General features: G+C 60.7%; 108 protein-coding genes, 4 tRNA genes and 2 pseudogenes (2 of these 114 cut by a window edge). 29 read left to right on the top strand and 85 right to left on the bottom strand.

Going from position 1 to position 113711, the window contains the following annotated elements; all coding sequences use genetic code 11:
* Positions 1–253, top strand: partial view of an ATP-binding protein gene (locus IB266_RS08755; protein WP_192260933.1) — the 3' portion only. Its footprint begins 2552 nt before the window's first position; only the last 253 of its 2805 coding nucleotides appear in the window; the start codon falls outside the window, past its left edge; its stop codon occupies positions 251–253.
* Here IB266_RS08755 and IB266_RS08750 read toward each other — a convergent pair.
* Together IB266_RS08750 and IB266_RS08745 are read right to left on the bottom strand one after the other, a co-directional pair.
* Entirely contained in the window at positions 200–1690 is a 1491-nt protein-coding gene (locus tag IB266_RS08750) for an ATP-binding protein (protein ID WP_192260932.1), read from the bottom strand. The genes IB266_RS08755 and IB266_RS08750 overlap by 54 nt on opposite strands.
* Positions 1691–1874: 184 nt before the next feature.
* Positions 1875–2825, bottom strand: a complete 951-nt coding sequence (locus IB266_RS08745) for a GlxA family transcriptional regulator (protein ID WP_192260931.1) — start codon at positions 2823–2825, stop codon at positions 1875–1877.
* A gap of 312 nt (positions 2826–3137) precedes the next feature.
* Between IB266_RS08745 and IB266_RS08740 the strand changes: the two genes are divergently transcribed.
* On the top strand, positions 3138–3860 hold the full coding sequence (locus IB266_RS08740; protein ID WP_092167091.1) for a pirin family protein: 723 nt from the start codon (positions 3138–3140) through the stop codon (positions 3858–3860).
* Between the two features lie 582 nt (positions 3861–4442).
* Positions 4443–4856 carry a hypothetical protein gene (locus IB266_RS08735; protein WP_060741527.1) on the top strand — a complete coding sequence of 138 codons (414 nt, stop codon included), beginning with the start codon at positions 4443–4445 and terminating at the stop codon, positions 4854–4856.
* An 86-nt stretch (positions 4857–4942) separates the two neighbouring features.
* Here the strand turns inward: IB266_RS08735 and IB266_RS08730 are convergent, their stop codons facing one another.
* A complete protein-coding gene (locus IB266_RS08730) occupies positions 4943–5986 on the bottom strand; it encodes a GlxA family transcriptional regulator (RefSeq protein WP_092167088.1) in 1044 nt (347 codons plus the stop codon).
* A gap of 279 nt (positions 5987–6265) precedes the next feature.
* Here IB266_RS08730 and IB266_RS31120 point away from each other — a divergent pair.
* Positions 6266–7348 (top strand): annotated as a pseudogene (locus IB266_RS31120) (cache domain-containing protein); the annotation flags it as partial.
* A gap of 6 nt (positions 7349–7354) precedes the next feature.
* The gene (locus IB266_RS31115; protein ID WP_412548300.1) at positions 7355–8209 is read left to right on the top strand and encodes a methyl-accepting chemotaxis protein; all 855 of its coding nucleotides are present in this window, start codon (positions 7355–7357) and stop codon (positions 8207–8209) included.
* 36 nt (positions 8210–8245) lie between these two features.
* On the opposite strand, the gene IB266_RS08720 is transcribed toward IB266_RS31115, so the two are convergent.
* The 13 genes from IB266_RS08720 to IB266_RS08660 all read right to left on the bottom strand — a co-directional run bounded on the left by IB266_RS08720 (position 8246) and on the right by IB266_RS08660 (position 19945).
* Positions 8246–9028, bottom strand: coding sequence for a phosphate/phosphite/phosphonate ABC transporter substrate-binding protein (locus tag IB266_RS08720; RefSeq protein WP_192260929.1), 783 nt, complete (start codon positions 9026–9028; stop codon positions 8246–8248).
* Positions 9029–9063: 35 nt separating this feature from the next.
* Positions 9064–10392 (bottom strand): LLM class flavin-dependent oxidoreductase, encoded by a 1329-nt coding sequence (locus IB266_RS08715; RefSeq protein ID WP_192260928.1) that lies wholly within the window; start codon positions 10390–10392, stop codon positions 9064–9066.
* A 36-nt stretch (positions 10393–10428) separates the two neighbouring features.
* The gene (locus IB266_RS08710; protein WP_318646589.1) at positions 10429–11367 is read right to left on the bottom strand and encodes an ABC transporter substrate-binding protein; all 939 of its coding nucleotides are present in this window, start codon (positions 11365–11367) and stop codon (positions 10429–10431) included.
* Positions 11368–11383: 16 nt separating this feature from the next.
* Positions 11384–12067 (bottom strand): ABC transporter permease, encoded by a 684-nt coding sequence (locus IB266_RS08705; protein ID WP_192260927.1) that lies wholly within the window; start codon positions 12065–12067, stop codon positions 11384–11386.
* Positions 12067–12696, bottom strand: coding sequence for an ABC transporter permease (locus IB266_RS08700; RefSeq protein WP_063320447.1), 630 nt, complete (start codon positions 12694–12696; stop codon positions 12067–12069). Before IB266_RS08700 ends, IB266_RS08705 begins: the two co-directional genes overlap by 1 nt.
* A complete protein-coding gene (locus tag IB266_RS08695; RefSeq protein ID WP_192260926.1) occupies positions 12693–13724 on the bottom strand; it encodes an ABC transporter ATP-binding protein in 1032 nt (343 codons plus the stop codon). Before IB266_RS08695 ends, IB266_RS08700 begins: the two co-directional genes overlap by 4 nt.
* A gap of 30 nt (positions 13725–13754) precedes the next feature.
* Positions 13755–14699 carry a fatty acid desaturase gene (locus IB266_RS08690; protein ID WP_192260925.1) on the bottom strand — a complete coding sequence of 315 codons (945 nt, stop codon included), beginning with the start codon at positions 14697–14699 and terminating at the stop codon, positions 13755–13757.
* Positions 14700–15172: 473 nt separating this feature from the next.
* Positions 15173–16030 carry a DMT family transporter gene (locus IB266_RS08685; protein ID WP_318646588.1) on the bottom strand — a complete coding sequence of 286 codons (858 nt, stop codon included), beginning with the start codon at positions 16028–16030 and terminating at the stop codon, positions 15173–15175.
* On the bottom strand, positions 16023–16289 hold the full coding sequence (locus IB266_RS08680; RefSeq protein WP_192260923.1) for a transcriptional regulator: 267 nt from the start codon (positions 16287–16289) through the stop codon (positions 16023–16025). The genes IB266_RS08685 and IB266_RS08680 overlap by 8 nt, the downstream gene beginning before the upstream one ends.
* Before the next feature lie 42 nt (positions 16290–16331).
* Positions 16332–16976 carry a dimethylsulfonioproprionate lyase family protein gene (locus IB266_RS08675; RefSeq protein WP_192260922.1) on the bottom strand — a complete coding sequence of 215 codons (645 nt, stop codon included), beginning with the start codon at positions 16974–16976 and terminating at the stop codon, positions 16332–16334.
* Between the two features lie 182 nt (positions 16977–17158).
* Positions 17159–18058 carry a glycine betaine ABC transporter substrate-binding protein gene (locus tag IB266_RS08670; RefSeq protein WP_103309135.1) on the bottom strand — a complete coding sequence of 300 codons (900 nt, stop codon included), beginning with the start codon at positions 18056–18058 and terminating at the stop codon, positions 17159–17161.
* A 202-nt stretch (positions 18059–18260) separates the two neighbouring features.
* A complete protein-coding gene (locus IB266_RS08665) occupies positions 18261–19196 on the bottom strand; it encodes an electron transfer flavoprotein subunit alpha/FixB family protein (protein WP_192260921.1) in 936 nt (311 codons plus the stop codon).
* Complete coding sequence (locus IB266_RS08660; protein ID WP_192260920.1) at positions 19196–19945, bottom strand: electron transfer flavoprotein subunit beta/FixA family protein; 750 nt, start codon at positions 19943–19945, stop codon at positions 19196–19198. Before IB266_RS08660 ends, IB266_RS08665 begins: the two co-directional genes overlap by 1 nt.
* A gap of 223 nt (positions 19946–20168) precedes the next feature.
* Here IB266_RS08660 and IB266_RS08655 point away from each other — a divergent pair, with 223 nt between their 5' ends.
* Entirely contained in the window at positions 20169–22205 is a 2037-nt protein-coding gene (locus IB266_RS08655) for an NADH:flavin oxidoreductase (RefSeq protein WP_192260919.1), read from the top strand.
* Between the two features lie 269 nt (positions 22206–22474).
* Positions 22475–22858 carry a VOC family protein gene (locus tag IB266_RS08650; RefSeq protein WP_192260918.1) on the top strand — a complete coding sequence of 128 codons (384 nt, stop codon included), beginning with the start codon at positions 22475–22477 and terminating at the stop codon, positions 22856–22858.
* 97 nt (positions 22859–22955) lie between these two features.
* Here the strand turns inward: IB266_RS08650 and IB266_RS08645 are convergent, their stop codons facing one another.
* From IB266_RS08645 to IB266_RS08570, 16 genes are all read right to left on the bottom strand, one after another.
* Positions 22956–23237, bottom strand: coding sequence for a hypothetical protein (locus IB266_RS08645; RefSeq protein WP_225613463.1), 282 nt, complete (start codon positions 23235–23237; stop codon positions 22956–22958).
* Between the two features lie 96 nt (positions 23238–23333).
* Positions 23334–25445, bottom strand: coding sequence for a PAS domain-containing sensor histidine kinase (locus tag IB266_RS08640; protein ID WP_192260916.1), 2112 nt, complete (start codon positions 25443–25445; stop codon positions 23334–23336).
* Positions 25446–25722: 277 nt separating this feature from the next.
* Positions 25723–28800 (bottom strand): error-prone DNA polymerase, encoded by a 3078-nt coding sequence (locus tag IB266_RS08635; RefSeq protein ID WP_192260915.1) that lies wholly within the window; start codon positions 28798–28800, stop codon positions 25723–25725.
* Positions 28797–30218 carry a Y-family DNA polymerase gene (locus IB266_RS08630; RefSeq protein WP_192260914.1) on the bottom strand — a complete coding sequence of 474 codons (1422 nt, stop codon included), beginning with the start codon at positions 30216–30218 and terminating at the stop codon, positions 28797–28799. The genes IB266_RS08635 and IB266_RS08630 overlap by 4 nt, the downstream gene beginning before the upstream one ends.
* A gap of 7 nt (positions 30219–30225) precedes the next feature.
* A complete protein-coding gene (gene imuA, locus IB266_RS08625) occupies positions 30226–30858 on the bottom strand; it encodes a translesion DNA synthesis-associated protein ImuA (RefSeq protein ID WP_192260913.1) in 633 nt (210 codons plus the stop codon).
* The gene (gene lexA / locus IB266_RS08620; protein WP_060741504.1) at positions 30858–31475 is read right to left on the bottom strand and encodes a transcriptional repressor LexA; all 618 of its coding nucleotides are present in this window, start codon (positions 31473–31475) and stop codon (positions 30858–30860) included. The genes imuA and lexA overlap by 1 nt, the downstream gene beginning before the upstream one ends.
* Positions 31476–31692: 217 nt before the next feature.
* Positions 31693–31971: a DUF971 domain-containing protein gene (locus IB266_RS08615; RefSeq protein WP_192260912.1), complete on the bottom strand. Its 279-nt coding sequence runs from the start codon at positions 31969–31971 to the stop codon at positions 31693–31695.
* Positions 31968–32930 (bottom strand): HEAT repeat domain-containing protein, encoded by a 963-nt coding sequence (locus IB266_RS08610; RefSeq protein ID WP_192260911.1) that lies wholly within the window; start codon positions 32928–32930, stop codon positions 31968–31970. Before IB266_RS08610 ends, IB266_RS08615 begins: the two co-directional genes overlap by 4 nt.
* Positions 32927–33775 carry an ABC transporter ATP-binding protein gene (locus IB266_RS08605; protein ID WP_192260910.1) on the bottom strand — a complete coding sequence of 283 codons (849 nt, stop codon included), beginning with the start codon at positions 33773–33775 and terminating at the stop codon, positions 32927–32929. The genes IB266_RS08610 and IB266_RS08605 overlap by 4 nt, the downstream gene beginning before the upstream one ends.
* Positions 33775–34557 (bottom strand): ABC transporter permease, encoded by a 783-nt coding sequence (locus IB266_RS08600; RefSeq protein ID WP_192260909.1) that lies wholly within the window; start codon positions 34555–34557, stop codon positions 33775–33777. The genes IB266_RS08605 and IB266_RS08600 overlap by 1 nt, the downstream gene beginning before the upstream one ends.
* 128 nt (positions 34558–34685) lie before the next feature.
* The gene (locus IB266_RS08595) at positions 34686–36092 is read right to left on the bottom strand and encodes an ABC transporter substrate-binding protein (RefSeq protein ID WP_192260908.1); all 1407 of its coding nucleotides are present in this window, start codon (positions 36090–36092) and stop codon (positions 34686–34688) included.
* A 235-nt stretch (positions 36093–36327) separates the two neighbouring features.
* Entirely contained in the window at positions 36328–36573 is a 246-nt protein-coding gene (locus tag IB266_RS08590) for a ferredoxin family protein (RefSeq protein WP_003180418.1), read from the bottom strand.
* Between the two features lie 24 nt (positions 36574–36597).
* Complete coding sequence (locus IB266_RS08585) at positions 36598–38328, bottom strand: fumarate reductase/succinate dehydrogenase flavoprotein subunit (RefSeq protein WP_060741498.1); 1731 nt, start codon at positions 38326–38328, stop codon at positions 36598–36600.
* Positions 38321–39079 (bottom strand): GntR family transcriptional regulator, encoded by a 759-nt coding sequence (locus IB266_RS08580; RefSeq protein ID WP_192260907.1) that lies wholly within the window; start codon positions 39077–39079, stop codon positions 38321–38323. Before IB266_RS08580 ends, IB266_RS08585 begins: the two co-directional genes overlap by 8 nt.
* Positions 39080–39183: 104 nt before the next feature.
* Positions 39184–40155, bottom strand: coding sequence for a Gfo/Idh/MocA family protein (locus IB266_RS08575; RefSeq protein WP_192260906.1), 972 nt, complete (start codon positions 40153–40155; stop codon positions 39184–39186).
* 89 nt (positions 40156–40244) lie between these two features.
* Positions 40245–41282, bottom strand: coding sequence for an AraC family transcriptional regulator (locus tag IB266_RS08570; RefSeq protein ID WP_192260905.1), 1038 nt, complete (start codon positions 41280–41282; stop codon positions 40245–40247).
* A gap of 206 nt (positions 41283–41488) precedes the next feature.
* On the opposite strand from IB266_RS08570, the gene IB266_RS08565 reads away from it, so the two are divergent.
* Entirely contained in the window at positions 41489–42433 is a 945-nt protein-coding gene (locus tag IB266_RS08565) for a transporter (RefSeq protein ID WP_192260904.1), read from the top strand.
* A 183-nt stretch (positions 42434–42616) separates the two neighbouring features.
* On the opposite strand, the gene IB266_RS08560 is transcribed toward IB266_RS08565, so the two are convergent.
* The 3 genes from IB266_RS08560 to IB266_RS08550 all read right to left on the bottom strand — a co-directional run bounded on the left by IB266_RS08560 (position 42617) and on the right by IB266_RS08550 (position 45583).
* Positions 42617–43915, bottom strand: a complete 1299-nt coding sequence (locus IB266_RS08560) for a D-arabinono-1,4-lactone oxidase (protein ID WP_192261091.1) — start codon at positions 43913–43915, stop codon at positions 42617–42619.
* Between the two features lie 115 nt (positions 43916–44030).
* Positions 44031–44402: a c-type cytochrome gene (locus tag IB266_RS08555; RefSeq protein WP_192260903.1), complete on the bottom strand. Its 372-nt coding sequence runs from the start codon at positions 44400–44402 to the stop codon at positions 44031–44033.
* Between the two features lie 296 nt (positions 44403–44698).
* A complete protein-coding gene (locus tag IB266_RS08550) occupies positions 44699–45583 on the bottom strand; it encodes a LysR family transcriptional regulator (RefSeq protein ID WP_053123328.1) in 885 nt (294 codons plus the stop codon).
* Between the two features lie 130 nt (positions 45584–45713).
* Between IB266_RS08550 and IB266_RS08545 the strand changes: the two genes are divergently transcribed.
* The gene (locus IB266_RS08545) at positions 45714–47357 is read left to right on the top strand and encodes a GMC family oxidoreductase (RefSeq protein WP_192260902.1); all 1644 of its coding nucleotides are present in this window, start codon (positions 45714–45716) and stop codon (positions 47355–47357) included.
* Positions 47358–47561: 204 nt separating this feature from the next.
* Positions 47562–49184 carry an MFS transporter gene (locus IB266_RS08540; protein WP_060741490.1) on the top strand — a complete coding sequence of 541 codons (1623 nt, stop codon included), beginning with the start codon at positions 47562–47564 and terminating at the stop codon, positions 49182–49184.
* Between the two features lie 42 nt (positions 49185–49226).
* On the opposite strand, the gene IB266_RS08535 is transcribed toward IB266_RS08540, so the two are convergent.
* The 4 genes from IB266_RS08535 to IB266_RS08520 all read right to left on the bottom strand — a co-directional run bounded on the left by IB266_RS08535 (position 49227) and on the right by IB266_RS08520 (position 53797).
* Entirely contained in the window at positions 49227–51704 is a 2478-nt protein-coding gene (locus IB266_RS08535) for a TonB-dependent siderophore receptor (protein ID WP_192260901.1), read from the bottom strand.
* A gap of 96 nt (positions 51705–51800) precedes the next feature.
* On the bottom strand, positions 51801–52769 hold the full coding sequence (locus IB266_RS08530) for a FecR domain-containing protein (protein ID WP_192260900.1): 969 nt from the start codon (positions 52767–52769) through the stop codon (positions 51801–51803).
* Positions 52766–53287 (bottom strand): sigma-70 family RNA polymerase sigma factor, encoded by a 522-nt coding sequence (locus tag IB266_RS08525; RefSeq protein WP_060741487.1) that lies wholly within the window; start codon positions 53285–53287, stop codon positions 52766–52768. The genes IB266_RS08530 and IB266_RS08525 overlap by 4 nt, the downstream gene beginning before the upstream one ends.
* 102 nt (positions 53288–53389) lie before the next feature.
* Positions 53390–53797, bottom strand: coding sequence for a response regulator (locus IB266_RS08520; protein ID WP_072406937.1), 408 nt, complete (start codon positions 53795–53797; stop codon positions 53390–53392).
* 241 nt (positions 53798–54038) lie between these two features.
* Here IB266_RS08520 and IB266_RS08515 point away from each other — a divergent pair, with 241 nt between their 5' ends.
* On the top strand, positions 54039–55985 hold the full coding sequence (locus tag IB266_RS08515) for a DNA topoisomerase III (protein ID WP_192260899.1): 1947 nt from the start codon (positions 54039–54041) through the stop codon (positions 55983–55985).
* Between the two features lie 614 nt (positions 55986–56599).
* Positions 56600–56929, top strand: a complete 330-nt coding sequence (locus IB266_RS08510; protein WP_060741484.1) for a hypothetical protein — start codon at positions 56600–56602, stop codon at positions 56927–56929.
* A 62-nt stretch (positions 56930–56991) separates the two neighbouring features.
* Here IB266_RS08510 and glsB read toward each other — a convergent pair whose 3' ends face one another.
* The gene (gene glsB / locus IB266_RS08505; protein WP_060741483.1) at positions 56992–57900 is read right to left on the bottom strand and encodes a glutaminase B; all 909 of its coding nucleotides are present in this window, start codon (positions 57898–57900) and stop codon (positions 56992–56994) included.
* Between the two features lie 178 nt (positions 57901–58078).
* On the opposite strand from glsB, the gene IB266_RS08500 reads away from it, so the two are divergent.
* The gene (locus IB266_RS08500; RefSeq protein ID WP_192260898.1) at positions 58079–58273 is read left to right on the top strand and encodes a hypothetical protein; all 195 of its coding nucleotides are present in this window, start codon (positions 58079–58081) and stop codon (positions 58271–58273) included.
* Positions 58274–58282: 9 nt separating this feature from the next.
* Here the strand turns inward: IB266_RS08500 and IB266_RS08495 are convergent, their stop codons facing one another.
* The 5 genes from IB266_RS08495 to IB266_RS08480 form a co-directional block, all read right to left on the bottom strand.
* Positions 58283–59302, bottom strand: a complete 1020-nt coding sequence (locus IB266_RS08495) for a hypothetical protein (protein ID WP_192260897.1) — start codon at positions 59300–59302, stop codon at positions 58283–58285.
* A gap of 187 nt (positions 59303–59489) precedes the next feature.
* Entirely contained in the window at positions 59490–60419 is a 930-nt protein-coding gene (locus IB266_RS08490) for a ZIP family metal transporter (protein ID WP_192260896.1), read from the bottom strand.
* A 133-nt stretch (positions 60420–60552) separates the two neighbouring features.
* Complete coding sequence (locus IB266_RS30870; RefSeq protein ID WP_263864931.1) at positions 60553–60678, bottom strand: hypothetical protein; 126 nt, start codon at positions 60676–60678, stop codon at positions 60553–60555.
* A gap of 171 nt (positions 60679–60849) precedes the next feature.
* Positions 60850–61227: a general stress protein gene (locus IB266_RS08485; RefSeq protein ID WP_060741480.1), complete on the bottom strand. Its 378-nt coding sequence runs from the start codon at positions 61225–61227 to the stop codon at positions 60850–60852.
* A 598-nt stretch (positions 61228–61825) separates the two neighbouring features.
* Positions 61826–62083 carry a hypothetical protein gene (locus tag IB266_RS08480; RefSeq protein WP_060741479.1) on the bottom strand — a complete coding sequence of 86 codons (258 nt, stop codon included), beginning with the start codon at positions 62081–62083 and terminating at the stop codon, positions 61826–61828.
* Between the two features lie 225 nt (positions 62084–62308).
* On the opposite strand from IB266_RS08480, the gene IB266_RS08475 reads away from it, so the two are divergent.
* A complete protein-coding gene (locus IB266_RS08475) occupies positions 62309–63148 on the top strand; it encodes an NAD-dependent protein deacetylase (protein WP_192260895.1) in 840 nt (279 codons plus the stop codon).
* Positions 63149–63264: 116 nt separating this feature from the next.
* Here IB266_RS08475 and IB266_RS08470 read toward each other — a convergent pair whose 3' ends face one another.
* Positions 63265–64167 (bottom strand): LysR family transcriptional regulator, encoded by a 903-nt coding sequence (locus tag IB266_RS08470; protein WP_192260894.1) that lies wholly within the window; start codon positions 64165–64167, stop codon positions 63265–63267.
* Between the two features lie 237 nt (positions 64168–64404).
* Between IB266_RS08470 and IB266_RS08465 the strand changes: the two genes are divergently transcribed.
* Genes IB266_RS08465 through IB266_RS08455 form a run of 3 tightly spaced genes read left to right on the top strand, consistent with a single transcriptional unit; the run spans position 64405 to position 66997 of the window.
* Positions 64405–65103 carry a CoA transferase subunit A gene (locus IB266_RS08465; protein WP_060741476.1) on the top strand — a complete coding sequence of 233 codons (699 nt, stop codon included), beginning with the start codon at positions 64405–64407 and terminating at the stop codon, positions 65101–65103.
* Positions 65104–65138: 35 nt separating this feature from the next.
* Entirely contained in the window at positions 65139–65804 is a 666-nt protein-coding gene (locus IB266_RS08460; RefSeq protein WP_003180355.1) for a CoA transferase subunit B, read from the top strand.
* Positions 65805–65815: 11 nt separating this feature from the next.
* Positions 65816–66997: an acetyl-CoA C-acetyltransferase gene (locus tag IB266_RS08455; protein ID WP_060741475.1), complete on the top strand. Its 1182-nt coding sequence runs from the start codon at positions 65816–65818 to the stop codon at positions 66995–66997.
* A gap of 623 nt (positions 66998–67620) precedes the next feature.
* On the opposite strand, the gene IB266_RS08450 is transcribed toward IB266_RS08455, so the two are convergent.
* Genes IB266_RS08450 through IB266_RS08425 form a run of 6 tightly spaced genes read right to left on the bottom strand, consistent with a single transcriptional unit; the run spans position 67621 to position 73572 of the window.
* A complete protein-coding gene (locus IB266_RS08450; RefSeq protein WP_192260893.1) occupies positions 67621–69363 on the bottom strand; it encodes an extracellular solute-binding protein in 1743 nt (580 codons plus the stop codon).
* A gap of 48 nt (positions 69364–69411) precedes the next feature.
* Positions 69412–69684, bottom strand: a complete 273-nt coding sequence (locus IB266_RS08445) for a DUF2160 domain-containing protein (RefSeq protein ID WP_053123382.1) — start codon at positions 69682–69684, stop codon at positions 69412–69414.
* A gap of 10 nt (positions 69685–69694) precedes the next feature.
* A complete protein-coding gene (locus IB266_RS08440) occupies positions 69695–70495 on the bottom strand; it encodes a carbohydrate ABC transporter permease (protein ID WP_060741473.1) in 801 nt (266 codons plus the stop codon).
* A gap of 10 nt (positions 70496–70505) precedes the next feature.
* A complete protein-coding gene (locus tag IB266_RS08435; RefSeq protein WP_030142069.1) occupies positions 70506–71372 on the bottom strand; it encodes a carbohydrate ABC transporter permease in 867 nt (288 codons plus the stop codon).
* Complete coding sequence (locus tag IB266_RS08430; protein ID WP_192260892.1) at positions 71369–72478, bottom strand: ABC transporter ATP-binding protein; 1110 nt, start codon at positions 72476–72478, stop codon at positions 71369–71371. Before IB266_RS08430 ends, IB266_RS08435 begins: the two co-directional genes overlap by 4 nt.
* A complete protein-coding gene (locus IB266_RS08425) occupies positions 72478–73572 on the bottom strand; it encodes an ABC transporter ATP-binding protein (protein WP_192260891.1) in 1095 nt (364 codons plus the stop codon). The genes IB266_RS08430 and IB266_RS08425 overlap by 1 nt, the downstream gene beginning before the upstream one ends.
* A gap of 422 nt (positions 73573–73994) precedes the next feature.
* Here IB266_RS08425 and IB266_RS08420 point away from each other — a divergent pair, with 422 nt between their 5' ends.
* Positions 73995–75839, top strand: coding sequence for a sigma-54-dependent Fis family transcriptional regulator (locus IB266_RS08420; RefSeq protein ID WP_060741470.1), 1845 nt, complete (start codon positions 73995–73997; stop codon positions 75837–75839).
* Positions 75840–76032: 193 nt separating this feature from the next.
* On the opposite strand, the gene IB266_RS08415 is transcribed toward IB266_RS08420, so the two are convergent.
* Positions 76033–76539 (bottom strand): anti-virulence regulator CigR family protein, encoded by a 507-nt coding sequence (locus tag IB266_RS08415; RefSeq protein WP_192260890.1) that lies wholly within the window; start codon positions 76537–76539, stop codon positions 76033–76035.
* A gap of 128 nt (positions 76540–76667) precedes the next feature.
* Between IB266_RS08415 and IB266_RS08410 the strand changes: the two genes are divergently transcribed.
* On the top strand, positions 76668–77879 hold the full coding sequence (locus tag IB266_RS08410) for an MFS transporter (RefSeq protein ID WP_192260889.1): 1212 nt from the start codon (positions 76668–76670) through the stop codon (positions 77877–77879).
* A gap of 233 nt (positions 77880–78112) precedes the next feature.
* Entirely contained in the window at positions 78113–78319 is a 207-nt protein-coding gene (locus tag IB266_RS08405) for a hypothetical protein (RefSeq protein ID WP_192260888.1), read from the top strand.
* Between the two features lie 53 nt (positions 78320–78372).
* Here IB266_RS08405 and IB266_RS08400 read toward each other — a convergent pair whose 3' ends face one another.
* Positions 78373–78681 carry an AzlD family protein gene (locus tag IB266_RS08400; RefSeq protein WP_192260887.1) on the bottom strand — a complete coding sequence of 103 codons (309 nt, stop codon included), beginning with the start codon at positions 78679–78681 and terminating at the stop codon, positions 78373–78375.
* Positions 78678–79387 (bottom strand): annotated as a pseudogene (locus IB266_RS08395) (AzlC family ABC transporter permease). Before IB266_RS08395 ends, IB266_RS08400 begins: the two are co-directional and overlap by 4 nt.
* Positions 79388–79591: 204 nt before the next feature.
* Here IB266_RS08395 and IB266_RS08390 point away from each other — a divergent pair.
* The 3 genes from IB266_RS08390 to IB266_RS08380 all read left to right on the top strand — a co-directional run bounded on the left by IB266_RS08390 (position 79592) and on the right by IB266_RS08380 (position 81996).
* Positions 79592–80020, top strand: coding sequence for an HD domain-containing protein (locus IB266_RS08390; protein WP_192260886.1), 429 nt, complete (start codon positions 79592–79594; stop codon positions 80018–80020).
* A 219-nt stretch (positions 80021–80239) separates the two neighbouring features.
* Complete coding sequence (locus IB266_RS08385; RefSeq protein ID WP_060741463.1) at positions 80240–80668, top strand: DUF2628 domain-containing protein; 429 nt, start codon at positions 80240–80242, stop codon at positions 80666–80668.
* A 344-nt stretch (positions 80669–81012) separates the two neighbouring features.
* A complete protein-coding gene (locus tag IB266_RS08380) occupies positions 81013–81996 on the top strand; it encodes a hypothetical protein (protein ID WP_192260885.1) in 984 nt (327 codons plus the stop codon).
* Between the two features lie 96 nt (positions 81997–82092).
* Here the strand turns inward: IB266_RS08380 and IB266_RS08375 are convergent, their stop codons facing one another.
* Positions 82093–82542, bottom strand: coding sequence for a PACE efflux transporter (locus tag IB266_RS08375; protein WP_192260884.1), 450 nt, complete (start codon positions 82540–82542; stop codon positions 82093–82095).
* A 106-nt stretch (positions 82543–82648) separates the two neighbouring features.
* Between IB266_RS08375 and IB266_RS08370 the strand changes: the two genes are divergently transcribed.
* Complete coding sequence (locus IB266_RS08370; protein ID WP_192260883.1) at positions 82649–83533, top strand: LysR substrate-binding domain-containing protein; 885 nt, start codon at positions 82649–82651, stop codon at positions 83531–83533.
* 148 nt (positions 83534–83681) lie between these two features.
* Here IB266_RS08370 and IB266_RS08365 read toward each other — a convergent pair whose 3' ends face one another.
* From IB266_RS08365 to IB266_RS08355, 3 genes are all read right to left on the bottom strand, one after another.
* Positions 83682–83894: a hypothetical protein gene (locus IB266_RS08365; RefSeq protein ID WP_192260882.1), complete on the bottom strand. Its 213-nt coding sequence runs from the start codon at positions 83892–83894 to the stop codon at positions 83682–83684.
* A 289-nt stretch (positions 83895–84183) separates the two neighbouring features.
* Positions 84184–84390 carry a hypothetical protein gene (locus tag IB266_RS08360; RefSeq protein ID WP_192260881.1) on the bottom strand — a complete coding sequence of 69 codons (207 nt, stop codon included), beginning with the start codon at positions 84388–84390 and terminating at the stop codon, positions 84184–84186.
* A gap of 177 nt (positions 84391–84567) precedes the next feature.
* The gene (locus tag IB266_RS08355) at positions 84568–85449 is read right to left on the bottom strand and encodes a hypothetical protein (protein WP_192260880.1); all 882 of its coding nucleotides are present in this window, start codon (positions 85447–85449) and stop codon (positions 84568–84570) included.
* A 540-nt stretch (positions 85450–85989) separates the two neighbouring features.
* On the opposite strand from IB266_RS08355, the gene IB266_RS08350 reads away from it, so the two are divergent.
* Together IB266_RS08350 and IB266_RS08345 are read left to right on the top strand one after the other, a co-directional pair.
* Positions 85990–86328 (top strand): YceK/YidQ family lipoprotein, encoded by a 339-nt coding sequence (locus IB266_RS08350; protein WP_192260879.1) that lies wholly within the window; start codon positions 85990–85992, stop codon positions 86326–86328.
* 97 nt (positions 86329–86425) lie between these two features.
* Positions 86426–86989, top strand: coding sequence for a hypothetical protein (locus IB266_RS08345; RefSeq protein WP_192260878.1), 564 nt, complete (start codon positions 86426–86428; stop codon positions 86987–86989).
* A 264-nt stretch (positions 86990–87253) separates the two neighbouring features.
* On the opposite strand, the gene IB266_RS08340 is transcribed toward IB266_RS08345, so the two are convergent.
* The 7 genes from IB266_RS08340 to IB266_RS08310 form a co-directional block, all read right to left on the bottom strand.
* Positions 87254–88126 carry a hypothetical protein gene (locus IB266_RS08340; protein ID WP_192260877.1) on the bottom strand — a complete coding sequence of 291 codons (873 nt, stop codon included), beginning with the start codon at positions 88124–88126 and terminating at the stop codon, positions 87254–87256.
* Between the two features lie 33 nt (positions 88127–88159).
* Positions 88160–88774 carry a hypothetical protein gene (locus IB266_RS08335; RefSeq protein ID WP_192260876.1) on the bottom strand — a complete coding sequence of 205 codons (615 nt, stop codon included), beginning with the start codon at positions 88772–88774 and terminating at the stop codon, positions 88160–88162.
* Between the two features lie 108 nt (positions 88775–88882).
* A complete protein-coding gene (locus IB266_RS08330; protein ID WP_192260875.1) occupies positions 88883–89407 on the bottom strand; it encodes a hypothetical protein in 525 nt (174 codons plus the stop codon).
* A gap of 246 nt (positions 89408–89653) precedes the next feature.
* Positions 89654–89938, bottom strand: coding sequence for a hypothetical protein (locus IB266_RS08325; protein WP_192260874.1), 285 nt, complete (start codon positions 89936–89938; stop codon positions 89654–89656).
* Positions 89939–89970: 32 nt separating this feature from the next.
* Positions 89971–90171, bottom strand: a complete 201-nt coding sequence (locus tag IB266_RS08320) for a hypothetical protein (protein WP_192260873.1) — start codon at positions 90169–90171, stop codon at positions 89971–89973.
* A 50-nt stretch (positions 90172–90221) separates the two neighbouring features.
* The gene (locus IB266_RS08315) at positions 90222–90866 is read right to left on the bottom strand and encodes a hypothetical protein (RefSeq protein WP_192260872.1); all 645 of its coding nucleotides are present in this window, start codon (positions 90864–90866) and stop codon (positions 90222–90224) included.
* Positions 90867–90948: 82 nt separating this feature from the next.
* Positions 90949–91025: transfer RNA gene (locus IB266_RS08310), tRNA-Val, on the bottom strand.
* 184 nt (positions 91026–91209) lie between these two features.
* On the opposite strand from IB266_RS08310, the gene IB266_RS08305 reads away from it, so the two are divergent.
* On the top strand, positions 91210–92493 hold the full coding sequence (locus tag IB266_RS08305) for an NAD(P)/FAD-dependent oxidoreductase (protein ID WP_192260871.1): 1284 nt from the start codon (positions 91210–91212) through the stop codon (positions 92491–92493).
* Positions 92494–92682: 189 nt separating this feature from the next.
* Here the strand turns inward: IB266_RS08305 and IB266_RS08300 are convergent.
* The 19 genes from IB266_RS08300 to leuC form a co-directional block, all read right to left on the bottom strand.
* A tRNA-Asp gene (locus IB266_RS08300) sits at positions 92683–92759 on the bottom strand.
* Between the two features lie 89 nt (positions 92760–92848).
* Positions 92849–92925 (bottom strand) — tRNA-Asp (locus IB266_RS08295).
* 58 nt (positions 92926–92983) lie between these two features.
* Positions 92984–93059 (bottom strand) — tRNA-Val (locus IB266_RS08290).
* Between the two features lie 103 nt (positions 93060–93162).
* The gene (locus tag IB266_RS08285; RefSeq protein ID WP_060741449.1) at positions 93163–93936 is read right to left on the bottom strand and encodes an SDR family oxidoreductase; all 774 of its coding nucleotides are present in this window, start codon (positions 93934–93936) and stop codon (positions 93163–93165) included.
* A complete protein-coding gene (locus IB266_RS08280) occupies positions 93933–95144 on the bottom strand; it encodes an O-succinylhomoserine sulfhydrylase (RefSeq protein ID WP_192260870.1) in 1212 nt (403 codons plus the stop codon). The genes IB266_RS08285 and IB266_RS08280 overlap by 4 nt, the downstream gene beginning before the upstream one ends.
* A gap of 55 nt (positions 95145–95199) precedes the next feature.
* Positions 95200–96705 carry an amidophosphoribosyltransferase gene (gene purF, locus IB266_RS08275; RefSeq protein ID WP_053123453.1) on the bottom strand — a complete coding sequence of 502 codons (1506 nt, stop codon included), beginning with the start codon at positions 96703–96705 and terminating at the stop codon, positions 95200–95202.
* A 41-nt stretch (positions 96706–96746) separates the two neighbouring features.
* Positions 96747–97307, bottom strand: a complete 561-nt coding sequence (locus IB266_RS08270; protein ID WP_030142022.1) for a CvpA family protein — start codon at positions 97305–97307, stop codon at positions 96747–96749.
* Between the two features lie 89 nt (positions 97308–97396).
* Entirely contained in the window at positions 97397–98068 is a 672-nt protein-coding gene (locus tag IB266_RS08265) for an SPOR domain-containing protein (protein ID WP_192260869.1), read from the bottom strand.
* Positions 98052–99359 (bottom strand): bifunctional tetrahydrofolate synthase/dihydrofolate synthase, encoded by a 1308-nt coding sequence (gene folC / locus IB266_RS08260; RefSeq protein ID WP_192260868.1) that lies wholly within the window; start codon positions 99357–99359, stop codon positions 98052–98054. The genes IB266_RS08265 and folC overlap by 17 nt, the downstream gene beginning before the upstream one ends.
* Positions 99356–100276, bottom strand: a complete 921-nt coding sequence (gene accD / locus IB266_RS08255; RefSeq protein ID WP_072407026.1) for an acetyl-CoA carboxylase, carboxyltransferase subunit beta — start codon at positions 100274–100276, stop codon at positions 99356–99358. Before accD ends, folC begins: the two co-directional genes overlap by 4 nt.
* 265 nt (positions 100277–100541) lie before the next feature.
* Positions 100542–101165: a phosphoribosylanthranilate isomerase gene (locus tag IB266_RS08250; RefSeq protein ID WP_192260867.1), complete on the bottom strand. Its 624-nt coding sequence runs from the start codon at positions 101163–101165 to the stop codon at positions 100542–100544.
* Positions 101166–101228: 63 nt separating this feature from the next.
* Complete coding sequence (truA, locus tag IB266_RS08245; protein WP_018610821.1) at positions 101229–102053, bottom strand: tRNA pseudouridine(38-40) synthase TruA; 825 nt, start codon at positions 102051–102053, stop codon at positions 101229–101231.
* A 376-nt stretch (positions 102054–102429) separates the two neighbouring features.
* On the bottom strand, positions 102430–105033 hold the full coding sequence (locus IB266_RS08240; protein WP_192260866.1) for a FimV family protein: 2604 nt from the start codon (positions 105031–105033) through the stop codon (positions 102430–102432).
* A gap of 210 nt (positions 105034–105243) precedes the next feature.
* Entirely contained in the window at positions 105244–106254 is a 1011-nt protein-coding gene (locus IB266_RS08235) for an aspartate-semialdehyde dehydrogenase (protein WP_192260865.1), read from the bottom strand.
* A gap of 249 nt (positions 106255–106503) precedes the next feature.
* On the bottom strand, positions 106504–107616 hold the full coding sequence (gene asd, locus IB266_RS08230; RefSeq protein WP_024779161.1) for an aspartate-semialdehyde dehydrogenase: 1113 nt from the start codon (positions 107614–107616) through the stop codon (positions 106504–106506).
* 54 nt (positions 107617–107670) lie between these two features.
* A complete protein-coding gene (gene leuB / locus IB266_RS08225) occupies positions 107671–108753 on the bottom strand; it encodes a 3-isopropylmalate dehydrogenase (RefSeq protein ID WP_060741441.1) in 1083 nt (360 codons plus the stop codon).
* A gap of 66 nt (positions 108754–108819) precedes the next feature.
* Positions 108820–109584 carry a class I SAM-dependent methyltransferase gene (locus tag IB266_RS08220; protein WP_060741440.1) on the bottom strand — a complete coding sequence of 255 codons (765 nt, stop codon included), beginning with the start codon at positions 109582–109584 and terminating at the stop codon, positions 108820–108822.
* 141 nt (positions 109585–109725) lie between these two features.
* A complete protein-coding gene (leuD, locus tag IB266_RS08215; protein WP_003203864.1) occupies positions 109726–110370 on the bottom strand; it encodes a 3-isopropylmalate dehydratase small subunit in 645 nt (214 codons plus the stop codon).
* 11 nt (positions 110371–110381) lie between these two features.
* Complete coding sequence (gene leuC, locus IB266_RS08210; RefSeq protein ID WP_003203866.1) at positions 110382–111800, bottom strand: 3-isopropylmalate dehydratase large subunit; 1419 nt, start codon at positions 111798–111800, stop codon at positions 110382–110384.
* A 157-nt stretch (positions 111801–111957) separates the two neighbouring features.
* Here leuC and IB266_RS08205 point away from each other — a divergent pair, with 157 nt between their 5' ends.
* Positions 111958–112848, top strand: a complete 891-nt coding sequence (locus tag IB266_RS08205) for a LysR family transcriptional regulator (RefSeq protein ID WP_060741438.1) — start codon at positions 111958–111960, stop codon at positions 112846–112848.
* 69 nt (positions 112849–112917) lie between these two features.
* Positions 112918–113711, top strand: partial view of a PAS domain S-box protein gene (locus IB266_RS08200; protein ID WP_192260864.1) — the beginning only. 2485 nt of this gene lie beyond the right edge of the window; 794 of the gene's 3279 nt are visible here — the first part of the coding sequence; the start codon lies at positions 112918–112920; the stop codon falls past the right edge of the window.

Raw genomic sequence — 113711 nt, 5'->3', positions numbered from 1 at the left:
GCCGTCCCTCGAAGGCCCCGCCGAAACGCAACTGCTGGCCGCCCTGGCCGTCGCCCGTCGTCATCATGCCCTGGCCTGGGAACTGCGCAGCGCCACGTCCCTGGCCCGCTTGTGGCAGCGCCGCGGGCAAGTCCAAGCCGCGCAGGAACTGCTCGGGCCGGTCTACCAACGCTTCAGCGAGGGGTTCAACACCCCCGACCTATTGGAAGCCGGCGCGCTGCTCCAGGGGCTGACTCGCCGGTTGGGGCCTTGAATGGCCCGCGCCCCAAGCGCCTTGCAGCACATAACGCCGATGAAACACGGGCCACTGACCACTGCGCCGCAATTTGTCCAGGGCATAGGCGCGAGTGGTGTGCAGCAGTCGAAAACGTACTCCGTCGGCCAGCGGCTCGACCATCAGCAATGACACGCTCGCCAGCCGCAATAGCACCGAGGGCAATTGCCCGACACTCAGTTCAGCGCAACTGATCACTGCCAGCGCCGCCCTGAGCGTAAACGGCCCCTCGAACACCGCCAGGCGCTGGAACACGGTTTGTTCGTCAGCACTCAAACGCTCGACACTCGAATCCAGCACGGCCTCCAGGCTTCGATGCCGGGCCACCGCCGTACGTCGCCCGTGGCTCAAGACTGACAAGCCGTAATCCAATTGTTCGAGGACCCCCGCCAGCCCCAAGGCGTCGACCTGGGCCGCCGCCAGTTCCAGCGCCAGCGGCAAGCCGTCCAGGCGCTGGCAGATCTGGGCCAGGATCACCCCGTCGCGGCCAACGGGCTGGAAACCCTGTTGCCGGGCGCCCACCCGCTCGATCAACAACTGCACCGCCGGGCACGCCACGATCTGGTGCTCGGGTTCCAGGGGCGATGCCACGGCCAGGCCCGGCAGCGGCACGATCTTTTCGCCCGGGAGGGCCAGGGGCTCGCGACTGCTGCACAACAGCGACACCCCGGGCGCTGCCGTAGCCAATGCCTGGGCCAATTCCCGACAGGCATCGAGCACGTGCTCGCAACCGTCGAGCACCAGCAACATGCGACAGGACTCAAGGCGCCGGCCCAAAGAACCGGGGGCCAGGCCCAGCGTGCCGGCCACCCGCGCCATCACCTGTGAAGAGTCGCTGACGTCCGCCAGGTCAACGAACCAGGCCCCGTCGTCAAAGTGCTCAAGCAGCAGCTCCGCCACCCGCAACACCACGGTGGTCTTGCCGCCCCCACCCGGGCCGCTCACGGTGGTCAGGGCTTGACGGGGCACTTGCGCCAGCAGCCGTCCCAGGACTCTGTCGCGGCCGATCACCGGGCTCAAGCGCGTGGGCAGGTTGTGCCGCTCGGCCCTGGGACTCAAAGGCGACTCAACGCCTTCTTGCACCACCAGGGGCATCGCCAGGCAATAGCCTTGTCGCGGATGGTTGAGGATATAGCGAGCGCCATCCCGCCCATCGCCGAAGGCTCGCCGCAGCGCCGCGATGTGCACCCGCAGGTTGATGGCTTCCACGACGCTGTCAGGCCAGACGTGGGCGATGAGGGTTTGCTTGCTGACGTAGTGGCCGGCGTGCTCCACCAGTACCTGCAGAACATCCAGGGCCCGGCCACCCAGCGCGAGGGGCTGGCCGTCACGGGTGACCAGCCGTTGCTGCCGGTAGAAGGCGAACGGACCGAAGCCTACCGCCGGCTCGCTATCGGGTTTGACGAAACTGTTCATGGGCGATCCAGCGCCGGATAACCGGGGCGGGCGTCAGCGTGCGGATCACCGAACACGTCTGCCCCGGGCTCCTGCGCATCCTTTCCAAAGGGTTCGCCGTTATCTTGGCAGGCGCAGGCCTCAGGACAATGCTGGCACTGGGAGCGTCACGGACATCACGGTGCCCTGGACGGACACCGACGCCTCAACTGAACTGCTGACGATATTGCACCGGGGTCAGACCGAGCTTTTCACCGAACAAAAAGCGCATGTGCCGCACACTGCCGAAGCCGCTGCGAAACGCCACGGTCTTGAGCGGCAGGTCAGTGGTTTCCAGCAGCTGACGCGCCCGATCGATGCGCGCGCCCTGCAGGAACTCCATAGGCGTCATCTTCACTTCACGGGCAAAGACCCGGGCGAAATGCCGCGCGCTCATGGAAGCCAAGGCGGCCATGCGCTCAATGGTGAAGGGTTCTTCCAGGTGCTCCATCACATGATTCTGCACCCGGGTAATGGCCGATTCCTGCGTCGACACCGCCGCCACCGAGGGGCTGAACTGTGCCTGGCCGCCCTGGCGCTTCATCACCACCAGCAACACCTTGGCCACGTCCAACGCGACTTTGCGGCCGTGGTCCTGGGCCACGATGGACAGGGCCAGGTCGATCCCGGCGGTGACACCGCCCGAGGTGATCAGGCGGCGGTCCTGCAGGAAGATCTTGTCGGTTTCCACCAGGGCCTTGGGGAAACGTTGTATCAGGCGTTCGGTGTAATGCCAGTGGGTCGTGACGCGATAACCGTCGAGCAAGCCCGCCTCACCGAGCACGAAGGCACCGGTGCAGATGGAGCCGTAGCGCGTAGCCCGTTGCGCCGCGGCCCGCAGCCAGGTGTGCAGCCCCGGATGCCGGTCGTTATAGGCCCCCGGCCCACCCGGCACCAGCAACACGTCATAGGCTGCCCATGCCTGGTCGATATGGATATCGGCCTGCACCGCCACACCGTTGGACGCTCGCAACGGCCCGCGCTCGGTACCCAGGGTCAGCAGTTGATAACGCAGGTCCCCTTCGAGGTAACGATTGGCGATGGAAAACACTTCCAGAGGCCCGGCCATGTCGAGCAGCAAAAAATCCGGGAACAGCACCATTGCAACGGTTTTCATTAAAAAGACGCCAAAAAAATCCAGAAACCATAAATGCCCCCCGGTGGGAGCGAGCTTGCTCGCGATAGCGGTGTGTCAGTTACATCAATTCCAACTGATCCGACGCTATCGCGAGCAAGCTCGCTCCCACAGGGTTTATCGTCAGCATTATGGCGAAGCCAGGCATCCGCCGGTAGGCATTCTCGATTGTCCACTACAAGTAGACAGTCTTTCGTTTTCCACCTGCTTATTGAACTTAAAGATAACCATTAACCTTCTTCTGAACCCGGCGAACGGCCCCAGCCGCCGCCCATAGACATCAGGAGAATCATCATGCTGACCCTTCGCAAAGCTTCGGACCGCGGCATTGCCCGCCACGGCTGGCTGACCTCGTTCCACACCTTCTCGTTCGCCAGCTACCGCAACCTCAACGAACAGGGCTTCTCCGACCTGTTGGTCATCAACGACGACCGGGTCGCCGCAGCCAAGGGTTTCGGCCAGCATCCCCACCGGGATATGGAGATCTTTTCCTACGTGCTTGAAGGGGCGCTGGAACACAAGGACACCCTGGGCACGGGCTCGGTCATCCGCCCCGGTGACGTGCAGTTGATGAGCGCCGGCAGCGGCGTGGCCCACAGCGAGTTCAACCACAGTGCGGACGAGCCGGTGCACTTCCTGCAGATCTGGATCGTGCCCAACGTCAGTGGCGCCACGCCACGCTATCAACAGGAGCATTTCAGCAGCGAGCAGAAACGCGGTCGCCTGCAATTGATCATCTCCCCGGACGGCGCCGACGGCTCGCTCCAGGTGCGCCAGGATGCACGGGTCTACGCTGGGCTGTTTGATGGTGAGCAAAGCGCCACCTTGACCCTGGCCGCGGATCGCTATGCCTACGTGCACGTGGCCCGAGGCGCTGTCGAGCTCAACGGCGTGCAGTTACAGGAAGGTGATGGTGTGCGGGTGCGCGAGGAGCAGGTCCTGACCTTGAGTCACGGCCAGGATGCCGAGGTGCTCGTGTTCGATCTGCGGCCGCAGGAACTGCCACAGATGCCATGAGGCTATGAAGCAACCTGTAGACCCTGTGGGAGCGAGCTTGCTCGCGATGGCGTCAGGTCAGCCGATACTCATTTAGCTGACCCTCCGCCATCGCGAGCAAGCTCGCTCCCACAATGGGTGTTTCACAATGGCGCCTCCACATTGAATGGATGGCAGCCCGCCCCCGTGCGGTATGGCGCAGGTCCGCGTGGGTGACCCGCCAGACCTATCTGCGTCGGGCGATTCTTTTGCATTGATGTTCGATTTCCCTTTCGGGACAGAAAAAAGCTCGAAAGTCCTGAAACCGTGATTACCGACGCAGCTCAGACGAAAAACTTCTAAAAAAAGTCAGGCGATTGGACGAATTCAAGCTTTGATCTAATTGGAGCTGCGGTGCGTCTCGGACAGGTCCCAATGCCCAGCTGAAATGCGCTTTGTCTGTTGCCACGAGCCAGAGGGATCTATAAAGTTCCCGAAAGGTTTTCGTTTCTGACCGACGGTCATCGCGACTGCCCGAAGTCAATTGACCCAATGCATGAGCCTCGGCAAAATGATTTCACTTTGCCATTGTTATTCCTGACTTGCTTATTCACGGAAGAAAGCATGAAAACCGTCATATCCCTCGCTTTAATCTCGATTGCGTGTAGTGCGGTCGCGGAAGTTCAGAACATCAAATACCTTTACGATGATTCGGATGCCGTGTACTCCATCGTGTCGTTTATCGACAGCGGCTCAGCCATCCAGGCCACCGTACAGAGATCGGGGGCTTACTTCACCAACTACACAAAACTCGAACTCGATTGCGCCAGCCGCAATGTACGGCACATGGGGATGTACAACAGCCTCGCAGTGCTGGAAAAAGCCCAGTTCGACCAGATGCAAGGGCGAATCATCGACGGTTCGATAGCCGACGAAGTAGGCAAGGTGCTGTGCAAGGAGACGACTTTGACCGCATCACAAGCCGCTCCGCAAACCGAAGACCTGCCCACCGAAACACAAACCGACGATAACAGTTGATTTGTGTCCGTGATGCGGGAGCTTGCTCCCGCTGAGCAGCATAGCCCTCCCGCCCCAAAAACTCACTTCCCGATCCCGCAGCGTCTTCAGCGCAAGGCTTGCTTGCGCTCCGATTTCGAACGGTAACTGCCAGGCGGCACACCAAAGAAATCCCGGAAACGACGCTGGAAGTGCGGGGAGCTGACGAAGCCTGTCGCCACGGCGATTTCGGTCACGGACCGATTGGTTTGCTGGATGAGTTGACGAGCACGCGTCAGGCGCAGCTCCAGGTAATAGCGCGTCGGGGTCGCGCCGAGAAAACTGCAGAACCGTCGCTCCAACTGGCGCTTGGAAATCTTCACGCACGCCGCCAGCTCATCGATGGTCAAGGGCTCCTCTACGTTCTGCCACATCAGCTCCAACGCCAACTTGAGGCTTTCCGGCAGCGTCGGGTCGGTCTCGACGAAAACCGGTGGCAAGTCCGTCGCATCGTCGCCTGACTCATCACAACGCAGAATTTCCTCGATGGCCCCCACCAGCGCCGCTCCGCCCGTCTGGCGAATCAATTGGAGCATCATGCGCAGCGAACTGTTGGCGCCCGCGCAACTGACCCGCTCCCGATCCACCACATAGGCCCGGCTGGACACCTTCACATGGGGAAACACCTCCACCATCATGGCGCGGCTTTCCGGGTGGACAGCGCATTCGAAACCATCCAACAGATTGGCATCGGCAACGAAGAAGACACCGTTCCACAACCCGCCCAGGATCGCCCCGGACGCCGCATTGGCGCGCAGCTTGCGGCGCAGCAAGGGATGACCTTGCAACTTCACGCGAAAGCCCCCGGCGACAATCAGCACGTCCTGGTTCTCCGGCATCTGCGCCAGTTCGATGTCCGTCGAGATGACAATGCCCAGGTCGCTCGTCACCTGCCCACCTGAAACCCCCACCGTCAGCACCTCGTAGAGGGGCATGTCGCTCATCAGGTTGGCGGTCACCAGGGCGTCCACCGCACCGGTGAAGGACATCATCGAGAAGTTGTCCATCAATACAAACGCGACGCGGATCGGCGCCTCGCTGGCGGACGCCGCTCCGAGCGGTCGATAAGCCATGTTCTTGTTCTTGAGTACGCTCTCGAATGCGCTTGGCATAGGGCCTCGTTAATACATTAAAGACGATGAGGATTTGCTGCACGTGGGTGCCCGAGCCGCAGGGCAAACCACGCTATCTTCCAGACTAGTCAAGCCGCCTGCAATCGCGCCTACGCCCTCTACCGATCGTCCCGCGCCAAAATGGCCAGCCTCAAGTGCCTACGACTTTGGTCGATACAGTGGCAGTAGGCATAGGCGCTTTTCCCTTCCAGAGACTCGCAAGGCCAAACACTGCTGTTTCCGCCGTTCCAACACTTAAAATATTCCGCGGGAGAAGTCATGAATATCAAACAGAAGCTGACATGGGCGTTCGCGGCCATCGCCTGCCTCCCGGTTATCCTGGTAGCGGTGCTTGTCGTAATGAACCTGCGCGACGCCGCAAAGGCCAACTTCCTGGACAGCAGCGGCCGTGAAATCCGCCAGATCGACAACGGTATGAAGCAGTTCTTCGATGGCATCAGCCAGAACGTCGAATACATCGCCAAGGATCCACGGATCATCGCCGCCAAGGGGTTGAAAAACTACTCCCTGGCCGATGCCGCACAAACACCGCTCCCCGAGATCAACCAACAGCTTCTGGAAATATTCGACCGATTCGCCAAGAGCCATCCGACCACCGCCTATCTGTCCGTGGGGCTGAGCGACGGTGGCTACGCCAGCTGGCCTGACGACCCGAAGATGACCAACTATGACCCACGCGTGCGTCCCTGGTACAAGGCTGCCATCGCCGCACCGGGTACGACCGTGCGCACGGACGCCTATTACTGGGCGCCGGACGATGTGTCGCTGATCGGCACCGTACACACCGTCGCCGACGCCAGCGGCAACGTCGTGGGCGTGGTCGGCCTGGACGTGTCGCTCAAGCAGCTCACCGAACTGGTCAAGAACATCAAGCTGGGCGACAGCGGCTACCTGATGCTGGTGGAAGCCAACGGCAACGTCCTGGTGGACGCCGCCGATGCCAAGCACAACTTCAAGCCGCTGGCCGACCTGGGCCCCAACTATGCCGAGCTGGCCAAAAGCAGCGATGGCGTGACTCAGATCGAGATCGACGGCGTGCCCTACATGGCCAACGTGGTCAGTTCCAAAGGGTTGGGCTGGCGCTTCATCGGCCTGATCAAGCGCGATGAAGTGATGGCCGAGGCCTCGAGCCTGACTTGGCTGATCGCCGCCATCGCCGCCGCGCTGGCCGTGGTCTTCGCCGTGGTGGGCGCCAGTTTCGCCAGCGTGATCGTGCGGCCGATTCGCGGCGTTGCCAATGGCCTGCAGGAAATCGCCGAAGGTGAAGGCGACCTCACCCGCAAACTCTCGGTGCAAGGCAAGGACGAAACGGCCACCCTGGCGGGCTGGTTCAACCAGTTCCTGGGCATGATCGCGCAACTGATGCAACGCATCGGCAGCGCCTCTTCCGACCTGCAAACCGCCGCGGCCGATACCAGCCACGTGGCCCAGAACATGAACGATGCCGCCGGGCGCCAGCGCCAGGCCGTGGAACTGGTGAGCACCGCGTTCAACGAAATGGTTGCCACCGCCAACGAAGTGGCCCGTTCTTGCAGCCAGGCCGCCTCCAGTGCGGACGAAGGCTACCGCGATGTGCACGACGGACAGCATCACATCGGCGAAGCCACCGGCAGCGTGCTGAAACTGAGCGAAGACCTGCAAAAATCGACCCAGACCATGCAGGCGTTGGAGCAGGACAGCAAGAACATCAACACCATCCTCGACACCATTCGCTCGATTGCCGAACAGACCAACCTGTTGGCCCTCAACGCCGCGATCGAAGCCGCACGGGCCGGCGATCAAGGTCGTGGGTTCGCCGTGGTGGCCGACGAGGTGCGGGCCCTGGCACGCCGCACCGCCGACTCCACCGGCGAGATCGACAGCCTGCTGGGCAACCTCGCACGGCGCACCCAGGAAGTCACCCAGCAGATGCAAAGCAGCCTGCAGGTGTCGCACACCAGCGTCGAGCGCATTCAGCAGGCCCGTGACAGCTTCGACAAGATCCGCAATTCGGTGGACTCGATTCGCGACCAGAACACCCAGATCGCCACGGCGGCAGAGGAACAGCACCAGGTGGCCGAAGACATCAACCGGCACATCGCGCAGATTCATGCCGATGCCCAGTTGGTCGAGGAATTCGCTCACTCGGCACAGACCGGCTCGGGGCGTTTGACGGATATTTCCGGGCAGCTCAAGGGCTTGGTTGGGCGGTTCAAGTTCTAGCTTGCTTGAGGTGGCGAGCCAGGGACGGCTCGCCGCTCAGGATGATACAAACGAGAAGCCGCGATTGGCCGCACTGCGCTCATACTCCAGAAGACACGCATAGTCAGCCTCACTGGCCGGCAGCACTTCCCTGATCGCCAGGTCACGGGAAATCTCGGGAAGCTGGCTCAAGGCTTCGTTCATTGCGTGCCTGATAGCGTCTGCTTGCGTCGCCGTTCGACGAATCGACGTTATGTAAGGCAGGCAGGGACTGCGCACACTTCGCACCAGGATCCTGAGTCCTTCGATCTCGTCACTGTTATCTCTCGCCAGATAGTCGTAGGTGACGCTGTCGATAGAAGCCAAATCACCGTCGTGATTCTTCAACCTTCGAATGCTCTCCCTGTGGGATCCGGTGAAGGTCAGTTTCGAGAAAAAGCCACGGTCGCTGATCCCAGCCAACGTGTGGCGCAATAAATTCATTCCGGAGTTGGAATCCCGGGCGTTGATCAGACCATGGCTGCCCTGCAAACCCGCCAGATCGGTGACGGCCGAATCAGCTCTACACAGCAGCAAACTGCAATGGTCACCCCCCGAGCTATGAGCAAGCTCATAGCTCGGACGCCCTATCAGCCTCACCTTTCCCCGCAGTGACGTGACGAATGGATAGCCGCAGGTCTGGGACAACAACAGATCAGGGGAAAGCCAATGGGACACGGGATCAACGATCGGTCTTTGCTCACGGCGCTCACCCAGAATCTCCAGGATGCGCTGGAGCCAGGCGTCCTGGGCCTGTAAAACCCTGGCGGGAGCGAGGTACATGGATAGATCGCTGGTCATATGAAAGCCATTCAGAGGATTGTGATTGACGCTGATCACAGCAGGAAGCGGTTGGCAGGCGTCTTAAAACCCAAGCGATCCCTCAGGGTCCCGGGTTCATATTCCTTGCGGAAAACCCCTCTGGCTTGCAGCAAGGGCACCACGCCACGGGTGAATGTTTCGAAGTCAGTGGGCAAAAACGGAAACATGAGGTTGTAGCCATCGACGGCATTCGACTCGTATAGCGCTGAAAGCTTATCGGCAATATGCTCCGCCGTTCCGATCAGCAGCCAGGTACTGGAACTCTTGACCAACCGACGCCCTATTTCACGGATGGACAAGGTCGTGTCGTACTTCTTGAGCAGGGCCAGTTCGGTTCGAATGCCATCGAACTCAGACTCATCCGGCAACGCGGGTAGCGGGCTGTCCGGCGACAGGCCTGTCAGATCAAGACGGGTGTAGCTGGAGACCAGATCAATCGCCACGGCATCGATAATGAGGCTGTCCTCCAGTTGCCGACGGCGCTCCTCCTCAGTCTCATCCTCCAGAACCACCGGAAGCACACCGGTAATGATTTTCAGATCACTGGAATGCCGGCCCTTCAACTCGAGCCGGCGATTCAAATCGGCCCTATACGCCAGTCCCTCTTCGACCGTATTGATGAAACAGAAATGCACGTCCCCATGGGCGGCGGCCAGATCCTTGCCCGCTTCAGAAGAGCCCGCCTGGGCAAGGACCGGATGTCCTTGCGGTGGACGCGGCACGTTAAGCGGCCCACGCACGTTGAAATGTGCTCCTTTGTGATGGATCGGGTGAATTTTAGACGGGTCGGCAAAATCGCCGCTGTCCTTGTCAAACTCAAGAGCCCCCTCCTCCCAGGAGTCCCAAAGCTGCTTGACGACATGAATGAACTCCTCGGCCCGCCGATAACGATCGCCGTGTTTCGTCACGCCTGACAATCCGAAATTCGAAGCCTCCTCTTCCAACCAGGAGGTCACGATATTCCAGCTGGCTCGCCCTGTGCTGAGGTAGTCCAGCGAAGCAAAATATCGCGCAATGTTGAAGGGCTCGTTATAGGACGTTGAAGCGGTGCCCATCAGCCCGATGTGTTCGGTGACAGCCGCCAATGCGGACAAGAGCGTAATCGGTTCAAGGCGGGCGTTGGCATAGTGCCTCAAGCCACTGGCGACGGAGTCCCAGACCGCGACGTGATCCGCGACAAAAACCGCATCGAACTTCGCCGCTTCGGCTGCCTGCACCAGTTTCACGTAGTAGCCCAGCGTCAATATTTCCTTGGTCGGCGACAGCGGGTGGCGCCAGGAAAAACGGTGATCCCCTTGGGGATTAAAAAAGAACAAATTCAAAATCATACTTTTATTGGACATAACGCCTCCGCGACCTTACCCACATCGCATTCATGTTCAGTTGGCCGCCTTGACGGTATTTTCAGCGACCCACTGCGCCGCGACTTTTGCGGGATCCTTGTGATCGATATCAACCAGGCGATTGAGTTGCTTGAGGTCGTCATCGGTCAGTTTTGCAGAGACCTCGTTGAGCACTTTGGTGACTTCTGGGGTTAGCAACGCCTTGCGCCCCAGTGGCGTAATGTTTTGCAGGGGCTGTTGGTGCTTGTCGTCCTCGAGCACAACCCAAGGTTCTTTTGCCAGGATGCCTTGCGTGGAGACCACCGTGGCGACGTCGATAGCGCCTGAGTTCAGCGCCAGCCGCGACAAGGGCCCGCCCATGTCCAGCGATTTGACGCTCTTGAAGTTGATGCCGTAGACCGCCTTCAACCCGGGCAGGCCCAAGGCGGCAGTGGTGACTTCGGGAGGCCCACCCAGCGTGAGTTCACCGGAGACGGGCGCCAGGTCGGACAAGGTCTGCAGGTTGTACTTTTCTGCGGTTTTCTTGGTGACGGCCCAAGCGGTAATAGAGCCCGCGGCCGAAGGTTCAAGCAACTGGAGGCCCGCCGGCAACTTCTGTTGCAAGGCGCTGACGATCTCGTTTTGGCTGGTCAGGGCGCTCTTGTCGTCATAGAAACTCAACAGTGATCCTATGTACTCGGGTACAACGTCGATATCCCCGTTTTCCAGCGCCTTGGCGATGATCTGGCGGTTCCCCAGATTGAGCCGGGTCTTGACCTCAATCCCTTCCTTTTTCAAAGCTGACGCATAGATATTTGCGAGAATCGTCTGCTCGGAAAAATTGGCCCCGCCTATGGTGATGGACTGGGCACTGGCAAATGCGCTGCCCACCAGCAAGCCTAACCCCAGCAACAATGAAACCGAGTGCGCTGAACGAGCCTTCGAACGTTGTTTGTTTTTCATTTGGATTTGCACCTCTGCAGAATTAATACGCACTTTCAAATGCCCCTGATCATGTAGCGCTCAGTTCAACATCCCCCGCTCGCCATTTTCGAACCATGAGTGTTTCGATCATTGAACAAACCCACTCGCTGACAATCGCAAGTGCCGACACCACCAGTGCGCCGCCAATGATTTGAGGGATGTCATTTCGACCCAGCCCGTCAATGAGAAACCTGCCCAGCCCGCCGAACCCTGCATAGGCGGCGATGGTGGCCGTGGCAATAAGTTGCACCAGGGCTGATCGGAATCCAGAAAAGATCAACGGAAAAGCCAACGGTAATTCCAGCTGGATAAACATCTGCCATCTGCGCATCCCCATCGATTTGGCAGCATGCTTCAGAGACGAATCCACCTGATCGATGCCAACATAGGTATTGGTCAATATCGGCGGGATGCTCATGGTGACCAAGGCGATAATCACTGTGCTGGTTTCATAGCCAATGACCATGATTGCAAGTATCACAATACCCAGGGACGGCAATGCTCGCCCAATATTGAACAGCCCGATCGCCACCTGCGCGCCTTTGCGGTAGTTCGCCATGAGCACGCCGAGCGGCAACGCTATCGCACAAGCAATAGCCAGGCTCAAAGACACGTAATAAATATGCTCTGCCAGCCGAGTCAGTATCCCGTCTTCGCCCAACCAGTTTTCAGGAAGAGAAAACCAGAGGTAGACATCTGCGATCCTATTCATTAGCGCACCCAAGGGACCAGCCATTTATTGATTGAATAAAACAGAAAATCAAAACATAACGCCAACATCACCGTCAGGACCAAACTGACCGCCACAGGCGTAGTGAAACTTTGAGCCAACCCGGTAATGAACAGCTGCCCCAATCCGCCTTGACCAATTAACGCAGTAACCGTCACCAGCCCTACCAATGTCACTGCGGTCGTTCGCAGCCCTGCCAATAACGAAGGCAGCGCCAGGGGAAGTTCAACCCCCAGGAATCTCTGCATGCGCGTGTACCCTAGCGCGCGGGCTTCTTCCAGCACGTCCGGGGGGTTGCTCGCAAGGCCCGCCAAAGTGTTCTGTAACACAATGAGCAAGGCATACAGGCTCAAACCAATCACCGCCGTTGTCTTGGACAAACCGGTAAAGGGCATTATCAAAATGAACAGCGCCAGGGACGGAATGGTAAAAAGTATTCCGCTGATATAAATCATGGGCTGCGCCAACCCTGGCTTCCATAACGTCAAGAGCACCATTGCGCCCGCTAACAACATTCCTATAAACAGGCCGAAGGTCACCAGCTGAATATGATCAAATAACAGCTGGCCGATCTGCTGCCAGTTTTCAACGATCCAGGACCAGTCAATCATTGCGCACTTCCAAAGCGGCGCTCATTGAGTGCGCTGTGAAAGCTGGCAATCGACAGGCAACCTTCGTAACCACCCGCCTCGTCCACTCGAACAACCACACCGAGCGGAGCCGTTAGAATTTTAACCAGTGCGTGATGCAACGAGTCATTATTCGACACCGTGGTAAGTTCAGGGACAGGCAAGTCCGATTCACTGACCCACTTCAGCGGATTGGACTTATCGTCCAGCAGAAGTTTGAATTGGCAATTGACTTCATCCACAGGAAGATCAGAAACCTTCATCAGCGACAGTCTTTTTAACAGCGGATCCTTGCCGATGAAGTTCTTCACAAATTCGCTGGCAGGATGGGCAAGGATATTGTGAGGTGTATCGAACTGAGCAAGCTTTCCTTCGCCCTCAAAGATGGCGATCCGGTCACCAATCTTGATGGCCTCTTCCATGTCATGGGTCACCAGGATGATGGTTTTATGCAAACGCCTCTGCAGCGCAACCAGTTCGTCCTGCAGTCGCTCGCGGATCACCGGATCAAGCGCGGCGAAGGGTTCGTCCATCAATACAACCGGTGGGTCCGAGGCCAATGCCCTCGCCAAGGCAACACGACTTTGCTGCCCGCCCGACAGTTGATTAGGGTACCTGTCCAGAAATTCCGGCTGAAGCCCGACCAGGGAAATGAGCTCGCTCACGCGCTGGCGGATCTTATGCTTGCTCCAACCCAAGAGCCGCGGAACCGCGCCAATATTTTCTGCAACGGTTTGATGAGGAAATAAGGCTGAGCTTTGCATCATGAAACCGATGCCACGGCGAAGCGTCACGACGTCAAGCTCATCGGTCGCCACCCCATTGACACTGATGCGGCCACTGTCCTGGGTGTCCAGTCTATTGATCATTCGCAAAATGGTCGTTTTGCCACACCCACTTGGCCCGACAAATACGCAGATCTCCCCCTCCCGGACATGAAGCGTTAAATCGCTCACGGCCATTCGCGGGCTGCCTTTATGAGTTTTCTTGATGGCTTCAAAACGTATCATTTTCCGACGCCCAGATTAGCTTGAGTATTTTTAGTGCCTGGCAGGATGGCGAGGACAATCCACGGGATTGATCAGATGCCTCTGCAATAACTGGAAGTAGCCATGAATGACATAGCCATTGTTTCGCGCGATCCATTGTTCACGCCTGGCTCTATACACCCGGGGCAAATAAAACCAGGGCAAACCGGGAAGATCGTGATGAACCAAGTGAAGATTGAGGTTAAGAAAGAGCCAACTCAAAAGCCCTGAGGACTCATTGATCACCGTACGGTGTTCTGGCAGCGTTGACGGCCGATGCTCGTAAAACGACCTGATCATTGCAATGGACAAGGCCGGCAGCGAAACTAAAAATACGTACTGCACAGCACTGATGGCGCTGTATTGTTCAACCAAGGTCAGCACCACGACGACACTTAGCACGTGAGCTATCCACACTCGTCCAGTACTTCGTCCCGCGAGAAACAAGCCTCTGATCTCGCTACCCAGCAGGGATATCACTGCCAATGGTGCTCCCATGAGCAAGCGACCACCCAAAGTCTTGTTTACCCAAAGCAACGCTTTCACATAACGCGGTGACTGCAACCAGAAGGCACTGGTGACATAGCGACTTTCTGGATCTTGACCAGGCACCGTCAGCACCTCGTCGTTGTGATGCGCCAGATGCGTGTCCCTATAAATGTCGTAGGGATACCAAACGGCAAACGGCAGAAACCCCAGGGCTTTATTTATGGCAGGCCAACGCGTTGGGTGACCGTGAATAAGCTCATGCTGGATCGACATCCAGAGCACGACCAGTGGAACCAACAGGGCAATGCTGATGAGTTGGCCAAGTGCCTGCCCATGAAAAACAATAAGAGCCCAAGCCAGATAAAAGCCGACCAGTAAAAGCCAGGTGGGCCATTCAGTCTGGCTGGTCAAGGTCTTGCTGAGCTTGACGATTTCGGCTCGATGAGCTTCATCCAAGTAATTTGGCATGGTGGTAAGTCGCGATAGGCTGCGCTGAACAGACGCCCACTCACTCACACTTCAAGCGACCACCCGGGACCGGGTATTACCTCAAGATGACTGACTGACGTTACGGTATGGAAGTGCCGACAGCGGTGCGTCACATGGCGTAGAGCAGAAACGCCAAGCCTTCGCTGATTGCACTGCAGGCCTCACTGTTGGCCTGGCAAGGGAGAGGTTTGCCGGTCACGAATGGAACGGCAATGGCGGCACAAGAACTAATGCGCAGAGTGCCGGACTGAGAAATCACTGCATGGGCCCCGTCATGCGACAGAGCCTCAAGGCTGATTTGGAAGATTCGGGCGCCGGACATAGTCGTACCATAGGGTAGGGTTGAACATATCCGGCGGTCCGGTAGCGTCAACTTAACATGCCAACTAATTCGATCAAGGAATATATTCTATTATGCTTATTCCTGAATCGAATAAAATGAAAATGGCTCCCTACCCTTTCGCCTTGATTGCATACAGGCCTGCGGCAATCACCATGCACGCCCCCACGACGGTCCATGGGTCAGGTAGTTCGCCGAATATGAACAGGCCGATGAATGTGGCGAACACCAACAGCGTGTAGTTGAACGGTTGAAGCGTACCTGCCGTTGCGTACTTGAGCGCCTGGAGGAGTAGCAACTGCGCCACCATGCCGATCGTCGACAGCACGGCGATCAGGCCCCACTGTGTCGGGTTCGGCGAAACCCACCCTGGCAAGCCAGAGAACGTGATGGCCAGGGCGCCGAAAAAGCCCATGTAGAGCATGTTCGTCGCGAATGAATCATCCCGGCTGATCCGACGTGTCAGCACACTGAAGACCGCGAAACCCAGGGCCGACAACAGCGGAATCAGCGCCGCCAACTCGAAGACGCCGGTTCCCGGACGGAGGATCACCAGGGTCCCCAAGAATCCTATGGCCGCCGCGATCCAGCGGCGGACGCCGATGAACTCACCCAGGAACGCGCCTGCCAAGGCCAGGGTCATCAGCGGAAACACTGCATACAGGGCATGCATCTCAGCCATTCCGAGGTAGCGCAGCCCCAATCCGAACAACGCGCTTTCGCCCACCCCCAGCAAGGCACGGATGACCTGCAGGGCAGGATGATGGCTTCGACACGCCGCTCCCAGGTGGCCGCGATAAAGGCTATAGCCGACAGCGAATGCCAGGAATACCCAGTAGCGCACCATGACGAGCTGGGCGACGGGAAGGTCCTTGACCAGCACTTTGGTGATCCCGTCCTGGCTTGCAAAGAGCAGCATGGAAAGCAGGCACAAGAGGATTCCAAGTTGAGGCCGTGGGGCATCACCCACGGTGTGTATCACCCGTGCCCGGCTCTAGGGCAACGGTATCCCTGCGTCGTCTTGCGAGGCTGTGGCGCGCAGCGTCTTTTTCCAGCGCCTCGACCGCGACGAGCGCTTCAATACCTGCCCCGGCTTCGACCTTTTCAATGAAATCCAGGATCGCCCGTTTCATGAACCAGTGGCAGGTGCGGTCCAGCTTTGCCGACACCGACTTCAGCCTGGCCCGTGTTTCCCCATCCAACTTGATACCCAATGTGGTGACCGACATCGCTCAGCCTCTGAAATGACTTGTAGTCTTCGACCCTTCGCCTCAAGCGCAGGGCTCATGGAGCAATCCCCACAGTGCCAGAAGTGGCGCTTGCGTTGATCTCATCGCATGGGTGCAGGACGGTGGGTTTATGACAATGCCCCCTGCCCCGGGCGTCCACCAACCTACGTCCTCGCGATACCAGTCGCCTGGGGACAACACCAGATAGAACTCAGCCGGAGGATGCTGGTGGAATGGATAACAGGTTTCGGGCGCCATGAGGGCCAACCCCAGGGTCATGCCGGGACAGTCGAACAATCCCCCTGGACCGGTGACCATGCCATGGCGATGCCGCTCCACGAACCGATCGTCCTGGCCTGCCTGGGCCTGACGATTGATCCAGGGAACATGGGGCACCAGCGCGTTCAACGCCTCCAATACCCCTGCCAGGTGCTCGGGGACTCTTGGCGCAGCGTCGAATGCCTGGGCCAAATAGGGCGCCAGGACTGCCGGTAACGCGCGGGGCGTTGCCGGCGGCTTCTTGAGGGGCCACTCGGTCGGCCCCAAGGCGGCGGCATAGGCCTGTGTCGCGCCGGATGTACCGTCCCCCGAGCTGTTCGAGAGGACTTCATGCAGCGATCGCCGAAGCCACTGCGCGCTACGAGTCACCACCGGATCCGACGACAAATGCTCGTGACGGGTAATCATCGTTTCCCCCTTGCTGAGTCAGGCGCAGACGAAAATGACAGGCTGCTCAACGTATCCCATCGGTACCGGAAGCGGGGCCCTGATGTTCCAAGGGTAGCCCGAACGGAATCGATGACAGCCGACGCCCTTCACTTTGCGTCAAGGGCATCGAACTGCAAACACCTATCAAGCAACGGCGGCGATTATTGGCTGACGGTTGCCGAGGCGGTCTGACTGCCAAACATGGCCTCGAAACGAGGCTTGTTAGCGGCGTAGTACTCGGCAACGACCTTGTCTGCCGAACTGTCACGGGCGGTCGCCATCAGCTTCTCAAGGTCGGCCTTGGGAATCTTGAAGTTGGCGAAGAACCGGGCGACATCAGGATGCTCGGCGCTGAAGCCTTTGCGGGCAACCGCGTGAATTTGTTCGGCGCCGCCGAAAATCTGCTTCGGATCGTCGAGATAGCGCAGCGGCCACTTGGCGAACATCCAGTGCGGGCTCCAGGCGTTGATCAATGCCCATTTGTCACGTTTGAGATTGCGATCCAGCTCGCTCAACATGCCAGACTCTGAAGAAGCGACCATCTTGTAGCCTTCGAGCTTGTATTCCTTGATGGCCTTTTCCGTGAGTTTGTATTGGCCGTTGCCCACTTCCGAGGTCAGGATCTTGCCGTCGAGCTTTTGCCGCACTTCAGGCTTGTTGAGGTCCTCGACAGTGGCGAGTTCGCTGGTGGGAATGGACGTTGGCACGGCCATGCCGATCCGACCTTCATACAGCACGCCAAGGTCTTCGAGCTTGTCCTGGTACTTGTCATAGAATGCCTTGTGAGTGCTCGGCAGCCAGACCATCGGGATCAGGTCGATATTGCCGTTGGCCAAGGCCTGGAACTGGATACCAATATCGGCGAGCACCAACTTGACCGGTTGCTTCAAGTGGTCGCGCAGTGCGGTATCCGCCAGCTTTACAGCGATTTCCGTATCTGACCAATTCACCCAACCGATACGAATGGGCGTGGGTTCCTCGGCGTGGGCCATCAGGCTGCCGGCGGCCATCGCCAGACCGGCAAGCCAGCCAATACGAGTTTTACTGGAAAACGTCATCATGGTGCATCTCCGCGTACTGTATTAATAGTTATTGGCAGGGCAGCAGAAGAATTTACGTTCCCTCATCAAAGCAGAGTGCCATTACACTCCTCAAGGGATTTAATGTTATGCATGGATAAGTTCTAGTTATGCGAAAACCCTTCCTGTATTCAGGTCGTTCGGCCCTCCTCCGCCCTTTGGCGAAACTTATCGATGTCAGCACTCACAATGCATTTTCGAGCGCCGGCAAGGCCTCGAACAGATCCGCCACCCACATGTAATCCGCCACCTGGGCAATCGGCGCTTCAGCGTCCTGGTTGATCGCAACGATGACCTTTGAACCACTCATGCCCGCCAAATGTTGAATGGCGCCACTGATACCCGCCGCGATGTAAAGCTCTGGCGCGACGATTTTCCCGGTCTGCCCGACCTGCAGATCGTTGGGGGCAAACCCCGAATCCACCGCGGCACGCGAGGCCCCTACGGCACCGCCAAGCTTGTCCGCCACCCGCTCGATCAGGGCGAAATGCTCTTTGCTCTGCATCCCGCGGCCACCGGACACGACGACGCGGGCGCTCGACAGGTCGGGCCTTTCGCTGGTCGTCAGTTGCTCGCTCACGAAGCGCACATTGCTTGCACTTTGCCCGCCCTCCACCGCCACCACTTCGCAGCGATGCTCGTGGGACAGGGCCTGGGCGAACGCCGAGGCGCGGACGGTGAGCAACTTGATCGGATCGAGGGACTGCACCGTGGCGATGGCATTGCCGGCATAAATGGGTCGTTGGAACGTGTCCGCCGAGACGATCTGGGTGACGTCGGACAGCATGCCGACATCCAGGCTCGCCGCGATCCGTGGCAGTACATTGCGGCCCATGCTGCTGGCGTCGGCAACGACGTGCGTATACCCCTCGGCCACCAGTGAAGTGATCAGCGGCTGGACATTTTCAGCCAAGGCATTTTCGAACATCGTCCCTTGTGCGAGCAGCACCCGCTCCAGGCCCTGGGTGAGCGCCGCCTGTTGCGCCACTGCCAATGCGGCTGTCCCGCCCATCACCAGCAAATCCGTCTCGGTCCCCAGGGCCATGGCGGCGGTCACGGCACTCCATGTACCAGCCGTCAGTTGACCGGCGCTGTGCTCGGCGATCACCAATGTGCGCATCAAATCACCCCCGCAACGTTCTTCAATTTATCCACCAGCTCGGCCACCGAACCAACGTTGATCCCCGCTTTGCACACCGCAGCCGGGACCACCCCTAATAATCGAGCGTGTTCCTTCACGCTCGCGCCCAAGGTGTCAGCGGCAATGATTTCCAGCGGTTTTTTCTTGGCTTTCATGATGTTCGGCAACGAGGCGTAGCGCGGTTGGTTCAGGCGCAAGTCACAGGTCACCACGGCCGGCATGGCGAGGGCGACCACCTGGCTGCCACCGTCGACTTCACGTTCGACGACCCATTGCCCGTCGACCTGATTGACGGCAGAGGCGTAAGTGGCCTGACCGCTGCCGATCAACTGCGCGACCATCTGCCCGACCTGGTTGTTTTCCTGGTCGATTGCCTGTTTGCCGAACAGGATCAAGTGCGGCTTTTCCCGATCGATCACTTTGCTCAGGTACTTGGCGACATTGAGCGGCTCGAGTACCACGCTCGTCTCGACCAGAAGCGCCCGGTCCGCGCCGAGCGCCAATGCCGTGCGCAGTTGTTCCTGCGCCGCCGACGTGCCCACCGAGACCACCACCACTTCGGATGCCAGCCCCTTTTCCTTGAGGCGAATCGCCTCTTCCACGGCGATTTCGCAAAACGGATTCAAGGCCATCTTCACGCCATTGAGCTCGACGTCTGAACCGTCGGCTTTCACCCGGACTTTCACATTCGGGTCGATGGCGCGCTTTACCGCAACGAGTACTTTCATGGTTCCTGGCATAGCGCTTCGCACAGCCCCCTTGCACTTTGGATCGATGCGCGATGGCCGGCCGCACGAGCCGGACCACCCCTGTTTCGACTGGATGGTAATCCTGGTTTTTACGTCACGCAAGAAAAATGTACACCTGTGTCCCAATCGTTGACACTCATGAACATTCGACATACCGTTATGTCAAACCAAGCCTGATGTTCTGTTCCCGGAGCGCAACACCATGTCCAGCGATCCTCTGCTGCAGCCCTATAAGATCAAACACCTGACCCTCAAAAACCGGATCATGACCACCTCCCATGAGCCTGCTTATCCTGTCGACGGCATGCCGAAGGATCTGTACCGCGCCTATCACGTCGAACGCGCCAAGGCCGGCGTGGCGCTGACCATGACGGCGGGCTCCGCCGCCGTTTCCCGCGACAGCCCACCGGTGTTCAACAACGTGCTGGCGTACAAGGACGAAGTGGTCAAATGGATGAAGGACATCACCGACGAGTGCCACGAACACGGCGCCGCGGTGATGATTCAACTGACCCACCTGGGCCGGCGCACGCGCTGGGACAAGGCTGACTGGTTGCCGGTGGTATCGCCTTCCCATCGCCGCGAAGCGTCTCACCGGTCGTTTCCGAAAAAGATGGAAGAATGGGACATCGATCGCATCATCAAGGACTACGTCGATGCCGCCGAACGCATGAAGGCGGCCGGTCTTGATGGCCTGGAACTGCAGGCCTACGGACACCTCATGGATCAGTTCTGGTCGCCGTTGACCAACGATCTCGACGGGCCCTACGGTGGTTCGCTGGAAAACCGGATGCGCTTCACCTTCGACATCCTGCGTGGCATCCGCCAGCGTTGTGGCGAGGACTTCCTGCTCGGGGTGCGCTACACCGGCGATGAAGACCTGCCCGGCGGCTTCGGTGCCAGCGACGGTCTGCAGATTTCCCACATGCTCAAGGACAGTGGTCTGGTGGATTTCCTCAACGTCGTGCGCGGGCACATCGATACCGATGCCGGCCTCACCGACGTGATCCCCATCCAGGGCATGCGCAACTCGCCACACCTGGATTTTGCCGGCGAGATCCGCTCGGCCACCGGTTTCCCGACGTTCCATGCGGCCAAGATTCCGGACGTCGCCACGGCGCGACATGCCATCGCCTCCGGCAAAGTGGACATGATCGGCATGACCCGCGCGCACATGACCGACCCGCACATCGTGCGCAAGATCATCGAGAAGCGTGAAGAAGAGATCCGCCCCTGCGTCGGTGCCAACTATTGCCTGGACCGCATCTATCAAGGCGGTGCGGCGTATTGCATCCACAACGCCGCCACCGGCCGCGAAACCACCATGCCCCACGAAATCCCCAAGGCGCCGGTCAAGCGCAAGGTGGTGGTGATCGGCACCGGCCCGGCGGGCCTGGAGGCGGCACGGGTGGCCGGCGAGCGCGGCCACGACGTCACGGTGTTCGAAGTGGCGGATCAGCCAGGTGGGCAGATCCGCTTGACTGCCCAGAGCGAGCGGCGGCGCGAGATGATCAGCATCATCGATTGGCGCATGGCGCAATGCGAACGGCTGGGGGTGAAGTTCCAATTCAACACCTGGGCCGAAGCCGAGACCGTCATGGCCGAGGCGCCGGACGTGGTGATCGTCGCCACGGGCGGCTTGCCCCATACCGAGGTGCTCAAGCACGGCAATGAGCTGGTGGTGTCGACCTGGGACATCATTTCCGGCGACGTCAAGCCCGGCCAGAACGTGCTGATCTTCGACGACGCGGGCGACCACGCGGCGCTACAAGCGGCCGAGGTCATCGCCAACAGCGGTGCGAAACTGGAAATCGTCACGCCGGACCGGTCGTTTGCGCCGGAGGTAATGGCGATGAACCTGGTGCCTTACATGCGCAGCCTGCAAGACCTGAACGTCACCTTCACGGTCACCTATCGGGTCGATTCCGTGGAGAAGCGCGACGGTCAATTGGTGGCCAACTTCGGCAGCGATTATGGTCAGGTGCACAAGCAGCGCGTGGTCGATCAGGTGGTGGTCAACCACGGCACCCTGCCCCTGGACGACTTGTACTTCGAGCTACGCCCGCACTCGAGCAATAACGGCGCGGTGGAGCAGCACAATCTGATCGCCGGGAAAACCCAGAATATCGTGACCAACCCGGAAGGCCGCTTCCAGCTGTTCCGAATTGGCGACGCGGTGTCGGCGCGTAATACCCATGCGGCTATCTACGATGCGCTGCGGCTGGTCAAGGACATTTGAGGTAAGGCGCTCGGTAAACCTGTGGCGAGGGAGCTTGCTCCCGCTGGGCTGCGCAGCAGCCCCATTTTGTGAGCGCTTCGCGCTCAAGCGGGGGGCAAGCTCCCTCGCCACAGGTTCATCGTTTTTCTCAAGTGGGCAGCGTTGCACATGTCCCTGGACAAGACCAACGACGCCTTCGAGTTGATGCACACCGGGCAAAGCATTCGTACCGTCATTCATTTCTGAGATCCGCTCGAAAATCCAATTCCCCCCATAGCAAGGAAACCAAGATGTCCGTTTTTACCCATGTCACCGTCGGCACCAACAACCTGGCAAAAGCACGTGCGTTTTATGACGTCACCTTGAAAGAGATCGGCCTCAAGCGTGTTGCTGATCTCGAGGATGCCGGCTCCATCTGGGGCGTCGACAAGCCGTCGTTCTTTGTGCTCAACCCGGCCAATGGCAATCCGGCGTCCATCGGCAATGGTGTCACGGTGAGCTTCGAAGCGCCGAACCGCGCTGCGGTCCAGGCGTTCCATACGGCCGCCTTGGCAAACGGCGGCGTCTGCGAAGGCCTGCCAGGCCCCCGCAGTTGGGCGGACAATGCCTTTGCCGCTTATGCCAGGGACCTGGATGGCAACAAGTTGGCTGTGTATTGCTTCAAGGCTGAATAAAGCAGGCTGACCCACCGCCATCGCGAGCAAGCTCGCTCCCACAAGGATTGTGGATGTTCATGAGTTTTGCATTTACCACCATGATGCGGTGGTGTGTCTAGCCACCATCGGTGTCGATGTCAGCATCCGTGTCGTCACCGGATTTCGGCCGGTCCGGGTCAGGCTTGAAGCCGGGGCTGAAGGTGTTGTCGTTGTCCTGATGATGCTGCTTCTGATCGACCTCAGTGGCGGCGCTGTCAGCCTGGTCCGCCCCGGCAGGACTGACGGGCTCGGCACTCGAAGGCTTGCCCGGGACCTGGGGATCGATGGCCGGATCGTTACGCGGGGATGGCGTCTGTGCCTGGCCTTGTTGCTGAGTGTTTGCGGGATCGTCGTTCATGGGCACCTCGTTCATGACAGGGCCGGATGGATGACCGGTCTTGAACATTCGAAGGTGACGCGACGGCTTCGGTTCCATTTGTTTAAGACGCCGCGATCAACCGCCCAGCACGCTCCTCACCATCCGGGCCAGTGCGTCCGGACCGTAGGGTTTGCTCAACAAATGGGTATCGGGGCTCAATTGATGGTTGCGGGAGATGATGTCCCGGGTGTGCCCCGAGGTGAACAGCACGGGGACCGGCGGAGTCTGCACCTTGGCCCAGGCGGCCAGGTCGGAACTCTTGATCAGGCCGGGCATGACCACGTCGGTGAAGATCAGGTCCACCGGGGTGCCATCCAGCAGCAGCTTCATCGCCTCATCGCCGTTGGCGGCCGTGAGGGTCTTGTAGCCGGACTGTTCCAGCAGTTCCACCGACGCGCTGCGCACCTCGGCGTTGTCCTCCACCACCAGGATCGTCTCTTGCCGGCCGGAATGAAGCGCATCATGTTGCTCGGTTTCCCCTGTTTCAGGCGCTAGGCTTCGAGGGAAATACATCCGCACCCGCGTGCCTTCGCCCAGGTCACTGGCGATCTCGATATGGCCGCCACTCTGCTTGACGAACCCGAACACCATGCTCAATCCAAGCCCGGTGCCCTGGCCATCGGTCTTGGTGGTGAAAAACGGTTCGAACACCTGCTTCAGGACGTCGGGCGGCATACCGGCACCGCAATCGATCACCGACAGCCGGACATAGTCGCCGGCCGCAATCCCCTTGCCGGCGCAAAACGCCTCATCGAGCACGATGTTCTCGCCGATCAGATGGATGGTGCCCTCGCCCCGCATGGCATCACGCGCATTGATCGCCAGGTTCAACAGGGCATTTTCCAGCTGATTGCGATCGACATGGATGCGCCAGGGTTCTTGGGGCAGGCTCACTTCAATCAGGATGGTTTCGCCCAAGGCCCGTTGCAGCAGTTCACCCATGCCCTCGTAGATGCGCCGAGGGTTGTAGACCGCCGGTGACAATGGCTGGCGCCGGGCAAAAGCCAGCAGTTGCGATGACAACTTGGCGCCCCGCTCCACGGCTTCGATGGAGGCACTGACCCGCCGTTGCACATTGGCGTTGTCCCGTTCGTGGCGGGCCAGCAAGTGCAGATTGCCGGCGATCACTTGCAGCAAGTTGTTGAAGTCATGGGCCACGCCACCGGTGAGGCCGCCAATGGCCTCGAGCTTCTGCGACTGGCGCAACTGCTCTTCCGCTGCCAACCGCGCCTGCACCTCGTTGGCAACACGCTGCTCCAGGTCGCGGGTGAATTTGAGCAGCGAAGCTTCGGCCGTCTTGCGCTCGTTGATATCAATCAGCACTCCCGGAAACCGCAGGGGCCGGCCTGTCCCGTCGAACTCGCAGCGACCGCTGGCCAGCACCCACCGGTAGTCACCGCCCAGGCGGCGGACCCGATACTCAGCGCTGTAGGGCGTGCCTGTGCGCACGGTCAGTTCGACCCGCTGGTTGACCTCTTCAAGGTCGTCCGGGTGGATGCCCTGGCGGGCAATCTCGATGGGCAGTGCGTCCAGCGAACAGTCGGGTGGGTAGTTGAAGGTACGGGCAAAACGCTCATCGCCCGACAGCGTGTCGGCCTGGATGTCCCAGACGAACGACCCCAGCAAGGGCCCGGCCGAGAGCGCCAGCTGGATGCGTTCATTGACCGCGCGGTAACTGCGTTCGGCCTCTTGCCGGGCGCGCTCGGTCAATACGTGCTCCGTGGTTTCCACCACAATCGCCAGCACGCCCCCCGGGGACTGGTCATCATCGGGCACCGGGCTGTAGTAGAGGTCCATCCACACGTCTTCAGGCTTGCCATCGCGCAGCAGGACCAGCTCTTTGCTGCGATAGGACAAGGTGCCGCCGGCCAGACAGACGTCCAGCACATGGCGATTGAATTCGGCAACCTCCGGCCACCCCAACTCCACCGCGCACCCCAGCAAGTAGGGATGCCGGCCGCCGGCGAACTCGGCATAGGCATCGTTGTAAATCATGAAGCCCTGGCGGCCCCACAACATCACCATCGGCAGGGGCGAAGCCAGCAACAATTGGACAGCGCTACGCAAGCTGGCGGACCAGTGCTCGATGGCGCCCAACTCGGTTCGGCTCCAATCGAACGCCTGGATACGCCCGGCCATCTCACCACCCCACCCAGGGCAGCCGTGATTCTGGGATAGAAACTCCATGGTCGACTCTGAACCTCAAAATGCCTGCAGGGAATCAACAGACACAAATCCCTTGCGATCAGAGCTTCGAGCGCCAGGTTGGCGTTTGGTTTCATGGTGATCGGTTTGCGCACAATCCTGTGGCGAGGGAGCTTGCTCCCGCTCGGCGGCGCAGCCGTCGTAAACCGGCTGACGCGGTGTGCCTGATGGATTGCGTAAACCATTTTTTTTGGGGGGCTGCTACGCAGCCCAGCGGGAGCAAGCTCCCTCGCCACAAAAACGGCGGTGTTGCTGGGGTTCAGCGAAAATCGCGGCTCTGCACTTGGATACCCGCCAGCAATTCAGTCAGGTCGCTCAAGCGCCCGGCGATCAAGTGGCGGACCTCGCCGACGCTTTCCCAGCGGCCGTCGACCCTGAGCAATTGCGAGCCCACCAGGGTCTTGCGTTGACGCTCGGCCAGGTCGCGCCAGACCACCACGTTGAGGTTGCCGAACTCATCTTCCAGGGTGACGAAGGTCACGCCGCTGGCCGTGCCCGGGCGTTGGCGGCCGGTGACCAGCCCGGCGACGCTGACATTGCGGCCATGCTCCACGTCCTGCAATTCCCGGGAGCTGCGGCAGCGCCGGGCGCGCAGTTCGGGACGCAGTAGGGCCAGCGGATGAGGGCCCAGTGTCGTGCCCAGCGTGGCGTAATCGGCAAACAGGTTTTCCCCCGGTGTGGGTTCGGGCAGCGCCACGGGCGGTTCTTCCTGGCTGGGCAAACTGGCGAACAAACCCAGTTGCTTCTGCACTCCGGCCACTTCCCAGCGGGCCCGATGGCGATCCCCGGCCAAGCCCTGCAAGGCCCCCGCGTCGGCCAGTTGCGCCAGGGCCCGGGCATCGAGTTGCGCGCGCTCGCCCAAGTCGGCCACATCGCTGAAAGGCCGATGCCGGCGCGCCGCTTCGATACGCTGGGCATCCTCTTCGCGAAAGCCCTTGACCAGGCGCAACCCCAGGCGGATCGCCGGTTGCCGGCCGTCCATGGGCTCGAGGCTGCAATCCCAATCGCTGGCGCGCGCGTCCACCGGATGGATCGACAGTTGATGCCGGCGGGCATCCTGGAGGATCTGGTCCGGGCTGTAGAAGCCCATCGGCCAGCTGTTGATCAGGGCACAGGCGAATGCCGCCGGTTCGTGGCATTTGAGCCAACTGCTGGCGTAGGTCAGCAAGGCGAAACTGGCGGCGTGGGACTCGGGGAAACCGTAATTGCCGAAACCTTTGATCTGTTCGAAGATTTGCGCGGCGAATTCGGCGGTGTAGCCGTTTTTCTGCATCCCCTGCGCCAGGCGTTCCCGATGGGGCTCCAACCCGCCGTGACGTTTCCAGGCAGCCATGGAACGCCGCAACTGGTCGGCTTCTCCCGGGGTGTAATCGGCCGCGACGATGGCGATCTGCATGACCTGCTCCTGGAACAAGGGAACACCCAGGGTGCGGTTGAGTACTCCTTTCAACGCGTCAGAGGGATAAGTCACCGCCTCTTCGTTGTTTCTGCGCCGCAGGTACGGATGCACCATCCCACCCTGGATCGGCCCGGGCCGCACGATCGCCACTTCGATGACCAAGTCGTAGAACGTCTTGGGCCTCAGCCGAGGCAACATCGACATCTGCGCCCGGGACTCGATCTGGAAGACACCGATGGTGTCGGCGCGACTGATCATTTCATAGGTAGCCCGATCGTCCTGGGGCAGCGACGCCAGGGCATAACGCTGCCCCCGGTACTGCTCGATCAAGTCGAAACAGCGCCGGATCGCGCTGAGCATGCCCAAGGCCAGGATGTCCACCTTGAGCAGCCCGACCGCGTCCAGGTCGTCCTTGTCCCACTGGATGATGGTGCGCTCGGCCATGGCAGCGTTTTCCACCGGCACCAGGGTGTCCAGGGGCTGTTCGGAAATCACGAAGCCGCCAGGGTGCTGGGATAAGTGCCGGGGAAAACCGATCAATTGCCGGGTCAGGCTCAGGACCCGACGCAACACCGGGCTGTCCGGATCGAAGCCGCCTTCACGCAAGCGCTCCACCGGCGGCGCCTCGTCGCTCCAGCGCCCACAGCAATCGGCCAGGGCATTGACCTGATCCGGCGGCAAGCCCAAGGCCTTGGCCACATCGCGTACCGCCCCGGCCCCGTGGTAACTGCTGACCACTGCCGTCAAGGCCGCACGATGCCGACCGTAGCGCTGGAACACGTATTGCAGCACTTCCTCGCGACGGTCGTGTTCGAAGTCGACGTCGATGTCCGGCGGCTCGTTGCGCTCCCGGGACAGGAAACGTTCGAACAACAGGCTGGTGAGGCTGGGGTCGATTTCGGTGATGCCCAAGGCGTAGCACACCGCCGAGTTGGCCGCCGAACCGCGCCCCTGGCAAAGGATATGACGGCTGCGGGCAAAACTGACGATGTCCTGCACGGTGAGGAAATAGCTGTCATAGCCCAACTCGGCGATCAGGCTCAGCTCCTTGTCGATCTGCACCCGCACCTTGTCTGTCACGCCGTCCTTCCACCGCTCGCGCATGCCGCGCTCGGTCAGTTCCCGCAGCCAGGACGCCGGATCATGCCCCTCGGGCACCAGCTCGCGGGGGTATTGATAGCGCAATTGGCCAAGGTCGAAGGTGCAGCGTCGGGCGATGTTCAGGGTTTCATCGAGCAAGGCCTGCGGGTAGAGATCGGCCAGATCCTCGCGGCTGCGCAGGTGGCGCTCGCCGTTGGGGTGCAAGCGCTGGCCGGCCTCGGCCACCGTGACATGGTGACGGATGGCGGTCATGGTGTCCTGCAAGGCGCGACGGCCGCGCGCGTGCATGTGCACATCGCCGCTGGCCACGGCCGGAAGCGCCAAGCGCTCGGCCAGCACCAACGAGTCTGTCAACCGACGACGGTCGTCCTGTGCGCAATGCAACTGGACCGTCAGCCACAGGCTCCCGGCAAAGATCGGCTGGAGCCAACGTCCATGTTCCTCGGCGTCTTTGCCCTCGGCTATCCACAACGCCAGCAGTCCCGGCAAGGGTTGGTCGAAATCCTCTCGCACGATGCGGTAGTGGCCCTTCTCGCTGCGACGCCGGGCGCGGGTGATCAACCGGCACAAGGTTTGATAACCGTCCAGGTTTTCCACCAGCAACACCAGTTTCGGACCGTTCTCGACCTGGATCTCGCTGCCGACGATCAGTGGCAGCGCCAACTCTTTGGCCGCCTGCCAGGCCCGGACGATCCCGGCCAGGGTGCATTCGTCGGTGATCGCCAGGGCCTGGTAGCCCTGCTGCTTGGCGCGACGGCACAACTCCAGGGCACTGGAGGCGCCGCGCTGGAAGCTGAAGTTCGACAGGCAATGCAGCTCGGCATACTCAACGCTCATGCGAACCAGCCCTGCAGCCACAGCGGCCCGCCCTCGCCCACCGGTCGATAGGCCCAGCCACGTTGTCCGCTGCGGGTTTCGATCAGGTAATAGTCGCGGCGCACATCCGCGCCATCCCACCAACCGGTCTCGATGCGCTCGGGGCCCATGAGTATGTGCGCCTGACCTTGCGCCAATGCCTGGGGCTCCTCCAGCAGCCAGCCGGGACGCTGCACGCCGTCGCGCACCGGACAAGCCTGGGATCGGGGTTGGGACGTCATCTGCCAGGCGCACTCAGGCCGATGGTCGTCGCGAAACCCCAGGCCCTGCACGGCATCATCCCCCAGCCGGGCCCGCAAGCGTTCGCGCAGTTGCTCCCAGGGCAATGATTGTTGGGGGCGTTCGTCGAACAACTCCAGGCGCTGGGGCACGAAGCTCGGCAGGTCTTCGGCACACAAGCGAAAGCCCCGCACCGGGGCCTCGACCTGCACCTGTTCCAAGCGACCACGGGCCAGTTCGAAGAGCATCGCCGGGGCCCGTTCGGCGCTGAGCAGGCCGACCTTGATCACGGTATCCGGCAACCCGGCGTGTTCCAGGTGCAAGTCGAAGCGCTGCACGCCGCTGTCGCGTCCGCAGAGGAAGGCCGACAGGTCACCGGTCAGGCGGCGCAACGGGAACAACAGCGCCTGATGGGATTGCACGTCATAGTTGAGCTCGATGCGCACATCGAAACGGTCCGGTGGCAGGTAGAACGACAGCGCCAGGGTGCGATGGCCCGTCAACGCGTCGAGGTGCTTGAGCACCTGGGCCTCGAAGCGCCGTGCCAGGGTCTGCCGGGGCAAGGCCTGGACCTGGCTCAGGCGACGCAGGCCCATGCGTGACAGCGCCGTGGCGACGTCGGGTTCCAGGCCGATTCGCTCCACGGGCATGTGTCCCAGGTACTGTTGCAAGGTCTCGGCATCGGGCACCACCAAGGCGTCATAGGCATTGGCCAACACCCGTGCCGCCACTGGATTGGGAGCGGCGACGATGCGATGACGAAAGCCCAGCTCGGTCAGCTCGGCTCGCAAGCGCGTCTCGAACACCGGCCAGGGTCCGAACAGGCCCAGGCTCGACTCGATCTCGAACAGCAGCGTACGCGGATAATGCACGCTGACCTGAGAGCTGAAACGGTAGGCCCAGGCTGCCAGGAACTGCTGCCAATGTTCGATCTGCGCCGCGTCGTATTCCGCGGTGGCAAAGCCTTTGCTCAAGGCCTGGGCGGCGGTCATGGTCTGGCCGGGCCGCAAGCCCAGGGCCCGTGCCGGCGCGTTCACCGCTTGCAGCACCCGACGCTGGGCCGGGCCGGTCAGCAATGCCAGGGGCTGGTCGGGATCGGGGCGCTGACGCAGCGCGGCGTCCAGCGCCAATTGCGGGAAGAGAATACAGACCCAGCGCATCGCAACCTCAATGCCCGGTTTGTGGGGCGAGCGTGGCAAAGGCAATCGGCGCCGACCGGGCCAGCCCGCCCCGGCACTTGAGCACGCGCAACTGCGCAGGTCGGGTGTCGATGGCAATGCGCAGCGCCGCCGGCGACGGGTTGATGGCTTCCTGGATCGAGCGCCAGGCGAACGCCAGGGCCTGGCCGGTTTCCGCCGCCACTTGCAAGCGCCGCAAGGCCCGGTCGTCCGCCTGGCGGGGCCAACACAGCACCGCACCACAACTGCCCGAACGCAGGCATTGTTCGGTGGCCCACAGGGCATCGCGCTCATCGGCGCGGATCACCGACAACTGGCGCAGGTCGATGCCGGCGTTCTGCCAGGCCTGGGGATAAGGCACGAACGGCGGCGCCACCAGCACGATCCGCTCCCCCGCTGCCGACAGCCGCGCCAGGGTCGGCCACACCAATTGCAACTCGCCCACGCCCGGCGCGGCGATGAGCAGTTCCGTCAAGGCCGCCTCCGGCCAGCCGCCACTGGGCAACGCCGCATCCAGTGCTGCATGGCCAGTGGGTTGCGGACTGACGGCCGGCGGCGCAGGCCGGCCCTTCCAGACCTGGCCGCCGTTGAACAGCGTGTCCAGCGCAACGACAGCGCCCATCAACCTTGCCTCACCAAGCCACAGAACACCCCTTCTATCGCCAGGTCCTGGTCGGCCTCGACGATGATCGGCTGGTAGGCCGGGTTGCGCGGCAGCAACCGCACCCGTTCGCCGATGCGCTCGAAGCGCTTGATAGTGACTTCACCGTCCAGGCGCGCCACGACGATCTGGCCGTTGGAAGCCTGGGGGGTGCGCTGAACGCCCACCAGGTCACCGTCAAGAATGCCGTCCTCGATCATCGAATCACCCTGGACCCGCAGCAGGTAATCCGGCGCCTTGGTGAAAATCGCCGGGTCCAGCATGAGGCGGCTGTGAACCTCGGCGTCGGCACCGATCGGCACGCCAGCCGCTACCCGGCCCAGCACCGGCACGTCCAGCAGTTCAGGCCGTGGCGGCTGGTTCAACAGCCGGATGCCCCGGGCCTGGTGCGGATTGACTTCGATGAAACCGGCCTCGGTCAACGCCAGCACATGCTTGCGCGCCACGCTACGGGAGGCGAAACCGAACGCCTCGCTGATTTCAGCGAGGCTGGGAGGCTGCCCCTGATCGGCGATGCGTTCGCGGATGAACGTCAGGATGGCGGTGCGGCGGGGGGTGAGAGTCGTCATGGAGTACATTTGTACTCTTTCGGGATTTTTCTGACAAGCGCCGCCAGTCAGTTCACAGCTTGCCTGCGCGTAGGAGCTGCCGAAGGCTGCGATCTTTTGATCTTTCACGCCAGATTCAATTGTCTGGGACAAGATCGCAGCCTCGTTGCACTCGACAGCTCCTACACTGCCACCCAGCGGGAGCAAGCTCCCTCGCCACAGGTTTCATCACTTTTCCTTAAGTGTGTCAGTGCTCAAGCCCCGCCAGGTAGGCCCACGGGTAAATACCCCGCTCATGTCCATCACTGAAGACCAGTTGCACCCCGTAGCCCTGTGGGTTGACCGCCACCACCCGGATCCGCGGATCGACCTGGACGGTCAGCCCTTGCAGGCGCAGCGCCCGGCACCGCGAGCATGGGCAGTGCTGGCGCAGGGTGGCATGGTCCAGGCGTTGTTCCCGACCGTCGGGCCAGTCCAGGCGCAATTGACCTTTGCCTTGGGAGTTGCCCAGCGCCAGCGGGCTCATTGCAGTTGACCCAAGGCAATGCGTACGGCCTTGCGCACTTCGGGGTCGCCATCGTCCTGGGCCGCCTGCAACGCCGGGATAGCACCTGGTTCGTTCAACTCTCCCAAGGCCAGGGCCGCCTCCTTGCGCAAGTTGCTGATGCGATGGCCCAGGGTTTCGATCAATGCCGCCAACGCCGGGGCGTAACGCAAGCGACCGAGGCTGCGAGTGGCCCGCAAGCGCACTTGCCAATAATCGTCGCCCAAGGCCTCGACCAGGGCCGGACCGGCATCGGCGTGTCCGACCTTGCCCAAGGTGGTGGCGGCTTCTTCGCGCACCGCCCAGGCCGGATCCCGGAGGGCCTGGCGCAGCGCCGGCAAGACTTGCGCATCCGAAGCCAGGCCAAGGGCGCCGGTGGCCGCGCGGCGCACCTCCGTATCCGGATCATCACTGGCCAACCGGGCCAAGGCCGGCAAGGCGTCGAGGTGCTTGAGCCAGCCCAGCACGCCAACCGCCTCGCGGCGCACGCTGGCATCGCCGTCAGCCAGAGCAACGATTGCCGCCGGTGCCGCGTCGAGCAAGCGCAACTCGCGCAAGGCCCTGAACGCCGCGACGCGCACACCGGCCTCGGCATGTGCCGTCCAGGGCAGGATCACCCTTCCCGCCGCCCCGCTCTTGAGCAGGCTCAGGCTCTGGGCGGCAGCGGCCTGCACACTTGGCGACGGATCGGTCAGGGCCTCGCACAAGGCCGTCACCACCGGCGCGTCCTCCCAGGCTTCAAGCAATCGCGCGGCTTCGGCTCGCACGTCGGCACTGGGGTCCTCGGCCAGACGGTCCACCAGCCACAGCAGGCCTTCAGGCTCCTCAAGGTCGGCCAGTTCGATCAGGGCGATGCGGCGCACGCCCGGATCCTCGTCAGTCAGGCGTGGTTGCAGGGCAAGGATGTCGTCGTTGTCGGTGTTTTCGAATAGAGAGGTCATAGGGCAAATCGCGGCAAGGAGGTTTCAGGGGGAAGCCCGAGGGGATTGAGGCGCGGCAACTGTCGGCCGTCTTCATGGCGCAGCAGGTCGAGGCAGTGACGCTTCAAGCGGGAGAATTCAGGGCGGGTGACCAGTTCGGTCGTGCGTGGCCGTGGGAAGTCCAGGCGCAGGTCCTCGATGATCCGCCCCGGACGCGGGCTCATCACCAGCAAGCGATCGGCCAGGAACAGCGCCTCGTCGATGTCGTGGGTGACGAACACCACGGTGGTGCGAATGCGGGTCCAGATGTCCAGCAGCAGCTCCTGCATATTCAACCGGGTCAGGGCATCGAGCGCGCCGAAGGGTTCGTCCATCAGCAGCAGCCGTGGACGGTTGACCAGCACCCGGGCGATCTCCACCCGTTGCTGCATGCCTCCGGAGAGCTGGTCCGGCCAGTGCCCGGCGAAGCCTTCCAGGCCCACCAGCGCAAGGATTTCATCAGCGGCCCGGTGCCGTTCGGCCTTGCCCAGGCCACGCATCTTCAGGCCGAAGGCGACGTTGTCGCGCACGCTGCGCCAGGGAAACAGCGTGTGTTGCTGGAACACCATGCCGCGTTGGGGCGACGGGCCGGAAACGCTCAAGCCGTCGACATTCAAGCTGCCGGAACGCGGTTGCAGATGCCCGGCCAAGGCCCCGAGCAAGGTGGACTTGCCGCAGCCGGACGGCCCGAGGACACAGACGAACTGGCCCGCCTCGATCTGGCAATCGAGCCCCTGGACCGCTTCGAAGGCCTGGGCCCCCTGGCCAAGGACAATGGACAACTGATGGATATCGATCCGTCCTTCGGGTGTTTGCATCATGCTCATCAGGCTTTTCCTCGTGGCCGATGCCAAGGCGTGAACAGCCCGCCCAGGCGTTTGATCAACAGGCTGCTGCCCATGCCCAACACACCGATCAGCAACATGCCGACGACGATGTCGGCGTAGTTCTGCACGGTGTAGGAGGCCCAGGTGTAGTAGCCGATGCCGTACTGGCCGGCGATCATTTCCGCCGTCACCAGGCAGAACCAGGACGTGCCCATGCCGATGGCCAGGCCGGTGATGATGCTCGGCGCGGCGCCCGGCAAAATCACTTCCAACAGGATCGCCCGGCGTCCGGCCCCGAGGCTTTTCGCCGAGGCGATCAAACGCCGGTCCACGCCTTCGACGCCGTGTACGGTGTTGAGCAGGATCGGGAACAGCGCGCCAGTGAAGGTGATGAACACCATCGACAGTTCTGACGAAGGGAACATCAGGATCGCCAGGGGAATCCAGGCCACCGCCGGGATCGGCCGCAGCACTTCCAGGGGCGGCAGCAACAGGTCTTCGGCCCATTTCGAACGACCGATGGCCAGGCCCAGCGCCACGCCGATCAACAGCGCCGCGCTATAACCGGCAAAGACCCGGCCCAGACTGCTGCCCAGGTGTCGGGCAAGATTGCCCGACTCTCCCAGGCCCAGCGCCGCCTGGATCACCGCCAGTGGCGTCGGGACGTTGGCGAAGGTCACCAGGCCTAGGTTCCAGTGGCCGGTTGCAGCGAGTTGCCAGAACAACAGGCAGAGCAGCAGTGAAGCGGCTCGCAGGAGCCAGCGTTTGGATAATGGGGACACGAATTTATCCTCTGATGTGTACCCCTGTGGGAGCGAGCTTGCTCGCGATAGCGTCAGATCAGTTGAATGGATGTGACTGACACGCCGCTATCGCGAGCAAGCTCGCTCCCACAGGTCATTGGCCGAAATCAGCGGGCGGCAACGGCCTGGGTGGTGGCCTCGCTGAAGTCGAAGACTTTTCCGCCCTGGGCCGTGGCAAATTGCTGGGCCTGCCCCTTGAGCAGGAACGCACTGAGCTGGCCCTTGGTATCACTGGCGAACCACGCCTGTTCGGCCAGCAGCTTGATTCCGCTGTCGCTGGCCTGGGCATAGACGGCGCGGATGCCCTTGCCTTCCTGCTTGAGACTCGCCAGCGCGGCGAAGGCCGATTGGGCCGAGGCGTAATGGCGCACTTTCGGCTCGCCGCGTACCCAGATCTCGGCCACGTGGCGGGCGTCGGCGATTGCCTGGCCGGTCGACGCATCGCTGCTGCCCAGCGGGGTCTGGGCGTAGTTAGCCAGTTGCGCGGTGTAGTCCAGGTTCGACGCCTTGAAGGCGGCGCGGATGTACTGATCATCGATGAAGGTATTGAGGTCCAGGCCGCGATCAGCCTTTTTCAGCAGCTTGAGGGTGTCGATGGCGGTGCCGACGGCCTGGCGGTATTCCGGTTTCCAGGTCAGGTCGCGGGTCTGCACCCCCAGCGGCCCGTGAAACAGGTAATTGACCTCGGCATCCACCCCGGTGACCTTGGCGATCAGCTCGCTGTACTTCTCCGGCTCGGCGGCCAGCAGTTGATTGGCCTCGATGGTGGCGCGCAGGTAGGCGACGACGATTTCCGGGTATTGCTTGGCATAGGCCTGGTCCACCAGCGCGCCGTGGAACGTCGGTGTGTTGGCCTGGGCGCCGTCGTAGATCTTGCGGGCGAAACCCCGGCTGGGGAACAGTTCGGCGAACGGCACGAAGTCGGCGTGGGCGTCGATCTTGCCGGCTTGCAGCGCCGAGCCGGCGACTTCCGGCGGCTGGGCAATGATGTTCACATCCTTGAGCGGATCCCAGCCCTGGGCAGCGACGGCGCGCAACAACATACCGTGGGCGGTGGAGGCAAACGGCACGGAAATGGTCTTGCCCTTGAGCTCGGCCAGGGACTGCACGCCCGACGCACTGGGCACCACGATGCCGTTGCCGCTGCCCTGGGTGCTGCCCGACAGCACGCTAATGAACAGGCTGTGCTTGCCGGCGGTTTCGAACGCCACGCCGTTGAACGCCCCAGGGAAATCGGCCATGGCACCGAAGTCGAGTTTGCCGGCGACCATCTCGTTGGTCAGCGGCGCGCCGCTGGTGAAGTTCTTCCACTGGATATCGTATTGGGCGTCCTTATAGGCGCCGTCATGGGGCAGGTATTTATCCAGCAGGCCCAGCTCCCGGATCAACAACCCGCCGGCGGCGCAGTTGATGGTGGTGTCCTGGGTGCCGATGGCGATACGGATGGTTTCTGCCTGGGCAGGCAGGGTCAATGAAGCCAGTACCAGACCGGCGAGTGCTGCACGCAATAGCATGGGTGTGTCCCCTCGAATCATTTATTGGATGTCGTCTCCGCCACGATCAGGGCGCGGTGGGAAACGAGGGGTGTTCTGAATGTGGCGTCCGGGGGTGGCCGGATGGCTTTTGTGGTGTTTGGGTGGGCCTCATCGCGAGCAAGCTCGCTCCCACAGGTTTATCGGTGTGCATAAGATCTGCGATTGGCTTCGACCCACTGTGGGAGCGAGCTTGCTCGCGATGACGTCCTGTCAGTCAGCGCAACAGATACGGAATCTCCACTTTCACCGCCCCCGTCGGGCAGTCCTTTTCACACGGCATGCAGTACCAGCATTCGTCGAACGCCATGTAGGCCTTCTGGGTCGCCGGGTTGATCGCCAGCAGGTCCATGGGACAGACATCGACGCAAACCGTGCAGCCCTTGTGGGCGATGCATTTATCCTCGTCCACGGTGACGGGGGCATTGGAGCGGAAAAAGATTTCCTGGGGTTGATAGGCCATGGGGGTTCTCTCTGGGTGGACGGTTCACGCCGCGTCAGCACCGACCCGCAGCCGGTCGTAGGCCTGCAGTTCGTCGGCATCGAGGGCGATGACGTAGGGTTCGACGGCTTTCTTGAATGAAGTCATCGCGCCGTCATCGCCCTTCTTCAAATGGCAATGGCAGAACCAGTCGCTGTCGTTGCGTTGTGGATGATCGACCCGATAGTGGTACAGGCCCCAACGGCTTTCGGCGCGAAACAGCGAGGCACGGGCGGCCATTTCGGCGCAGTCGCGGATCACGCTGACTTCCATGGCGCGCATCAGCTCATGAGGGTTGTGAGCCTTGAGTTGGTCCAGGTCGCGCTGGATATCGCTGAAGCGTTGCAGGCCGATCTGCATTTTCTTGGTGACTTTCGGCGGTTGCAGGTAATCGTTGACGAAGCGACGCAGCTTGTATTCCACCTGGGCCGGCGGCAGGCCGTGCTCGCGGTCCAGCGGCGCGTAGACACGTGCCCTCTCCCGTTCGATCTGCCCGGCATCCAGCGCCGAGAAATCCTTCCCGGCGACGAAGTCCGCGGCGTTGTTACCGGCAAACCAGCCGTAGGTGAACGCACCGAGCATGTAGTTGTGCGGCACTGCCGCCATGTCGCCGGCCGAGTACAGGCCCTTGACCGAGGTCTCGGCCCGCTCGTTGACCCACACGCCCGACGCCGAATGGCCGCTGCAAAAACCGATTTCGGAAATATGCATCTCCACCATCTGCGTGCGGTAGTCGGTGCCGCGGTTGGCATGGAACTGACCGCGACTCGGCCGTTCGTTGCTGTGCAGTATCTCTTCGATGTTCTGGATGGTCTCCTCGGCCAGATGATCGAGCTTGAGGAACACCGGGCCATTGCCACCTTCGAGTTCCTGATGGAACTCCCACATCATCTGCCCGCTCCAGTAATCGCACTCGATGAAGCGCTCGCCCTTGTTGTTGGCGGTGTAGCCGCCCAGGGGCCCGGTGACATAGGCGCACGCCGGGCCGTTGTAGTCCTTGATCAACGGGTTGATCTGGAAGCACTCCAGGTTCGCCAGTTCGGCACCGGCGTGATAGGCCATGGCATAACCATCGCCGGCATTGGTCGGGTTCTCATACGTGCCCATCAGGTAGCCGGAGGCCGGCAAGCCCAGGCGCCCCGCCGCGCCGCAGCAGAGAATCACGGCCTTGGCCTTGATCACATGAAAGTCGGCGGTGCGGCAATCGAAGCCCATCACGCCGTTCACCGCGCCCGCTTCATCGGTCAGTAAGCGGGTGCAGACCAGCCGATTGGTGATGCTCACTCGCGCCCGTTTCAGTTGGCGATAAAGCACCTTCTTGATGTCGTGCCCTTCCGGCATCGGCAGCACGTAGGCGCCCATGTGATGGACCTTTTTCACCGCGTAGTCGCCGGTTTCATCCTTCTCGAACTTCACGCCCCAGCGGTCCAGTTGCTCGATCGTTTCGAAGCTGTGGGTGGCATAGGCGTACACCGCCGCCTGGTTGACGATGCCGTCGTTGGCGATGGTGATTTCCTTGGTGTACTGCTCGGGCGTGGAATGGCCGGGGATGATGGCGTTGTTCAAGCCGTCCATGCCCATGCTGATGGCACCGCTGCGCTTGACGTTGGCCTTGTCCACCAGCAACACGCGCAAGTCACGGTTGCGTTCCTTGGCCTTGATCGCCGCCATGGGCCCGGCCGTGCCACCGCCGATGACGACAATGTCGTATTCCTGTTCCAGGGTGCTTCTAGTCATGGAGCTGCGTCCCTTTGTGCCGGTCGATCCGCAAGCGGTACTGGAAGGCATCGCCGCGGTAATAGAGGTGTTCGAAGTCCAGGGGCTGGCCGCTGGCGTCATGGGTCAGGCGCTCGATGCGCATGATGGGCGAGCCTGGTTCGACCTCCAGCGCCTGGGTCAGGTCGCTGTCGGCCAGCACCGCATCGATGGCCAGATCGGCGTGGCCCAAGGTCAAGGCGCAGTCGTTTTCCAGGATCAGGAAAATGTCGCGGGTGACCAGGTCGGCCTTTTCCAACCGTTCACCCAGGGCCTTGGGCAGGTAGGTGATCTCCAGGGAAACCGGCTCGCGGTTGATCAAGCGCACCCGTTTGATCTGCGCCACCGTGTCCCCTTCCGTCAACTTCAGGCGCTCGGCCACCTGTTTGTCGGCTGCGATGAACTTGAAACTGAGCAAGCGGTTGATCACCTCGAAACCGCGCCCGGTCATGGACTCGGCCAGGCCCTGGAGAGTGCTGACGTTCTGGAAGGTCTTGGGCTTGGCCACGAACGTGCCTTTGCCATGGATCTTGAAAATCAGGCCTTCCTTTTGCAGATCGCCCAAAGCCTGGCGCACGGTGATGCGGCTGACGCGAAACAAGGCGCCGAGCTCGCTTTCCGAGGGCATCTGCTCGCCCTGGGGGTATTCACCGTCGAGAATCCGCGCACGCAGCACGTCTCGCAGTTGTGTGTGCAGCGGTACGCTGTTGAGGGAAAGAACGTTGTCGGACATGGCCCCTATCACTTGTCATAACGAGTTATGACGTGATCTTAGGGAAACCGTCCGACGCTTGGGAAATACTCTTTGAGCATTAGGTTATGCCCACGTGGCTGGCCTCAGCGGCGCTGGAGAATGCGGTCCATCACCCAGTCGGTCTTCAAGGCCTCTTCGGCCACGGCGGGATGCTTCGACTCACCACGGATATGGGCATTCATGCCGAGTACATGGTGCCACTGGATATGCTCAGGATGATGAGGGATGTCGAGGCTGACGGAGGTGTCCGTACACAGTTGCAGCGGCGCCTCATCGAACACCGAGAAGCTGATCCGGCCTTGACTGCCAATCACTTCCACACGGTCCTCACGTCGGTCAGCGACGAAGTTCCAACAGCCCATGCCTGTGGCCCCGCAGGCAAAACGCCAATTGGCCACGACCGCATCTTCCGCCTGATACAAACCGTTCTGGCGAGCGGCGAAACCTGTCACCTCGACGATGTCCCCCAACAGGAACTGGAACAGGTCAAGGCCATGGCAGGCCAGGTCCGTGAAATAACCTCCGCCCGCAATCGCCGGATCGGTACGCCAATTGGTCGCACCGCTGATATCCGCCGATGACGCGGGCTTAGTCAGCGTCCAGGTCAAATGCCGGATGTCACCGATGCATCCTTGCTCGATCCATTGCCGCACTTTGCGAAAACGCGGCAGCGAGCGCCGGTAGTACGACACAAACAGCTGCACCCCTGCGGTGTTGAATACGCGCTGCATTTCCCGGCTCTGCGCGACATTGAGGGACATGGGTTTCTCGACACAGCAATGTTTGCCTGCGGCAGCCACCAGCAGGCTATAGCTCAAATGACTGTCGGGCGGCGTCGCAATGTAAACCGCATCGACTTCGGGATCATCGATCAGGGCCTGCGCGTCGGTGTAGAACCTGGCGATGCCGTGGCGTCCAGCATAATCGGACACGGCCTCCAGACGTCGCCCCATCACCGCTACCAGCGCTGAACCGGGCGCCTTGTAGAAAGCCGGCCCACTCTTGCGTTCCGTCACGCTGCCACACCCGATCATGCCCCAGCGTACCGTTTTCATCGTTTGACTCATGGAATCAAGGCCCAGGCTGCGCAATGAGCCCCTCAAAAAAGGCAGGAGTTTAATCAGACCCAGCCTGAATGTCGTGGCTACAACGTTTGCCCCTCGTTGCGAAACGCGCTCGGGCTCATGCCGGTCCATCGCCGGAACGCCCGGCGGAAACTGCGCACATCGCTGTAACCGACTTCTTCGGTGATGCGCTCGATGGACAGCTCGGGGTTGGCCAGCAGGTTCAGGGTGCGGCCGCGGCGCACTTGTTCGAGCAAGGTCTCGAAGGTCAGGTTGTGTTCGGTCAGGCGCCGACGCAGGGTGCGGCTGCTTATGTTGAGATCGCCGGCGATTTTCTCGATGTGGCTGCCACGGGTCAGGTCCCGGGCAATGGCCCGTTCCACGGTCTGGATCAGGTCGATCTTCTGGTGGACCTCGCAGGCCTCCTGCTCCAGCAAGGCCAATGCCTGGCGCAGGGCCAGCGGGTGATGATTGGGCAGGCGCATATCCAGCCAGCGCACATCGATCAACATACGATTGTGCCGGCAACCGAAGCGCACATCCGGTCCCAATATCCGCTGATACTCCTGGGCATAGGACGGCGCGGCGTGCATGAACTCCACGGCCAGGGGCTTGAAATCGGGACTGGCCAGCGCCCGGCCATAGACCATCAGGCTGGCGAAGAACTCTTCCACGGCAAACACCTGGATCTCGGCGAAAGGCAGGCGGCAAGTGGCCTCGACCCTGATTCGGTCAGTGGCTTCTTCGACGCGGGTCACCGCGATGCCGCCGGTGGTGTGCTGGTAACGAACCCCCAAGGCGAAGGCATCGCGCAGGGTTTCGCACAACGACAAGACGTGGCCCAGCAGGCCGAGGGTGCCAAGCACGTTGCGATCACCCACCCACAGCCCCAGGCCCTGGTCGGGCAACAGCTTGAGCGAACGTTGAATCATGATCACGGCCTGGCGGTAGGAAATGCGCTGGGCCGGATCTTGCAGGTCATCGAGGTCGAACCCCAGGCCGCGACACAGGCTGGCGGCATCGAAGCCCTTGTCCGCCACCACCTCGGCCAGGGTTTGCAGCAGGAATGGCGATACCAGCGCCAATTCATAGGTGGGGTCGATGACTTTCATCTGCATGGGGCGGATTCCGGAGCACGTTAGGTGGCGTTTTTGTAACCGGTTATTTCATAAAGTTAGCATGAGCCGCTGGATAGAGGGGCATAAAAATCTGGCCGCCCAAGTCCCCTGTATGGCCGCCAATACCCTGCCCTGTCGGCGGCGAACGGCTTATTTGTATGACTCGGACCTCCGGTGCATTTCCAACAATAATAATGAGCCCCCTCATGAACCCGACCCGCACGACATTCGCCTTGCAACTGACCCTCGGCCTGGCCTGCGGCGGTGCCCTGCCCGCCCTGGCGACCGAATCGGGGGTGGACAACATCGGCCCTGGCACCGACGGCTTTTTTGTGTTGCCGCTGGAGGTCGACAGCCTTCCGGACCACATGGTCGCGTTCAACCTCTACTACAACCATTACAAGGCCCGGAAATTCAACATCAGTTCATTGGGCGGCGAACTGCCGGATGTCGAAATCGAATCCACGGCAGTGGTCCCGCGCATCGATTACCTGAGCCCGTTGCGGGTGGCCGGTGGGCGCGCGGGGATCTACATCGCCCAACCCTGGATCAAGCAGGAAGTTTCGGTGTTCGGCCTGCACGACACCCGCGAGGGCATGGGCGACACGACCATTTCGCCCATCGTGCTCTGGGACATGGGCAAAAACCTGACCCTGGCCGCGGCGGTGGAAATCACCGTACCGACCGGCGAATACAGCACCGATCGATTGGCCAACACCAGCAACAATTTCTACACCTACAAGCCGCTGTTTTCCTTCACCTGGTTGCCCACGGAAGACACCGAGGTGTCGATGAAAACCACCTACAGCTTCAACCGCAAGAACAAGGACACCGACTACCGTTCGGGGCAGATTTTCCACTTCGATTATTCCGCCAGCTACCGCGTGACCGACAACCTGAGGCTGGGGCTCAACGGCTACTACCTCAAGCAGACCACTGACGACAAACAGTATGGCCGCACCGTGCAATTCGCCGGGCAAGACGTGGACGATGGCGTACGCGGCCAGGTCTTTGCCATTGGCCCGGCGCTGCACCTGACCTTCCTCAAATACGCCAGCGCCGAGATCCGTTGGGCCAAGGAATTCGACGTGGAGAATCGTCCGGAAGGGGAAATGCTCTGGGCCAAGATCAGTATTCCGTTTGCGTTTTGACCGAGTCGCTGCTTCGCGAGCAGGCTCGCTCCCACAGGAGGTGTGCAGGGGAATACAGATCCTTATGAACACCCCAAAACAATTGTGGGAGCGAGCTTGCTCGCGATAGCAATGGATCAGTTTGCATGAATGTCGACTGATGCACCGCCATCGCGAGCCAGCTCGCTCCCACAGGTTCTTGCTTCAGCTCAAACCCAGAATCGATGAAAGATGCCCATTGAGGAACTTGCCGCCAGGGTCCAGTGCCTGGCGCACCTGGGTGAATTCAGTCCAGCGCGGGTACAGCGCCTGGAGGGCCTTGGCGTTCAGGGAGTGCAATTTCCCCCAGTGGGGACGGCCCTGGTACTTCCAGAAAATCGGCTCGATGGCGGCGAAGAAATTATGATGGTCCATCTGGTAGTGCTGGTGCACGGAGATCGAGCAACTGTCCCGGCCTTCGAACATGCTCAAGGCAATGTCGTCGGCCTTCACGTAGCGGTATTCGATGGGAAACCAGGTGCGCAGGTCCTTGTCGCGGATCAGTGCAAGGATCTCCCGCAGGCACGCCGGGCCGTGTTCAGCCGGGACTGAATACTCCATCTCGTTGAAGCGTACCGTACGGGCGTTGGCGTAGATGTCATGGGAGTCGCCGACGCGGTCATCGAAATCGGCCACCAGCCGCAGGCTGTTGAGCAACGCTCGCCGGATCGCCGGAAAATCGCTGCCGTACTTGTCGAGGTTTTCGATCAGGGAAACGAACTCATTGCCGCCCTCTTCCTCGGGGCTGATCGGCGGCGTAACCGGATCCGTGGTCTCGTTCAGGGTGATCGACAGCGCATAGTCGGAGTGGGTAACGACTTGCATTTCCCAGTGCTGGTTGTCCCGGGTGTTGGCGTCCACGTCCTCGAGCAACTCCTCGGTTTTCGCCACCCACTGGTGCTCGCGCAAGCGATAGGCGGCGCGGTTCTGCAGGCGCACGCGGGTCACCAGCCCCAGCGCGCCAAGGGACACCCGGCCAGCCTTGAACACTTCGGCATGATGCTGGGCATCGCAATCGAGGACCTCGCCGCTGGCCGTCACCAGTTGCAGGCCGACGACCTGGGACGCGTACGAGCCAAAGGCCTTGCCGGTACCGTGGGTCGAGGTTGCGATGGCACCGGCCAGGGTCTGGTAATCCACATCGGCCATGTTCGGCAGTGCCTGGCCGATGGCCTTGAGCGCCGGGCCCATGCGCGACATGGGCGTGCCGCCGCCGAACGCGGCTTGCAGACTGGCCTCGTCGTGATCCAGCAGGCCACTGAAAAAGCTCAGCGACAACAAGGTGCCATCGGTGGGCACCAGGGCGCTGAAGGAATGACCGGAACCCACCGGACGAATCCGCCCTTCGGCGCGGCGTACCACCTGTACCAGTTCATCGAGGTCCTTGGGGGCCAGGCGCGCCGCCGGCAGGCAACTCTGCGCACCGGACCAGTTGCGCCACGGGATCAACCGCGGCGCACGCATCAGCTCGGCCAGGGCGCCCTGGCTGCCCAGCGCCGTGAAGGCGGCGACAACGCCGGCCTGTTGCAGCAACCGACGCCGTGAGTAATCCATCGTCATGCCGTAGTACCCGTATTCATTATTGGAAGTGTTGACCGGACATGAAGGCGATCAGGGCCAGGAACTGCTCTTCGGAACAGTGCATGCACAGGCCCATCGGCGGCATGCCGTTGTAGCCGTTGATCGCGTGGTCCAGCAGGGTGTCGGCGCCCTGGGCAACCCGCGGGGCCCAGGCGTTCGTATCGCCGGTCAACGGTGCCCCGGCGCCGGGGTTGGCGTGGCAGAGCTTGCAGCTGCTGTCGTAGACCTGGGCCAGTGCCGCATCGCTGGGCATGGCCGTGAATACCGTGGGCGCGGGCGGTTTGGCCTCTTCGCCACACGCGGCAAGCAACGCGCCGAACGACACGACGGCAGCGGTTCGAAACAGGAAGGAAGGCGTGATTGCCGACATAAGGCCCCTCTTGGCGGCGCAATGGCTGCGCCTTTCTTGTGGTGGGTCTGGCAGTTCCCACACTAAGGCACGCCACCGCATCCGCTTGAGGTCATTGGGGGCCATAAAAGGGGGCTTGGGCGGCCAGCACTGGAGAGTCGATGACTCTGTGGCTAGGGGATTCATTTGTGGGAGCAAGGCTTGCCCGCGAAGCAGGCGACTCGGTTCCAGATAGACTGTGTGTTTCCTCATCGCGGGCAAGCCTTGCTCCCACAGATCGCCCCCACAGAACGGCTCGCCACAAAGGCATCGCTTGCTCAGGGGAGTAATAACCCCTGCTCGCGCTCGCACAACTGCACCACGTAATCCCACAACACCCGCAGGCGTACGGACTTGTGCAGCTCGCGGCGGGTACTGATCCAATAGCTGCGGCGGATGGTTTCGTCTGGCAGCAACGGCACCAACGTCGGGTCACCGCTGGCCATGTAGCACGGCAACACGGCGATCCCCAGGCCCGAGCGCGCGGCCTGTTGCTGGGCGATGACGCTGGTGCTGTGGAACACCACCCGGGGGTTGCGGCAAAAACTGTTGAGGAACATCAGTTCCTGGCTGAACAGCAGGTCATCGACATAACCGATCCAGGCGTGGCGCGCCAGGTCTTCGCGGCTGCGCAGCGCGGGCGAGCGATCCAGGTAGGCCTGGCTGGCGTACAGCGCCAGGCTGTAGTCGGTGAGTTTGCGGGTCACCAGCAGGTCGGCGGCCGGGCGTTCGAGGTGGATGCTGATTTCCGCCTCACGATTGAGGATGCTGACAAACCGCGGCACCGCCACCAGCTCCACTTCCAGCCCCGGATAACGCTGGAACAAGCCGTCCATGCGACTGGCGAGGAACATGATGCCCAAACCTTCGGTCACCCCCAGGCGGATCTTGCCCAGGGGCGCACTGGACTGGGTGATGTCCTCCTGGGCCAGCAATGCCACGTTTTCCATAGCCTCGGCGTGCTTGAGCAACGTCTCGCCCGCCGGGGTCAGTTCATAGCCCTGGGCATGCTGGACGAACAATGCGGTGCCCAGGCTTTTCTCGATGGCCTCGATATGCCGGGCCACTGTGGCGTGGGTGGTGTTCAGGCGCCGTGCAGCCGTCAACAAACGCCCACTGCGTTGCAGCTCCAGGAAATAGCGCAGGTCATTCCAGTCGAACATGAAGCGATCCTTGAACACGCCTGAAGGCATGACTGTTTATAAACGCACAGCCACTGCGCAAAAACTAACATTCTTTTGACGAAAACTAACAACTAGGATGAGTCCCACAACAACAAGAATGAGGTCGCGAATGCAACCTGTCGTCGATGAATACGATTACGTGATCGTGGGCGCCGGCCCTGCCGGGTGCTTGCTGGCCAATCGGCTTTCGGCCAACCCGCAACACCGGGTGCTGCTGCTCGAAGCCGGCGGGCGCGACAACTATCCGTGGATTCACATCCCGGTCGGCTACCTGTTCTGCATCGGCAACCCACGCACCGACTGGTGCTTCAAGACCGAAGCACAACCGGGCCTGCAAGGGCGGGCCCTGAGCTACCCGCGCGGCAAGGTCCTGGGCGGTTGCTCCTCCATCAACGGCATGATCTACATGCGCGGCCAGGCCACGGACTACGATGGCTGGGCTGCCGAGGGCAATCCCGGCTGGGCCTGGGAAGACGTGCTGCCGCTGTTCCGCCAGAGCGAAAACCACTTTGCCGGCGCGTCCGAATTTCACGGCGCCGGCGGCGAATGGCGGGTCGAACGCCAGCGCCTGTCATGGCCGATTCTCGATGCCTTCCGCAGCGCCGCCGAGCAGAGCGGCATCCCCAACGTCGACGATTTCAACGGCGGCGACAATGAAGGCTGTGGCTACTTCCAGGTCAACCAGAAAGCCGGGGTGCGCTGGAACGCGGCCAAGGCGTTTCTCAAGCCGGTTCGCCAGCGCGCCAACCTCACGGTGTTGACCGACGTCGAGGTCGACCGCGTGTTGCTGCGTGACGACCGCGCCCACGCCGTCAGCGCTCGCTGGCAAGGCAAGGGCATGACCTTCAAGGCCCGCAAGGAAATCGTCCTGTGCGCCGGGGCCGTGGGGTCGCCGGGGATCCTGCAACGTTCCGGGATCGGCCCGCGCAGCCTGCTGCAACGCCTGGGCATCGGCGTGACCCATGAACTGCCCGGTGTCGGCGGCAACTTGCAGGACCACCTGCAACTGCGGCTGATCTACCAGTTGGAAAACGCCCGCACCCTGAACCAGATCGCCGGCACCCTGTGGGGCAAGATGGGCATGGGCCTGCGCTACCTGTACGACCGCAGCGGCCCGCTGTCCATGGCCCCCAGCCAACTCGGCGCGTTCGCCCGCTCGGGCCCGGAACAGACCTCGGCCAACCTCGAATATCACGTGCAGCCGCTGTCCCTGGAACGCTTCGGCGAACCGCTGCACAGCTTCCCGGCGTTCACCGCGTCGGTCTGCGACCTGCGCCCGCAAAGCCGTGGCCGGGTGGACATTCGTTCGGCCGACCCGCACGAAGCGCCGCTGATCCAGCCCAACTACCTGAGCCACCCCGAGGACCTGCGGGTCGCCGCCGACGCCATCCGCCTGACCCGCCGCATCGTCGCGGCCCCGGCCCTGAGCGCGTTCAAACCGGTGGAATACCTGCCGGGCCCCAGCCTGCAAACCGAAGAGGAACTGCACCAGGCCGCCGCTCGCATCGGCACGACGATTTTCCACCCGGTCGGCACTTGCCGCATGGGCCAGGATCGCGACGCGGTGGTGGATGCGCAACTGCGCGTCCACGGCATCAAGGGCCTGCGCATCGCCGATGCCTCGATCATGCCGCGCATCACCTCCGGCAACACCTGCTCGCCGACGCTGATGATTGCCGAGAAGGCGGCGCAGATGATGCTCAACCCCGCGACGAGGAACACCGACATCGAAAAAGCACCTGCTACGGTCTGAAGAACAACAGAAACACCTGTGGGAGCGAGCTTGCTCGCGATGACGGCGGCACATTCAACTTGTGGGTGACAGACAGGCAGCTATCGCGAGCAAGCTCGCTCCCACAAGGGGGTGAGTCGATTCAAGGAAAGTGTGTCAAATCAGGAGACGCCACCCCGGCGTCGCAGTGGAACAACAAAAACAATCACTGTGAGGGATACCGCTATGTCCGAGCATGTTCAGCCCCTGGAAGCCACGCGCAGCGCCGGCACCAGCCAGGAAACCCAGAAAGTCATCTTCGCCTCGTCCCTGGGGACGGTGTTCGAGTGGTACGACTTTTTCCTCTATGGCGCCCTGGCGGCGGTGATCAGCAAGCAGTTCTTCGCCGGGGTCAACGACACCACCGCGTTCATCTTCGCCCTGATGGCCTTCGCCGCCGGTTTCATCGTGCGGCCGTTCGGGGCACTGGTGTTCGGGCGGTTGGGGGACATGATCGGGCGCAAGTACACGTTCCTGGCCACCATCATCCTCATGGGCCTGGCGACGTTCTGCGTCGGCCTGCTGCCCAACTACGCCAGCATCGGCATCGCCGCGCCAATCATCCTGGTGGTGTTGCGCATGCTCCAGGGCTTGGCCCTGGGTGGTGAGTACGGCGGCGCGGCGACCTATGTCGCCGAGCATGCGCCGATGGGCAAGCGCGGTTTCCATACCAGTTGGATTCAGTCCACCGCCACGTTGGGGCTGTTGCTCTCGCTGCTGGTGGTGCTGGGCTGCCGCTACTTCACTGGCGATCAGTTCGAAGTCTGGGGCTGGCGCATTCCGTTCCTGCTGTCGATCCTGCTGCTGGGCATCTCCACCTGGATTCGCCTGAGCCTGCACGAGTCGCCGGCCTTCCTGAAAATGAAAGAAGAAGGCAAGTGCTGCAAGGCGCCGATCCGCGAATCCTTCGGCAAATGGGAAAACCTGAAGGTGGTGCTGATCGCCCTGTTCAGCATCAATGCCGGGCAAGCGGTGACCTTCTACGCCGCGCAGTTCTACGTGCTGTTTTTCCTCACCCAGTTCCTGAAGATGGACCCGGCCCTGGCCAACAGCCTGCTGATTGTCAGCGTGGTGATTGGTGCGCCGTTCTTCATCTTTTTCGGCTGGCTGTCGGACAAGGTCGGGCGCAAACCGGTGTTGATGATCGGCCTGCTGCTGGCGACTGCCCTGTACTTTCCGATCTTCAAGACGCTGGCCCACTACGCCAACCCGGCCATCGACCAGGCCAGCCGCCAGGCGCCGATCACCGTGGTCGCCGACCCGGCCACCTGTACCTTCCAATTCGACCCGGTGGGCAAGGCGCGTTTCGACAGCCCGTGCGACAAGGTCAAGACCTTCCTGGTCAAGCAAGGCCTGCCCTACAGCAGCGTCGCGGCCCCGGCCGGCAGCGCGGTGCAGGTCAGCGTCGGTGACGTGAAACTCGAAGGTTACGACGAAGCCGCCCTGCGCGGCGCGGTGACCCTGGCCGGCTACCCGCAGCAGGCCGATGCCCAGCAGATCAACCGGCCGATGATCGTGGCCTTGATCGTCGCGCTGATCATCATCTCGGCGATGTGCTACGGACCGCTGGCGGCGTTGATGGTCGAACTGTTCCCGACCCGGATCCGCTACACCTCCATGTCCCTGCCCTACCACATCGGCAACGGCTGGTTCGGCGGTTTCCTGCCCACTGTGTCGTTTGCCCTGGTGGTCTACACCGGGGATATTTTCTACGGGCTGTGGTACCCGGTGGTGATCACCGGGGTGAGCCTGGTGGTGGGCATGATCTGCCTGCGGGAAACCCGCAACGTGGACCTGGATACCAACTGAGGGCAAAACCGTGGCGAGGGCATGGGCGCCCTCGCCACCGCTTCAGAAGCGCCCCTTCAAGGTCATGGTGAAGTTGCGCGGCTCACCGTAATAGTTACCGAAGCTCTCGGTGCCTATAGTGGTGTAGTAGCGCTTGTCGAACAGGTTGTTGCCATTGAGGGCCACCGACCAGGTGTCATCGATGCGGTAGCCAACGCGGCCGTTCCACACGGCATAACCGGCCTGGGTGATCTTCTCGCCCGTCGCCGGCGATACGCGGAAGTTATCGCTCTGGGCATTGACCCCGGCACCGACACTGAACCGTTCGAGCGCCCCGCCGAGGGCATAATCGCTCCACAGGCGCAGCACATGGCGCGGCACGTAGCTGTTGAACGAGCCGCCGTTGAGGCTGGTGTCAATGTCGTCGAGGGTCTTGGTCTGGGTGTAGGTGTAGCCGGCCAGCAGTTGCAGGCGCTCGATGACTTCACCGCTGATTTCGGCTTCGAAACCCTGGGCGCGCACCTTGCCAGCGTTCTCGTAGCAGTAACCGTCCGAGGACGCGCAACTGGAGTTGTAGTCAGTCTGGGCCTGGTCTTTCTGCAGTGTGCGGAACAGGTTGAAGGCGCTGTTCAGGCGTCCCTCGAACCACTCGCCCTTGATCCCCAGCTCATAACTCTCGCCCATCAGGGGCTTGAGTGCCGAGCCGCTTTCGGAGCGGTAGTTGCCCTGGGGCGTGAAGATATCCGAATAGCTGGCATAGGCCGTCAGGTGCTCATTGAGGTCCAGCAACACGGCGGCAAACGGCGTGACTTGCCCCGTCTCCGTGCTCTTGGCGTGCTCCGTACCGCCCGTGAGGAACACCGAGTCGGTCTTGGAGCTGTACCAGCTCACCCGGCTGCCGACGACAAACGTCAAGGGGTCAGCCAGTTTCAGTCGCAGGGTCGAATACATGCCTTGCTGCTCGGTCACGGTCTTGACCGGACCTCCCCGCGTCGAGTTTTCGATGAAGTAACTGTCGTCCGGTTCGGGAATATGTCGGTCCGGATCGAACACATTCTGCTTCTGTGGCAACAGCGCCACCGAGAAAAAATCATCCTTGTCCGAACGACTGGCGTTGAAACCGACGATCAACTCATGTTGCTGCCCCAGGGCGTCGAACTTGCCGTCCAGGTAGGCGTCGAGGCCGTAATCGACCTGGTCATAGTCATACATGCTGCCCAGCATGTTGGTGGTCGAGGTGCCTGGCGCCACCGAGCCCGATGCAAACGCGTATTTGATGTCCTGGGTATTTTTCGTATAGACACTGGCGACCTTCACGGCCCAGTCGTCGTTGAGCTGATGCTTGAGATCGCCGAACACCGTGGTCCGCTGGCTGCGCCAGGTGTTCCACGATGGGTCCAGGCAAGTGGAACGACTGAGTTTCAGATCGCGGCCGTCCCGGTAGCGCGGAAGCCCGCCCCAGCACGGGCTTGCATCGACGTCCTCATAGGCTACGCCCAGGCCGAGCGTCGTGTCGGGCGACAGGTCGAAGTCCAGGGCGCCGTAGTAGATCTGGTCCTTGCGCCGGGCATCATCGTAGAAATAGTGCCGGCTCTGCTCGGCGATCACCGCCCTGCCCCGCACGGTGCCGGCGTCATTCAACGGGCCACCGGTATCGACCTGCCCACGGTAATTGTCCCAGGTTCCCCCGGACAGGCTGAGCTCGGTCTGCGCCGTGGCCTGGCCGCGTTTACGAACGAAGTTGACGCCGCCGGACGTGCCGCCCGCCCCCTTCATCATCCCGGCGGCGCCGCGCAGCACTTCGACCCGGTCGTAATAGGCCATGTCGCTGCTGAAACTGTCGGCCTGGACATAACTGTTGCCCATGTCCAGCGGAACGCCGTCGTATTGATACTGGCCAGACATGCGGAACCCGCGGGAATAGAAATACTTGCCGCCCATGGTCGAGTCGTAGACGGTGATGCCAGGGGTCTTTTCCATGACTTGATCGATGGTATTGAGGTTCTGGTCATCGAGCATCTTGCGGGTAATCACCGTCACCGATTGCGGCGTTTCGCGCAGGGAGTGCTCCCCCTTGCCAATGGTGACCGCACCCGTCGTGTAGGAGTGACTGTCCTCGGTGGTCGCCCCGAGCCGCTGTGCCTCGATGGTGGTGGCGTCCAATTCCAATGCCGAACCACTGACCGGCGCGGGGCGCAGCACGTACGTGCCGTTGGCCTGGAGGGCGGCTTGCAGGCCACTGCCGCCAAGAATGCGGGAAAAGCCGTCGCCCACGCCGAAAGCCCCCTTCAGGCCGGGGGATTGCAAGTCCCCGAGTTGCCGGGCATCAAACGAAATGGCGACGCCGGCGGCGCTGGAGAAACGGGTCAGCACATCCACCAGGCGACCGGCGCCGATATCGTAGGCCTGCACCGCGCGCTGCTGCGCCGCAGCCGCTGGAACCGGGCTGGCGTTCACGACCGTGACGTCGGCGGTCGTGACCGCCAGCAAGCTGATTTTCACTGCAAACACCAGACGGCCTGGCGCGCTCACCCAAGTCATATTTCCCCTCCCCAAAACGGTCGATAAAAACTCACTGAGGAAGAGCCGAACGATGGGGACGAAAAGTGCAGGGGCTGATTTTTTTATTGCGTAGCATTACCGCCGATGGCCACCGGAGACCTGGACCCAGAATCGGCTATAGCGGGTCACTCGCAACGAAAAGCCGCTTTCCAGCGCGGCCAGGGCGAGATCGGTGTTATCGACGGGAAACACACCGGAAACCTTCAAGTCGCCAATCGCCGGATCCCAACGCAGCACACCGGGGCGATAGCGCGACAGTTCCTCCAGCAGCGCCGCCAGGGGACGGTCAATGGCGATGATGCTTCCCTTCTGCCAGACACCGACCGACACATCGTTGCCGCGCAGCGCCCCCAACGACTGTTCGTTGAAATCCAGGCGCTGGCCGGCTTCGACCCGCATCCTTGATCCACTTGCCAACAGGCTCACCTCGACCGCTTTCTCCAGCACCGCCACTTCGCCGCCCCGCGCCTGGCTGCGGACGATAAACCGCGTGCCCAGCGCCAGCACCTCGGCCGACCCCGTGACCACCTTGAACGGACGTCGCAAGGGATCGACCGCCGTCGTCACGAGCACCTCGCCCCGCAACAGCTCCAGGCGCCGCTGCTGTCCATCGAAACGAACATTGATCGAGGTGTCGGTGTTGAGCAGGACCGTGCTGCCATCGGCCAGCTGGAACGCGCGACGCTCGCCCACTGCGGTGCGGTAATCACAAAACAGGTTCTGGGTTGCCTGGCTGCGCCAGCCCAGCCAGCCCAGCCAGCCCAGGCCGCCGGCGGACGTCAGCAGCAAGGCACTGCGCAACACCTGGCGCCGGGATCGCTGGTGGGTGTCGCTCAAAGTCGGTGCCGCCAGGGCGCCCGGCACACTCGCCATCTGCTCGGCCACCGCGGCCATGCGCTGCCAGGCCTGGCTGTGCAAGGGATCGGCAGCCAGCCAGGCGCGCCAATCGGCCCGGTCCGCGTCGGTCGCAATACCGGAATGCAGCCGGGCATACCAGCGTGCCGCCACGCGGATGGCTTGCAACTCGTCGGGGGGCAGGTTCATGAAAGCTGCAATTGAATTTGCATCAGGCAGCAATGTTCCATGGCCTTGGCCATGTGGTTGTTGACCGTGCGGACGCTGACGCCCAGGCGCTCGGCGATTTGCGGGTACGTCAGGCCATCGAACTGCGACAGGATGAACGCCTGCCTGACGCGCGGCCCCAACCCCAGGAGCAGACGGTCGATCTCCATCAGGGCCTGGAGCAGGATCGCCTGCTCTTCCAGCGATGGGTGCTGCTCTTGCGGCATGGCGGCCAAGGCTTCTAGGTAGGATTGTTCCAGCGAGCGCCGGCGAAACAGGTCGATCAACAGCCCTTTGGCGATCATCGACAGGTACGGTCGCGGCTCACGGATATCCAGCGCGGTGCGCGCCTTGATGACTCGCACAAACGTATCCTGGGTCAGGTCGGCGGCATCGAAAGTGTTGCCCAAGCGCTTGCGCAACCAGCCCTGGAGCCAATTGTGATGATCACTGTACAGAACGTCGACAGCACTGCGTAGGGACAAATCGTTGGCGGGCATGGCAATGGAATAATTCACGACTGATAATGACTCGCATTGTCATGGAGCCCATCGCCGCTTGCAACCCAAACGTGCCCGGCCGCTGCAACCCTCTGGGATCACTCAGTGCATGGCGTGATTTTTCACCGTGCTCTCCACCAGATCCAGCATCTGGCCCAGGGCCCAGGGCTTGGCGATGAACGACGCGTGGTGCTTGATCCCGGCGCTTTCCGGCGTCTCGAAGCCGGACATGATCAGCAGCGGGATCTGCGGCCAGCGGTCTCCGGTCAGGTTGGCCAGGTCGGCACCGTCGATCTTGCCGGGCATGGTGATGTCGGTGAGCAACAGATCGACGAAATGGGCGCTCTTTTCAAGGAACTCCAAAGCATCGTCAGCGTTTTTCTGAGGCTCTACGACAAATCCTTCTTCCTCGAGGATTTCACAGAGAAACTCCAGGATAGTCGGATCATCTTCCACCACGAGAATCAAACGTGTAGTCGCCTGGCCGTTGCCATTGGGCATCGAATTCATGAAAGTGACTCTCCTTGACCTCATAAACCTTCTTTGCGGTTTCAACCGCCTTGAAGTTATGAGCCATACCCCTGCGAGAAATTCATTCTGCATGCCGACAGGACGCCGAATGTCACGCCAGACACCCCTTGGCAACGCAGCGCAACGCTTTTATCTGTATATCCATACAGATAAAACTTGCCCTTGTGCGCATCCATGACCATGCTACAGCCCCATGAAATCTGCTCAGGAAAAGGGCGCTATGCAGCTGTACCTGTGTGAAAAGCCGTCCCAGGCCAAGGACATCGCCGCGGTGCTCGGTGCCACGCGCCGTGGCGACGGTTGCTGGCTGGGTCCTGGCGTCACGGTCACCTGGTGCATCGGCCATCTGCTGGAAACCGCCCCACCCGACGCCTACGACGCGCGCTACAAGCGCTGGGTCCTGGCCGACCTGCCCATTGTGCCCGCGCAATGGAAAATGACCGTCAAGCCGAAAACCGCCAGCCAGTACAAGGCGGTCAAGCGCCTGTTGGGGGAAGCGAAGGAACTGGTGATCGCCACCGACGCCGACCGCGAAGGCGAAATGATCGCCCGGGAGCTGGTGGAGCATTGCCGGTATCGCGGACCGATCCGGCGGCTATGGCTGTCAGCCCTGGACGAAGCGTCGATCCGCAAGGCCCTGGCCGCCCTCAAGCCGGGCGTCGAAACCTTCAACCTGTATCACTCGGCCCTGGGCCGCTCCCGGGCCGACTGGCTGATCGGCATGAACATGAGTCGCCTGTTCACCTTGCTGGGGCGCCAGTCCGGCTACCAGGGTGTGTTGCCGGTAGGCCGCGTGCAGACACCGACGCTGCGACTGGTGGTGGACCGCGACCGCAGCATCGCCAACTTCGTGCCGGTCGCCTATTGGGCCATCGACGTGCAGCTCAGCCATGAAGGCACGGCGTTCACCGCCCAGTGGCGCGCCGACCCGGATGCCTGCGACGACCAGGAACGCTGCCTGAACCAGGCCCTGGCCCGAGACGCGGCCCAGGCCATGCGCAACGCCGCCACCGCCCGGACACTGAAGGTGCGTACCGAGCGCCTGCGCGAAGCGGCACCGTTGCCCTTCGACCTGGGCACCCTGCAAGAAGTCTGCTCGAAGAAACTCGGCCTCGGCGCCCAGGAAACCCTGGACATTGCCCAGTCGCTCTACGAGACCTACAAACTCATCACCTACCCCCGCAGCGATTGCGGTTTCCTGCCCTTGAGCCAGCACAGCGAAGCACCGGCCATCCTGGCCGCCCTCGCCCAGGCCGACCCGAGCCTCGCGCCGCTGCGCGAGCATTTGCAACCGCAGCGCAAATCCCGGGCCTGGAACGACGCCAAGGTCAGTGCCCACCACGGCATCATTCCCACCGCCGCCGCCAGGAACCTCGACAAACTCGCCGGCAAGCAGCGTGCGGTCTATACGTTGATTCGCGCGCGCTACCTGGCGCAGTTCCTGCCCAACCACGAATACGACCGGACCCAGGCCGACTTCGACTGTGCCGGCCAGGCACTGCGTGCCGTGGGCAAGCAGATCGTCGAACCCGGCTGGAAACGCGCCCTGCCCGAAGCGCTGGCGCCGGCAAAGGGCCGTGAAGCACCGGCACCGCAAACCTTGCCGGCACTGGCCGAAGGTCGCGATTGCACGGTGGACGAGGTGAAACCCAAGGACCTATGGACCCAGCCGCCCAAGCCCTTCACTGAAGGCGACCTGATCAAGGCGATGAAGAATGTCGCCAAACTGGTGGAAGACCCGTTGCTCAAGCAGAAACTCAAGGACACCACCGGCATCGGCACCGAAGCGACCCGAGCCTCGATCATCCAGGGGCTACTCGACCGCGGTTACCTGGTGAAGAACGGCAAGGCCCTGTCCGCCACACCGGCGGCCTTCAGCCTCATCGACGCCGTGCCCCGGGCCATCGCCGACCCGGGCACCACCGCCATCTGGGAGCAAGCGCTGGACATGGTGCAAAGCGGTGAAATGAGCCTGGAAGAATTCGTGACCCGGCAAGCCGCCTGGATGAGCAAGCACGTCGCCCGCTGCCAGGGCATGAGCCTGACCATCAGCGGCCCGGCCAGCCCCGCCGGGCGTGGCGCAACGCCATGGAAAAACAAACGCAAGCCGACCAAGCGCAAGACCGGCGGCGCACCGCGCAAGGCCAACAAAAATCAGCCCACCTGATTCCCCTGTGGAAGCGAGCTTGCTCGCGATGACGGTGAATCAGCCATCAGATAATTGACTGACACACCGCCATCGCGAGCAAGCTCGCTCCCACATTGATTGTGTGTCTGACCGGAAATCCTCATACCCAAACCATTTTGTCCGACAATATGTAGTGAACAAAAATAATCACTACAAAACCGTTGACGCCTCCGATTTGCCCTTGCATGATGCAGACGTCTCCCCGATCGGGAGTACAGGCAACTGTTTGAGCAAGCTCGTCTGACCGCCGAGCTGTTTTTTGGATATAGGGACTGCCCACAAGGCAGATTGAAGGTGCTGACCTGGCATGATCGTCCGGTAACAAGGACGAGAAACGTCGGCGAAGATCCTCATGACGCGCGTGGTCGACCCTCGAAAGTTGACACTGCCTGATGATTCTTCGCTGTTTCTCTTCGTTGTAGCGCATTTGCGTAGCAGCCCTTCGATAACACTACACAACCGATGCACGACCCCGTCGAAGTTCGACGGACGAACGCTGACGGCCTGGTTTCGGTAGCAGGCAGGCACTTACCGAGTAGCGAAGTTTTTGCGAACCACCAGACAGATCAACCAAATGGTCAAGGGGCTTACACATGAATCTGAATAATCAACCATCTATTGATGAACTGGCTCGCATGTTCGCCGCACACAAGGACACACTCGACAGCCATATCCTGTGGATCAGCAAGACTGGCCAGGTCCATATGGACTGCCTGTCGCCCTACACCCAAGAAGACGAGTTCGAAAAGAACACGCAAGAACTGTGTGCCCGGCTGAAGATGTACCGCCGTGGCCAGGGCTACGTCGGCAAGAAGGCCGCGGCTGACAAAGACTTCATGGGCCGCGTGTTGCAAACGCTGACCCAGGCCTGGCAGTCGATGCAGAACACTTCCGAGGTCCGGGTCATCGACCGCCTCTGCTGATATCCCCTAACGAAAAGGCCCGCGCCTGAATCAGGAGCGGGCCTTTTTTATGCGGCAGGAAACTAGAACACCGACCAGCCGATCCGCTGGCTCATCAACTCCAGCGCCGCCATGCCGGCCAGGGAGTTGCCGGCGGCGTTGAGTTCAGGCGACCAGACGCATACGGTAAACCGTCCCGGCACCACGGCGACAATCCCGCCACCGACACCGCTCTTGCCCGGCAGGCCGACGCGATAAGCGAAGTTGCCGGCCTCATCGTACAGGCCGCTGGTGGCCATGATGGAGTTGACCTGTTGGGTCTGCCGGGCGCTGAGGATCTGTTCGCCGCTGTGTTTGCAGAACCCGTCGTTGGCCAGGAAGCAGAATGCCCGCGCCAGATCGATGCAACTCATCCGCAAGGCACAATGGCTGAAATAACTGCGCAGCACCGCTTCCACGTCGTTATGGAAGTTGCCGAACGATTGCATCAGGTACGCCATCGCTGCGTTGCGGGCGCGGTGCTGGTATTCCGACTCGGCGACCTTGCCGTCCACCATCACCTGGGGGTTACCCGACAGGCGGCGCACAAAATCGCGCATCGACAGCGCCGGCGCGGCGAAACGCGACTGGTTGATATCACAAATCACCAACGCGCCGGCATTGATGAACGGATTGCGCGGCCGGCCGCGCTCGAACTCCAGTTGTACCAGGGAGTTGAAGGGCTGGCCGGATGGCTCATGACCCAGGCGCTCCCAGATCGCTTCGCCGGAATGCCCGATGGCCTGCACCAGGCTGAACACCTTGGAAATACTCTGCACCGAAAACGCTGTTTCGGCGTCGCCGGCACAATACAACTCGCCATCATTGCCATACACGGCAATACCCAACTGGTTGGGTACCACAGTGCCCAGGGCAGGAATGTAATCGGCGACCTTGCCCTGACCGATCAGGGGGCGAACCGCATCGAGGATCTCGTTCAACAGTGCTTGCATATGCGCGGGGTCCAGTCATTCCCCGTTCGAGTGCGGGGATACAGACGCTAGACGCTGGTGGGCGGGGTCAGAGCACACTGATTATCAAGCTTCAGGCACACAACCCTTGCTCCCACAGGATGCAAGCGTCTTCATCGAGCGGTCTATAGTTCAAAGGATCAATCGGCAGGAGTAGACGATGCGTCAGATCATGCAAAAAGAACCCTGGTGGGCCTCGCCGCCCCAGCCCGGGCAGGATGAAAGCGAGCTGGAATGGGGGGGGCTGGTGATCTACAGCGAAGGCGAGCCGCGCTTCGAGTTCATCAAGGAGCGCCCATCGGACGAGCAGATCCGCCATCGCAAGGGTTGTCGTGTCACCCTCGGATCAGAATGAACCGCCCCGTCACGGCTTGATGTCCGGCAATGCCACCGCTCGATTGGCCAGGTCCGCCTCCACCAGGTTGCCTTCTATTTCCTCGTCCAGGTAGTACACCGGTGCCATCACCCCGCTGAGGGGATGCTTGAGTGACTTGAACCACGCCTCGTCGAACGCAGCGCTCAGGCTTTTGCGGATCTGCGCCTCCATTTCCGGCCGCTCGCCCTCGTGGATGATCGCGCGAATGCCCGCCACGCCCACCGAGATCAACGCCCCCGCCGCCTTCCCGGCCACGGCTGCCGCCGCACCGGTTGCCCCACGCGTAGCGAACTGGGCCTCGATTTTTTCACTGGTGCGTTGCGCCACCGTGGCGATCACCGCCTCCGAGGGTCCGGCACCTGTGCTTGCAGCCTTGTTGACGTGATCGATCAGGGCCGCATAGGCCGGCAGGGTGTTCAACGGTTCGGTGTGGACCATCTCGTACAACGAAGCGTCACGCGCCGCTGGCGGGCCGAGGCGGATGGCCGGGACGCCGTGCAGACGTCGGTTCATCAGTTCGTTCGGGATGCGATGCCGCAGGGCGATGACCTGGACCTGCTGATTGAGCTGGCGCAGGTAGTAGCCTGTGGCGTTGGCCCTGATCGCCTCGGGATCGATTTCCACCGCCACCGGTTCCAGCACCTGCTCGCGATATTGTTCTTGCAGGTAAACCGCCAGGCGCCTGGCCGAGGAATCCGTCTCGCCCTCGGCGCTGGCGGCGTACCAACTGACCTTCACCGCCAGCCACTCCTGGGTCCAATAGCTACTGAACCAGGGGATGAATTCAACCTCGGTGCGCTCATAGACCAACACGCGCCAATGCTCCATCGACCCGCGGGCGTAGAGTGCCGCCTGCTCGACGGCGCTTTTCGAGGCTGCGATGAGCTGCTGGTCCACCTGTCGCCAAGTGTCCTGGGAAATCGCCACCGGGGCGACCTGTTGACCGCGCTGCGGCGTGGCGCACCCCGCCAGAACGAGCACAACGGCCAACATCAGCGAACGCAGCACGATCGCGCCACCCCGGATTCATGTCATCCACGGGGTTGAGTATACATCGCCAATTCAACCCATCCGGCCTTGAGCACACAGGGTGATCAGACCGGGAGTGGCGCCATGTCATCAACCCTGACCCGGAGAAAATTCCGGATGTTCCAGACGTTTGCCGAAACGTTGACGCAGGGTATCGGTGAGTCTTTCAACCCAGCGCCGTGTCGAGAAACATCATCACCGCAAACCCCATCATCAACCCCAGGGTGGCCGGGGTTTCATGGCCATTGCGATGGGTCTCGGGAATCACCTCGTGAGAGACCACGAAAATCATCGCACCCGCCGCCAGCCCCAGGCTGATGGGGTACGCGACGGCCACGCCCGACGACATGCCCAGGCCGATCACCGCCCCCAGGGGCTCCATCAGCCCCGAACCGACCGCGATGAGCGCGGCACGCAAGGTGCTGATACCGGTGACCCGCAGCGCCATGGCAATGGCCAGGCCTTCGGGGATGTCCTGGATGGCGATGGCGGTGGTCAGGGGCAAGCCGACCTTGAAGTCGCCGTCGGCAAAACTGACGCCGATGGCCATGCCTTCCGGCAGGTTGTGCAAGGTGATGGCGAGCACGAACAGCCACACACGGTTAATGCGCTCGACTTCAGGACCACGCCGCCCACTCAACTCGTGTTCGTGGGGCACGAAACGGTCGAGGCCGATCATCAGGGCCACACCCAAGCCCAGGCCAACCACGACGACAAAGGCGGCGAGCAACTGATTGCCACAAATCACCTGCGCGGCTTCGATGCCCGGCAGGATCAGTGAGAAGGAGCTGGCGGCGAGCATCATGCCGGCGGCGAAACCCAGCATGATGTCCTGGGTGCGTGACGAGATATCCCGCAGCACCACCGCCATCAATGCCCCCAGGGCGGTGGCGGCAAAACCCGATGTACCGCCCAGCACGGCGTAGCCCAGGTTTTGACGATTGGCGCCAACCAGGGCGTTGTAGCCACTGTAGAGCAACAATGCGGCCACCAACACAAGCCCGAGCCAGAACGTGACCCCCAACAGCCAGTTCTCTTGCACGGGGTTCAGCCAGGTGCGCCAGGGCGATCGAATCCGGGAGGTGGGCTGGTCCATCGAATGTCCTTAGGGGGCTTGGCCGTGGTATGGCTTGGAATACCGGGCGTGGGAGTCGCCTCCTTCGCCATCGGTTTATAGTTTGTCACCTTGCATCCCCGAACCCAAGTCGGCACCCGTGGTGGGGTTGCTTTCAGGCTCGGACATCGTCCGCGCCTTCAGCCATCTTGCCCTTGGCGCCTTTGTTCAACATCACGATGATCGAACCGATCACTTCCAGATGGCTCGAGTTGCATGAAAGTCTGAAGAAGTTAAACATTTAGTTTTTATTCAAGACAGAAGACGAGTGGTTAATTGAAACCCTGGCTCACTCGCTTATCTTTTAAACAATCAACACATCAGCAACGCCGGGCATCAATACCCGACTTTTAATATCACGGCCGGACCAGGTCCCATGCCAACGGCACGGGACCTGCGAGACCACGGGACATTACGATTCACGACCGCCGCCATGGCTTTTTTCAGCCCCTTTCCTGCCGGCCCCGGAGGCTTTTTCCCGGTCATTGGCAACGTTGCCGCCCGACGCCTGGCCACCTTTGCGGCCGGCTTCCGAAGCCCGCTCAGGGTCGTTGGCGAAGTTCCCCCCCGAAGCTTGCCCGCCTTTGCGACCGGCTTCAGCGGCGCGTTTCGGGTCGTTGGCAAAATTGCCGCCCGACGCCTGGCCACCCTTGCGTCCAGCCTCGGAGGCGCGCTCAGGATTATTGGCGAAGTTGCCACCCGACGCCTGGCCACCTTTTTTCCCGGCTTCCGATGCCTTCTCACGATCGTTAGCGAAATTGCCAGGGTTGTTATTACCTGTGTTAGCCATTTCATTCACCTCGTTTAGTTGATCTCCACGAGCCTTGCTGACTCGTCTTATTCGGAAAACATGACGCCGCCAAGGTTTGAAGGAAACGCGGCAAACGGCGACGAGTGGTCAATGCTTGATGTGTATCGCCGCCGTGGTCTTTAGTGCAACAGGCTATTAAACAGGCCGAGACCGAAACTTCATCCAGTGACAGTCCTGTGGGAGCGAGCTTGCTCGCGATGGCGGTGTGTCGGTCATGTCAAGGAAGGCTGATCCGACGCTATCGCGAGCAAGCTCGCTCCCACAATTGCCCCGCTTCAACATTAAAAACAGTGCGTGTCTTTCCACGCTGTCCGCCAAAGGCCAGGCAACGCCAGCACCCCATTGCACCGGTCTCGTCACCCTGGCCTCGCGCCGTTCCAGGAAGCCAAAACGCGCGGGCTGCCGGCGTTGTCCTGCACCACCGCACTGACCGGCTTGCGGCGTCCGGATACCCTGTCGCCGATACCCGGATTAGTGGTTGAACATCCGTTGCGGATCCACCTCGCCTTGGCAATCGGGGCAACCGCACTTTAATTTGCTCATGCTCTCTCTCCAGAGGTCACGGGTTGAGGCGTCGTCACAACTGGACATCAAGGTTCGCCGCCGCTACACCGTGGTTGGCCACATACACATCGGCAGTCCAGCCCTTGGTCAGGTTGTGATAGGACTGGGTACCCAAGGCGGTACCGCTGTCCCATGCCAGGATGTCGCCAATATCGATGTCACTGGCTGAACTCAGCTTCAGCACCGTATGGCGGTCCTCTTGCTTCACGTACACGCCCACCATTGAACTCTCTCGATTGATGGCCCGTACTTCACCCTTGGTCCGCTTCATGCGTTTCCTCTCTCGGCAGTTTCAGGAGCGCTCGCCCCCCAGGACCGGCCGCTCTTGGCTGCTCAGCGCTTGGCTTCGGTATGCGGGGGTTCTGAAGTACCGCACATAAAAGTGGATAGCGCGACACGGGGGAAAGTTTGAACAAACCAGCCCCTGGGCGACGAAAGGCGTCGGCTCGATCCAGGTGCTAACCTCAACGGCCCAAGGCCAGCGCAGACACCTCCCATGCCCGAAGACCTTCACCAGGCACCCATCGATCAGTTACTGGCGTACACCGTCGGGCGCCGCTTCCTGGTGCTCACCGGCGCCGGCATCAGTACCCCTTCGGGCATCCCCGATTACCGCGACAGCGACGGGGTCCGTCGGGGTCGACAACCGATGATGTACCAAGAGTTCCTCGCCCAGCCCGAGGCCCGACGGCGCTATTGGGCGAGAGCGATGCTGGGCTGGCCCCGGGTCAGGCAGGCCAGGCCGAACGTGGCTCACGAAGCCTTGGCCGAGTTGCAGGCGCAGCAACGCATCACCGGCCTGATTACCCAGAATGTCGACACCCTGCATGACCAGGCCGGCAGCCAGGACGTCATCGAACTGCACGGCAGCCTGCATCGCGTGCTGTGCCTGGATTGCGGCCAGCGCAGCGAGCGACAGCAGATTCAACGGTTGATGGAAACCGCAAACCCTTACCTGGCGGGTGTCGATGCGGTTCAGGCACCCGATGGCGACACCCTGCTCGACCCCGCGTTCGAGGCGCGCTTCCAAGTGCCCCATTGCCCCCATTGCGGCGGCGAGCGGTTGAAACCCGATGTGGTGTTTTTCGGCGAGAACGTCGCCCCCCTCACTGCGACCCGCGCCATGCAAGCCGTCGAGCAAGCGGACGGCCTGCTGGTGGTGGGGTCGTCGCTGATGGCGTATTCGGCGTTTCGCCTGTGCCGGGCCATCAAGGACCAGGGCAAGCCGCTGCTGGCAATCAACCGCGGCAAGACCCGGGCCGATGAGTTGCTGGACCTCAAGCTTGAAGAGCCGTGTGAACAACTACTGCCATTGCTGACACAACACCCGTTTTAGCAACACCCGGACCCTTTGTGGGAGCGGGCTTGCTCGCGAAAGCGATGGAACATTCGATACTGCTGTCGACTGACACACCGCTTTCGCGAGCAAGCCCGCTCCCACAGTGGCCGGGGTCAACCTGCGGCCAACTGCATACCCAACTCCTGATCCCTGAGCGTATCGAACAGTGCCTGCGCCGCCGCCGACAGTTCATGCCCCGGTTTGGTCAGCACCCCGATGGCTCGCTCGATCACCGGCTCACTCAAGGTGATGCAACGGGCACCCAGCTCATGCATCTGCCCGACGCACAGCGCCGGCACGGCACTGACCCCCAGCCCACTGGCGACCATCCGTCCGACGGTCGCCAACTGGTGGCTCTCGAACTCCACCGGCAGTTTCATGCCCCGGGCCTGCAGATGTTCTTCCAGCATCACCCGTACGGTGGAGGGTCGTTGCAGCGTGATGAACGGCTGCTCCAGCAGGGTTTCCCAGTGGATTTCGTCGCGCTGGGCAAAGGCTGAATCCAACGGCACCACCGCGACGAAGCGATCGAGGTACAAGGGCGTGAACGCCAGGGACGAACCCTGCATCGGCTCGAACGCCACGCCCAGTTCGACATGACGATCACGGACCATTTCCAGCACTTGTTCGTTGATCACATCGTTGACCGTGACGTTGACATTCGGATAGCGGGCGCGGAAGGTCTTGAGGATCGGCGGCAACAGGTTGCCGGCAAACGAAGGCATCGCCGCCAGCGTCACGCGACCGCGCTGCAAGGTGAAGCGCTGGCGCATTTCGTCCTCGGCGTTGTCCCAGTCGGCCACCAGCCGGCGGGCCAGTGGCAGCAAGGATTCACCTTCGGGGGTCAGTGCCACGTTACGGGTATTACGGCTGAACAAACGACCGCCGAGGCCCTCTTCCAGGGCCTTGATGGTCAGGCTCAAGGCCGATTGGGACAGGTGCAGCCGCTCGCAGGCCACGGCGAAGCTCAGGCTCTGGGCCACCGCGAGGAAGGCACGGATTTGCTTGAGGGTCATGGGATGTTCGTGTCCGGTTGGGTAGGAGCTGCCGAAGGCTGCGATCTTTTGATCTTTTGTTTGGGATTCAAGTGTTTTTGGAAAGATCGCAGCCTCGTTGCACTCGACAGCTCCTACAGAGGGAGGCAATTATTGAGTTTTATCAATCAATCCAATCTAAAAATCAACTTAACAAATATATGACTTGGCGCAACACTGCATTTCATTGCGACCCCATCAAGAATAAAAGAGGTGTCTATGGCAGGTTTCGACAAACGCGTGAGCTCTTATGAACAAGCGCTGGAAGGCTTGAAGGACGGCATGACCGTCATCGCCGGCGGCTTCGGCCTATGCGGTATTCCGGAAAACCTGATCGCCGAGATCAAGCGCAAGGGCATCCGCGACCTCACCGTGGTGTCCAACAACTGCGGCGTCGACGGTTTCGGCCTCGGCGTGCTGTTGGAAGACCGGCAGATCCGCAAGGTGATCGCCTCCTACGTGGGCGAGAACGCCCTGTTCGAGCAGCAACTGCTGAGCGGCGAAATCGAAGTCGTGCTCACCCCCCAAGGCACCCTCGCCGAAAAAATGCGCGCCGGTGGCGCCGGCATCCCAGCGTTCTTCACCGCCACCGGCGTTGGCACGCCGGTGGCCGAAGGCAAGGAAGTGCGTGAATTCCATGGCCGCCAGTACCTGATGGAAGAATCCATCACCGGCGACTTCGCCATCGTCAAAGGCTGGAAGGCCGACCATTTCGGCAACGTGATCTATCGCCACACCGCCCAGAACTTCAACCCGCTGGCCGCCACGGCGGGCAAGATCACCGTGGTGGAAGTCGAAGAAATCGTCGAACCCGGCGAGCTGGACCCGACGCAGATCCACACCCCTGGCATCTACGTCGACCGGGTCATTTGCGGCACGTTCGAAAAACGCATCGAACAGCGCACCGTGCGCAAGTGATCCCCTGCCCCCGGCCCGAATAAAGGAATAAGAACATGGCACTTTCCCGCGAACAAATGGCTCAACGCGTCGCCCGCGAAATGCAGGACGGCTACTACGTGAACCTGGGCATCGGCATTCCGACCCTGGTCGCCAACTACATTCCCGAAGGCATGGAAGTCATGCTGCAATCGGAAAATGGCTTGCTCGGCATGGGTGCATTCCCCACCGAAGCCGAAGTCGATGCCGACATGATCAACGCCGGTAAACAGACGGTCACCGCGCGCATCGGCGCCTCGATCTTCTCCTCGGCCGAATCGTTTGCCATGATCCGTGGCGGTCACATCGACCTGACCGTGCTCGGCGCATTCGAGGTGGATGTCGAAGGCAACATTGCCTCGTGGATGATTCCCGGCAAGCTGGTCAAGGGCATGGGCGGTGCAATGGACCTGGTGGCCGGTGCCGAGAACATCATCGTCACCATGACCCATGCGTCCAAGGACGGTGAGTCGAAACTGCTGCCGCGCTGCAGCTTGCCGCTGACCGGCGCCGGTTGCATCAAGCGCGTGCTGACCGACCTGGCCTACCTGGAAATCCAGGACGGCGCCTTCATCCTGAAAGAACGCGCCCCAGGCGTCAGCGTCGAGGAAATCGTCGCCAAGACCGCCGGCAAGTTGATCGTGCCGGACCATGTGCCTGAAATGCAGTTCGCTGCCCAGTGAGGAGAGATTCGATGCAAGAAGTCGTGATTGTCGCCGCTACCCGTACCGCCATCGGCAGCTTCCAGGGTTCGCTGGCCGCCATTCCCGCACCGGAACTCGGTGCCGCGGTGATTCGTCGCCTGCTGGAACAGACCGGTTTGTCCGGCGAACAGGTCGATGAAGTGATTCTCGGCCAGGTGCTGACCGCAGGTTCCGGGCAAAACCCGGCGCGCCAGGCGTCGATCCTCGCCGGCCTGCCCCATGCGGTGCCGGCGCTGACCCTGAACAAGGTCTGCGGTTCGGGCCTCAAGGCGTTGCACCTGGGCGCCCAGGCGATCCGTTGTGGCGATGCCGAAGTGATCATTGCCGGCGGCATGGAAAACATGAGCCTGGCCCCGTATGTACTGCCGGCCGCCCGCACCGGCCTGCGCATGGGCCACGCGAAGATGATCGACAGCATGATCACCGACGGCTTGTGGGATGCCTTCAACGATTACCACATGGGCATCACCGCCGAGAACCTGGTGGACAAGTACGGCATCAGCCGCGAGGAGCAGGACGCCTTCGCCGCCGCGTCCCAGCAGAAAGCCGTCGCCGCCATCGAGGGCGGCCGGTTTGCCGATGAGATCACGCCGATCCTGATTCCCCAGCGCAAAGGCGATCCCGTGGCGTTCGCCACGGATGAACAACCGCGCGCCGGTACCACCGCCGAATCCCTGGGCAAGCTCAAGCCTGCCTTCAAGAAGGATGGCAGCGTCACCGCGGGCAATGCGTCCTCGCTTAACGATGGCGCCGCCGCCGTGATCCTGATGAGCGCGGAAAAAGCCAAGGCCCTGGGCCTGCCAGTACTGGCGAAAATCAGTGCCTACGCCAATGCCGGCGTCGACCCGGCCATCATGGGCATTGGCCCGGTCTCGGCCACCCGTCGCTGCCTGGACAAGGCCGGCTGGTCGCTGGAGCAACTGGACCTGATCGAAGCCAACGAAGCCTTCGCCGCCCAGTCGCTGGCCGTGGCCCGGGAACTGAAATGGGACATGGACAAGGTCAATGTCAATGGCGGCGCCATCGCCTTGGGCCACCCCATCGGCGCGTCGGGTTGCCGGGTCCTGGTGTCGCTGCTGCATGAAATGATCAAGCGCGACGCCAAGAAAGGCCTCGCGACCCTGTGCATCGGCGGCGGCCAAGGCGTGGCCCTGGCGCTGGAACGGGCATAACCGACACGGGCTCAACGGTGGTTGCACGGACCCACGAATATCCGTGCAGCCACTGGCACCACCACCGGCGCGACCTCGGTTGCGCCGGTTTTTTTTGCCTGCCGGTTTATGTGGATGGCTGCCGGCCTCATCGCGAGCAAGCTCGGCTCCCACAGGGGAACTGTGGTGTATGCAGCATTCATCGATACCGCCGAATCCTGCAGGAGCAAGCTCCCACAATGGATTTTGGATGTACGCAATATCTACGTTCACCACCAAACCCTGCAGGAGCAAGCTCCCACAATGGATTTTGGATGTACGCAATATCTACTTTCACCACCAAACCCTGTGGGAGCAAGCTCCCACAATGGATTTTGGGTGTACGCAATATCTACGTTCACCACCAAACCCTGTGGGAGCAAGCTCCCACAATGGATTTTGGATGTACGCAATATCTACGTTCACCACCAAACCCTGTGGGAGCAAGCTCCCACAATGGATTTTGGGTGTACGCAATATCTACGTTCACCACCAAACCCTGTGGGAGCCGAGCTTGCTCGCGATGGCGGCGGGTCTGCCTGCTGCGGTGAGCCCAGGAAAAAAAACGGCACCTTTCGGTGCCGTTCGTTTTCACATCCGGGGCTTTACTTGCGTGCCGCCTCCCATGATTTCAGCAGCTCGGTGTAGCTCACGGTTTCGCCTTTAGGCTTCTCGTTCGCCAGTTTCGGCTTCGGTGCGCCCGGTTGGTCGAACCAGTATTGCGCGTCGCGCTCAGGGTTCATCTTAGGTGCGCAGGTGGCTTGGGCCTTGGAGCGTTCCAGGCGGGTCATGATCGCATCCTGGTCCTTGGCCAACCCGTCGAGGGCCTGCTGCGGCGTTTTCTCGCCGCTGGCAGCTTCGGCGATGTGACTCCACCACAATTGCGCCAGGCGTGGGTAGTCCGGCACGTTGGTCCCGGTCGGGGTCCATTGCACGCGGGCCGGGCTGCGGTAGAACTCCACCAGGCCACCGAGTTTCGGTGCCAGATCGGTCAGCGCCTGGGAGTTGATGTCCGACTCACGAATCGGCGTCAGGCCAACGATAGTCTTCTTCAGCGACACGGTCTTGGACGTCACGAACTGCGCATAGAGCCAGGCCGCGAGTTTCTGCTTCTCAGGCGTAGACTTCATGAACGTCCAGGAACCCACGTCCTGATACCCCAGCTTCATGCCCTCTTCCCAATACGGACCGCGTGGCGAAGGTGCCATGCGCCATTTCGGCGTGCCGTCGGCGTTCATCACCGGCAGGCCCGGCTTGGTCATGTCGGCCGTGAAGGCGGTGTACCAGAATATCTGCTGGGCGATGTTGCCTTGGGACGGCACCGGGCCGGACTCGGAGAAGGTCATGCCTGCCGCTTCCGGTGGCGCGTACTTCTTCATCCAGTCCACGTACTTGGTGGTGGCGAACACGGCTGCGGGACCGTTGGTGTCGCCGCCACGGGTCACGCTGGAACCGACCGGATGGCAGTCTTCGACGCGAATGCCCCACTCGTCCACCGGCAAACCATTGGGCAGGCCCTTGTCGCCGCCGCCGGCCATGGAGAACCAGGCGTCGGTGAAGCGCCAGCCCAGGGACGGGTCTTTCTTGCCGTAGTCCATGTGCCCGTAGACGCGCTTGCCATCGATCTCCTTGACGTCTTCGGAGAAGAACTTGGCGATGTCTTCATAAGCCGACCAGTTCACCGGTACACCCAACTCGTAGCCGTATTTCTCTTTGAACTTGGCCTTCAGGTCCGCACGCTCGAACCAGTCGGCGCGGAACCAGTACAAGTTGGCGAATTGCTGGTCGGGCAGTTGATAGATTTTGCCGTCCGGCGCGGTGGTGAAGGAAATGCCGATGAAGTCCTTGATGTCCAGGGTTGGCGAGGTGTAGTCCTTGCCTTCATTGGCCATCAGGTCGGTGATCGATTCGGTCTTGCCGTAGCGGAAGTGCGTACCGATCAAGTCCGAGTCGTTGACCCAGCCGTCATAGATATTCTTGTCCGATTGCATCTGGGTCTGCAGCTTCTCCACCACGTCGCCTTCTTGGAGCAGGTCGTGGGTCAGCTGGATCCCTGTGATTTCGGTAAAGGCCTTGGCCAGTACCTTGGATTCATACTCGTGGGTGGCGATGGTTTCCGACACCACGTTGATTTTCATCCCGCGAAACGGCTGGGCGGCCTTGATGAACCACTTGAGTTCTTCGAGCTGCTGCTCGGCTGTCAGGGTCGACGGCTTGAATTCACTGCCGATCCATTTTTTAGCGGCGTCTTCATAGGCGTCGGCCCAGGCCGTAGCGCTCAGCCCGCTGAGTGCCAGCATGGCTGCCAATGAAACGCTATGTCGCAGCTTATTGTTTTTATCGAACATAGAGACCTCCTGTTTGGGTTTAAGAGCCTGATCGTCGAATTGTCGCGATTAGCCCCACCGCATCACTGCCAACAGCCACACCCAAGACAACGCGAACGCTATCCAGATGCTCCAGTCGGTGGCGCCGATCACCAGCAGGTGTAGGTAGGCGCTACCGAGAAGACCGATAAACAACCGATCGCCACGGGTGGTGGCAATCGGCAGGAAACCACGCCGAGGGATGCTCGGCGAACGCAGTTCCCACGTGGTCATGCCTGCCAGCAGCAAGGCGATGACTCCAAAAAAAGCCGCCGTCGGGCCGGTCCAGTTCATCCATTCCATCATCGACTCCTCAGACCCGGCCCAGGGCAAAGCCCTTGGCCACGTGATTGCGAACGAACCAGATCACCAGCATGCCCGGCAGGATGGTCAACACCCCCGCCGCCGCCAGCACTCCCCAGTCGATACCGGACGCCGACACCGTTCGGGTCATGACCGCCGCGATCGGCTTGGCATTCACCGAGGTAAGCGTGCGCGCCAGCAACAGTTCGACCCAGGAAAACATGAAGCAGAAAAATGCCGTGACACCGATGCCGGAGCCGATCAACGGAATGAAGATCTTGACGAAGAACTTGGGGAAACTGTAGCCGTCAATGTAAGCGGTCTCGTCAATTTCTTTCGGCACCCCGGACATGAACCCTTCGAGGATCCACACCGCCAACGGCACGTTGAACAGGCAATGGGCCAGGGCCACGGCGATATGGGTGTCGAACAACCCGATGGACGAATACAGCTGGAAGAACGGCAAAAGGAACACCGCCGGCGGGGCCATGCGGTTGGTCAGCAGCCAGAAGAACAGGTGCTTGTCCCCCAGGAACCGATAACGGGAAAACGCATAGGCGGCCGGCAACGCGACGCCCAGGGAAATCACCGTGTTCAGGCTCACGTAGTACAGCGAGTTCAAGTAACCGGTGTACCAGCTCGGGTCGGTGAAGATCACCTTGTAGTTGTGGAAGGTGAAATCCTGCGGCCACAGGGTCAGGCTGCCGAGGATCTCGGTGTTGCTCTTGAACGACATGTTCAGCAGCCAGTAGATGGGCACCAGCAGGAACAGGATGTAGATCAACAGCGGAATCAGCTTTTTCTTGCTCATTGTGCGGGCCTCAACGGTTGGCGTCGGAGTGCGTCATGGCGGTGTAGAACAGCCAGGACACCAACAGAATGATCAGGAAGTACACCAGGGAAAACGCCGCCGCCGGGCCCAGGTCGAATTGGCCGATGGCCATTTGCGTCAGGGTCTGGCTGAGGAACGTGGTGGCGTTGCCCGGCCCGCCGCCGGTGAGTACGAACGGCTCGGTGTAGATCATGAAGCTGTCCATGAAACGCAGCATCACGGCGATCAGCAGCACACTCTTCATCTTCGGCAGCTGGATGTGACGGAACACGGCCCAGTTCGACGCCCGGTCGATCCGCGCGGCCTGGTAGTACACGTCGGGAATCGCTCGCAACCCCGAATAGCACAGCAGCGCCACCAACGAAGTCCAGTGCCAGACATCCATCACCAGCACGGTGACCCAGGCGTCCATGGTGTTGGCCGCATAGTTGTAGTTGATGCCCAGGCCGTTGAGGGTCGAGCCCAGCAAGCCGATGTCGGCGCGACCGAAAATCTGCCAGATGGTGCCCACCACGTTCCACGGGATCAGCAGCGGAATCGCCAGGATGATCAGCACCAGGGACGACCATTTGCCCTTGGTCGGCATGGTCAGGGCGATGGCGATGCCGAGGGGAATTTCAATCAGCAGCACGCACGCCGAGTAGATGAACTGGCGCAGCAGCGAATCGTGCAGCCGCGGATCGAGCAGCACCTGCTTGTACCAGTCGGCGCCGACGAAGTAGCGGCTGGATTGGTCGAAGATGTCCTGCACCGAATAGTTGACCACGGTCATCATCGGAATCACGGCGCTGAAGGCCACCAGCAGGAACACCGGCAATACCAGCCACCAGGCCTTGTTGTTCTGCACCTTGTTCATGGCTGCACCTCGCTCAACGGTTCCAGCAGGTATTCATCGGCATAGACCATCAGCCATTGGGCCGGAAAACTGATGTACGCCGTGCCTTCCGGCACCGGCTTGTCTTCGGCCAGGCGGACCTTCAGCGGTGCGCCATCGAGGTTGAGGGTCAGGATCTTGTAGGTGCCCAGGTCTTCGAGGTGCACCACGTCAGCCTGCATCGCGTCGTCGTAAGGGCCGTCCCAGACATGCACGAACTCGGGACGGATACCGACCTTCAGGCTTTTGCCCTCGGCTTCGGCGACACGACGTTGCAAGGTTTCCGACAGCGGCAAGTGGGTCGAGGCGAAACCGACACCGCCGGGCTGCGCCGTGACCTCGATCAGGTTCATCCCCGGGCTGCCGATGAAGTAGCCGACAAAGGTGTGGCTCGGGCGCTCGAACAAGTCCCGGGGCGTACCGAACTGCACGATCTGGCCGCCGTACATCACCGCGATCTTGTCGGCGAAAGTCGAGGCTTCCAACTGGTCGTGGGTGACGTAGACCATGGTGATGTTGAACTGCTCGTGGATCTGCTTGAGCTTGCGCCGCAGTTTCCATTTCAGGTGCGGGTCGATCACCGTGAGCGGTTCGTCGAACAGGATCGCCGACACATCGTCGCGCACCAGCCCGCGCCCCATGGAGACTTTCTGCTTCTCATCGGCGGTGAGGTTGCGAGCCTTTTTGTCCAGCAGGTTCTGCAGGTCCAGGACCTCGGCGATTTCCTGCACCTTGGTGTGGATTCGCGCTTCGGCCATACCCTGGTTGCGCAGCGGGAACGCCAGGTTGTCGAACACCGTCATGGTGTCGTACACCACCGGGAACTGGAACACCTGGGCGATGTTGCGGTGTTCCGGGGTCAGGTCGTTGACGACTTTGCTGTCGAACATCACCTGCCCTTCGGAGGGGCTGAGCAAGCCGGAGATGATGTTGAGCAAGGTGGACTTGCCGCAGCCCGAAGGTCCGAGCAGCGCATAGGCGCCGCCCTGCTCCCAGATGTGGTTCATCTCGCGGATCGCGTAATCCTCGGGGCCCGCCGGGGTGCTGGTGTAGCTGTGGGCGAGGTTCTGCAAACGAATTTCGGCCATCAGGCAACCCTCGCGATACGCTGCCCTGGGGCTTGGACCAGCTTGCCCTGGGCGTCGAAAACAAACAGTTTATGGGTCGGAATGTAGATGCGAATCGGCGCGTCCACGTCGTACTCATGCACCCCTGGCAAGTGCAGCACCAGCAGGAAATGTTCGTTGCGCACGTGCAGGAACGTCTCCGAGCCGCTGATCTCGGCCACTTCGACGGTCACCGCCAGCTCGAGGTCGTCGTCGTTGCTCGGCACCAGGGAAATATGGCTGGGGCGCACGCCGAAACGGAACTCGCCCTCGCCCACCGGGCGCAGGTCGACGTTCAGCGGGAAGTGCACGAAATTGGCGAAGCTGACTTCGTTGCCGGCGATACGACCCGGCATGAGGTTGATCGGCGGTTCGGAAAACAACTCGGCGGCCAGCACGGTTTGTGGCTGGTGATAGACAGAAGACGACTTGCCACTTTGAATCACCCGGCCCTCATGCAGGATCGTGGTGGTGCCGCCCAGGGCCAGCGCTTCGTTAGGCTCGGTGGTGGCGTAGACGGCGATGGTGTGGCGGGCCTGGAACAGCTCGCGCATTTCCTGGCGCAGCTCTTCACGCAGCTTGTAGTCCAGGTTCACCAGTGGCTCGTCGAACAGGATCAGTTCGGCGTCCTTGACCAGTGCCCGGGCCATGGCCGTGCGCTGCTGCTGGCCGCCGGACAATTCCAGCGGATGGCGCTGCAGGAACTTCTCGATCCGCAGCATCCTGGCGGTTTCCAGCACCTTGTTCTGGATAACTTCGTCGGACACACCAGCCTGGCGCAACGGCGAGGCGATGTTTTCGAAAACGGTCATGGTCGGGTAGTTGATGAACTGCTGGTAAACCATCGACACGTTGCGCAGCCGCACCGGGCGGTGGGTGACGTCGACGCCGTTCATCAGGATGCGGCCGCTGTCGGGCTTGTCCAGACCGGCCATCAGGCGCATGAGGCTGGTCTTGCCGGACAGCGTGCGGCCCAGCAGGACGTTGAAGGATCCGGGTTCAAAACTCAGATTGGCATCGTCGATCCAGGTCTGGCCTTCGACGGTGCGACAGATGTGCTCAAGCTTTAATGACATGGCTCGGCCTTTTTATTATTTGGAGTCAAGCGACCCGAGCTTCAAAGCGAAAGCCGTGCCAAAAATCACAAGCCCTTGATCCTGCTTATTTTTGTAAAAAAATCCGAGAAAAACACGTTCGCAGATGAACACAAGTGAACAGCCACGACTGAACAACTGAACAATCTTCGGGTTGACAATGAACAATTTTGAACAACACTGAATGAACGTTTTCGGTTAGCCTGGCCATGCCCTTTGTGGGAGCGAGCTTGCTCGCGAAAGCGGTGTTTCAGTCACATCGATGCTGCTGATCCACCGCTTTCGCGAGCAAGCTCGCTCCCACAATGGTCTGTGTTATTACGTGCTATTCAGGCTTGCCCCTGCACAAGGAGTCTGTGCGAGACTGATCACAACAATAAAAACAGCACCTGCGAGAGTGCCCCATGGCCGCACCTGCTCCTGCCTTGTCCCACGAGGCCATCATCCAGGCCTCCTGGTCCCGTTGCCGCGCCTTTGGCCTGAACCACCAGAGCGTGCCGGCCTTCGATCAGTTGCCCGCCCAAGGCATCGCCCAGTTGCTGGAGAGCCAGCATTCGCTGGTGCAGACCACCCATCAGGAAGTCTTGCCGTATTACGAGAACATCCTGAGCAATTCCAACTGCCTGATCATGCTGGCCGACAACCAGGGCCAAGTGCTGACTTCCTGGGGCACCCAGCGCTTCATCGAGCCGAAACTGGCCCATGGCTTCAGCGCCGGAGCGAGCTGGATGGAGCGTTGCACCGGCACCAACGCCATCGGCACCGCGCTGGCCTGCGAACAGGCAGTGCACATCGAGCACGATGAACACTTCCTCAAGGCCAACCGCTTCATGACCGGCTCCGCCGCGCCGATCTTCGATGCCGAGCGCAAGGTCATCGCCGTGCTGGACGTCTCCAGCGACAGCTACCTGCCGCCGTCCCACACCCTGGGCATGGTCAAGATGATGAGCCAGACCGTGGAGAACCGGCTGATCCTCAACTTGTTTCGCGGTGAACACTTCCAGCTGACCTTCAACACCGGCTTGAACAACCTCGACAGCCAATGGGCCGGGCTGCTGATTTTCGATGAGAGCGGCCAAGTCCTGTCGGCCAACCGCCGGGCCGACAACCTGTTGGGCCTGAGCCTGTCACGGGTGAGCATTGAAAGCCTGTTCAAGGTTTCGCTGCTCGAACTGTTGAACCAACCCGACGGCCTGCCGTTCGCCTTGCAAGCGTCCGGCAGCAATCGGTTCCAGTGCTTGCTCAGGCGCCCGAGCCAAGTGTCGATCAGGGCCCGGGTGTTCACCGAGGCGACACCTGCGCCAGCCCCCGCCAGCAACGCCATCAGCCTCAATACCCTGCACTTCGGTGACAACCGTGTGGAAAAAGCCGTGCGCCAGGCCGAGCGCTTGCTGGAGAAGGACATTCCGCTGCTGATCCATGGCGAGACCGGCGTCGGCAAGGAAGTGTTCGTCAAAGCCCTGCACCAGGCCAGCTCGCGCTGCAAGCAGCCGTTCATTGCCGTGAACTGCGCGGCGATCCCCGCCGAGTTGGTGGAGTCGGAACTGTTCGGTTATGAAAAAGGCGCGTTCACCGGCGCCAACCAGAAAGGCAGCATCGGCCTGATCCGCAAGGCCGACCGCGGTACGCTGTTCCTCGACGAAATCGGCGACATGCCCCTGCCGACCCAGGCTCGACTGCTGCGGGTCTTGCAGGAGCGTTGCGTGCAACCGGTGGGCAGTGCCGAGCTGTTCCCGGTAGACATCCGTATCATCTCCGCCACCAACCGCTCGCTGCGCGAGCAGGTGCAGTTGGGGCGGTTTCGCGAAGACTTGTACTACCGCATTGGCGGCCTGACCCTGGAACTGCCGCCCCTGCGCGAACGCAGCGACAAGCAGGCGCTGTTCAAACGCCTCTGGGAACACCACCGCGAACCGACCCAATGGGCCGGCCTGAGCCGTGAGGTACTGGACTTGTTCGAACGCCATCCCTGGCCGGGCAACCTGCGACAGGTCAGCAGCGTGCTGCAAGTGGCCCTGGCGATGGCCGAGGAACAGCCGATCCGCCCGGAGCACCTGCCCGACGACTTTTTTGTCGACCTGGAAATGGAGCCGGTGGAAACACCGGAGCCGCTGACGGTGGACCTCAACGATACCGAAGACTTGAACCGCCAACTGCAGGCCGTGGGCGGAAATATTTCACATCTGGCGCGACGCTTGGGCGTCAGCCGCAACACCCTGTACAAACGCCTGCGACAACTTGAAAGCTGATACAAACCCTGTCCCACAAGGGATTTGTGGTGAATGCCAAAACTGTAGGAGCGAGCTTGCTCGCGATAGCGTCAGTTCAGCCAATGATGAAGTGACTGACACGACGCCATCGCGAGCAAGCTCGCTCCCACAGGAGGTTCGCTTCACTGACTGACACCGCTGCAAAGAGGTGCCAGTCAGTTGAAACACCGGGTCAGTCGAACGCGCCATTGAGCACTTCGTAGATGATGCCGCTGGCGATCGCCACCAGGATCAGGTCCGTGCCGACCTGCTGCCATTCATAACCGTCATAGTGCGGCAACCGCCCCAGCAGCCGGCCATCAAGTTTCTTGGCGATGCCGGGGGGCAACGGCTTGCCTCGGGCCAGGTTTTTCTGGATGCCCGGCGGCAGTGCCGGGCCGGGGCTCCAATAATCGCGATAGCCGCCAATCACACCCAGAATGCCGCCACGGTCAATGCTCGGGCCGTTGTGCCAATCGCCGCCGCCTTGGTTTCCCTTGCCGCCCTGGTTGCCCTTGTTGCCGGGATTGCCTTGACCACCCTTGTTGCCTTGCCCGCCTTTACCTCCCTGCCCATGGCCGGGGCCTTGATCGAATTGAGCATTCCCCTTGCCGTTGCCCGGGTCCGCGACAACAATGCCAGGGCCCACCGCCAGGGCGAAACAGGTCACTGCGGCAATCAACGAGCGCGATTTGAACATGGCAGTTCTCTCAAAAAAAGGGATGTCCCCTGTAAAGATATAGAGACTAACGATGATGTTAGTTCCATATCACGCTGCGCGCCGCTTGCCGACTGGGTTACACCTGAATACAGCGATCAAGGAGTTTCATGCGTAAGGATTACCTGGCTTTTTTCGTCTCGATGTTCCTCTCTCGGTTAGCCGACCAGATCTTGCTGTTCATCGTCCCGCTGATTGTTTTCCAGACCACCAACAGCGTCGCTTGGGCAGGCCTGGCCTTCTTCGTCGAGTCCTTGCCACGCTATCTGGCGTTCCCGATCTGCGGCGCGCTGTGCGACAAGTTTCCGCCAATTCGCATCCTGCACATCAGCCAGGTCTATCGCGCCGTGGCCTGCGGCCTGGCGGTGCTGCTGTATGGCATCTTCGGCGGCATCTATTGGATCGTGGCGCTCTCGGCACTCTGCGGCGTCTTGACCACCCAGGGCATCATGGCCCGCGAAGTGGTGATGCCGTACATCTTCAAGCACTACACCTACACCAAGACCCTGTCCTACTCGCAAATCGCCGACCAGACCGGCTTGGTACTGGGCCCGCTGATCGCTGCGCTGCTGCTTGAGGTGTGGGCATGGCACTGGGTGGTGCTGGCGATTGCCGGGCTGTTCCTGCTGGCGGACCTGGCCATGGGGTACTGGCAGCGCACCAGTTCGGTCACCCTGGAAACCTTCGAGCAACCTCACGACCTCTGGCTGAATCCGTTGCGCGTTGCCTTCGGCCACATTCGCAACCTGGCGGAACTGAAAAAAATCATCAGCCTGGCGGTCGGCGTCAACCTGATCATCGGCGTCACCCTCGCCACGTCGGCGGCCATGGTCATCGGCCACTACGGCGCTGGCAAGGATGATTACGCCGGGTTGCAGGCGGCCGGTGCGCTGGTCACCATCGTCATCCTGTTTATCCTGGCCCGGGTGAGCTTGCCCTTGAAACTGCTGGGTGCCCTCTCCTATACACTGATTACCGTCGGCGCCTTCGTCACCGCCCTCAGCCCGAACACAGGGGGCTACGTCGTCGGCTTCTTGCTGATCGTCGGTTTCGACAAAATGTTCAACGTCTACTTCCGCACCCTGCGCCAGCAAGTCATTCCACCCCAGGACTTCGGCAAGACCGTCGGCGTCATCACCCTGCTCAACAACCTGTCGCAACCGCTCGCGGGCCTGCTCGTCGCGGTGCTGGCCGCGCCTGCCGGTACGCAGGAGGTGATTCTGCTACTGGCGGTTGTCACCGCTCTGATCGGAGCCGCAGTGGTCCTGGTGAACAGGCATTCAACACACGGAGCAAGCGTCTACCGCACCGATACCGACTGACCCTGCCGGAGCGTCGGTTTGTATTATCAGTGACTTATTGTTGAGGCATGGTTGAAACGTTGCCAGCGTCGAGGTACGTCTGCCCTGCCATTCGTCACCTGTCAGATGTCGGGGCCAACAAGCGGCCCTGTCTGGCTCAGGGTTTGCACTGGCCTGTCTCAGCAGCCAAGAACGACGTAATTCTGACGCGGCGGCAAATTAATCAATGCTTGGTCAGCAAACGGAGATGTACCGTGTCAACTCTCAACGAAATCGCAGCGAACCACGCGAGAATGGCAAAGTTAAAGGAAGAAGAGTCGATGCGGCTGAGTGCGCTTCAGGGACAGGTGGTGGGGAGTTTTGAAATTCCACCCATCGAGGCGCCACAGGAGATGTCGCTGCATTTCATGACGGGGGGACAGGATCACTCGTTTGGAGAAGCGGCTGCGCTGAGTTTTTGACCAGAGTGTTGATGGGGCTCCGTCGCCCGCTTGTGCGCGGGCGACTCGGCTGTTCAGAACTGCCTGGCTAAAGCCGCCGCAAGTATGCCCGCCGCAATCGCCGGCAACGGTTTTTTCAGGATCAGCATGACGACTGCCGTGGTGAGCAACGCCAAGCGCGCGCCGTTATCCCCTTTAACGGCCAGCGGAGCCAGCACTGCTACCAACACCGAGCCCGACATGGCCGTGATGAACTGCTGCACCCGATAGTTGATCGGCACGAACGACATCACGAACACACCGCCCCACCGAGTTGCCAATGTCACGGCGGCCATTATCAATATGACCAGCAAGGTGCCATACCCCGCTGTTTCAATGTTCATTGTTTTTTCTCCATCCACAGTGCTCCCAGAATGCCTCCCGCCAAAGCCCCACCACGACATGACTGTTAGCCGGTAAATACCAATAGGCCAACAGCGATGAGCAGGCCGCCACGGTCCAGATGATGAGCATGCGCAGGTTCTTTTTCCCGCCCACGACCATCGCCAACAAGAAACAACCCATCACCATATCGAGCCCGAAACTGACCGGGTTCTCGATAGCGCTGCCAAAATGAAGCCCCAGCCAACTCCCCAGGATCCAAGTGACCCACAGTGCAATGCCGCCGCCAAATAAGATCCCCAGCCCCGGCTTGCCCTGACTGAACGCCTGCATCGCCATGGCCCAGTTGGCGTCCGAGACAACCAGCATCACACCGTAGCGTTTGGCAACGGGCAATTCCCGCAACCACGGGTAAAGCGTCGCGCCCATCAACAAGTGCCGGGCGTTGATGGCGAAGACGGTGATCATCAGCGGAACGACCGGCACTTGCTGCCCCCACAGATCCAACGCGGCAAATTGAGAAGCGCCGGCAAAAACCAGGGCACTCATGAGCACGGCTGACGTATCACTCAAGCCCGTTTGCGCAGCCGCCAGGCCGAAAGCAACGCCGAACACGATGACAAAAAGAGAGATGGGGATCAGTTGCTTGAAACCGTCGTAAATGTGCTTCAGCTTTAGCTCATGCAAATGGGGTTGATCGCTCGACAAAACATCGCCTCTTCTGGTTATCCACGGTGTAAAAGCTGGGAGTATGAAGCTGAATCTTCATGGCGAGAACTTCTCGGCGGACCTATCCCCATCAACCCGGCGAATCCTATCAGTCGTAAAGCCAGCGACGAGCGCGTACCGTGCCCCATTTCCCGACTCAAAACGGGCGTCATTCAAATTGCCACCACGTCATAGGTGAATACCATGAGCACCCTTGAAAAAGCGATATCGATTGCCGCGCTGGCCCATGAAGGGCAAGTGGATAAGGGGGGCGCGCCTTACGTTTTGCACCCTCTGAAGGTCATGCTGCGCCTGGCCCATGACGAAGAGCGTATCGTGGCGGTGCTGCACGACGTGGTCGAAGACACCGCGACAACCCTCGCCGACCTGCGCGATGAAGGCTTCAGCGAAGCAATCCTGGGCGCAATCGACGCGCTCACCAAACGCGAAGGCGAGACTTACCAGGCCTTTATCGAGCGGGCTGCTCGCGACCCGATCGCGCGCCAAGTGAAGCTGGCAGACCTTGCGGAAAACAGCGACTTATCCCGCATAAGCGAGCCAAGCCAGAAAGACCTGGATCGGATTGAAAAGTACCGCAAGGCGACTGACTACCTGACGGCCTTGCAAAGGTAGGTGCCATTGAAAAAATAGAGTGAAGCGCGTCACAGACCAAGCGACCGCTCAAGCTGCCAATGCGGAATGTTCCACATCAACGGTCATAAAGCGGCAAAATAAGTGCCCCGGACGACTCGCTCGAATCTTCGACAAAACCAAAGCAACCAATGCTCTAAACCAGAGCACAGGATTTCTTGGAAGAAAGACAACTATTTATGGAAAACAGGAGCCTTGAAAATGAGCACGACTGAACAAGTACAAAGCACTGGCAAGTACAGCGCCAAATGGCAGGAACGCTTCGACTTCTTTGACACCTACGGTGCGCCAAACGACCCGCGCTACAAGGAAGCCGTCAAGACGCTGCCTGGCGTCAAGAAAAAAATCCTCATCAACGCCAACGTGATTGCGTTTTTCTTCGGCCCTATCTACCTGTTCGTCCTGGGCCTCTGGAAGAAAAACCTGGCCCTGCTGGGTATTTTCCTGGCGATCAATATCGCATTGAGCGTGATTTTCGCACTCATCGGCATGGAGTTTCCCCGTCCTTTGAGTACGGGCCTGAGCATCGCCCTGTCGATGATGTACGCACTCATGGCCAACTACGCGTACTACCTCAAAGAAGTGAAAGGCGAGCAAGGCTGGAACCCGTTCAAAGGCATGCGTCTCTGATTGCAGGCTTGGGTAATCAACAGCCCGCACCTCGTCATGAGTGTGCGGGCTTGTTGTTTCTGAGTCGTGGGAATTTGGTTTTGAATAATAAAAAAGTATCGCGTCCATGGACTCATAGGTCGCGGGAGACTCGGCAGTACGATGATATTCGAAACTTCAGGGCGGTTTGCGCGCCGACACCGTCCCCAAATCCAACCAGGTGTTAAGTAAGCGATACATATCTGTCCGCATTTTAAACACTCGCACTCATACGCTCTTAAAACCTTTGCAAATAATGGCAACCTACAAAAGCCCGACTACCCTGAGCCTGAGCGACGCAAAAAAACAATGCAAAGGAGCAGCAGATGAAAACAATACTATTGATAATAACTGCATTACTCTTAACTGCTTGCAATGCAAATTGGAACAGCATCTACAGGACTCATGACTTCCAGCTACCTCAAACCGCCCAAGAGAGACAAAAATCCGTATTCATAGACATTAACCAGAGAGCGATCGTAAGCGGTAACGACACCATTTGTGCGGAACCCAGCCCGGATGCAATGCAAGCCTATGCGGCCCAACTCGCTGCCTCCGGCACGCTGAGCGACAGGGCCAAGGCGGAATTAGCGGCCGCGGTACAAACTTCGGCAGCCTACATTGGCGTCAGGTCAAAGAACATTCAGCTCTTCAGAGATGAATTTTATCGACTCTGCGAAGCGCGCATGAACGACACCCTTGATGATGCACAATATAATTTTTTCCTGGCAAGGCTCCAGCGTTACTCGGTGGCATTGGCAGCCGTGGAAGAACTTAACCAGGGAGCCATTGCCCCGGCTGTATACCTATCGTCCTCCGGCAGCGCATCAGTCGCGGGATTAGCGGCCCAGCGGCAAGAATTGACGGCCGTTCAGAGTGAACTGGCGACAGCGAAAAAAGTGATGACCGACACACCTTCTGACGCAGCCAACGCGAAGGTAGCTGAATTAGCTGGAAAAGAAGCAGAGCTCAAAAAGGCCATCGATGAAAACAAAAACAATTCAGTCAGTGGTAAAACGTCGGGGGCAATTGGAACTCCGGCAAACGGTACGTCCCAGATAACGGCTGATGCCACTCAAAAAATCATTACAGCCGTCCTGACAACCAACGACCTCCCCTATATGTGCCTGGAGCGCTTGAACGAATATGCCAAACGAAACATGAATCTGGGCGAAAGTGACTCATGGTCCCAACTCCCCGACGGACGTGTCATTTCCAAAGGCGGACGCCCGCTGAATGAAGCCGAGAGGGTCATCGTTTCATATTGCAAATCCATACTTCAAACAGCGGGGCCCAACGCGCAGTTCTGAACACTTGAGAAAAAGGCATAGATTGATGCAAGCCCCTCGGGGGCTCCGCTTTGCCCCCGGCTTTCCAGGTTAGCGTTAATCATCCAAGATAATAAATCAGTCCTGCCCAGTCATGGCATTGGCTGCGGGCTGCGCCGAAAGCGGAACATCGAACACTCGATCGAACACCCATTGAAAAACCAGCGCGTAAAAAAAGAAAAACACGAACAACCCCAGGTTGGTCACCAGCGCCAGCCACAGGCTGATGCCCAACCATGCGCCAATCACCGGAGTCAGGATCAACGTCAAGCCGCCTTCGAATCCCAGGGAATGGAGCAGTCGTCGCAGCCAGGTGCGATGGCGGCTGCGCTGGCGACGTTCCCACCACTCGAACAGGCCGTTGAAAAGCATGTTCCAGGCCAGCGCAACGGCAGAAATCACCAGCGACAGCAGGGTTGAATACCCCATCCCTTGTTCGTAGGTCAGCGCGAGCGCCGGGGCCACGAACAACACACCGCCGGCTTCGTAGAGGATGGCCTGGAGGATTTTACGGGGCGTGCCTTGCATCGGTGGGCTCCTGGGGTGGAATGGGAGACCACAGCCTGGCAAGTTGAGCACCCGCGCGCAATTGAGCTAAATTGAGCCACGCTCAACCTGAGTAACCTACCCGCCCATGTTCGCCAAACTGCCCCTCACCGCCTTGCGCGGCTTCGAGTCCGCCGCACGGCTGGGCAGCTTCAAGGCCGCGGCTCAGGAACTGAACGTCAGCCCGGCGGCGATCTCCCACCAAGTCAAAAGCCTTGAAGCCTTCCTTGGCGTGCGCCTGTTCGATCGCTCCAGCCAAAACGTGCGCCTGAGCGCCGACGGCGAGCGCCTTCACCCTTACATGCACCGCGCCCTGCTCGATATCCAGCAAGGCCTGCAGATACTGTCGCCAACGTGTGCCGCGCAGTCCCTGGTGGTGAGCACAACGCCAGCGTTCGCCAGCCTGTGGCTGATACCTCGGCTCGGGGACTTTCATCGGTTGCACCCGCAGATCGACGTCAGGCTGCACAGCAGCAACGACGTGGTGGACCTGCGACGAGATGCCAGCATCGACCTGGCGATCCGCGCCCTGTTCAAGCCGGACCCACAGCTGTTCGAACAGCCTTTATTGGATGAACACTTTGGCGTTTATTGCCGACCCGGTTGGCAACCACCCGCAGCGGGCTCGCCCGTCGAACTGATCGACGTGCCGTGGCTGAGCAGCGCAAACGTCGCAGTCGACTGGCCTGCATGGTGCACCAAGGCCGGCACCCTGGGTTGGCTGGAGAACGCGCGCTTGCGGCGTTATGACGAGGAACAGCATGCACTGCAGGCAGCGATCGCCGGGCACGGGCTGGTGCTCGCCAGCAATGTGCTGGTTGCTGAGGCTGTTGCGCGTGGTGAGCTGGTTGATTATCGCCCTGAGGTTCGCTTGGCGGGTGCGCGGTATACCGTGGTGTGCGTGCCGGGGCGGGAGCGGCAAGTGGAGGTGCGGGCTTTTAGTGAGTGGTTGCTGGGGCGGAGGATTGGTTGAATCAGGTGTTCTTGAACAACACTGAATCAACCAATATGTGCCCTGTCTGGTTCAGGTATCTGCGTCTCGGATGACAGGAGGCTCGGCGCTGCATGGCACCTGAGCGGTTCTCCGGAAAGTAGATGGCAGACCACAATTTCGGGTTCATCTAAGAAAGAGGCGGATCCGCCGCGAAATCCGTAGGGATATTGAGAAACGAATGCCAAGCATCCACAGCGTTATGATGCCGCTGGGCAGCATCCTCCCAAAAAGGACCGGATACCTCCTTAGCAGAAACCAGCATCATCATTTTTATCGTTGCGGCATCCAGCTCTTTGAGAAGCTCATGGGATGTGGCCCTGAATTCTTCGAACGACGTCATTCCATTTACCTCGGGCGGTGCTCACCGCAATCGAGGAATACACATTCCTCGAGGAATGGAGTCCCCCGGGCGGCAGTAATTCCAAAGGGTCGGACCGCCGGTAAATTCATTGCGAGGCGATGCTCACTGCTTGCGGAGGTCTCGACTCATTGGGCAGGAATCGCTTGATGATCATCGAGACAACTTGCACCGGATGTAACCACTGTATGAAGCCGGGGACAGACCACGATTTGTGCCCCGTGTAATCGGCCCGCTTCATATCGTGGACACCCCGATTTCCCATCAAGCATTAATGAAGAACCCTGCGGCTCTCCCCAATCCTGATCCTGTCGAGCGCCCTGTTTAAAGCATCCAAGGCATCGAGCAAGGCTTTCGCCTCAGCCTCCCGACCATCCCCCCAGAGGCGTTCAGCCATTTTGTTCAATGCTTGGATAGAGCGCTCAATGTCAGCAGCGGTCGCTGTTTTGCTTTCCGCATGCTTCTCTGTTTTTGGCATTGATTAATCCCTCCTCAGGGCGGGGTCCATCAGCTTCAATGCGGATATTTCACCACCGAAACACAGACTTGAAGACCAAGCCCGCCGCTCCTGTATCTTGGCGCTGGAGAGAAAACTGAGGAGCGGAACACGACTCCGGGCTCATCTGAATCATCCCGCCTCATCATGTGATTTCCCCTAGCTTTCTTTATTCTGAACAACCCATGCCCGGATTTCTTCTGAGCCTTGATAATAATCAGCAACGATTTTGCAAATATAATAATCACTCAACAATGAGTCTACATCCCACTTCCGAATCAGCTCCCGATCGCCATCACTGTAGAAAAAAGCAAGTGTAGCCAAAATAATTCTTTCATCCGGAAGCATGGTATCTCTCAATATCCCCATATAAGTTTTTTTGACATCAACATCCATTGTTGAATTATCGACATAAGCAACAACCCTAATGGCTCGATAAGAAAAACCGACACATGTATCATTTCTAACGGAATCATTAGCCAGTTGCCTTGCGGCAACATACTGATCAAACCCGGGCAATTGATCAAACTCATGCCTACGCGATACAACCACATCAGAAAACTTAAGACCAACCGCAACGCCTTTATCACTCCCTCCCATCACCCGCAGATGAGAGTCACAATACTGATCCAATCGATCAACCAGTTGGAAAAAAGTACTATCAAACCTTTCCATTTCCAAAATTTTCTGCTGAGACTGCATGAAATTTGTAGTTTTTCTCGCCTCAGTAGTCTGTATAAGCGTAGTCCTGAGCAACACAAGCAAAGCTAAAAAGCTCAGGACCGGATTTGTCAGACCGCCAACAAAATCACCAACCTGCCCCATATTCTTTGCTATTTCAAATTCCCTATCGACGAACAAATAAAACAGAAACACAATTAGCAACGCAAACGCCGCCGCTAACACGCCAAGTAAAAACTGATTGAATGGTTGAGGCTCCCCCCTTGAACCCTTTCCACTCGACATTTGAAAAAAATAAAATGCAACCCCACTCATAAAAACCAATGCTACAAGTAAAGCGGTAATGACCAGTCCGTACATAAAACTATCCTTTAGGTTCCCGCACGAATACTGGGCCACTCGTTTGGGTCATGAGCAGTACCTTCATTCAATTGATAGGGACTACCAATCAAACGTCGCCATACGAATGGATGGCAGCTGTGCTCGGGTTGGCGAACCGGGAATGAAAGCGAACCGGCAGACTCGAAAGTCTTCCGCACACAGCTGCCATAAAGCAGTCTGCGGCTGCAAAAAAGCTCCGCAGTGTAGCAGGAGCTTCTGCGTTTCATTCAATCGAGTCGACAAACCCGAATCGCCACTTGGGCGACAGATGGACGATAAGCTGCACACCTTAATGCGTCGATGATCTCGGTGAAGCGGGTCAACGATTTGTTGTTCTAGTTCGGAGTGATACGCCTGCGCCGCATGAGCCTGCCGCAGATGGTCTGCGGTAGATCGATAGGGCGAGTGCGCTCGTAGGTCGTGGTAGTCTTGCCATCAGCCGCCTTGCCGAGCAAATGCCGGTAAGCGCAATGTCGCGGCTTCGGCTAATCTTCGATTTTTTGGCAAGGAGCCAATCTGATGAATTTCAGAACCGCTTGGGCGCTTCTCGTAGCCACGTCAGTTTCGGGCTGTGGAACCATCAATACCACCTTCCGCGACGACATCATCGCAAGCAACAAGCTGGCCCGCTGGAACTCGCACTGTGACTCGGTACCAAGAATCTATAGCGGTGCCGTTTTTGACTACTGCACGCTCGATGCTGCACCTCGTCAAAGCACCGGCTTCGACGGACATCCCTCTGCATCGCTAATTGCGCTGGATATGGGACTGTCTGGGCTTGCCGACACGCTTGTTTTGCCCTACACGATTTACTTACAAAGCAAGCACGGGGATATCAAAAAGGCGAGTGTTGAATAGCTGTCCTTGACAGATATCGCATTCGGGTTGTTACGGCCTGAAGATTCGACAGAGATTCAGCCGATCAGCGTGACCACCATGGAAAACAGGTGTCCGTGTGAGAAAACATAATCTAGATCTAGCTTTGCCTCTGCTAGCACTCCTCGCAATTGGCGCGGGCGGCTGCAAACAAAAGCCGCCGGAGGTCTACAATGGGCCGTTTGGCTTGCAGATGGGCATGACCACCGAGCAGGCTCGAGCAGTCACCAAGGTGCTAGGCAGTAACAATCAGCGCAACATAATGTTGGTCGAACATCCGCCGAGACCTATTGCCGGGTTTGATGAGCTATCGCTCAAGTTTGGCGAAGGAACAGGGTTGTGCGAAATCTACACTGCGGTAGAAATGCAGGGAGATGCGCAGGACTCAGCCATTCTCGCCCGCTTCAAGGAATTGAACGAGCTCCTCATCCAACGCTATGGAACGCCCTCGGTAACCATCGACCAGAAGGTGGATGACGAGCGGGAGCGGGTTCTGGTATCCCAGTGGTTGGTGTCCAAAGGCGCGAGTCTGGAAGGTGCTCAGGAAGCGGTATTGACCGTAGGCAGACGTGATGTCGACCCCATCAGCATCGGCCTGTCCATATCCGGCCCCGGGTCCGAACAGTGCCAGCAACAACGTTAGGGGGCATCCGACGTCTCCTGAATAGAAGACTGTTTCTTGTAGGCAATTAATCGTCCTGAGCGTACCTGGCTCAAAGTGTCCAACGCAGAAAAAACCTGTCCCCTTCCCCCTTATACAGACACTTATGGACAAGTAACGGCCTTTCGAGATTGCTTCTTGGTCCACAGAAGACGGCCATTGATTCTTCCATCAGACCACGACTCGGTAACCAGAGCGCAATTGCCGCTCAGGTTCTCAACAAACGTCCTTGGATAACCTTCAGGCTCATCTCCCCCCAGACGCATCCAGTTTGGATCTGGCGAGGTCACTGATTGATAAGGCATACAGGCTACCAGTGTGACCAGCGAGAGTGCCAAAACTACTTTTTTCATATAAGTTCCGACCAATTTGGCGAGTGTCCGGGCAAAAACGCGGGGTATAAATTGATTGGATGCTTTCCCAGCGTGAGCTACGACGAGGACTTGCTGTAAGTGCCGCTATACAACCCACCTCAATCGGCGGAAACCAGAAAGCTGGGGACAGACCGCGATTTGAGTTCACGTGTAATCGGACCGTCTCATAGTCGTGGTCTGCACGCGCTTCCCTTGCATCCACAGCCCGCAAGACCATTGCCGCGAGTGACGATGAGGGGATGGGGAAAGCCTTCGATTTGAACTCATGATCCAACCCACTGTAACGCCACCCTAGCGATGCTCGCTCCCTGCTGGCTCGGCCAGTGAAGAAGGCACGGAAACGGCGCAAAGGGTTTAAATTGGACCAGGTCATATCCAAGCGTGCCTGCACCATCTCATTTTTCGCCTGGACGATCTGCCCTGCCAAACTTAGCGCCCTCCTTTTGAACTCCCTGTGAAGCGCCTGCTCCTCGGTCTCGTTTCCCAGTGGCTTAACCTTCATCTCGGAAAATGTGAAAAGCGTTTTGTCGCTGAGCACACAAAACGTGCCGCGACATTTTTGTATATTGCCCTGAAAGATAAAATCGACCGAACAGAACGCATGTTCGTCCATGTCTATGTAGTACAGCGGCTCACCCAGGAGATTTCGAACTTTTCCGTCCTGGTGAATCCGACCCAAGGGTGCCCCATCGCTGCCATTGCCTTTGAAGACCAGGTAGCGGCCGTTCGTATAGTTGTACGGCATTAGCGCTCCCAGTTGCCCATTCGCTTCGTGTTATCACTTGAAAAGCACATTGCACCGGGTACACCACCCTTCAGCTGCGCTCCGGTTCATTGGAAAACGGAAGGGAGGATGACTTGTATCGGCAACCGTCAAAACCAGTGAGAATTTTATGAATCTACGCCGAAGCTCGTCGACTGGAACACTCATGCCTGCCCCATCGACTACTTGCATAACCCCACCCGACACCCGGCTGTCAATCCGTAGCCACTCAAACTGCCAGCCTGTTACCCACGTGAAGTCTCGAATTTGATAGTTGCCGGTGACGCTTTGGCATTGAGCGAGTTTCTTGTTGGAAAGGTCAAAGACAAAAAACAGGGGGCTTGGATAGCCGAGCAGCTGAGTATCGTCAAGGCTCAGACCTTCTTTCAGGTTGATGGATGCGACAAGTGCATTTGCTCGTCTCTTGCGCCATATCAAGTACCCTATGGCGAGGCAAAAAATAGAACAGGAAGCCACGAAGAGCTGACGTCCTTCGACTGTAAACTGATCGGGCCAAAACCGTACCACGCCCCACAAGAGTCCTATCGTCGCAAGCCCCGATACCCAAGCGGCGGGGATCACTATACTGTTAGCGAGATTTGCTCCGAGCGTCCTCGAACAGCTTTTCATAACTGCATCCTTATAGAAGAGCTCGCAGGTTATCACTCAAGACTTGGCCCACAATGCGTAGGTACGTGCCTTGAGCAGGGCTTCGCTTGCTTGGTTGCGCTGGGAACCTCACCGTTGGCCGGCTAACCTCTTCAGTCGTCCAGAGCCATCATCGACGTATGCAAATACGCCCAGAAACGCGGCGAGCTCACAGGCGAGCTGTTTCTGTTGATTGACTTTTTTTCCGACGACACGGCGAGCGATTAACAAGCGCCCGTTTTCATACTCGATGTAATTGCTGTAGGACGAGCGAAAAACAGCAGCGTGGCCGTCGGGCTTGAGCACTATTCGCAGCGGTGTACGTTTCGTTAGCCGATACCATCCGAGGAAAGCCACACCAGACGATCGCACAATCAGTGAAGCACGCGCGCTGATATCTCTGCCCAGTTGATATAACCACCACATCACAACAAGGCTTGCGAGGATGATGCCCGGCCATTGCCTCCCAGGTAACGACAGCCCGGTCGATAAGCTGATACAAAAGACTGCCGTGATGCCCCAGGGTGTCTGGCGAAGCAGTGGGACAAAGAGCAAACGACCGATGCCGATCTTCGACCGGATGATGAAAACCTCGTTGGAGCCTAGTGATGTCATCCGTAATCTTCTATCGCGGCCTGGGCACGCAGCCATTCACTCACCAGCCTTATCCACGAACGCTATAGAACTCGTTCAGTGCTACTAACTCGAACACAGCGACCAACACGCAGAAAGCAACGAATCTTCTTGTGAAAACCCTGCGAGGTCTTTCATATGGCTGGATATTACCGAGCCCGTCAAGAAGCGCGGATAAGAAATCGAGCAACCCCATCGACACCTCCTAAGCACAGCAGGCCCCATCTATCAACGCTGAGGGCAACCAATCTTGAATCGCCTGATAGACAGCGCCTCGTTACGTACGTCCTTTTCGTGCTGAGCTTTCATGGTGAAGCTGCCGTCTTGGTAGCTGCGAGCCATGGCTTGGTTGTTTCGGTCGATTTCACTGTAAATGCGCGCGCACTCAGTGGCCACTGCTGCCGGTTCGGTTGGAATGGGTGCATTTTCGACATCGAGAACGTATTGGGATTTCTGGTAGGCGCAGCCAGCCAGTGTGACCGCTGCCAAAAACGTCATTGCCATTTTGTACATGAGACATCCTTATCTTAGGTAGCGGGCTCGCTTCAATGAAGAACCCTGCGGCTCTCCCCGCCCCTGATGCAATCGAGCGCGCGATTTAACGCATCCAAGGCGTCTAGAAGCGCTTTTGCTTCAGCTTCACGACCATCCCCACAAAGACGTTCAGCCATTTTATTGAGGGCCAGGATCGATCTCTCGATATCAGCCGCAGTTGCCGTTTTGGAGTCTGCTGACTGTTTCGTCATGCGGCTCTTCTGATTAGAGGCAAAATCCGGTCAATGGCGAGCTGTGCTTGTTAGTTCTTGCAGACCACCTGCGGAGGCGCAGCAGGCGTCAACTTTTGGGGAATCACAATCGAAGTACCAGGCAAAGTGGTAACTTCGAGAACCGCCAACATGCAAGTAAGCGCTTGCTCGCCATCTTTGCTTGGCCTGCTATCCACCCCTACCACAGCTTCGTAGTCTTTTCCTGGTTCCAGCTTGTAAACGAGCGCATGACCATCACAGGACCGGTAAGAGCTGCCACTGCCCGCGATAGTTGCACCCCGGGTTGCAATTTGGAATGGCAGATCCGTTCTGACGCGATACTCGGTTACGACCTCTTTGTAAGCCCCTTCCCCCATCCGAATTGCAGGGGTGTACTGGATAAGACTGGGCCAAACTCTTTTCGGTATGCCAATGCTCGCCGACTTCAGGGGATACTGCGGATAGTTGATGCTCGCCGTGCCGTCCTGCCCAAAACGTCCGGCTTCAGCCATCTTATGCCGGGTAGCAGGAGCACAACTGCCGACGATGCTATCTCCATACACATCGGAGTTCGTGATAACGCGAACACGCGCTATCCCTTCCGATTGAGTAGGCTCTTCGTATGGAATTGAAGGTATTCCAGCACAACCAGCAAGTGCTATAGAAAGAAAAGTTACGGAAGTGACAACCCGCATGACCATGTCCTTATGTGAAAGCAAAAAGGGGCTACCGTTTCCGGTAACCCCTTCTAGACCGCCCAGCAGAGCGGATTTTGTTTGGTAGGCGCGATTGGACTCGAACCAACGACCCCCACCATGTCAAGGTGGTGCTCTAACCAACTGAGCTACGTGCCTGCTGTGAGGCGGCATTCTACGGAATTCCAAAGGGGTGTCAATACCTTTTTTTCACCTAACCCTATGAATATGCAAAATATTTAATTTCACCAATACGACGAAGATTCAAGGGGTGGCTGGCGGCCGATTTTTATCTCGGGTAGGATCGCTGCATTCGTAAAAAATATAAAACAGAGGTTCCAGAATGGCGAACACACCGTATCCAGAGTCTTATTACGCCGCGTCGGCCAACCCGGTTCCTCCGCGCCCTGCCCTGCAGGATGACGTCGAGACGGATGTTTGCGTGATCGGTGCTGGTTACACCGGCCTGTCCTCTGCGCTGTTTTTGCTGGAGAACGGTTTCAAGGTCACGGTCCTTGAGGCGGCGAAGGTGGGCTTTGGGGCTTCGGGTCGTAACGGCGGGCAGATCGTTAACAGTTATAGCCGCGACATTGATGTAATCGAGCGCAGCGTCGGTCCTCAGCAGGCGCAGTTGCTGGGCAATATGGCGTTTGAGGGTGGGCGGATCATTCGCGAGCGGGTGGCGAAGTATCAGATTCAGTGTGATTTGAAGGACGGCGGTGTATTCGCCGCCCTCACCGCTAAACAGATGGGCCACCTCGAGTCGCAGAAGCGTTTATGGGAGCGTTTCGGTCATACCCAGCTGGAGCTGCTGGATCAGCGGCGTATTCGCGAGGTGGTGGCTTGCGAGGAGTATGTGGGCGGTATGCTGGACATGAGCGGTGGGCATATTCATCCGCTCAACCTGGCGCTGGGCGAAGCGGCTGCGGTGGAATCGCTGGGTGGAGTGATTTATGAACAGTCGCCAGCGGTGCGCATCGAGCGTGGCGCCAGCCCGGTTGTGCATACCCCACAAGGCAAGGTCAGGGCCAAGTTCATTATCGTGGCGGGCAATGCCTACCTGGGCAATCTGGTGCCGGAGCTGGCGGCCAAGTCCATGCCTTGCGGCACCCAGGTGATTGCCACCGAGCCCCTGGACGACGAGTTGGCTCATAGCCTGCTGCCTCAGGATTATTGCGTCGAAGACTGCAACTACTTGCTCGATTACTACCGGCTGACGGGCGACAAGCGCCTGATCTTCGGGGGCGGTGTGGTGTATGGCGCGAGGGATCCGGCGAACATTGAGGCGATCATTCGGCCGAAGATGCTCAAGGCCTTCCCGCAGCTTAAGGACGTGAAGATCGATTACGCCTGGACCGGAAATTTCCTGCTGACACTTTCGCGTCTTCCCCAGGTCGGGCGACTGGGGGATAACATTTATTATTCCCAGGGCTGCAGCGGCCATGGCGTGACGTACACGCACCTGGCGGGCAAGGTCCTGGCCGAGGCGCTGCGTGGTCAGGCTGAGCGTTTTGATGCGTTTGCGGACCTGCCGCACTACCCCTTCCCCGGCGGCCAGTTGTTGCGTACGCCGTTTGCGGCGATGGGTGCCTGGTATTACGGGTTGCGGGATAAATTGGGGTTCTGAAGCTGCCAACAATAAGGGCTGCTTCGCAGCCCAGCGGGAGCAAGCTCCCTCGCCACGGGCTTGGCCCAATATCATTTCGCCAAAAACAAAAAACCCCGGTCTTTCGACCAGGGTCTTTGCTATCGACTAGAAGTAGCTTTGCAGCTTTCTTCTTAGCTTCAAGGCGTTCAGTGGGCCTCGAAGCAGATATGGCGCAGCGGACGGGACTCGAACCCGCGACCCCCGGCGTGACAGGCCGGTATTCTAACCGACTGAACTACCGCTGCGTATCGCTATGGACTTGCGTCCAGTTAACTCGTCTGATCAAAACCCTTGGGCTTCAATCTCGAACCAGGCGAACCTGCTTCGGAAAATATGGCGCAGCGGACGGGACTCGAACCCGCGACCCCCGGCGTGACAGGCCGGTATTCTAACCGACTGAACTACCGCTGCGCGTCGGTGGAGGCTTTTTATAGCTTCCGTTTTGCTTTCGCAAAACTCTCGTAAAACATGGTGGGTGATGACGGGATCGAACCGCCGACATTCTGCTTGTAAGGCAGACGCTCTCCCAGCTGAGCTAATCACCCTTTGCTTCGTTGAGGCCGCGAAATTTACGCAGGTACCGAAGCTAAGTCAATAGCAGGGTTGAAGTTTTTTCAAAACAGTTTCAAACGGCACCTGCAACCGCCCTCACTCATAAATCATTTTCTTGGTCATGCCACCGTCCACCACGAACTCCTGCCCCGTGACAAAACCGGCATTGCGCGACAACAGCCACGCCACCATCGCCGCCACATCCTCTACCGTACCGACCCTCCCCGCGGGATGCTGGGCATGATCGGCATCGGTCAGCGGCTGTGCACGACGCTGGGAGGGATCGCGCGCGTCGATCCAGCCAGGGCTGACGGCGTTGACCCGGATCTCCGGTCCCAAGCTGATTGCCAGGGCATGGGTCAGGGCCAGCAGGCCGCCCTTGCTCGCCGCATAGGCTTCGGTGTCGGGTTCCGATTGCGCAGCGCGGGTCGAGGCCAGGTTGACGATGGCGCCATTGTGAGCACGCAGATACGGCGCACAGTGCTTGGCCAACAGCATCGGCCCGCCCAGGTTCACTGCCAGGACCCGATTCCAATAAGCCAGGTCGAGGCTTTCCAGGGTGATGTTGTGCGGGTCGGCGATGGCCGCGTTGCACACCAGCGCGTCGAGCCGCCCGAACTGCCCGAGCACCTCGGCGATACCGGTGGCGACCTGCGCCTCGTCCGCCACGTCCATGGCGATGAACCAGGCATGATCGCCCAAAGTCTTCGCCACCTTGGAACCGCGCTCGCGGTCCAGGTCGGTCAGCACCACCTGCCAGCCTTCACAGATCAGCCAGGCAGCAATGCCCAGGCCAATGCCCCGCGCGGCGCCCGTGACCAGTGCAACCCGGCCATGAGTGCCGCTCGGCGGCGCAGCCAGCTCAATCACAAGGCCGCCAACCCGCGGGCCAGGTCGGCTTGCAGGTCCGTGACGTCTTCCAGGCCGACCGCGACACGGATCAGGCTGTCACGAATCCCCGCCGACTCGCGTTCCTGAGGCGACAGGCGCCCGTGGGACGTGGTGCTCGGGTGGGTGATAGTGGTTTTGCTGTCACCCAGGTTGGCCGTGATGGAAATCAATCGGGTCGCGTCAATGAAGCGCCAGGCGCCCTCCTTGCCTCCCTTGACCTCGAAGCTCACCACCGCACCGAAACCGCGTTGCTGACGCAAGGCCAGGTCATGTTGCGGATGGCTCTTGAGGCCGGCGTAATGCACTTTCTCGATGCCGTCCTGCTGCTCCAGCCACTCGGCCAGGGCTTGGGCATTGGCGCAATGGGCCTTCATGCGCAGGCCGAGGGTTTCCAGGCCCTTGAGGAAGATCCAGGCGTTGAACGGGCTGAGGGTCGGACCTGCGGTGCGCAAGAAGCCCACCACCTCTTTCATCTGCTCGCCACGACCAGCCACTACGCCACCCATGCAACGGCCCTGGCCGTCGATGAACTTGGTCGCCGAATGCACCACCACGTCCGCGCCCAGCTTCAGCGGTTGTTGCAGAGCCGGGGTGCAGAAGCAGTTATCGACCACCAGCATGGCGCCCTTGGCGTGAGCGATTTCCGCCAACGCGGCGATGTCCACCAGCTCGGCCAGAGGGTTGGAAGGCGACTCGACGAAGAGCAGCTTGGTATTGGCCTTGATTGCCGCATCCCAACCGGACAGGTCCGCCAGGGGCACGTAATCGACTTCCACGCCGAAACGCTTGAAGTACTTTTCGAACAGGCTGATGGTCGAACCGAAGACGCTGCGCGACACCAGCACGTGGTCGCCGGCGCTGCACAGGCTCATCACTACGGCCATGATCGCAGCCATGCCGGTGGCGGTCGCTACGGCTTGCTCGGCGCCTTCCAGGGCGGCGATACGCTCCTCGAACGCCCGCACGGTCGGGTTGGTGTAGCGCGAGTAGACGTTGCCCGGCACCTCGCCAGCAAACCGCGCTGCAGCGTCGGCAGCCGTGCGAAACACGTAACTGGAGGTAAAGAACATCGGATCGCCATGTTCGGCTTCCGGTGTCCGGTGCTGACCCGCGCGAACCGCCAGGGTATCGAACGCTACACCTTCAAGGTCGCTGTCCAGCCGACCGGCATCCCAATCCTGACTCATGCTGCCACTCCTTAATCGGTTAAACGCAAACCGGCCCCTCGGGGCCGGTTCGTACTCAGTTGTTGTACAGATCGATGATCGCACTGACCGCCTGGGTCTTGGCCTTGGACGCATCGTTACGCGCGTTCTCGATCTTGTTCAAGTACGCATCGTCGATATCGCCGGTGACGTACTTGCCATCGAATACCGCGCAATCGAATTGTTCGATCTTGATCTTGCCGCCGCCCACCGCTTCGATCAGGTCCGGCAGGTCCTGGTAGATCAGCCAGTCGGCGCCGATCAGGTCGGCCACGTCTTGGGTGGTGCGGTTATGAGCGATCAGCTCATGGGCACTCGGCATGTCGATGCCGTAGACGTTCGGGTAGCGCACGGCCGGGGCCGCGGAGCAGAAATACACGTTCTTGGCGCCGGCTTCACGGGCCATCTGGATGATCTGCTTGCAGGTGGTGCCACGGACGATGGAATCGTCCACCAGCATCACGTTCTTGCCGCGGAATTCCAGTTCGATGGCGTTGAGCTTCTGACGTACGGATTTTTTCCGTGCGGCCTGGCCCGGCATGATGAAGGTCCGGCCGATGTAGCGGTTCTTCACGAAGCCTTCGCGGAACTTGACGCCCAGGTGGTTCGCCAGCTCCAGGGCGGCGGTGCGGCTGGTGTCCGGGATCGGGATGACCACGTCGATGTCGTGTTCCGGACGCTCGCGCAGGATCTTGTCGGCGAGTTTCTCGCCCATGCGCAGGCGCGCCTTGTAGACCGAGATACCGTCGATGATCGAGTCCGGGCGCGCCAGGTAGACGTGTTCGAAGATGCACGGGGTCAGGGACGGGTTGGTCGCGCACTGACGGGTGTGCAGCTTGCCGTCTTCAGTGATGTAGACCGCTTCGCCCGGGGCCAGGTCGCGAATCAGGGTGAAGCCCAGCACGTCCAGGGACACGCTTTCGGAAGCGATCATGTACTCGACGCCTTCGTCGGTATGACGCTGGCCGAACACGATCGGGCGGATGCCATGCGGGTCGCGGAAACCGACGATGCCGTAGCCGGTGATCATCGCCACCACCGCGTAGCCACCCACGCAACGGTTGTGCACGTCGGTCACGGCGGCGAACACGTCTTCTTCGGTAGGCTGCAGCTTGCCGCGCTGGGCCAGCTCGTGGGCAAACACGTTGAGCATCACTTCCGAGTCGGAACTGGTGTTGACGTGGCGCAAGTCAGATTCGTAGATCTCCTTGGCCAGTTGCTCGACATTGGTCAGGTTGCCGTTGTGCGCCAGGGTGATGCCGTAAGGCGAGTTGACGTAGAACGGCTGGGCCTCAGCCGACGTCGAACTGCCCGCGGTCGGGTAGCGCACGTGGCCGATACCCATGTGACCGACCAGGCGCTGCATGTGACGCTGATGGAACACGTCACGCACCAAGCCGTTGTCCTTGCGCAGGAATAACCGGCCGTCATGGCTGGTCACGATACCGGCAGCGTCCTGGCCGCGGTGCTGGAGCACGGTTAGCGCGTCATACAGCGCCTGATTGACGTTCGACTTACCGACGATACCGACGATGCCACACATGCGACGCAACCCCTACTTAATGGATCTGAACTGAACAACACTCACTGCGGCGTTTTGGCCGTCGGCAAGAGGTGTTCCTTGAACGGTATTTCAGCGGGTACGCTGATACCGCTGGCAAGCCACTGACTGCTCCAACCCAGGATCAGGTTTTTGGACCAGTCTGCGACCAATAGAAATTGTGGCACGAGCCGGGACTCCTGCCACCACGTATCCTGCTGCACCGGCCCGAGGCTCAAGAGCCCGACGGCCACGACCACCAGCAACGCGCCACGCGCCGCGCCAAAGGCCATGCCCAGGAACCGGTCTGTCCCGGAAAGCCCGGTGACGCGAATCAGTTCGCCGATCAGATAATTGATCATTGCGCCAACCAGCAAGGTGGCGATAAACAAGATGGCACAGCCCGCGATCACGCGGGCCGAGGGAGTTTCGATGTATCCGGCGAGGTACTGGGACAGCGAACCACCAAACATCCAGGCTACGACTCCCGCGATGATCCAGGTCAGCAGCGAGAGGGCTTCCTTGACGAAGCCGCGGCTCAGACTGATCAATGCGGAGATGGCGACGATCGCAACGATCGCCCAGTCAACCCAGGTAAATGGCACGGTGCAGCCTACAGACGGATAAGGCGGCGCATTTTAGCAGAGCCCAGGGCTGTCGGTAAGCTGCGTGATTCAAATCAGCTAAATCGCCGTCAACCACGCTCTGGCTGGAAGCGCACGACGAACCCCTTGAGGTTTTGCTGGCGACCGAGCAGGTCACGCAGGCGGTCGGCCTCGGCGCGCTCGATCAGCGGACCGACAAACACCCGATTCTTGCCGTCGGCGGAACGGATGTAGGCGTTGTAGCCCTGGCTGCGCAAGGTTTTCTGCAAGTTCTCGGCACTTTCGCGACTGGTCAGGCTGGCCAGCTGCACCGACCAACTGACCGACAGGCCATTGGCATCCACACGACTCTGGGTCGTGTCCGGCTTGGCCGGGGCGGCGGTGATCGGCTGGCTCGGGGCCGGCTTGATCGCCGGAGCCGCTGGAACAGGCACGGGTGCGACAGCTGGCTTGCTCGGTGCGGCGGGAGCCGGCGTGGCAGGCGCCGGTGCAATCGGCGTGGAGGGCGCAGCAGGTTGCTCAGCCAGTTCCTCGTCGCTTGGCACTGGCTCCTGAGGCAACGCCTGGGGCTCGGGCACGGCCACCGGCTCGACCTGCACAGGCGGCACCGAAGGCGCCTGGGGGGCGGCTGGCGCGTCGACCGTGACCTGGCGCTGCTCGTCCTGGCGGGAAAACAGCATCGGCAGGAAAATCACCGCCAGGGCCACCAACACCAGGGCCCCGACCATGCGCTGCTTGTACGCTTTATCCAGCAATGCCATCTGCAGCTTCCTCCGTGGAGCGCCGGGCCAACCATTGAAGGGCCTCGGCAACACAAAAAAATGATCCGAACAGCACGATTTCATCATCGGCCGTCGCCAGCGCGCACTGCCCTTCCAGGGCGGCGGCCACACTGGCGCAGGCTTGCACTGAAGCACCGTGACGCTGCAAGGCCTCCTGCAGCTCAGCCGCCGTACGCGAGCGCGGCGAATCCAGTGGCGTTACCGCCCAGTGCTGGACACTATCATCCAACGCCTCGACAACGCCATCCAGATCCTTGTCGGCCAGCAGCCCGAACACCGCCAGGCGCCGTCCTGCCACGGGCCGCCGCGCCAGGCGCTCGGCCAGGTACTGCGCCGCATGAGGGTTATGACCGACGTCCAGCAACAGGTTCAGGCGTTTGCCTTGCCAATCGAACTGGCGGCGGTCGAGGCGCCCGACCACACGAGTCGCCTGCAACGCCTGGACGATTTGCCCGGCGTCCCAGGGCAAGCCCAGCAACAAGTAGGCCTGGAGCGCCAGCGCGGCGTTTTCCATCGGCAGGTCCAGCAGCGGCAGGTCGCGCAACTCCACCGGATTGCCGCGCAGGTCGCTGCCGCGCCATTGCCAATGCTGCTCGGTCATCGCCAGGTCGAAATCCCGACCCCGCAGAAAGAACGGGCAGCTCAGTTCGCGAACCTTGTCCAGCAATGGCTGGGGAGGATTGAGATCGCCACACAGCGCAGGCGCGCCCTGGCGGAAGATGCCGGCCTTCTCGAAGGCCACGGATTCACGGGTATCGCCCAGGTAATCGGCATGGTCCACGCCAATGCTGGTGACCAGTGCAATGTCGGCGTCCACCAGGTTGACCGTATCCAGCCGCCCGCCCAGGCCGACTTCCAGCACGACCGCATCGAGACCGGCACGGGCAAACAACCAGAACGCCGCGAGGGTGCCCATCTCGAAATACGTGAGGGTTGTATCGCCTCGCCCGGCTTCCACCGCGGCAAAGGCTTCGCACAGCTGGGCGTCAGTGGCTTCGACGCCGTTCACTTGCACCCGCTCGTTGTAGCGCAGCAGGTGCGGCGAGCTGTAGACACCGACGCTCAGCCCCTGGGCCCGCAGCAGCGAGGCCAGGAAGGCGCAGGTCGAACCTTTGCCATTGGTGCCGGTGACAGTGATGACCCGGGGCGCCGGCCTGGCCAGCCCCATGCGGGACGCTACCGTTTGCGAGCGCTCCAGCCCCATGTCGATGGCCGATGGATGCAACTGCTCGAGGTAGGCAAGCCAGTCGCCCAGGGTGCGTTGGGTCATAGCCCGGCAGGCACTGGCGGAACCACGATCGGCTCGACCGGTGCGGCGACGAATGTCGGCGTCGGCAGGCCCATCAGTTGCGCCAGCAGATTGCCCAGGCGCGGACGCAACTCCTGGCGATGGATGATCATGTCGATGGCGCCGTGCTCCAGCAGGAACTCGCTGCGCTGGAAGCCTTCCGGCAGTTTTTCACGTACGGTCTGCTCGATCACACGCGGGCCAGCGAAGCCGATCAGGGCTTTCGGCTCGCCGACGATCACGTCGCCCAGCATGGCCAGGCTCGCGGAAACACCGCCGTAGACCGGGTCGGTCAGCACCGAGATGAACGGAATGCCTTCTTCACGCAGACGCGCCAGCACCGCGGAGGTCTTGGCCATTTGCATCAGGGAGATCAGCGCTTCCTGCATCCGCGCGCCGCCGGAAGCGGCGAAGCAGATCATCGGGCAACGGTTTTCCAGGGCATGGTTGGCGGCGCGAACGAAACGCTCACCGACGATGGCGCCCATGGAACCGCCCATGAAGGAGAATTCGAAGGCCGAGACCACCACCGGCATGCCCAGCAAGGTGCCGCTCATGGACACCAGGGCGTCTTTTTCACCGGTCTGCTTCTGGGCAGCGGTCAGGCGATCCTTGTATTTCTTGCCGTCGCGGAATTTCAGGCGGTCCACCGGCTCCAGGTCGGCGCCCAGCTCCACACGGCCTTCTGCGTCCAGGAAAATATCGATACGGGCACGCGCGCCGATGCGCATGTGATGGTTGCACTTGGGGCAAACGTCCAGGGTCTTTTCCAGCTCTGGACGGTACAGCACCGCCTCGCAGGATGGACATTTGTGCCACAGACCTTCAGGCACCGAGCTTTTCTTCACCTCGGAACGCATGATCGAAGGGATCAGTTTGTCTACCAACCAGTTGCTCATGCTTTCTTTCTCCAGTACCGGCGGCCCGAACGCTCTGGTTCGCGGCCCCGCGTATGCCCTTGAGCTAAATTCATTGTGCGGCGAGGGTCGAACGGCCACCACGGTCAGCGCGAAACATGACCTGCGTGCAGCCCAATCCCCTCAGCCATCCCGGCAACCGCTGCACTGCGGTTGCCCCTACGCTATCGGCCCACCCGGAGGCGGTGCCTGCCTGCTTTGTACAGTGCAGGTATGGACGGCGGCAGTCTGCCAGCCGTCACATTGACTACTGGCTGTTGCGAACAGCAGCCATGAACGCACGAATCTTTGCCGGGTCCTTGATGCCCTTGCCCTGCTCCACCCCGCCGCTCACATCCACCGCGTAGGGGCGAACCTGGCGAATGGCCGCGGCGACGTTCTCCGCCGTCAGGCCACCGGCCAGGATGATCGGCTTGCTCAGACCTTGTGGCACCAGCGACCAGTCGAATGCTTCGCCGGTACCGCCGGGCACGCCCTCCACATAGGTGTCCAGCAAGATGCCGCTGGCACCGGCAAAGGCTGCGCAACCGGCGGCGATGTCGTCACCGGCCTTGACCCGCAACGCCTTGATGTACGGACGATGCCAGCCTTCGCAATCGGCCGGGGTTTCGTCGCCATGGAACTGCAACAAGCCCAGCGGCACCGCATCGAGGATCTCGCCCAGCTCGCAACGACTGGCATTGACGAACAGCCCTACGGGTGTCACGAACGGCGGCAAGGCCTGGACGATCGCCCGCGCCTGCTGCACCGCCACCGCCCGCGGGCTCTTGGCGTAGAACACCAGCCCGATGGCATCGGCCCCGGCCTCGACCGCCGCCAACGCGTCCTCGACGCGGGTGATCCCGCAAATCTTGCTGCGAACGACGGGCATGGTGGCTAAAACCTCAGGCAAATCCATGAAAGTCCCGGATGGTAACAAATGCTGCGGAGGGCGTCAGCCGTCGAGTTCCGAGAAGCCGGTGAGGAAATGTGGCCCGATGTAACGCTCCGGCAGCTCGAATTCATCGCGATATTCGACCTGTACCAGGTACAGGCCAAACGGATGCGCCGTGACACCACCGGAACGGCGGACGCGACTGTCGAGCACTTCCTTGATCCACTCCACCGGCCGCTCGCCGGCGCCAATGGTCATCAGCACGCCGGCAATGTTGCGCACCATGTGATGCAGGAAGGCGCTGGCGCGGATGTCGAGCACAATCATCTTGCCGTGCCGGGTCACGCGCAGGTGATGCAGCTCCTTGATCGGCGACTTGGCCTGACACTGGCCCGCACGGAATGCGCTGAAATCGTGGACACCGACCAGGTATTGCGCGGCCTCGGCCATGCGCTCGACGTCCAGCGGGCGGTGGTTCCAAGTGATTTCTTCGTTCAGGTGCGCCGGACGGATCTGATCGTTGTAGATCACGTAGCGATAACGCCGGGCGATGGCCTTGAAGCGGGCATGGAAATGCGCCGGCATCACCTTGGCCCAACTGACGCTGACGTCATGGGGCAAGTTGATGTTGGCGCCCATGACCCAGGCTTTCATCGAGCGTTCGACCTGGGTGTCGAAATGCACCACCTGGCCGCAGGCATGCACACCGGCATCGGTCCGGCCGGCGCAATGCAGCGACACGGGCGAGTCGGCGACTTTGGACAGTGCGTTTTCGAGGGTTTCCTGCACCGTCAATACACCGGACGCCTGGCGCTGCCAGCCACGGTAGCGCGAGCCTTTGTATTCAACGCCCAAGGCGATCCGGAAAAAGCCGTCGGCCGCCATTTCGGCGGCCGGGTTGTCTATGTTTGCCAAGGAATTACAGCCTGCTGAGTACGCAAAGGCGGGCATTATAAGGCCGACTGGGCGGGATGCCAGTGTATCCGGTGATCCTGGGTTGGATCGATTAGCGCTATCGCGAGCAAGCTCGGCTCCCACAAGGGATAGCACCCAGATCCCTGTGGGAGCAGATCCCTGTGGAAGCAGATCACTGTGGAAGCAGATCACTGTGGAAGCAGATCACTGTGGGAGCAGATCCCTGTGGAAGCAGATCACTGTGGGAGCCGAGCTTGCTCGCGATGAGGCCAGCCCAGACACCAAAAATCCCGCTGCAAACAAAAACGGCAGCCTCACCGGCTGCCGTTTTTGTCTAACTACTGACTTACACCAAACGCGACAACATCTCCTGCGCTTCGCTCTTCTGAGTCGCATCGCCTTCGCTGAGGACTTCGCCGAGGATGTCGCGAGCGCCGTCGTGGTCGCCCATGTCGATGTAGGCCTGGGCCAGATCGAGTTTGGTCGCCACCTCGTCGGTACCGCTGAGGAAGTCGAAGTCCGGCTCGTCTTCAGCACCAACCAGGGCATCGTCAGCGGTGAAGGTCGGCTGGGCCAAGCTGTCGGACAGGCGATCCAGTTCGGCGTTCACATCGTCCAGCTCGGATTCGAAAGCATCCTTTGGCCGGTCATGGGCATCCATCTCGTCGGCAAGGGACAGGTCAAAATCTGCCGGCAGTTCGAGATCGTCGGCCGGCGTATCGTCCAGGGCCGGCGTTTCGGTTGCTGGAAGGTCCAGCCCCTTGAGATCGTCACCCAGGTCCAGCAGGAAATCTTCATCATCGAGCGCTGCGACCGGGGTCGGCGCGTCGGCACCCAGGTCCAGGTCGAATTCCGACAGGTCGTCCAAGCTCTCGTTGGCTTCAGTCTGCTGCTTGAGCACCGACTCGAAACTCAGGTCGTCGTCTTCCGGGAATGCGTCCAGCTCGGCGACAGGCTCCGGCGCTGGCGCGACCGGAGCTTCCAGGTCATCCAGGCTCAAGTCGAAGGCGCTGTCCAGCTCCTCGTCGGTGGGCGACTTGTCTTCCAACAGGTCCTTGACGTACTGCGCGTCCAGCTCTGCAGCCACTGCCGCCGCGGCCAGGCCGGCGGCGGTAGCGACCACCATGGCCGGGAAACGGCTTTTCAGCTGTTCGACCTGGGCGAAGTTGTCACCATTGGCCACCAGTTGGCGTTCCTGGGCGACAAAGGCGTCGCGGTCGCCCTGCTGACCGTAAACTTCCATCAATTTCAGGCGCAGGTCGCTGCGCTGGGGTTCGGCCTTGATGCCCTGCTCGAGCAGGTCAGCGGCCTGGTTCAAGCGACCGCGGTCCATATGGGACTGGGCCTGGGGCAGCACGTCGTCGGAGCGATCAGCGGCCGGAGCCACCAATGGCGCGGCGATAGGCGGCGTGACCACCACAGGCGCGACCACCGGGGCCGGCTTGGGTGCTGGCGCTGGGGCCGGCGCGGGTTTTGGCTCAAGCTTTACGCTAGGCGGTGGAACATCAATGCCCTCGAAGCTGCTCGGGGGCAGATCGAGCTCCGGGGAGAAGTCAGCCTCCTCCTCGAGGGCCCGGGCCATGCGCAAGTGTTTTTCCGCTTCCTGCTGGGCCTTGCGGCGACGGGCGAGCAACAACAGCAGCAACAGCAAAAGCAGCGCGCCGCCACCGATCAACCCCAGCAGGATCGGATTGGTCAGCAGGTCGTTGTATTTTTGCTCGTTGGACGCGGCAGGCGTCGGCTCGGCCGGTGTGGCAGGTGGCGTCGCTTCCGGGGTCGCTTCTGGCGCAGGTGCGGGAGCAGGTGCAGTCGTCGGGGCCTGTGCCGCTGGCGCAGGGGTCAGCTCTGCGGACATCGCCGCAGGCGCCTCGCCAGCAGGCGGAACCGCGGCACCTTCGGCCTGCATCTTGGCCAGTTGATTGTTCTTCAGCTCGATCAGGCGCTGCAGTTTGTCCAGTTGACTCTGCAGATCCGCCATGCGGCTTTTCAGTTCTTCGTTATCCCGGCGAGCCGAATCGAGGCTTTCCTGGGTAACCGCAAGCTTGTTGGTCAGCGCCTGGGCATCACCAGCAGCGCCCTTGCCCTTGCCGCCCGCTTTCGCCGAATCGGCCGACACCAGGCTCAAGTTGTCGCGACCGGCCGCCTGTGCCGGCGCGCCTTCGCCACGGCCACGCTTGGTGGCATCCAGTTGCTGCTTGCCAGCACCCGCCACGCCACGACGGCCCGAGCGCCAGGCGGCGTTCTGCGCAGCCACTTCGGCGATGGCCTGGGGCTGCGGCAACGCCGTGCTTTGCACGGGGTCCGGCAGGCGCAACACCTGGCCGGTCTTGAGCAGGTTGATGTTGCCGTTGATGAACGCGTTCGGGTTCAACGCCTGGATCGCCAGCATGGTTTGCTGGACCGACCCGCCGTTGCGCACCTTGGCGGCGATTTCCCACAGGGTATCGCGCGGCGTGGTGGTGTATTGGGAAGGCTTGGTGGCCCCGGTGACCGGCGTGGCCACGACCTGGGGCGGTTTCGCCCGGGCCGCGTCGGCGGCCTGTGGCGAGAATTTGGAGGGATCGAGCAATACGCTGTAGTCGCGCAGCAGACGGCCGTTGGGCCACATCACCTGCACCAGGAACTTGACCATGGGCTCGGACAGCGGTCGGCTGGACGTGACCCGCAGGACACTCTTGCCGTTGGCGTTGATCACCGGGGTGAAGCTCAGGTCATTGAGAAAGGCCTGGCGGTCGACCCCGGCCTTGGCGAAATCGTCGGGCGAGGCCAGGCTCGGAACGACTTCGGCGGCGGTCAGTTGCTGGACGTCGAGCAACTCGATCTCGGCGACCAGGGGCTGGTTCGGCGTCGACTTCAGGGTCAGTTCCCCGAGCCCGAGCGCTTGCGCCATACCGGAGGACAGCGCCGAGGCGGCCGCTATTGCTAACACCAGTTTGCGAACTTGAACCATAGCCTCTTCCTTTGTTTGAACATTCCTCGGCCAGCGAGAAGGTATTGATGCCGCTGCCGTAAGGCATTGCGCGCAGCCCCTAAACGACGGTGCGCGCGATCATTTCACTCATGCCCCGGGAAAGTCCCCCAGAGGGATGTTCGCCTTCAGCACTCCGGCCAAGCATAGCGCCCAGCTAGAATCATTCGACAAATTGATGCCAAGTATCTTTTACAGCAAGTCTTTTATCAACAACTCAGCCACCTGCACGGCATTGAGCGCCGCGCCCTTGCGCACGTTATCTGACGTCAGCCACATATTCAGTTCCGTCGGATCGTCGATCCCACCGCGCACACGACCAACGTAGACCACATCCTGCCCCACCGCATCACCCACCGCAGTCGGATAGTCGCCCGCCTCCACCAGCTCGATGCCGGGCGCCGCTTCCAGGGCCGCGTTGACCTTGGCCAGGTCGACGACGTTCGCAGACTGCACGGTCACGCTAAAGCTATCGCCAAAAAACACCGGGGCTTGAATGCAAGTGACGGAAATCTTTAACAAAGGTTGATTCAGCACCTGGCGCAACTCACGAACCAGACGCTTTTCCAGCGACGTATGGCCCTGCTCGTCCGGAGCGCCGACCTGGGCCAGCAGGTTGAACGCCATCTGCCGGTCAAAGAACTTCGGCTCCAGCGGACGGGCGTTGAGCAGCTCGGCGGTCTGGCGCGCCAGCTCGCTCACGGCCACGCGGCCCTGGGCCGACACCGCGAGGCTGGCGGTCAGGCTGATGCGCTGCAGATCGAGGCACTCGCGCAGTGGCGCCAGCACGACAGCCAGGGCCGTGGCCGATGCGCTGGGGCTGCTGACCTGCAACGGCTTGCCCAAGCCAGCCAGGACCTGGGCGTTGGCTTCCGGCACGATCTGCGGCGCCTGCTCGGGCGGCAAGGCCCCGGACAGGTCGATCAGCGCACAGCCAGCCGCCGTGGCCCGCGGGGCGAAACTCAGGGTCACCGCCGGGCCGGCGGCGAAGAACACCAGTTGGACTTTGCTGAAGTCGAATTCGTCGACCTCACGCACCCGCACGTTTTTGCCGCGAAACATCACCGAGCTGCCTGCCGATTCGCTGCTGGCCAGCAGGTGCAGGTTGCCAACCGGGAAGTCCCGCTCTTCGAGAATCTGGACGAGGGTTTCGCCGACAGTACCGGTGGCGCCGATCACGGCAATATCAAAGGACTGGCTCATGGGTCTACCTCAGGTAAAACGTGGGGAGCGGCACTTTACCGGGTGGTTGGTATGCAGGCAAATGGGCTGGAATTTCAGTGACTTTGGCGACCTCATCGCGGGCAAGCCTTGCTCCCACAGTGAACCTCCAACGCCCCCAAGACCTGTGGGAGCAAGGCTTGCCCGCGATGAGGCCATTAGAGCCCACACAACCCCAATAAAAAACCCGCGCCTCTCACAAGGCACGGGTTCTTTCACAGCAGCAATCGATCAACGCTCGAGCAGGATCCGCAGCATGCGGCGCAGCGGTTCGGCCGCGCCCCACAGCAGTTGGTCGCCGACGGTGAAGGCACCGACGAACTGCGACCCCATGTTCAATTTGCGCAGGCGGCCCACCGGTACATTCAGGGTGCCGGTGACCTTGGTCGGGCTCAGCTCCTGCATGCTGGTTTCGCGATTGTTCGGCACCAGCTTGACCCAAGGGTTGTGCTGGCTGATCAGCCCTTCGATGTCGGCGATCGGCACGTCTTTGTTCAGCTTGATGGTCAGCGCCTGGCTGTGGCAGCGCATGGCGCCGATGCGCACGCAGATGCCATCCACCGGGATCGGGCTCTTGAAGCGACCGAGGATCTTGTTGGTTTCGGCCTGGGCCTTCCACTCTTCCCGGCTCTGGCCGTTGGGCAGTTCCTTGTCGATCCAGGGGATCAGGCTGCCGGCCAGCGGTACGCCAAAGTTCTCGGTCGGATAGGCATCGCTGCGCATCGCCTCGGCGACCTTGCGGTCGATGTCGAGGATGGCACTGGCCGGGTTGGCCAGGTCATCGGCGACGGCGGCGTGGGTGGCGCCCATCTGCTTGATCAGCTCACGCATGTTCTGCGCGCCGGCACCGGACGCGGCCTGGTAGGTCATGGCGCTCATCCACTCCACCAGACCGGCTTCGAACAGGCCACCCAGGCCCATCAGCATCAGGCTGACGGTGCAGTTGCCGCCGATGTAGTTCTTGGTGCCCGCGTCCAGCTGCTGGTCGATGACCTTGCGGTTGACCGGGTCGAGGATGATCACCGCGTCGTCCTGCATACGCAGGCTGGAGGCGGCATCGATCCAGTAACCCTGCCAGCCGGCTTCACGCAGCTTGGGGAACACTTCGCTGGTGTAGTCGCCACCCTGGCAAGTCAGGATCACGTCGAGGGTCTTGAGCTCTTCGATGCTGTAGGCATCCTTGAGCGCACCGGTGTCCTTGCCCACGGACGGGCCCTGGCCACCGACATTGGAAGTGGTGAAAAACACCGGCTCAATGAGATCGAAATCCTGCTCTTCCAGCATTCGCTGCATGAGCACGGAACCGACCATGCCGCGCCAACCGATCAGACCTACACGTTTCATCGCAACTACACCTATACAAAAGTGGGCCACCGTCGAAGCGGTGGGCCCGAAAGATTACAGATTCCGCAGCGCGGCGACTACTGCATCGCCCATTTGCTGTGTACCGACTTTGGTACAACCTTGCGACCAGATATCACCGGTGCGCAAGCCTTGGTCCAGGACCACGCTGACGGCTTTTTCGATCGCGTCGGCGGCATCGTTCAAGTTGAAGCTGTAGCGCAGCATCATCGACACCGACAGGATGGTCGCCAACGGGTTGGCAATGCCCTGCCCGGCGATGTCCGGCGCCGAACCGTGGCACGGCTCGTACATGCCCTTGTTGTTGGCGTCCAGGGAGGCCGACGGCAGCATGCCGATGGAACCGGTGAGCATCGACGCTTCGTCGGACAGGATGTCGCCGAACATGTTGTCGGTGACGATCACGTCGAACTGCTTGGGCGCACGCACCAGTTGCATGGCGGCGTTGTCGACGTACATGTGGCTCAGCTCGATGTCCGGGTAATCCTTGGCCACCTGCTCGACCACTTCACGCCACAGTTGGCTGGAAGCCAGCACGTTGGCCTTGTCCACCGAACACAGCTTCTTGCCACGCACGCGGGCCATGTCGAAGCCGACCCGGGCGATACGGCGGATTTCGCTTTCGCTGTACGGCAGGGTGTCATAGGCCTGGCGCTCGCCATTATCCAGCTCACGGGTGCCACGCGGGGCACCGAAATAGATACCGCCGGTCAGCTCACGCACGATGAGGATGTCCAGGCCAGAGACGATTTCCGGCTTCAGGCTCGACGCATCGGCCAGTTGCGGATAAAGAATCGCCGGGCGCAGGTTGCCGAACAGGCCCAATTGCGCGCGAATCTTCAGCAGGCCGCGCTCAGGGCGGATGTCCCGTTCGATCTTGTCCCATTTCGGGCCGCCCACGGCGCCCAGCAGCACGGCATCGGCGGCACGGGCACGGTCCAGGGTTTCGTCGGCCAGGGGCACGCCGTGCTTGTCGATGGCGGCGCCGCCGATCACGTCGTGGCTGAGTTCGAAGCCCAGGCCATACTTGTCGTTCGCCAGCTCCAGGACCTTGACCGCCTCGGCCATGATTTCCGGGCCGATGCCGTCACCTGGGAGAATCAGAATCTGCTTGCTCATGCTTTCCTCGTTTGCTCTGTCGACACGGGCCTGGGTTGCGCACCCAAGGCCTGGCCGGGAAAAATGCTATCGCTCGGCCCACAGCACCAGTACATCTGTACTGAACGAACCATCGGCCTCAATCTCAAAATATTCTCGCACTTCATCGCCCATCGAACGCTGCAGTTGGAGAATCGCCCCGCGCATCACCTCGGGCGTACGCATGCGTTCGACCCAGGAGTGGTACTCCAGGCGCAGGCGCTGGCGCGAGGTGCTGCGGGTGTGCAACCCCGCTTCGCTGACCTGGCGCAACCACTCGCCGGCCGAATAATCGCGCACATGGCTGGTGTCACGCAGCACTTCGATGCTTTGCAGGTAGGTGTCCAGCAACGGCGTACCCGGCGACAGGATGTCGATGAACGCCATCACCCCGCCCGGCTTGAGCACCCGTCGCACTTCCCGCAACGCCAGGCCCAGGTCGCTCCAATGATGCGCCGAATAGCGGCTGAACACGAAGTCGAACTCAGCGTCGGCGAACGGCAGGCGCTCGGCGGCGCCCCGTACCGTGCTGATGTTGTCCAGGCCACGCTCGGCCGCTGCTGCGGTCACAACATCCAACATCTGTTGGGACAAATCGTAGGCCACCACTTCACCGGCCAGGGGCGCCACATGGAAACTCACATGCCCAGCGCCACAGCCCAGGTCCAGCACACGGGCATCGCCACGACCGGCCAACGCAGCCTGTAGCAGCGCGAACTCAGCACCCTGGGCGTGCACGGCACTGCTCAGATAGGCCGAAGCCTGTTCACCGAATTGCTTTTGTACAACCTGACTGTGGGCGGTGTTGGTCATGGGATGTCCTTATGGTTTTTTATTGCCTGGGCGGGCCCCATCGCGAGCAAGCTCGCTCCCACAGGGAATTTTTGGTGTTCACAAAACACCTGTGGGCGCGAGCTTGCTCGCGATGAAGCCGGTACTGCCTACATCAATCCATCAAGCATCGCGAAACAACCAAGGCTGGCTCGCCCGGTGCTTGGCCTCGAACGCGGCAATCGCCTCGCCGTCCTGCAGAGTCAGGCCGATGTCATCCAGGCCGTTGAGCAAGCAATGCTTGCGGAACGCATCGATCTCAAAACCCAGCACCTTGCCATCGGGACGGGTCACCGTCTGGGCGGCCAGGTCGATCTGCAGTTGATAGCCAGGGTTGGCCTCGACCTGCTGGAACAGCTCATCCACGTCAGCATCGCTGAGGATGATCGGCAGCAAGCCGTTCTTGAAGCTGTTGTTGAAGAAGATGTCGGCGTAGCTCGGCGCGATGATGCTGCGAAAACCGTACTCTTCCAGGGCCCATGGCGCGTGCTCGCGGCTCGAACCGCAGCCGAAGTTCTCCCGGGCCAGCAACACGCTGGCGCCTTGGTAACGCTCGGCGTTGAGCACGAAATCCTTGTTCAACGGCCGCTTGGAGTTGTCCTGGTACGGCTGGCCGACATCCAGGTAGCGCCATTCGTCGAACAGGTTCGGGCCGAAACCGGTGCGCTTGATGGACTTCAGGAATTGCTTGGGAATGATCTGGTCCGTGTCGACGTTGGCACGATCCAAAGGCGCGACAAGACCGGTGTGCTGGGTAAAAGCTTTCATGCTGCGCTCCTTCAGATCAATTCGCGGACGTCGACGAAACGGCCGTTGACGGCCGCCGCGGCGGCCATGGCCGGGCTCACCAGGTGCGTACGGCCACCGGCGCCCTGACGGCCTTCGAAGTTACGGTTGGAGGTGGAGGCGCAATGCTCGCCGGACTCCAGGCGGTCAGGGTTCATCGCCAGGCACATCGAGCACCCCGGCTCACGCCATTCGAAACCGGCCTCGAGGAAAATCTTGTCCAGCCCTTCCGCTTCGGCCTGGGCCTTCACCAGGCCCGAGCCCGGCACCACGATGGCCTGCTTGATGGTCGAGGCCACCTTGCGGCCCTTGGCGATCACCGCAGCGGCGCGCAGGTCTTCGATCCGCGAGTTGGTGCAGGAGCCGATGAACACGCGATCGAGCTGGATGTCGGTGATCGCCTGGTTGGCGCTCAAGCCCATGTACTTCAAGGCACGGACGATGGAGTCGCGCTTGACCAGGTCCATTTCCTTGGCCGGATCCGGCACGTTCTGATCCACGGCCAAGACCATTTCCGGGGAAGTGCCCCAGCTGACTTGCGGCTTGATCTGCGTCGCGTCGAGCTCGACCACCGTGTCGAACTTGGCATCGGCATCGGAGACCAGGTCTTTCCAGGCCTCGACCGCCATGTCCCATTCCGCGCCTTTGGGCGAGAACGGACGGCCCTTGACGTATTCCACGGTTTTTTCATCGGCGGCCACCAGGCCGACGCGAGCACCGGCCTCGATGGACATGTTGCAAATGGTCATGCGGCCTTCGACGGACAAGTCGCGGATCGCGCTGCCGGCGAACTCGATGGCATGGCCGTTACCGCCGGCGGTGCCGATCTTGCCGATCACGGCCAGGACGATGTCCTTGGCGGTCACGCCGAACGGCAACTTGCCTTCGACGCGCACCAGCATGTTTTTCATTTTCTTGGCGACCAGGCACTGGGTGGCAAGCACGTGCTCGACCTCGGACGTGCCGATGCCATGGGCCAGGGCGCCGAAAGCACCGTGGGTCGAGGTGTGCGAGTCGCCGCAGACCACGGTCATGCCAGGCAAGGTCGCGCCCTGTTCCGGGCCGATGACGTGGACGATGCCTTGGCGCACATCGTTCATCTTGAATTCGACGATGCCGTATTCGTCACAGTTATCGTCGAGGGTCTGGACCTGCAGGCGCGAGACCTGGTCGGCAATGGCTTCGATGCCGCCCTTGCGCTCCGGCGTGGTCGGTACGTTGTGGTCCGGGGTCGCGATGTTGGCATCGATGCGCCACGGCTTGCGCCCGGCCAGGCGCAGGCCTTCGAAGGCTTGCGGCGACGTCACTTCGTGAATGATGTGACGATCGATGTAGATCAGCGCAGAGCCATCGTCGCGCTGCTTGACCAAATGCGAGTCCCAGAGCTTGTCGTAGAGCGTTTTGCCGGCCATCAGACGGTTTCCTCATCAGCTTGTTTCTATGCCCCGGGCCTTGAACGAATCAATAACCCCTTGGCTTGTGAGGCTGATCCTATGGGGTTACATTAAATAACTCAAATTCATATTTTTCATGCTTTGCATAACCAACTGGAATCTGACCGGAACCGCCATGGACCTCGCCAACCTCAATGCCTTTATTGCCATCGCCGAGACGGGCAGTTTCTCCGGCGCCGGTGAACGCCTGCACCTGACCCAGCCGGCCATCAGCAAGCGCATTGCCGGCCTCGAACAACAACTCAAGGTGCGCCTGTTCGACCGCCTGGGCCGTGAAGTGGGCCTGACCGAGGCCGGCCGGGCCCTGTTGCCAAGGGCCTACCAGATCCTCAACGTGCTGGACGACACCCGCCGCGCCCTGACCAACCTGACCGGCGAGGTGACCGGGCGCCTGACGCTCGCCACCAGCCACCACATTGGCCTGCACCGCTTGCCACCTTTATTGCGCGAGTTCACCCGGCGTTATCCCCAGGTGGCGCTGGATATCCAGTTCCTGGATTCGGAAGTGGCCTACGAAGAAATCCTCCATGGCCGGGCGGAACTGGCCGTCATCACCCTCGCCCCCGAACCCCACACGCTGGTACGGGCCACGCCAGTGTGGGACGACCCCCTGGATTTCGTGGTCGCCCCGGAGCATGCGTTGCTGGAAAACAGCGCGGTGAGCCTGGCGGACATTGCCTTGCATCCGGCGGTGTTCCCAGGGGGCAACACCTTTACCCACCACATCGTGCAACGGTTGTTCGAGGCCCAGGGCCTGACGCCAAACATCGCCATGAGCACGAATTATCTGGAAACCATAAAGATGATGGTTTCCATCGGCCTGGCCTGGAGCGTTCTGCCGCGCACCATGCTCGACGAACAAGTCGCGCGCATTCCTTTGCCGGGCATACAGCTCAGTCGCCAGCTAGGCTATATCTTGCACACCGAACGGACGCTATCGAATGCCGCACGGGCTTTCATGGCCTTACTGGACGCACAAATCGATTTGCCAGGGACAAAGGCATAGGTTGTGCCGCGCCTGTAGGGCCTTGGATGCTTGTGCTTAACGCCCAAAACCGCTCAAGGCTCGCTAGAAATGCCCAAACCTGCTGACCATCTCCCGCCCCTGCCGCGCATTCAGGCGCTCGACCCGAAGCGGTCCGAGCAAAGCTGGGACAGCGCGCCACAGTTGCTGGCCGCCCTGAACGGTGCGCGGCTGGGCGCCTGGTCGTGGGACATCGACAGCGGCCAGATCAGTTGGTCCCGCGGCACCCAGGCGTTGTTCGGCTTCGATCCGCGCCAACCGTTGCCGGCGGACGTGGACTACCTCGACCTGCTGTTGCCCGAAGACCGGGCCAGGGCCGTGCGCGCCTTTCACGCGGCAGTGGCCGGAGCGCCGCTGGAACAGGCGATGCATCACCGCATCGTCTGGCCCGACGGCAGCCTGCACTGGCTGGAAATCAGTGGCAGCGTACTCCCCGACAAGCATGGCCGACCGCGCATGATCGGGGTGATTCGTGAAATAACCCATCAGCGCGAGCGGGAACAGGCGCTGCGCAGCTCGGAAAAACGCTTCGCCACACTCTTTCATCTGTGCCCGAACATGGTCTTGCTGACCCGCCAGGAAGATGGGCTGATCAGCGAGGCCAACCAGTATTTCGAAAGCCTGTTCGGTTGGCCGGTGCATGACGTGATCGGCCGTACCACCCTGGAGCTGGGCCTGTGGGTTGACCCCAGGCAGCGGGCGAAACTGGTGGAGGCAACCAAGGCCAAGGGCGAACTGGTCAGCATGGAGGTGGAGTTCCGGGCCAGCAACGGCCAGATTCATAGCGGCATTCTGAGTGCGCAGAAAGTCGAGCTCGAAGGCCAGCCGTACCTGCTGAGCACGTT

It is taken from the genome of Pseudomonas sp. Pdm06 (assembly GCF_014851795.1).
GTDB classification, from domain to species: Bacteria; Pseudomonadota; Gammaproteobacteria; order Pseudomonadales; family Pseudomonadaceae; genus Aquipseudomonas; species Aquipseudomonas fluorescens_AA.
This window is presented reverse-complemented; position numbering and strand designations above follow the sequence as displayed.

Bases quoted from the DNA above. Each gene is read 5' to 3' on its own strand.
- IB266_RS08645 (WP_225613463.1), bottom strand. From the start codon at position 23,237: ATGAACGACGATCCCGCAAACACTCAGCAACAAGGCCAGGCACAGACG.
- IB266_RS08500 (WP_192260898.1), top strand. From the start codon at position 58,079: ATGCGTCAGATCATGCAAAAAGAACCCTGGTGGGCCTCGCCGCCCCAG.
- IB266_RS08530 (WP_192260900.1), bottom strand. From the start codon at position 52,769: ATGAACCTGCCCCCCGACGAGTTGCAAGCCATCCGCGTGGCGGCACGC.
- IB266_RS08740 (WP_092167091.1), top strand. From the start codon at position 3,138: ATGCTGACCCTTCGCAAAGCTTCGGACCGCGGCATTGCCCGCCACGGC.
- IB266_RS08490 (WP_192260896.1), bottom strand. From the start codon at position 60,419: ATGGACCAGCCCACCTCCCGGATTCGATCGCCCTGGCGCACCTGGCTG.
- IB266_RS08330 (WP_192260875.1), bottom strand. From the start codon at position 89,407: ATGACATCACTAGGCTCCAACGAGGTTTTCATCATCCGGTCGAAGATC.
- purF (WP_053123453.1), bottom strand. From the start codon at position 96,705: ATGTGTGGCATCGTCGGTATCGTCGGTAAGTCGAACGTCAATCAGGCG.
- IB266_RS08335 (WP_192260876.1), bottom strand. From the start codon at position 88,774: ATGAAAAGCTGTTCGAGGACGCTCGGAGCAAATCTCGCTAACAGTATA.
- IB266_RS08610 (WP_192260911.1), bottom strand. From the start codon at position 32,930: ATGACCTCTCTATTCGAAAACACCGACAACGACGACATCCTTGCCCTG.
- IB266_RS08700 (WP_063320447.1), bottom strand. From the start codon at position 12,696: ATGATTGACTGGTCCTGGATCGTTGAAAACTGGCAGCAGATCGGCCAG.
- IB266_RS08475 (WP_192260895.1), top strand. From the start codon at position 62,309: ATGCCCGAAGACCTTCACCAGGCACCCATCGATCAGTTACTGGCGTAC.
- IB266_RS08350 (WP_192260879.1), top strand. From the start codon at position 85,990: ATGAATTTCAGAACCGCTTGGGCGCTTCTCGTAGCCACGTCAGTTTCG.
- IB266_RS08430 (WP_192260892.1), bottom strand. From the start codon at position 72,478: ATGGCCGAAATTCGTTTGCAGAACCTCGCCCACAGCTACACCAGCACC.
- IB266_RS08750 (WP_192260932.1), bottom strand. From the start codon at position 1,690: ATGAACAGTTTCGTCAAACCCGATAGCGAGCCGGCGGTAGGCTTCGGT.
- IB266_RS08420 (WP_060741470.1), top strand. From the start codon at position 73,995: ATGGCCGCACCTGCTCCTGCCTTGTCCCACGAGGCCATCATCCAGGCC.
- imuA (WP_192260913.1), bottom strand. From the start codon at position 30,858: ATGGGCGCTGTCGTTGCGCTGGACACGCTGTTCAACGGCGGCCAGGTC.
- IB266_RS08355 (WP_192260880.1), bottom strand. From the start codon at position 85,449: ATGTACGGACTGGTCATTACCGCTTTACTTGTAGCATTGGTTTTTATG.
- IB266_RS08360 (WP_192260881.1), bottom strand. From the start codon at position 84,390: ATGCCAAAAACAGAGAAGCATGCGGAAAGCAAAACAGCGACCGCTGCT.
- IB266_RS08540 (WP_060741490.1), top strand. From the start codon at position 47,562: ATGTCCGAGCATGTTCAGCCCCTGGAAGCCACGCGCAGCGCCGGCACC.
- IB266_RS08560 (WP_192261091.1), bottom strand. From the start codon at position 43,915: ATGCGTGCGCCGCGGTTGATCCCGTGGCGCAACTGGTCCGGTGCGCAG.
- IB266_RS08715 (WP_192260928.1), bottom strand. From the start codon at position 10,392: ATGTCCAATAAAAGTATGATTTTGAATTTGTTCTTTTTTAATCCCCAA.
- IB266_RS08640 (WP_192260916.1), bottom strand. From the start codon at position 25,445: ATGGAGTTTCTATCCCAGAATCACGGCTGCCCTGGGTGGGGTGGTGAG.
- IB266_RS08580 (WP_192260907.1), bottom strand. From the start codon at position 39,079: ATGTCCGACAACGTTCTTTCCCTCAACAGCGTACCGCTGCACACACAA.
- IB266_RS08555 (WP_192260903.1), bottom strand. From the start codon at position 44,402: ATGTCGGCAATCACGCCTTCCTTCCTGTTTCGAACCGCTGCCGTCGTG.
- IB266_RS08635 (WP_192260915.1), bottom strand. From the start codon at position 28,800: ATGAGCGTTGAGTATGCCGAGCTGCATTGCCTGTCGAACTTCAGCTTC.
- lexA (WP_060741504.1), bottom strand. From the start codon at position 31,475: ATGTACTCCATGACGACTCTCACCCCCCGCCGCACCGCCATCCTGACG.
- folC (WP_192260868.1), bottom strand. From the start codon at position 99,359: ATGACCCAACGCACCCTGGGCGACTGGCTTGCCTACCTCGAGCAGTTG.
- IB266_RS08660 (WP_192260920.1), bottom strand. From the start codon at position 19,945: ATGAAAGTACTCGTTGCGGTAAAGCGCGCCATCGACCCGAATGTGAAA.
- IB266_RS08410 (WP_192260889.1), top strand. From the start codon at position 76,668: ATGCGTAAGGATTACCTGGCTTTTTTCGTCTCGATGTTCCTCTCTCGG.
- leuC (WP_003203866.1), bottom strand. From the start codon at position 111,800: ATGGCCGGCAAAACGCTCTACGACAAGCTCTGGGACTCGCATTTGGTC.
- IB266_RS08585 (WP_060741498.1), bottom strand. From the start codon at position 38,328: ATGACTAGAAGCACCCTGGAACAGGAATACGACATTGTCGTCATCGGC.
- IB266_RS08365 (WP_192260882.1), bottom strand. From the start codon at position 83,894: ATGACGTCGTTCGAAGAATTCAGGGCCACATCCCATGAGCTTCTCAAA.
- IB266_RS08280 (WP_192260870.1), bottom strand. From the start codon at position 95,144: ATGAGTCAGGATTGGGATGCCGGTCGGCTGGACAGCGACCTTGAAGGT.
- IB266_RS08695 (WP_192260926.1), bottom strand. From the start codon at position 13,724: ATGATACGTTTTGAAGCCATCAAGAAAACTCATAAAGGCAGCCCGCGA.
- IB266_RS08720 (WP_192260929.1), bottom strand. From the start codon at position 9,028: ATGACCAGCGATCTATCCATGTACCTCGCTCCCGCCAGGGTTTTACAG.
- IB266_RS08265 (WP_192260869.1), bottom strand. From the start codon at position 98,068: ATGGCATTGCTGGATAAAGCGTACAAGCAGCGCATGGTCGGGGCCCTG.
- IB266_RS08605 (WP_192260910.1), bottom strand. From the start codon at position 33,775: ATGAGCATGATGCAAACACCCGAAGGACGGATCGATATCCATCAGTTG.
- IB266_RS08655 (WP_192260919.1), top strand. From the start codon at position 20,169: ATGTCCAGCGATCCTCTGCTGCAGCCCTATAAGATCAAACACCTGACC.
- IB266_RS08460 (WP_003180355.1), top strand. From the start codon at position 65,139: ATGGCACTTTCCCGCGAACAAATGGCTCAACGCGTCGCCCGCGAAATG.
- IB266_RS08675 (WP_192260922.1), bottom strand. From the start codon at position 16,976: ATGATTACCCGTCACGAGCATTTGTCGTCGGATCCGGTGGTGACTCGT.
- IB266_RS08375 (WP_192260884.1), bottom strand. From the start codon at position 82,542: ATGCAAGGCACGCCCCGTAAAATCCTCCAGGCCATCCTCTACGAAGCC.
- IB266_RS08450 (WP_192260893.1), bottom strand. From the start codon at position 69,363: ATGTTCGATAAAAACAATAAGCTGCGACATAGCGTTTCATTGGCAGCC.
- IB266_RS08510 (WP_060741484.1), top strand. From the start codon at position 56,600: ATGAATCTGAATAATCAACCATCTATTGATGAACTGGCTCGCATGTTC.
- IB266_RS08705 (WP_192260927.1), bottom strand. From the start codon at position 12,067: ATGAATAGGATCGCAGATGTCTACCTCTGGTTTTCTCTTCCTGAAAAC.
- IB266_RS08325 (WP_192260874.1), bottom strand. From the start codon at position 89,938: ATGTACAAAATGGCAATGACGTTTTTGGCAGCGGTCACACTGGCTGGC.
- IB266_RS08250 (WP_192260867.1), bottom strand. From the start codon at position 101,165: ATGCCCGTCGTTCGCAGCAAGATTTGCGGGATCACCCGCGTCGAGGAC.
- IB266_RS08480 (WP_060741479.1), bottom strand. From the start codon at position 62,083: ATGAAGCGGACCAAGGGTGAAGTACGGGCCATCAATCGAGAGAGTTCA.
- IB266_RS08235 (WP_192260865.1), bottom strand. From the start codon at position 106,254: ATGAGCCAGTCCTTTGATATTGCCGTGATCGGCGCCACCGGTACTGTC.
- asd (WP_024779161.1), bottom strand. From the start codon at position 107,616: ATGAAACGTGTAGGTCTGATCGGTTGGCGCGGCATGGTCGGTTCCGTG.
- IB266_RS08340 (WP_192260877.1), bottom strand. From the start codon at position 88,126: ATGCCGTACAACTATACGAACGGCCGCTACCTGGTCTTCAAAGGCAAT.
- IB266_RS08390 (WP_192260886.1), top strand. From the start codon at position 79,592: ATGAGCACCCTTGAAAAAGCGATATCGATTGCCGCGCTGGCCCATGAA.
- IB266_RS08515 (WP_192260899.1), top strand. From the start codon at position 54,039: ATGCAGCTGTACCTGTGTGAAAAGCCGTCCCAGGCCAAGGACATCGCC.
- IB266_RS08205 (WP_060741438.1), top strand. From the start codon at position 111,958: ATGGACCTCGCCAACCTCAATGCCTTTATTGCCATCGCCGAGACGGGC.
- IB266_RS08670 (WP_103309135.1), bottom strand. From the start codon at position 18,058: ATGATGACGTTTTCCAGTAAAACTCGTATTGGCTGGCTTGCCGGTCTG.
- IB266_RS08445 (WP_053123382.1), bottom strand. From the start codon at position 69,684: ATGGAATGGATGAACTGGACCGGCCCGACGGCGGCTTTTTTTGGAGTC.
- IB266_RS08440 (WP_060741473.1), bottom strand. From the start codon at position 70,495: ATGAGCAAGAAAAAGCTGATTCCGCTGTTGATCTACATCCTGTTCCTG.
- IB266_RS08630 (WP_192260914.1), bottom strand. From the start codon at position 30,218: ATGCGCTGGGTCTGTATTCTCTTCCCGCAATTGGCGCTGGACGCCGCG.
- IB266_RS08385 (WP_060741463.1), top strand. From the start codon at position 80,240: ATGAGCACGACTGAACAAGTACAAAGCACTGGCAAGTACAGCGCCAAA.
- IB266_RS08650 (WP_192260918.1), top strand. From the start codon at position 22,475: ATGTCCGTTTTTACCCATGTCACCGTCGGCACCAACAACCTGGCAAAA.
- IB266_RS08550 (WP_053123328.1), bottom strand. From the start codon at position 45,583: ATGTTCGACTGGAATGACCTGCGCTATTTCCTGGAGCTGCAACGCAGT.
- IB266_RS08575 (WP_192260906.1), bottom strand. From the start codon at position 40,155: ATGAAAACGGTACGCTGGGGCATGATCGGGTGTGGCAGCGTGACGGAA.
- leuD (WP_003203864.1), bottom strand. From the start codon at position 110,370: ATGAAAGCTTTTACCCAGCACACCGGTCTTGTCGCGCCTTTGGATCGT.
- IB266_RS08380 (WP_192260885.1), top strand. From the start codon at position 81,013: ATGAAAACAATACTATTGATAATAACTGCATTACTCTTAACTGCTTGC.
- IB266_RS08730 (WP_092167088.1), bottom strand. From the start codon at position 5,986: ATGCCAAGCGCATTCGAGAGCGTACTCAAGAACAAGAACATGGCTTAT.
- IB266_RS08320 (WP_192260873.1), bottom strand. From the start codon at position 90,171: ATGACGAAACAGTCAGCAGACTCCAAAACGGCAACTGCGGCTGATATC.
- IB266_RS08425 (WP_192260891.1), bottom strand. From the start codon at position 73,572: ATGTCATTAAAGCTTGAGCACATCTGTCGCACCGTCGAAGGCCAGACC.
- IB266_RS08595 (WP_192260908.1), bottom strand. From the start codon at position 36,092: ATGCTATTGCGTGCAGCACTCGCCGGTCTGGTACTGGCTTCATTGACC.
- IB266_RS08535 (WP_192260901.1), bottom strand. From the start codon at position 51,704: ATGACTTGGGTGAGCGCGCCAGGCCGTCTGGTGTTTGCAGTGAAAATC.
- IB266_RS08615 (WP_192260912.1), bottom strand. From the start codon at position 31,971: ATGAGCCCGCTGGCGCTGGGCAACTCCCAAGGCAAAGGTCAATTGCGC.
- IB266_RS08435 (WP_030142069.1), bottom strand. From the start codon at position 71,372: ATGAACAAGGTGCAGAACAACAAGGCCTGGTGGCTGGTATTGCCGGTG.
- IB266_RS08520 (WP_072406937.1), bottom strand. From the start codon at position 53,797: ATGAATTCGATGCCCAATGGCAACGGCCAGGCGACTACACGTTTGATT.
- IB266_RS08470 (WP_192260894.1), bottom strand. From the start codon at position 64,167: ATGACCCTCAAGCAAATCCGTGCCTTCCTCGCGGTGGCCCAGAGCCTG.
- IB266_RS08735 (WP_060741527.1), top strand. From the start codon at position 4,443: ATGAAAACCGTCATATCCCTCGCTTTAATCTCGATTGCGTGTAGTGCG.
- IB266_RS08745 (WP_192260931.1), bottom strand. From the start codon at position 2,825: ATGAAAACCGTTGCAATGGTGCTGTTCCCGGATTTTTTGCTGCTCGAC.
- IB266_RS08565 (WP_192260904.1), top strand. From the start codon at position 41,489: ATGAACCCGACCCGCACGACATTCGCCTTGCAACTGACCCTCGGCCTG.
- IB266_RS08465 (WP_060741476.1), top strand. From the start codon at position 64,405: ATGGCAGGTTTCGACAAACGCGTGAGCTCTTATGAACAAGCGCTGGAA.
- IB266_RS08485 (WP_060741480.1), bottom strand. From the start codon at position 61,227: ATGGCTAACACAGGTAATAACAACCCTGGCAATTTCGCTAACGATCGT.
- accD (WP_072407026.1), bottom strand. From the start codon at position 100,276: ATGAGCAACTGGTTGGTAGACAAACTGATCCCTTCGATCATGCGTTCC.
- IB266_RS31115 (WP_412548300.1), top strand. From the start codon at position 7,355: ATGATCGCGCAACTGATGCAACGCATCGGCAGCGCCTCTTCCGACCTG.
- IB266_RS08680 (WP_192260923.1), bottom strand. From the start codon at position 16,289: ATGTCGGTCACCACATTGGGTATCAAGTTGGATGGGGAAACACGGGCC.
- IB266_RS08665 (WP_192260921.1), bottom strand. From the start codon at position 19,196: ATGCGCACATTGGTGATCGCCGAGCACAGCGCCGGTCAACTGACGGCT.
- IB266_RS30870 (WP_263864931.1), bottom strand. From the start codon at position 60,678: ATGTTTAACTTCTTCAGACTTTCATGCAACTCGAGCCATCTGGAAGTG.
- IB266_RS08240 (WP_192260866.1), bottom strand. From the start codon at position 105,033: ATGGTTCAAGTTCGCAAACTGGTGTTAGCAATAGCGGCCGCCTCGGCG.
- truA (WP_018610821.1), bottom strand. From the start codon at position 102,053: ATGGCGGCCGACGGCTTTTTCCGGATCGCCTTGGGCGTTGAATACAAA.
- IB266_RS08455 (WP_060741475.1), top strand. From the start codon at position 65,816: ATGCAAGAAGTCGTGATTGTCGCCGCTACCCGTACCGCCATCGGCAGC.
- IB266_RS08400 (WP_192260887.1), bottom strand. From the start codon at position 78,681: ATGAACATTGAAACAGCGGGGTATGGCACCTTGCTGGTCATATTGATA.
- IB266_RS08415 (WP_192260890.1), bottom strand. From the start codon at position 76,539: ATGTTCAAATCGCGCTCGTTGATTGCCGCAGTGACCTGTTTCGCCCTG.
- IB266_RS08590 (WP_003180418.1), bottom strand. From the start codon at position 36,573: ATGGCCTATCAACCCCAGGAAATCTTTTTCCGCTCCAATGCCCCCGTC.
- IB266_RS08370 (WP_192260883.1), top strand. From the start codon at position 82,649: ATGTTCGCCAAACTGCCCCTCACCGCCTTGCGCGGCTTCGAGTCCGCC.
- IB266_RS08315 (WP_192260872.1), bottom strand. From the start codon at position 90,866: ATGCGGGTTGTCACTTCCGTAACTTTTCTTTCTATAGCACTTGCTGGT.
- IB266_RS08545 (WP_192260902.1), top strand. From the start codon at position 45,714: ATGCAACCTGTCGTCGATGAATACGATTACGTGATCGTGGGCGCCGGC.
- IB266_RS08525 (WP_060741487.1), bottom strand. From the start codon at position 53,287: ATGCCCGCCAACGATTTGTCCCTACGCAGTGCTGTCGACGTTCTGTAC.
- glsB (WP_060741483.1), bottom strand. From the start codon at position 57,900: ATGCAAGCACTGTTGAACGAGATCCTCGATGCGGTTCGCCCCCTGATC.
- IB266_RS08220 (WP_060741440.1), bottom strand. From the start codon at position 109,584: ATGACCAACACCGCCCACAGTCAGGTTGTACAAAAGCAATTCGGTGAA.
- IB266_RS08305 (WP_192260871.1), top strand. From the start codon at position 91,210: ATGGCGAACACACCGTATCCAGAGTCTTATTACGCCGCGTCGGCCAAC.
- leuB (WP_060741441.1), bottom strand. From the start codon at position 108,753: ATGAGCAAGCAGATTCTGATTCTCCCAGGTGACGGCATCGGCCCGGAA.
- IB266_RS08690 (WP_192260925.1), bottom strand. From the start codon at position 14,699: ATGCCAAATTACTTGGATGAAGCTCATCGAGCCGAAATCGTCAAGCTC.
- IB266_RS08570 (WP_192260905.1), bottom strand. From the start codon at position 41,282: ATGCAGATGAAAGTCATCGACCCCACCTATGAATTGGCGCTGGTATCG.